Origin of the sequence: Specibacter sp. NPDC057265 (assembly GCF_042668835.1) — a bacterium.
In the GTDB taxonomy this organism is placed as follows: domain Bacteria; phylum Actinomycetota; class Actinomycetes; order Actinomycetales; family Micrococcaceae; genus Specibacter.
Window position 1 is genome coordinate 228080 of record NZ_JBHUYE010000001.1, and the last position, 115343, is coordinate 343422.

Below are 115343 nucleotides of genomic sequence, written 5' to 3' on the forward strand. Positions count from 1 at the left end.
GGTTGAGGCGTCCAAGGCCCAGCTCGACGCCGCCCAGGCGCAGCTCGATGCGCAAAAGGCCCAGCTGGCTGGAGCGCCGGCGCAGGCACAGGCCGGCCTTGAGGCCGCCCAGGCGCAGCTGGATGCCCAAAAGGCCCAGTGGCAGGCAGGCAAGGACCAGCTCGACGCCGGCCTGTCCCAGTACCAGGACGGCCAGAAGACGCTGGACGAATCAAAGGCCGAGCTGGCCTCCGGTGAACGCACCCTTGCCGCCACCGAGGGCGTCCGCTTTGTCTCCGAAAACAACAAGGCCGCCATTGGCCAAATCCAGTTCAGCGAATCCATGAACGCCGTAACCCCCGCGGACCGCCAGCTGGTGCAGGACAAGCTCAATACCCTGGGCGAAGACGGCGTCACGGTCTCCTACAGCAAGGAAATCGTCGAAGACGTCTCCTCCCTGTTCGGTGTGGCCGAAATTGTGGGTGTGGCAGTGGCGGTGGCAGTGCTGCTGATCATGCTGGGCACCCTCTGGGCCGCCGGCCTGCCGCTGCTGATGGCCATTGTGGGCGTGGGCATTGGCGTGGGCGGGACCATGGCGCTGACCACGGCCATTGAAATGAGCTCCATCTCCCCCATGCTGGCCCTGATGCTGGGTCTGGCCGTGGGCATCGACTACTCGCTGTTCATTGTCAACCGCCACCGCCAGCAGCTGCTGGCAGGCATGGAAATGCGTGAATCCATTGCCCGGGCCACGGGCACCTCGGGCAATGCAGTGACCTTTGCCGGCCTGACGGTGGTCATTGCCCTGTCCGCCCTGTCCGTCACGGGCCTGCCGTTCCTGGCCATCCTGGGCCTGTCCGCCGCCGCCACCGTGGCGGTCTCGGTGGTCATTGCCCTGACCCTGACCCCGGCCGTCATGTCCCTGCTGGGACGCAAAATCATTCCCCGGCGGGTCTGGGCCAAAAACGAGGCCAGCACCGCCGCCCACGACGCCACCATGGCGGGCTTCAGCGACGCCGAGAAGACCACCGCGGACGAATCAGCCGACATTGCCCGCAGCAACCGGGGCTGGGGCGCCTTCGTGACCAAGCGTCCCGTGCTGACCCTGGTGACCTCGGTGCTGGCCCTGGCCGTCATTGCCATCCCCGCCGCCGGTCTCCGGCTGGCCCTGCCCGACGGCGGTTCGGAGCCGGTGGATTCCAGCGCCTACCAGGCCTACTCCATCACGGGGGACAACTTTGGCGAGGGCATGAACGGTCCCATCATTGTGGTGGGATCCCTGCCCGAAGGCCTGGATGAGCAAAGCGCCGCCACCTTGAACCTGGATGTGGCGGACCAGCTGCGGGCAGTGCCCAACGTCACGGCCGCGGTTCCGGTGACCCTGAGCGAGGATCTGCGCACGGCCGTGTACCAGGTCATCCCCACCGAGGGCCCGGCCAGCGAAAGCACCGTGGCTGTCATTCATGAACTCCGCGCCCAGGGCGCCAACATTTCCGATCAGCTCAAGGTGGACATTGGCCTGACCGGCCAGACCGCTGCAAACGTTGACGTTTCGGAAAAGCTGGGGGCGGCGCTGCCGCCGTACCTGGCCATCGTCGTCGGACTTTCGCTGCTGCTGCTCATCCTGGTCTTCCGCTCCATCTGGGTGCCGCTGTTGGCGACCGCAGGCTTCCTGCTGTCCCTGGTGGCCTCCTTTGGCGGCGTGGTGGCCGTGTACCAGTGGGGCTGGTTGAGCGCCATCTTTGACGTGGCAAACCCGGCCGCCGTGCTGAGCTTTTTGCCCATCATCCTCATTGGCGTGCTGTTTGGCCTGGCCATGGATTACCAGGTGTTCATTGCCTCGGGCATGCGCGAGGCCTACGCACACGGCCAGGACGCCAAGCAGGCGGTGCGCACGGGCTTCAAGCACGCCGCCCCCGTGGTGACGGCGGCCGCGATCATCATGATCAGCGTGTTCTCCGGCTTCATCTTCAGCCACCTGACCATGGTCCGGCCGCTGGGCTTCGCGCTGGCCTTCGGCGTGCTCATTGACGCCTTTGTGGTCCGCATGACCATTGTGCCGGCCGCCATGTACCTCATGGGCAAGTCCGCCTGGTGGCTGCCGGCCTGGCTGGAGAAGATCCTGCCGGATGTGGATGTGGAGGGCGCCAAGCTGGTGTCCCAGGCTGCGCCCGCCGGCGCAGCTGCGGCCCACAGCGGGGCTGTGCGCTAGCTCGTCCTTGGCCGCCTGGTGCGGCCACAACCCAAGGGGTGGGCGGCGTTCACCAACGCCGCCCACCCCTTTGCCGTCCCACCGCACCGCACCCTACCGCCACCGGCCGGCTGGCGGCGGCCATGGACTACACTTGTGAGCCACGGCACACGCCCGTGGCGTCTGCCCGAGACTTTCATTGCAGTGGTTTTGGAGAATCCATGTCCCCGGCCCATCCCGCCCTCAGCAACTCCCCCGCCCTGCGGCCCCTGGTGCAGGAATCGTGGGAGCGTTCCCTTGCCGCCCTGGCAGCCTTTGAGGCCTTCGCCCCGCCGCTGGCATGGGAAAGCCGGGAGCTGGCGCAGCTGCGCCGGGACCATCCGCTGGCCGCCGTCATGGACGTCATCACCAAGCTGCTGATTGAACCCAGCCACGGCACCGGGCTGCTGGTGGCAGTGGGTGATGAACACGGCAGGCTGCTCTGGGTGGAGGGTGACCCGGAGGCCAAACGGCGCGGTGAAGGCATCAACTTTGCCATGGGCGCGGACTGGTCCGAGCGGGCCGCCGGCACCAGCGCCCCGGGCACGGCACTGGTGTTGGGCAAAAGCGTGCAGATCAAGGGCCAGGAACACTTCAACCCGGCGGTGCATTCCTGGAGCTGCACCGCGGTGCCCCTGCACGACCCCGATTCGCACGCCATTTTAGGTGTTGTGGACATCACCGGCGGCCCCGCCGCCGTGGGGGCCAACACCCTGTCTTTGGTCCGGGCCACCGTGGCCGCCGCCGAATCCCAGCTGCGCATCCACCGCCTGGAGCGCCGGGCCCGCGCAGTGGCCGGCCACGCCGCCACGCACGGGAAGTCACCGCGCAAACCGCTGTACCGTGACAGCCTGCAGATTTTGGGCCGCGACCAGGGACTGCTGCACGTTGCCGGCGAGGCCATCACGCTCAGCGAACGGCACACGGAAATCATGGCCATCCTGGCCATGCACCCCCACGGCCTCACCGCCGGGGAGCTCAGCGGCAAGGTCTATCCGGAAGGCACCTCGCTGAACAGCATCAGGGCCGAACTGGTGCGCCTGCGCAAGCTGCTCCAACGCTGCGCGCCTTCCCTGGTCCCCGAATCACGGCCCTACCGCCTGCCCGGGGCGCTGGTGCTGGATGCCGAGCAGGTGGGCAACCACCTCAACCGGGGCGCCCACCGCCTGGCTTTGAGCATGTACCGCGGCGAGGTGCTCCCCCGCTCCGCCGCCCCCGACATGACAGCCCTGCGCAGCCGCCTGGCCATTCAATTGCGCGAGGCCATCCTCAATGAGGCCAGTGGCGAGGTGGTGTTCACCTACCTGCAGCTTCCCGAAGCCGCTGACGACGTCGAAGCCTGGCGCACGGCGCTGCGCCTGCTGCCGCCGCGCTCGCCCCGGCGCAACGCCGTCGTGGCACATTTGGAGACCCTGGAACCGTAGCCAACTGTGATCTGCACCATGCAACGTGCTTGCAACGTGGGCGTGCGTACAGTTGCAGCCAAGGACGACGCTGTCCCCCACGCGAAGGAGTTTTTTACCATGGCTGTTTACGCACAACCCGGCACCGAGGGCTCGAAGGTCACCTTCAAGGACCGCTATGAGAACTGGATCGGCGGGGAATGGGTGGCCCCCGTCAAGGGCGAATACTTTGAAAACATCACCCCCGTCACGGGCAGGGTCTTTTGCGAAGTTGCCCGCGGCACCGCGGAGGACATAGAGCTGGCCCTGGATGCCGCCCACAAGGTGGCCCCGGCCTGGGGGAAGACCTCCGCGGCCGAACGCGCCGCGGTGTTGAACAAGGTGGCCGACAGGATCGAGGAGAACCTGGAGCTGCTTGCCGTCGCCGAAACCTGGGACAACGGCAAGGCCGTTAGGGAAACCCTGGGCGCCGACATCCCCCTGGCCGCGGACCACTTCCGCTACTTTGCCTCCGTGGTGCGCGCCCAGGAGGGCCGCCTGACCCAGCTCGATGAGAACACCACCGCCTACCACTACCACGAGCCCCTGGGCGTGGTGGGCCAGATCATCCCCTGGAACTTCCCCATCCTGATGGCCGTGTGGAAGCTGGCGCCGGCACTGGCGGCAGGCAACGCCGTCGTGATCAAACCCGCCGAGCAGACCCCGGCCTCCATCCTGGTGCTGATGGAGCTCCTCGCTGACATCCTCCCGGCCGGGGTGGTCAATGTGGTCAACGGCTTCGGCGTGGAGGCCGGCAAGCCGCTGGCTTCATCCAAGCGCATCCGCAAGATCGCCTTCACCGGCGAGACCACCACGGGCCGCCTGATCAGCCAGTACGCGAGCCAAAACCTGATCCCCGTCACCTTGGAACTCGGTGGCAAGAGCCCCAACATCTTCTTTGAGGACGTGCGCGACAAGGACGACGCCTTCTACGACAAGGCCCTGGAAGGCTTCACCATGTACGCCTTCAACCAGGGCGAAGTGTGCACCTGCCCCTCCCGCGCACTGGTCCAGGGTTCCATGTATGAGGCGTTCATGGCCGACGCCGTGGCACGCACCGAAGCCATCATCCAGGGCAACCCGCTGGACACCGACACCCAGATTGGAGCACAGGCATCCAATGACCAACTTGAAAAAATCCTCTCCTACATGGACATTGGCAAGCAGGAGGGCGCCAAGGTCCTCACCGGCGGCGAGCGCAACATCCTGCCCGGGGATCTGGCCGGCGGGTACTACGTCAAGCCCACCATCTTTGAAGGCACCAATGACATGCGCATCTTCCAGGAGGAAATCTTTGGCCCCGTGCTGGCGGTGACCAGCTTTGACGACTACGCCGATGCGCTGCACATTGCCAATGACACCCTCTACGGCCTGGGCGCCGGCGTCTGGTCCCGCAACGGCAATGTGGCCTACCGGGCCGGCCGCGAAATCGAGGCCGGCCGGGTGTGGGTCAACAACTACCACGCCTACCCCGCAGGGGCAGCGTTTGGCGGCTACAAGTCCTCCGGGATCGGCCGCGAAAACCACGCCATGATGCTGGACCACTACCAGCAGACCAAGAACCTTTTGGTCAGCCACAGCGAGGACAAGCAGGGCTTCTTCTAAACCAAAGGTCCCTGCGGGGGGTTTACTCTCCGGTGCCGGGCGCCCCGCGCGGGTGCCCGGCACCGTTGTCCACGCCAAGCATGCAGTTGAATCGAGTTATCATGAGCGAAGTCCTTGATGCCGCCATCACCATTGACGGCGAGGCCGCATCCCGGGTGGCCCTGACGCCCGCGGCGGTGGAGCTGCTCACCACCCTGTGGTCCCGGCACGGGCCGCTGATGTTCCACCAGTCCGGTGGCTGCTGCGACGGCTCCTCCCCCATGTGCTACCCGGCCGGGGATTTCATCACCGCCGAAGCCGACATCCTGCTGGGCCTTTTTGACCTGCCCGGCTGCGGTCCGCTGGAATTTTGGATGTCCCGGGAACAGTTCAATTACTGGTCCCACACGCACTTGACCGTGGACGTGGTGGCCGGGCGCGGCAGCGGCTTTTCCGTGGAGGCGCCCGAAGGCAAACGCTTTTTAATCCGTTCCCGCCTGGTGGACTGGTTCGTCACGCCTGAGCGGTGACGTTGAGCGTATCCACCGCTTGGGCGGCTAATCTAAAGTCATGACCTCACCCTTGATTCTTGCCTCGGCCTCCCCGGCCCGCACCAGACTCCTCACCGATGCCGGCATTGCGCACACCATCCAGGTCTCCGGCGCGGATGAGGATGCCCTGACCGCGGCAGCCGGGTCCATCACCTCCGCGGAAACGGCGCTGCTGCTGGCACGGGCCAAGGCCGAATCCGTGGCCGCACACACCCCCGGAGCCTTTGTTCTGGGCTGCGACTCGGTTTTTGAACTTGACGGCGTGGCCTATGGCAAGCCGTGGGAGCCGGCCGTGGCGCGCGAACGCTGGCTGTCGATGCGTGGACGGTCCGGGGTGCTGCACACAGGCCACTGGCTTGTGGGTGAAGGCTCGGCCCATGGTGAGCTCACCAGCGCAGTGGTCACTTTTGAGGACATTTCCGACGCCGACATTGATGCCTACGTGGCCACGGGCGAACCCCTGCAGGTGGCCGGCGCCTTCACCATTGACGGTCTGGCGGGAGCCTTCATCAGCGGCATTGAAGGTGATCCGCACACGGTGGTGGGTCTGTCCATCTCCACCCTCCGGCGCCTGCTGGCCAAATCCGGGGTGGCCATCACCTCGTTCTGGGCCTGACGGCCCCTCATGTGCTGCACCGGCCTGCAGTCCGGCGCATGGCAACACCATGCGCCGGCTGCCCCTGGCCACCTGAGCCCCATGCGCAAAACCTGCACCCGGTCCAGCGCATGGCAACACCATGCGCTGGCTGCCGCTGGCCACCCGGCCGCCATGCGCAAAACCCGCACCCGGTTCAGCGCATAGCAACACCATGCGCCGGCTGCCGCTGCCCACCCGGCCGCCATGCGCAAAACCCGCACCCGGTTCAGCGCATGGCAACACCATGCGCCGCACCCAGACCCAGTCCGGCGCATGCGCACACCCCGCATCGGCTGCACCTGGCCATTTGATCGCCATGCGCAAGACCGGCACCCAATCCGGCGCATCGTGATCAAAATTAGAAAGTACTTGACGCAATGGAAAGTACTTTCGTAGACTCATGGCAACAGACATCCAAACATCAGGAAAGGTCCCACCATGAATGAGCACAGCAGCACACCGACCGCTTCGGAAGCGCGCGAACTTCTTGCCCGGGCGGAGGGAATCGGCACGTCAGCCACCAGCGCCGCCGGCTGGCCCACCGCAATGGTGTTCAACAGCCTGGCCATCCTGGGATCAATGCTGATGATTGGCTTTCAGATTGTGGCCCACACCGGATACGGCGCCCAGCTGTTGGCCATGAGTTTCGGGGCCTGGGCAGCCATTACCGCCACGAGCTGGTCGCTGCTGCAGCGCACCACCAAGTCCGGCTTCTCCAAGCGGTTTCTCACCTCGCTGGCCGCCTACATGGTGCTCTACGTTGCGGCCATCATTGTGGGTGTCACAGCCTTCCCCAACGGCAACTTGGCCTACTACCTCAGCGCAGCCATCATCCTGGCCGCCGCGGGTCTGGCCGCTGCAGTACGTGAGCTGAAGGCATGAATGATCAGCATCCGCGGCATGAACTCAGCGAGGTGCTGCACCAGCCCGTGAGGTTCTCCATTGCCGCCGCCCTGTCCAAGACGGAAACCATTGACTTCAAGGACCTGCGCAATGCCGTCCAGGTCAGCGATTCGGTGTTGAGCAAGCAACTGGCCACCTTGGAAAAGGCAGGCTTTGTGGAGATCAAGAAGGCCTTCGTGGGCAAATACCCGCGGACCTCGGTCAAGTTCAGCCCCGAGGGCCGCAAAGCATGGCAGCACCATCTGCAGACCCTCCAACGCATTGCCGGCGCCTGAGCCAGGCCGGAGCCAGGGCGCCCGGCACGCGGCTGCCAGGCACACAGCCGCCCGCCGGGCAGCCACCCGGTGCCGCCGGAGAACACGGCGCAACTTTGTAGGAACTCCACAAAAGGCTGCGGTTGTACACGCATAAAAGACATGATGTGTGCAGAAATACCACATATTCACGCTAGGCTCTCCTGAGAATAGAAGGAGTCTCGAGTGAGCATTGAAACACCTGTCCCGGCATCCAGCCTGAGCAAAGTATTGATCGCCAACCGCGGCGAAATTGCCGTCCGCATCATCCGGGCGGCCCGCGATGAAGGCATCGCCTCCGTGGCGGTCTACGCGGAGCCGGACCGGGATGCCCTGCACGTGCGGATGGCCGACGAAGCCTTTGCCCTGGGCGGCACCACGGCAGCGGACTCCTATTTGGTCATGGACAAGATCCTCGACGCCGCGGCCCGCTCCGGCGCCGACGCCATCCACCCCGGCTATGGCTTCCTGTCCGAAAACGCCGACTTTGCGCAAAAGGTGATTGACGCCGGCCTCATTTGGATTGGCCCCTCACCGGCCTCCATTGCCGCCCTGGGCGACAAGGTCCAGGCCCGCCACATTGCCGAAAAGGTGGGTGCACCCCTGGTGCCCGGCACCAAAAACCCGGTGGAATCCACGCAGGAAGTGCTTGACTTTGCCGATGCCCACGGCCTGCCGCTGGCCATCAAGGCAGCCTATGGCGGCGGCGGACGCGGCATCAAAGTGGTGCGCACGCGCGAGGAAATCCCGGAATTGTACGAGTCGGCGGTGCGTGAAGCCATAGCCGCCTTCGGGCGCGGCGAGTGCTTTGTGGAACGCTTCCTGGACTCCCCCCGCCACGTGGAAACCCAGTGCCTGGCCGACGCCGCCGGCAATGTGGTGGTGGTCTCCACCCGCGACTGCTCCCTGCAGCGCCGCAACCAAAAACTGGTGGAGGAAGCCCCCGCACCGTTCCTTTCCGAGGCACAAAACGCCGAACTGTATGCAGCGTCCAAGGCCATCCTGAGCGAAGCCAAGTACCAGGGCGCGGGCACCTGCGAGTTCCTGGTGGGCACCGACGGCACCATTTCCTTCCTGGAGGTCAACACCCGCCTGCAGGTGGAGCACCCCGTGTCCGAGGAAGTCACAGGCATTGACCTGGTCCGCGAGCAGTTCCGCATTGCCCGCGGCGAGGAACTCGGCTATGGCGATCCCGAGGTCCGCGGCCACTCCGTGGAGTTCCGCATCAACGGCGAGGACGCCGGACGCGGCTTCATGCCGGCCCCGGGCACCGTGTCCACCCTGACCCTGCCCACCGGTCCCGGCGTGCGCGTGGATTCGGGCATCACGGCCGGGGAGGTCATTGGCGGGAACTTTGATTCCATGCTGGCCAAGCTCATTGTCACCGGCGCCACGCGTGCCCAGGCCCTGCAGCGTGCCCACCGGGCCCTGGAGGAGATGGAAATTGGCGGCATGCCCACGGTGCTGCCCTTCCACCGCGCAGTGGTGGTGGACCCGGCGTTCGCCCCCACCGATGGCAGCCCGTTCACCATCCACACCCGCTGGATCGAGACGGAGTTCAACAACCTCATTCCCGCCTTTGACCTGGCCGGCGCCGCCGCTGCCACGGACGACGCCGGCGCCCGCCAAAGCGTCACCGTCGAGGTGGGCGGCAAGCGGCTCGAGGTGACGCTGCCAGCGTCGTTCTCCGGGGGAAATGGCAATGGCACCGCCCCCAAGAAGGCCAAAAAGGCCGGCCGCAGCCGCTCCGCAGGCCCGGCGGCGGCCAACGGCAATGCGCTTTCCTCCCCCATGCAGGGCACTATTGTGAAGGTGGCGGTGGCCAGCGGCGATGTGGTGGCCGAGGGCGACTTGATTGTGGTGTTGGAGGCCATGAAGATGGAGCAGCCCCTCACCGCGCACCGCGCAGGGACCATCACCGGGCTCAGCGCGGCGGCCGGGGACACTGTCGCCGCGGGTGCGGTGCTGGCCACCATCGAGGACTGACCCACACCAGCAGCACAAACCACAAGGCAGGCTCCACCAGCATGGTGGGGCCTGCCTTTTGCCGTCTGAGGACCAAGCGGCAGGTCCTGTCCTTTTGGACAGTCCACTTCCAAAAACGCGTCATCGCCGCCTCACGAGCTGGTCCAACGACTGCCCTGAGGGGCGAAAATACCCCCATTGCCGCTCCCGGCCGCTTGAATGGTGCCCGGAAGGAGCCAGCAGCACCGGCAGCACCGGGTCTGATTTTGCCCAAATTCCGGGCTTGGGGGTCAATCTTCACGGTGTTAAGCAAATCTTGAGCCAATTGCGCGTGACTTCTTAAGCTTTTGTCAAGTTAAAAGTGGCACGGTTGAGTATATTCATCCAAAAGGACAGTAGAACTATCCAAAAGGTCAAAGGGGAAAATAAAATGACCGCGCATATCCAGGACCGCATTGAATCGAACTACCTCTCGGTTGCGCCGCGGGCTGAACAGCAGACGCAGCGGGCCACCATTGCGTGTGTGATCCCCGCCTACAACGAAGAGGACTCGATTGCAGAGGTCCTGCAGGCGCTGCTGAAGCAAAGCCGCCTGCCCGATGTCATTCATGTGGTTGTCAACAATTCCACCGATGAAACCTTCTACGTGGCCCGTGAATTTGCCGGGCCCCACGAGAATGTCTACCAGGACACCCTGTACCGCACCGAGGTGTTCGTCCATGACATTGGCACCAACAACGACAAAAAAGTGGGAGCCCTGAACTACGGCTTCAGCAAGGTCTGCGACGACTATGACTACTTCCTTGGCGTCGACGGCGACACCGTCGCCGAGCGCCATGCGATCGAACAGCTGGAGGAGGAAATCCTCAGCGATCCCCGCATCGGCGGGATCTCCGCGATCTACACCGTGGCGGAACCGCAGACGCGCGGGTTCACTGCCAAGTTCCTCACCGCCGGCCAACGCGCCCAGTTTGCGGCATTCAACATGGACAACCTCCTGCGGGGCAGGAACATGGCAGTGCTGGGCGGGCAGTGCTCGCTTTTGTCCATGGAGGCGTTGAAGAATGTCATGCTGGACAACCGCCAGTCCACGCCGTGGGTGAAGGACTCCGAGGTGGAGGATTCCCTGCTGTCCCTGCAGATCAAGAACCTCGGCTACGCCACGAAAATCTCCGCCCGGGCACGCGCCGCAGTGGGCGGCATGAACACCCTGCGCTCCTTGGACGGCCAGCAGGTCAAATGGAACTACGGGGCCATCGACCTGATGTGGCCCGGACAGCGCAGCAACACCCCCGGCCAGCCGCTGCACCCAAACCTGCGGCTGCGGTGGAGCGAAAACGCCTCGATGGTCATCAACATCCTGACCCGCCTCTCCTTCATCATGCTCCTGGCCGCTTCGCTGAGCATCAACGCCTTTGTCTTTTACCCGGTGTGGCTGATCCCGCCGTTGGTGGCCATCATCCTGAACGTCCGGATCGCCGTCTCCATCAAGGGAAAGACAGGCAAGGACATCGCGTTTGCCCTGCTGGCGGTGCCTGCGGAAATCTACCTGTGGCTGCGCATGGGGCACTTCGTGCGGGCCTGGGCAAAGTTTTTCACCGGAGCCCAAACAGACAACTGGGCGGCCCAGGCAAAGGCTGAACGTGGTTCAGGCAGCGCGTACCTGATGCCGGTGGTGGTCTTCGTGGTGATTGGCGCGGGCATGGCCTTTGCCTGGCTGCAGCTTCCCGTGGCCCTCCAATCCGGAATCCTGTCCATTGGCTGGCCTGTGCTGTACATCACCACCATGGTGCAGACGGCCTTCATGCTCCGCAAGACCCTCCGCAACCATCACGGCTACCACGTGTGAGCGCTGCACTGCACCGGCTTCACCATCAGCAAAGCACCCGCGGCGGCGTTCATCGGCGCCACCAGCCCCCCACCTCCCGCACATCACAAACTCCGGCTCACCACCCCGGAAAGGACACCACCATGACCTCCTCACCCAACCTGCTCCGCGGACCCGTCAAGGCCGGCCCACGGCGCCTGTTCAGCACCGTTCCGCTCGGCGCCCTGGCCCTGGCGGCCGTGCTGGCCGTCTCCGGATGTTCAATCCCGGGGTTGCCCGGCGCCACCGGCGCCCCCTCGTCCATGGAAAAAGCCGGCCTCGTCCAGCCGGCGGCTGCGGAGGAAGCAGAGGAAGCGGAGGAAGCAGCGGCACCTGCAGCTCCGGCGTGGATTCCCGTCAGCGGGGACCTGGCCAAGGGGTCCGTCACCCACACCTTGGGCGCAGCCTCCCGGAACTTGGTCATTGATTACTGGATCAACGAGAATCCGGACACCTTGACACCGACGGACACTCCCATCCTGAGGCTGAGCGCGCATCTTGACGGCGCCCCCAACGAGGAAGCCATCGAGGTCACCAGGTTCAACGCCACCGCCCTCGGGACGGTTCTGGCCAATGACACGGGCAATTTTGCCGTCCAGCCGCCGTATTCCTACTCCTCCGGCGTGGTGGTCCCGGCCAATCCCGAGGCACACAGCACCGAAATCACCTTCACCTTTGACCTGCTCACCGAGACCGCTCCGGGAACCGGCGTCTTCAGCCGTCAAACCATTTTGGATACGCTCACCCTTGGCTACGCCCTCCCGGGCACCGCGTCCGGGAACTGAGCCATGGAGACAAGCAAGGGAGCATTGGGGGCAGTTGTCATCGACAGCGACCCGGATATGCGCGAGTGCCTGACGGCCCTGTTGACCGGAATGGGCTACCGCGTCCACACCGCCGGCACAGCCGCCGAGGGTGTGCGGCTCGCGCGTGAACACCACCCGGTTTTGGTGACCACGGAACTGCACCTGCCCCCACCGCCCGGTGCTCTGGGCACGGACGGCACCGACGGCGCGGAAGGCACTGACGGCCTGGACGGCATCCGGCAGATTCAAAGCTTCAGCAACGCCTACATCCTGGTCGTTGCAGCGAGCAGCGACCCCTTCGACCTGTACACGGCGTTGGAGTCGGTGGCCGATGACTACATTGTTAAACCGTTCAACCCACTGATCCTGCGGGCCAGGGTGGCCGCCCTGGCCCGCAGGCCGCGGAACAAAAGGCCTGCGGTTCCTAGCATCCGTTGACGCGTCTGACGCCACACTGGTGTTGGCGCAGGGCTTCCGTTCCCGGAGGCCCTGCGCCCATGAATCCAGCCCGGCGCCGCGACGGTGCAGCAATGGATTCCGCGCGCGCCGGTGCGCCAAATCAGCTCACGTTTGAGGTGTACTCAAGGTCGCGGGTTTCCTTCATGATCAGCAGCGCTATGAGCGTCAGCACCGCCATTGAGGACAGGTACACGCCCACCAAAACGGGGCTGCCGTCCGCGGCCTGCCACAGCGCCACGGCAATGAACGGGGCCACGGCGGCACCGAGGATGCTGGAGACGTTGTAGCTGATGGCCGAACCCGTGTAGCGGACGTTGGTGGGGAACAGCTCCGGCAGCAGCGCACCCATGGGGCCAAAGGTCAGGCCCATCAAGGTGAAGCCCAGGATCAGCAGCACCATGACTCCGGCCGTGCCGGCGCCAAAGAGCGGCACGAAGGTCAGGCCAAAGACCAGGATGCCGGCGGTGACCCACAGCAGGGTCTTGCGGCGGCCGAACTTCTCGGCCAGGGGCCCGGAGACCAGGGTGAAGATGCCAAAGAACACCACACCAATGATGAGCATGACCAGGAACTCGTTGCGGGTGTAGCCCAGTCCGGGCACCCAGGTGGCGATGGACTCGGCGGACATGGGCTTGCCGGCTGCTTCGGCCTTGGCCTTGGCGGCTTCGAGCGTGGATGCCGCGGTGCCGTAGGAGAGGGTGAAGGTGGTCATGAGGTAAAACAGCACGTAGGTGGCCAGCATGACAAAGGTGCCAAGGATCAGCGGACGCCAGCTGGTCTTAAAGACCCGGCCCAGGGGCAGCTTGGACACCTCGCCCTGGTCAATGACCTTCTGGAACGCAGGTGTTTCAACGAGCTTCAAGCGCACATACAGGCCAACAATCACCATGACGGCGCTGAGCAAAAACGGCACGCGCCAGCCCCAGGACTGGAACTGCTCGGTGCTCAGGCCCAGGCTCAAGGCCAGGAAGATGCCGTTGGCCAGGATGAAGCCAATGGGTGCGCCAAGCTGCGGGAAGGTGCCCCAGATGGCACGCTTTCCGGCCGGGGCGTTTTCAGTGGCCAGCAGTGCCGCGCCGCTCCATTCCCCGCCCAGGGCCAGGCCCTGCAGGAAGCGCATGAGCACCAGCAGCGCCGGTGCCCAGAAGGTCCAGCCCGGAACCAGGGCCGTGGGCAGGCAGCCAATGAGGAAGGTGGCAATTCCCATGGTGAGCAGGGACGCCACCAGGGTGCCCTTGCGGCCCACCTTGTCGCCAAAGTGGCCAAACACAATGGAGCCCAGGGGGCGTGCCACGAAGGCCACACCAAAGATGGCGAAGGAGCTCAGCAGCGCCGTGGCGGCGTCGGCCGTGGGGAAGAAGAGTGCCGGGAAGACCAGCACGGCTGCCGTGGCGTAGACGTAGAAATCATAAAACTCAACGGTGGTGCCAATGAGGCTGGCTACGATGACCCGGCCCCGGCTGTTGACTGTTGGGTTCTCCAGGGTTGCCGCTTTTGGAGGATTGCTCATGGCGTGGCTTTCTTTAGTGGCCTTTAGTGCCGGCGGCCGGCTCCCGCAGGGGGAAGGCCGGCCCGGCAAGGCGGTGGTTGTTCATGTTTCGCCCGCTTACACTACGCCCTATGTCCATCTAATGGACAATTCTGGCCACTATCTGGATGAATGGGGGCCGGGCAGCGGCATCTCACGGCCCTGCAAGGTCCTGGTGAGGAGAATGTCACAGCGAATTCACACCGCGGGCGCGGACCGGAAACGCCGCTTCCCTAGCGTGGAACGCACACGTTCAAAGGCGCGGCGCACGGTGCCGCAAGGGGAGGTTTTGTCATGACGGGAAACAGCGTGGACAACACCACACGGGACATTGCCGGCACGACGGCGCTGAGCCGCACGCCCGGGCGGTGGCTGCACCATTGGGACGCCGAGGACACGGTGCAATGGAAAAGCGCCGGACGGGCCATTGCCAAACGCAATCTGGCCTGGTCCATTGCCTGCGAGTTCCTGGGTTTCGTGGTGTGGCAGTTGTGGTCGATCGTGGTGGTGTTCCTGCCCGGCGCCGGCTTCACCTTTAGCTCCGCTGAACTGTTTTGGCTGATCTCCATCCCGTCCCTGGTCGGCGCCACCTTGCGGATCCCCTACACCTTCATGGTGGCCAAGTTTGGCGGGCGCAACTGGACCATCATCTCGGCCCTGCTGCTGCTCATTCCGACGCTGGGCATGGCCTGGTGCCTGGGCAATCCGGACACACCGTTTTCCACCATGCTGGCCGTGGCCGCCCTGGCCGGTCTGGGCGGCGGCAACTTTGCCTCCTCGATGGCCAACATCACCTACTTCTACCCGGTGCGTGAAAAGGGGTGGGCGCTGGGACTGAACGCAGCCGGGGGAAACCTCGGCGCCGCCGTCGCACAGTTCATGGTTCCTTTGGCCGTGGCACTGCTGGCGGCCGGCACCGTGGGACTGCCGCTGGCCGGGCTCATGTGGGTGCCGTTGATCCTCATTGCCGCCTGGGGTGCCTGGAAGTACATGGACAACCTGGCCAGCGCCAAGTCCGACGTCGCCGGTTCGCTGGCGTCCCTGCGGGAGCCGCACCTGTGGATTCTGGCCCTGCTGTACATTGGCACCTTTGGCTCCTTTATCGGCTTCGCTGCCGTGTTCCCCAAGCTGATCATGGATTCCTTTGGTACCGGGGTGGGCATCGCCATTGGACCGGCCGTGATCTCCCTGGCGTTCCTGGGGGCCTTGATTGGTTCCCTGGCCCGGCCATTCGGCGGCAGGCTGGCCGACCGCTGGGGTGGTGCCCGCGTCACGGTGGCCTGCTTTGGGGTGCTGGCAGTGACCGCCCTGGCGCAGCTGTCCACCTTGCCGCTGAACAGCTTCCCGATCTTCCTGCTGCTGTTTTTGCTCCTCTTCGCGGCAGCCGGCGCCGGCAACGGTTCCACCTACCGCATGATTCCCCTGGTGTTTGCACTTCGGGCCAGCACTGGCACTGATGGGCGCATGAGCGCCACCCGCAAGGGTTCGGCCGCTTTGGGCATCATCTCAGCCATCGGCGCCTATGGCGGCTTCGTGGTTCCGCAGGTCTTGAATGCCTCACGCCAGGCCACCGGTGGTTATGAGGGCGCCTTCATGGGATTCGTGGCAGCTTACCTGGTGCTCATGGCCTTGACCTGGGCCGTGTACCTGCGCCCGTCCTCGGCGACGTCGTTGGGACATGTGTAATGGGTACGACGCCGGCCCCGACGGCAACCGCCACGCACTGCCCCTACTGCGCCCTGCAATGTGCCATGACAGTGACGGATGCGCTGCCCGAACCCGTCATTGCCGGCCGCGATTTCCCCACCAACCGCGGCGGACTGTGCCGCAAGGGCTGGACCTCCGCGGCCCTGCTGGGCCATGCACACCGCGTGGCCACTCCCCTGCTGCGCGGGCCCGACGGCGTCCACCGCCCCGTGGAGTGGGAGCATGCGCTGGACTTGATTGCCGGGCAGGTCACCGCCACGCGCAGCAGCCACGGCCCGGATGCGGTGGGCGTCTTTGGCGGCGGCGGCCTGAGCAACGAGAAGGCCTACCAGCTGGGCAAGTTTGCCCGACTGGCGCTGGGCACCTCCCGCATCGACTACAACGGCAGGTTCTGCATGTCCTCCGCCGCGGCCGCCGGCAACCGCGCCTTTGGCCTTGACCGGGGGCTGCCGTTTCCGCTGGCGGATCTGGACACTGCCCACACCGTGCTGCTGCTGGGCTCCAATGTGGCCGAGACCATGCCCCCGTTCATCCAGCACCTCCAGGGCGCACGGGCCGCGGGCGGGCTGATTGTGGTGGATCCCCGCCGCACCGCCACCGCCGATTTCACCGCCGACGGCGCCGGCCTGCACCTCCAGCCTGCACCCGCCACCGATCTGGTGCTGCTGCTGGGCCTGTGCCACCTGGTCATCCATGAGGGGCTTGCGGACACGGACTTCATCACCGGCCGCACCGGCGGCTACCCGGCCCTGGCGCGCAGCGTGGCCCCCTGGTGGCCGGAAAGGGTGCAGGCCGTGACCGGGGTTCCCACCGGGCAGCTGCGTGAAACCGCCCGGCTGTTGGCAGCGGGTGCCCGCCGCGGCGGCAGCTACATCCTGAGCGGGCGCGGCGTGGAGCAGCAGGTGGACGGCACCGACACCGCCACCGCCGCCATCAACCTGGCCCTGCTGCTGGGCCTGCCCGGCTCCGCCAACAGCGGCTACGGCACCCTCACCGGCCAGGGCAACGGCCAGGGCGGCCGGGAGCACGGCCAAAAGGCCGACCAGCTGCCCGGCTACCGCAAGATCACCGACCCTGCCGCCCGCGCCCATGTGGCCCGGGTCTGGGGTGTGGAACCGGAGGCCATTCCGGGGCCCGGGCTGCCCGCCGTGGAGCTGCTCGCCTCCCTGGGCAAACCGGGCGGGGTGCGGACCTTTTTCATCCACGGGGCCAATGTGGCGGTGTCGGCTCCCAATGCCACAGAGGTGGTCAAGGGGCTGCGTGCCTTGGATTTTTTGGTGGTGTGTGATTTTTTCATGTCGGAAACGGCGCGGGAGGCCCACCTGGTGCTGCCGGTGCTGCAGTGGGCGGAGGAGGAGGGCACCATGACCAATTTGGAGGGGCGGGTGCTGCGCCGCCGGGCCGCCGTCACCCCGCCTGCGGGGGCACGTTCGGAGTTGTGGATCATGGCCGAACTGGCCCGGCGCCTGAAAGCCCCGTCCACCTTCAGCGCCGATCCTCAGACCGTGTTCACCGAACTGCGGGCGGCCTCCGCCGGCGGCCTGGCCGACTACTCCGGCATTGATTATGCGCTGCTGGATTCCGGTGCGGCAGCGTACTGGCCCTACCCGGCGGGCAGTACGGGAACGCCGCGGCTGTTCCTTGAGGCCTTCGCGCACCCGGACGGCCGGGCGGTGCTGACGCCCGTCTCCCCCGCGCCCGCACCGGCCCGGGACGCCTTGTTTGCCGGCGCCACCCTCGCCCTGACCACCGGCAGGCTGTTGGAGCACTACCAGTCAGGCACCCAGACCCGGCGCGTGCCGGCCCTGGCCGACGCCGCCCCGCATGCCCGGCTGCTCATCCACCCCCTGGCGGCCCACGCCCGGGGCATTTCCGACGGCGGTCCCGTCACGATCGCCAATGCGCGCGGCACCGTGCGGTGCACGGCGGAACTGAGCACCACCATCCGCCCCGACACCGTGTTTTTGCCCTTCCATTTTGCCCAGGAGGAGAACGCGAACCTGCTCACCAGTGCAGCCGTGGATCCCATTTCCGGCATGCCGGGATTCAAGGCCAGTTCCGTCACCGTCACGGCAGGCACCGCGGCCCCCGGCACCGGCGCCTTGCAGGAGGCGTCATGAAGGCAACGGCGCAGCACGTGGTGGTGATTGGTTATGGACCGGTGGCGGCCAGGCTCATTGAGGGGCTGCTGCCCGCCGTCCGGTGCGGGGACCTGGCCCTGACAGTCATTGGCGAGGAGGGCGCCGCCGCCTACAACCGGGTCTTGGTGGCCGATCTGGGCGTGGGCCGCACCACCGCGGCAGCCATGAACGTCTCAGACCCCGCCGAGCTCGTGGCCGCGGGCGTTGCCGTCCACTTGGCGGCGCGGGTGCTCCGCGTGGACCGGGCCCGCCAGGGCGTGCTGCTGGCGGACGGTACCTGGATCCACTACCAGCAGCTGGTCTTCGCCACCGGCGCCCGGCCCGTGATTCCCACCCTGCACGGGCTCAACCCGGACCCGGCTGCGCACGCACCCCTGCCGGCGGGCGTGATTGCCCTGCGCGATCTGGACGATGCGGCGGTGCTGCGCAGCGCCGTCGAACGGCACGCGCACGTGGTGGTGCTGGGCGGCGGCATCCTGGGCCTGGAAGCCGCCCTGGCTGCCCGCGACGAAGGCGCCCAGGTCACGGTGGTCCACCACGGCGCGCATGCCCTGGGACGCAGCATCGACGCCGGGGCCGGCCACACGGTGGCTGCCGCGCTGCGCGCCCGCGGCATCAAGGTGGTGGCCAAGGCCCGGGCAGTGGGTGTGGACCTGCGCCCGGGACCTGGGGGTGGCGCGGCCTTTGCGGCGCTGCTGCAGGAGGATGGGGACCCGGTGGCCGGGGACCTGCTGCTGCTCTCCTGCGGGGTGCGGCCCCGGGTGGAGGTGGCGGCCGGAGCCGGCCTGGCCACGGACCGCGGAATCCTGGTGGATCACCAGTTGCGGGCGCACCACGATCCCCAGGTGTTCGCCGTGGGTGACTGCGCCCACATCCGTTGCCTGGACGCCGGCTGCCCGGACTGCGCCGCCGGCACGGGACCGGCCGGCCTGATTGGTCCCGGCTGGCGTCAGGCTGAATGGTTGGCCGGATTCCTGGGCGGAGGCGCGGCGCCGGCTCCCCTGCCGCCGGAGCAGGCGGCCGTCATGATGCTCAAGGCCCGCGGCGTGGACGTGGCTGCCGCCGGAGAGGTGGCCGCTGGGCCGTTCGACGACGTCCCGGGCCAGCAGGTGAGCGTGTGGGCCGATCCCGAACACGGCAAATACGTAAAAATGACCACCCGCGCAGGTGTGCTGGCCGGTTTCATCAGTGTGGGCATGCCGCGGACCGGGGCGGAGCTGACCCTGTTGTTTGAACGCGGCTCGGAATTGCCTGCGGACAGATCTGCGCTGCTGCGCCTGGACGGTCCGGACGCCGCCGGCGCACTGGGCGGTGCCGGCACGGATCCCGGCAGGACCGTGTGCCGCTGCGCGGGCATCAGCGCCGGTGCCGTGCTGTCCGCGGTGGCCGGCGGCTGCGCCAGCGTGCCGGAGGTCTCCGCCGCAACCCGTGCCGGCACCGGCTGCGGCGGCTGCCATGGAGCACTGCAGGAGCTGATCGAGGCCCATTTTGCACCCGTCTGAGGCACGCGGGCACGCTGTGACGTGCTGGGCGGGTCAATGCCAACCCTCTTAACTGCCGCACAGCTTCGCCACAGCGGCGGCCTTGGCTGGAGGTGGATGCTTGAAGCAACCATTACAGCAAAGCACGTGAGGCGCCATGAGCAAGATCCCGGAACCACAGCACACCCCGAGCGGACCATCCTATGAGGGCCGGCTGCTTGACCGGGCCGGGGAGGAGGTTGTGGATCAAGGCATCGCCTTTGACCTTGGCACCCTGCTCAGCCGCCGGAAAATGATTGGTGTTTTTGGGGTGGGCATGGGGGCTTTGGCGCTCGCGGCCTGTTCGGGCAATTCCACGGACGCGCCCGCCTTGGCTGTGGTGGAGGTGCCTGATGAGACCGCGGGCCCCTACCCGGGGGACGGGTCCAACGGTCCTGACGTGCTGGAGAATGCGGGCATTGTCCGCAGCGACATCCGCTCCAGCATTGGCGGCGGCGCAACGGCTGCGGGCGTGCCCATGACATTGGCGCTCACCGTGGTGGACATGGCCAATGGCAATGCGCCCTTCAAAGATGCCGCCGTGTATGTGTGGCACTGCAATGCCGCAGGCGGCTACTCCATGTACTCCGAGGGCATTGAGGGCGAAAGCTATTTGCGCGGGGTGCAGGTGGCCGACAGTGACGGGAAGGTGGGCTACACCTCCATTTTCCCGGCCTGCTACACGGGCCGCTGGCCGCACATCCACTTTGAGGTCTACCCCACGGTGGATGACATCACCGATTCCGCCAATGCCATTGCCACCTCGCAGATTGCCCTGCCCCAGGACATCAGCGAAACCGTGTACGCCCTGCCCGACTATGCCGGGTCCATCGCCAACCTGGCCCAGATCAGTCTGGAAACGGACAATGTCTTTAGTGACGACGGCGGTGCGCTGCAGCTGGCCACCGTGTCCGGTGACGCCACGGCGGGCTACCGGGTGGAACTCACCGTCGGGATTGACACCACCACCACGCCCAGCGCCGGCGCGGCACCGGGCGGGATGGGTGGCGGCACTCCGCCGGAGGGAGGGCCTGAGGGAGGGCCCGGCGGGACGCCTCCCACGGAAGGCGGCACGCCGCCGGGAGGCGTCCCGGGCGGCACGCCTCCCACGGACGTCCCGCCGGGCAACTAAGGGCTGTGGTGCGCCAAAGCGGCACCGGCGGAATCCAGCCGTGCCGGACTTTCGGGTCCTAGGGTTCGGGCACCTCGTTGGGGAGCTCGTCCTGTTCTTCGGGGTGCCTGGACAGGTTCCACAGGGCCAGGCCCAGTCCGCCCCACACGGTCAACATGGCAATGATCATCATGGTGATTGCTACCGGGGTCATTTCTTCACCTCCCCCACGGTGGCGCCGGCTTCGGCGGAGTGGCGAGCACCCGAGCCAAGCCCGGTAGAACCAAGCCCGGTGGAGCCAAGCCTGGCGTTGTTGTCCACATCGCCGGCACCTTGGGCGTCACTGTTGAACTGCTCATATTCGGGATCCTTGAGCTTGGATTTGTCGCTCCAGGGAATCAGGGACAGCAGCAGCGCCCCCACAATCAAGGCCCCCGCCATGCCCCAGCCAAAGACGCCGTTGAACCAGGCCGGGTAGCCGGAGTACTGTTCGGCGCTCTTGGCCTGGACCTCGCTGATGAGCATGTAGCCCAGCGCCACCGGCACAATTCCGCCCACCAGGATGCGCCAGCCGGCGCCCATCTTGATGGAGGAGGTGAGGTTGAGGTGCTTTTGCAGCCGCGGCAGGCTGCTGAGCCCGGCGGAAATGACAATCACGCTCACCAGCGCGCAGGCCAGGATGCCGAACTGGTTCACGAACGCATCGGAGGTGTCCAGCAGCTGGATGCCGGTGGTGGTGGGGAAGAGCAGCAGCGAAATCACTGCAATGGGGATGGTGACGGCCAGCGTGGCCAGCTTGCGGCTCCAGCCCAGCTTGTCCTGGAAGGCGGCCACAATGACCTCCAAAATGGAGATCAGCGAGGTCAGGCCGGCAAAGACCAGCGAGCCGAAGAACAACACACCCAGCACCGCACCAAAGGGGGCCTCGGAAACAATCGTGGGGAAGGCCACGAAGGCCAAACCAATGCCGCCGGAGGCCACCTCGTCCACGGCCGTTCCGGAAGCCACCGCCATGAAGCCCAGGGCCGCGAAAACACCAATGCCGGCCAGGATCTCAAAGCCGGAGTTGGCGAAGGCCACCACCATGCCGGAACCGGTCAGATCGGTTTTGCGCTTGAGGTAGGAGGAGTAGGTGACCATGATGCCAAAGGCCACGGAGAGGGAAAAGAAGATGTGGCCAAAGGCGGCAGCCCACACGCTGGCGTCGCGCAGCGCGGCCCAGTCGGGGGTGAAGAAGGCGTTCAGGCCCTCCATGGCGCCTTCCAGGAACACCGACTGCACCACTAGGATGATGAACATGACCACCAGCAGCGGCAGGAACACCGCATTGGCCCGGGAAATGCCCTTGTTGACCCCGGCCACCATGATCACAATGGTCACCAGCCAGACTGCGAGCATGGGGAAGAAGACGCTGGAGACAAAGTCAAAGGACAGCCCGGCCTCGTCGGCGGACTGCAGGTACTCGCCAAAGAAGAAGCCCTCGGCGTCGTCGCCCCAGGCCTGGGTCACGGAGAACCAGGTGTACATGGCTGCCCAGGCAATGATGGCCGCGTAGTAGATGGCAATGACAAAACAAATCAACACCTGCCACCAGCCCAGGGGCTCCGCGGCGCGGTGCAGACGGCGGTAGGACAGGGGCGCCGAGCCGCGGAAGCGGTGGCCAATGGAGTAGTCCAAAAACAGCAGCGGGATGCCGGCACACAGCAGCGCCACCAAATAGGGGACGAGGAAGGCGCCGCCGCCGTTTTCATACGCCACGTACGGGAAGCGCCAAATGTTACCCAGGCCTACGGCGGAGCCGATGGCTGAAAGGATGAAGAGTTTTCGCGAGGAGAAGGTCTCTCGACGGGCCGGGGCGGCTGTTCCGCCCCGGCCTGCAGGTAATTTGCTCATAGGACACGTTAACCCACTTCAGATCGCGGCAGGAAAGGTGTCCTACATGTGAACATGCAGGCGGCGCGCCGCCTCCGAAATGGAGCCGGACAAGGAGGGATAGACGGTGAAGGTGCTGGCAACGTCATCCACATGCAGCTTTTGGGCCACGGCCAGGGCAATGGGGAAAATCAGCTCACAGGCCCCGGCACCCACCACCACACCGCCAATGACGGTTCCGGAGCCCTTGCGGGCAATGATCTTAATGAAACCCTCATCCACATTGCGCATCTTGGCGCGGGCATTGGTGCGCAGCGAAAGCTTCAGCACATCCCCCTGGTACTTTCCGCTGGCCAGGTCCGCCTCCGAAACACCCACCGAGGCAATTTCCGGGGAGGTGAAGATGTTGGAGGAGACGTTTTTCAACTTCAGCGGGCGCACGCCGTCGCCGCCCAGGTGGGCCACGGCGATGCGGCCCTGCATGGCGGCCACCGAGGCCAGGGCGAAGACGCCTGTGCAGTCGCCGGCGGCATAGACGTTCGGCGCGCTGGTGCGGGAGACGCCGTCCACCTTGATGTGGCCGCTGGACGTGACCTCCACCCCCGCCGCTTCCAGGCCAATGCCGGTGGTGTTGGGGATGGAACCAACGCACACCAGGCAGTGCGTGCCGGTGACGGTGGAGCCGTCGCCCAGGGTGACCACCACGCCGTGCTCGGTGCGCTGCACGGATTCCGCACGGGAACGTGAGAGCACTGTGAGGCCGCGGCGGGCAAAGACGTCCTCCAGCACGGCGGCGGCGTCCGAGTCCTCCCCCGGCAGCACCTGGTCGCGGCTGGAAATCAAGGTGACCTTGGAGCCCAGGCCATTGAACGCGGAGGCGAACTCGGCGCCGGTGACGCCCGAACCCACCACAATGAGCTCCTCGGGAAGTTCCTTCAGGTCATAGATCTGGGTCCAGTTGAAAATGCGCTCGCCGTCGGGTTTGGCGGTGGCCAGTTCCCGGGGGTGCGCGCCCACGGAGACCAGGATGGCGTCGGCCCGGACAATCTCATTGGTCTCCCCGCGGTCCACCTCAATGGTGCGGTTGTCCAGCAGCCGCCCGGTGCCAATGATGATTTTCACGCCCACCGCCTCCAGCCCGCGGCGGATGTCGGTGGACTGCTCCTTGGCCAGGCGCAGCACGCGTTCATTGATCTGCAGCAGATCGGCCTTGATGGCTTCCTTGGGGTCGCCGTCGGCGGCTTTGAAGCTCACGCCCAGTTCCGCGGAGTCCACGTTGCGGTTCATGGCGTCGGCGGTGGCAATGAGGGTCTTGGACGGCACCACGTCCGTGAGCACGGCGGAGCCGCCCACCCCGGAGCGCTCAATGATGGTCACCTCGGCTCCCATGGAGGCGGCCACCATGGCGGCCTCGTAACCGCCGGGTCCGCCACCTAAAATGGCGAGGCTGGGAAGGGCAAAGGGCGCAAATACATCCTGTTGGCTGGTCACAGTCCTACATTCTTCCCTAGCCGCGGCTTTGCTCCAAGTCCCTTGGTGCCGGCAGGCCTTTGGACTGTATGTTGGTTCCGTGACTTATGAACAAGAGAATCCCGCAACTGATCCCCACCAGCTGGCTGCGCAGGCCGCGGCCCACATTGCCGAACACACAGGCGTGCCCAACCATGACATTGCAGTGGTGCTGGGTTCGGGGTGGGGGGCGGCGGCCGGCCTCATTGGCGAGGTGACGGCAGTGCTCGACGCCGCCACCGTCCCGGGCTTCTCGGCCCCGGCCGTGGTGGGGCACCAGGCCACACTGACCTCCATCCGCACGCCAAACGGGAAAAACGTGCTGGTCCTGGGGGCCCGCACCCACTTTTACGAGGGCAAGGGCGTGCGTGCGGTGGTCCACGGGGTGCGCACCGCAGCGGCCGCCGGCGCCAAGACGCTGGTGCTGACCAATGGTTGCGGCGGTTTGAACGAGGCCTGGGCGCCCGGCACGCCGGTGCTCATCAGCGACCACATCAACCTCACGGCCACCTCCCCCCTGGAAGGTGCCACCTTTGTGGATCTGACCGATCTGTACTCCGCGCGCCTGCGCGGCCTGGCCCTGGAGGTGGACCCCTCCCTGGATCAGGGCGTGTACGCGCAGTTCACCGGCCCGCACTATGAGACCCCCGCCGAGGTGCAGTACGCCAAGGCCATTGGGGCCGATCTGGTGGGCATGTCCACCGCGCTGGAGGCCATTGCGGCCCGGGCGGCCGGCATGGAGGTGTTTGGCATTTCACTGGTCACCAACCTGGCCTCCGGCATCAGCGCCACACCGCTGAGCCACACCGAAGTGCTGGAGGCAGGGGTTGCCGCCGGTCCCAGGATTTCGGCATTGTTGGCCGGCATCATCGCCAAACTCTAGGACATCCCTGCGGCGGCGGATACATTGGTTGCGTGAAACACGTACAAAAGGAAACATCCGAGTCCATGGCCGCACTCGAACTCGCCGCCCTGCGCGAAGCGGCCGCCGTGTGGGCCGCCAACGATCCCGATCCCGCCACGGCCCAGGCGCTGCAGGAGCTGATTGCGGACGCCGCGGCGGATCCCGCGGAGCTGGTGGACAGCTTTGCCGGGGATCTGCAGTTCGGCACTGCCGGGCTGCGGGCCGCCATGGGCCCGGGCCCCAACCGGATGAACAGGACGGTGGTGCGCCGGGCCGCTGCGGGTGTGGCGGCCCACCTGTTGGCCCTGGCCCAGGAGCACGACGGCGGCCCCGCACCCGTGGGCGGGCTTTCCTACCGCCCCCGGGCCGTGGTGGGCTTTGACGCCCGCCACAATTCAAGCGCCTTTGCCGCCGAAACGGCAGCCATCTTCACCGCCGCCGGCATTGAGACCTACCTGTTGCCGGCGCCGCTGCCCACGCCCGTGCTGGCGTACGCGGTGCGGGCGCTGTCCTGCGAGGCGGGGATCATGGTCACCGCAAGCCACAACCCCAAGCAGGACAATGGCTACAAGGTCTACCTGGGCGGGCGGGCAGTGGCCGCCGAGGCCCAGGGCGTGCAGATTGTGGCCCCGCACGACGCCGACATTGCAGGACACATTGCCGCCGTGGCCCGGGCGGGCGAATTTGGTGACACCGCCGCCATTGGCATGGCGGAGCAGGGCTGGACGGTGCTGGGTCCGGAGCTGGTGGAAAACTACATTGCCGCCGCCGCCGCAGTGGCCGATCCTGGCACCTTTCCGGCGCGCGGGCTGCGGATTGTGCACACTTCCATGCACGGGGTGGGGCATGAAACGGCGCTGGCGGTGCTGGCGCAGGCCGGCTTCAGCGACGTCCACCCCGTGCCGGAGCAGGCCCAGCCGGACCCCGGGTTCCCCACCGTGGCGTTCCCCAACCCGGAGGAGCCCGGCGCCATGGACCTGGCGTTCGCACTGGCGGAGTCCGTGGATGCCGATCTGGTGCTGGCCAATGACCCCGACGCCGACCGGGTGGCCCTGGGTGCCCGGAACCCGGCCACCGGGCAATGGCACCAGCTCCACGGCGACCAGGTGGGGGCGTTGTTGGGCGCACACCTGGTGCTGCGCGGCGGGGCCGTGGACGCCGGCGCGGCGCCGGTGTTCGCGAACTCCATTGTTTCCTCGCGGCTGCTGGCCAAGATTGCCGCCGCCGCCGGCTACCAGCACCGGGAAACCCTCACGGGCTTCAAGTGGATCTCTCGGGTGCCGGGGCTGACCTTTGGCTATGAGGAAGCCCTGGGCTACTGTGTAGCCCCGGAGCTGGTGCGGGACAAGGACGGCATTTCCGCCGGGCTGCTGCTGGCGGAAATGGCTGCCGCCCTCAAGGCGGACGGCCGGACGGTCTTTGATGTCCTGGATGAGCTGGCACTGGTCCACGGGCTGCATGTGAGCAATCAAATGAGCATCCGGGTGGAGGACCCTTCGGACATTGTGGCCATGATGGACAGGCTGCGGAGCCAGCCCCCGGCCGCCTTTGACGGTTCCGCCGTGACCGAACACAAGGACTTGTCAGTGGGCACCGCGGATCTTCCCGCCACCGACGGCATGGCGTATCTGACACGCAACGGCACCCGGGTCATTGTCCGGCCCAGCGGCACCGAGCCCAAGCTCAAGTGCTACCTGGAAGTGATTGTGCCGGTGGCCGAGGCGGATCAGCTCGATGCCGCCCGCTCGGAGGCGCAGCGGGCGCTTGCGGCAGTGGTGCTGGATGTGGAGGGCGCCCTGGGGTTGGAAAACCTCTAGGCAAGGGTGCGTCGCCGGCACAGGCCGGCGGCGCAGGCACTCTCAACAGCCGTTGAATCCCTTAGAGCCGGGCAGCCCATCCTTCCTGGCCACATTGTTGATGTAGTACGTGACTCCGGTCTTGACGGGAATTCTGACGGTGTCAGCCGTGGCGTTGAAGACCGGCTGGACGGGGGTCACAGCCGTGCGGAGATCGCAGCTCCACGTTTTCGGACCCGCCAACAGCACGCTCGCGGCGGCATCAGCTTGTTCAATTCCCGCATTCCCCCTGGCAGCTTGGCCACTTGCATCCCCAACACCGCACTCCTGCCAAGATCGCCGGAATGTGACAAATACGGCTGGGACACCGCCAGTTTTGGGCCGCACCCCGCATCTTATGTGTACAACACACAGCCCGGTCGCACCCACAACATGTTCAGCTTTTTTATGCGCCAAAACCGCACCGAATCCGGCGCATAAGAAACGTGGCACAACTTTATGCGCCAAACCCAGACCGGGTTTGGCGCCAAGAGTCGCCATGCGCCAAATTCAGGACCAGCCCGGCGCATGACATCACCGACAGCAAGGCAGCCCTGCCACGCAGATGGCTAACGGCACATATCCAGGGACACCTCAATGGCGCCGTCCACCACCCGCACCGGATAGGTGCCCAAGTGGAGTTCGGGGTGGCCAAAGCACTCCCCCGTGGCCAGTGAATAGACCTCCTTGTGCAGGGGCGAGGCGATCGTGGGGACATCCCCGCGCGAACCCACCAGTCCCCGGGCCATGACGTGGGAGCGGGTGGCCGGATCGGCGTGGGAGACGGCAAACACCTGGCTTGCCCCCACCCGGAACAAGGCCAGCTGCTGGCCGTTGATGAGAACCGCCTCGCCCCAGGAATCCTCCAGCTCGTCCAGCCGGCAGAGCGCATACCAGCGGGCTGTTTGGGCGGGGCGGGCCTTGGCCTGCTGGACGGTGCGGGGCAATTCCAGGGGCAATTCCAGGGGCATTTCCATGAGCGTTTCCATGAGCGTTCCTTAGGTAAATGCAGCGTAGGTGCAGCGTTTAGGCGGCATTGGGGGCCTGGACCCGGCAGTGGTGGCCCGGATCCATCAACTGCACTTCACACTAGGGCTGCCATGTTTCCCGTGCGGCCCCTGCGTGTGTCGGCAAGGTTAAACCCGGGTCACCACCGCGGCGGGCGCACCAGTGAGGTACGCGTTAACTGCCTGTTACTTAAGCGAAACGGTTCAGTAATGGCGCTTTCCTACGATGGGACCACACCGTGGCGCCAACAGGCCCACCCAGTGAAAGGCCCTGTCATGACGCAGCCCAGCGAGCAGAACATTCCGGATCCGAAAGCCCCTGGCGCAATTATGGTGGTGGGCGGAGGTCCGGCAGCGCACCGTTTTGCCGAGGCCATGCACGCCCGCGGCCTCAACAACTGGCACATTACGGTCCTCACCGAGGAGGTCCATGCCCCCTATGACAGGGTGGCGCTGAGCCAGGCCCTCACGGATGTGGACACCGACCTTACCCTGGGCGATCCGGCCCTGTGGGACCACCCCGCCATCACGCTGGTCCGGGGCGCCGAGGTGGCGAGGATCGATCCCGGCAACGGCATCGTCGAGACCATGAGCTGCGGCGAACTAATCCAGTACCCGTACGACCAGTTGGTCCTGGCCACCGGTTCCGACGCCGTGCGCCTGAGCATTCCCGGCGCCGAACACGCCCACGTCTACCGCACCCTGGAGGACGTGTGGACCCTCAATGCCCAAGTGGCCCGACTGGGGGAGAAGCTGGGCCGGAAGGTGAACACCGCGGTGATTGGCGGCGGGCTGCTGGGGCTTGAGGCCGCCGCGGGGCTCATCAAGCTCGGCGCCGCCTCAGTGGTCATCAACGGCGGCAATTGGCTCATGAATGCCCAGCTTGATGAGGGCGCCGGCCAGGCCCTGGGCCGCCTGGTCGCGGCAAAGGGCATGAGCGCCACCGCCGGGGTGTACCCCTCCGCCATTGAAAGTGACGGTGCCGGGCAGGTCACCGGCGTGCTGTTGGCCGACGGCACGCTGGTGCCGGCGGATCTGGTGGTGGTGGCGGTGGGCGTGCGGCCCCGTGATGAACTGGCCCGCGGGGACGACGGCGCCGCACACCACGGCTTTGAACTGGGCCCGCGCGGGGGCATTGTCATCACCGACGGCTGCGCCACCACGGTCCCGGGCGTGTGGGCCATTGGCGAGGTGGCCAACTTTGGCGGCATGTGCCTGGGCCTGGTGGCACCGGCCAACACCATGGCGGAAATTGTGGCGGACCGGCTGCACGGCGGGACCGCCACCTTCCCCGGTTTTGACACCGCCACCAAGCTCAAGCTCTCCGGCGTGGATGTGGCCAGCTTCGGTGACGCCTTCGCCCGCACCGGGAACAGCCTGGAGGTGGTGTACGCAGACCCGGCCCGTGGCGTGTACCAAAAAATTGTCACCAGCGAAGACGCCAAAACGCTTTTGGGCGGGATCTTTGTGGGGGACGCCTCCCCCTACACCAGCCTGCGCCCCCTGCTGGGCCGGGAACTGCCGGCGGAACCCGGCGCGTTCCTTTCGGCGGCCGGCGGCGGGGACGCCCCCACGGTCGAGCTTCCCGACGACGCCGTGCTGTGCTCCTGCAACAATGTCACCGCCGGCAGTGTCCGCGACGCCGTCAACGGCTGCGGCAGCTGTGATGGCCAGGATCCGGTGCGGGAGCTGCCCGTCCTGAAGGCGTGCACCCGGGCAGGCACCCAGTGCGGTTCCTGCGTGCCGCTGCTGAAGAAGGTGCTTGAAAGGGAACTGGTGAAAGCCGGCATTGCCGTCTCCACGGCCCTGTGTGAGCACTTTGCCCTTTCCCGCCGGGAGCTTTTTGAGGGCATCCGTGCCCTGGAGCTGAGCACCTTCCCGGACATCGTGGCCCGCTTTGGCGTGGCCGGGACGGCTGAAGCGGCGCGCGGCTGCGACATTTGCAAGCCCACCGTGGCCAATATCCTCGCCAGCCAAAACGGCGCCTACGTCCTGGATGAGGGCCGCGGCACGCTGCAGGACACCAATGACAGGGCGCTGGCCAATATGCAAAAGGATGGCAGCTACTCGGTGGTGCCGCGCATCCCAGGCGGGGAAATCACCCCGGAGAAGCTGGCGGTCATTGCCAAGGTGGCCCAGGATTTTGGGCTGTACACCAAAATCACCGGCGGGCAACGGATTGATCTTTTCGGGGCCCGGCTGGAGCAGCTGCCGGAAATTTGGCGGATCCTGGTGGACGCCGGCATGGAGTCCGGGCAGGCCTACGGCAAGTCATTGCGCACGGTGAAGTCCTGTGTGGGCTCCACGTGGTGCCGCTTCGGGGTGCAGGACTCGCAGGCCATGGCCATTGACCTGGAACTGCGCTACCGGGGCCTGCGCAGCCCACACAAAATCAAATTTGGCGTCTCCGGCTGCGCCCGTGAATGCGCCGAAGCCCGCGGCAAGGATGTGGGCATCATTGCCACCGCCGACGGCTGGAATTTGTATGTGGGCGGCAATGGCGGGGCAACCCCGGCCCACGCCCAGCTGCTGGCCAAGGACCTCGACGCTGACACCCTGGTGCGCTACATCGACAGGTACCTGATGTATTACATCCGCACCGCGGACAGGCTGCAGCGCACGGCCCGCTGGCAGGAAGAGCGTGGACTGCCCCAGGTGGAAGAGGTGGTGGTGCAGGATTCCCTGGGCATTGCCGCGGAGCTGGAGGCCGCCATGGCCGCCCATGTGGAGAACTACCAGGACGAATGGGCCGCCACCCTGGCGGACCCCGAACGGCTGCGCCGCTTCCGCTCCTTCGTCAATGCCCCGGACACCGCCGATGACTCCATTGTTTTTGTCCCCGAACGGGGCCAGATCCGTCCGGCCACGCAGGGGGAAAAGGCCGCTTCGGTGCTGATCGCCACCCACATTCCCGTCCGCGGCACCGGAACGCCCGCGCCCAAGCAATCCACCGGTAAAGGGGACCTTTCATGACACGCACACGACGCACCGGACACATCACCCTCGCAGGGGGCGGCCCCGGACCGGCCGATCTGCTCACCGTCCGCGCGGCCAGGGCCCTGGCCGTGGCCGACGTGGTCTATTTCGACCGCCTGGGCCCCACCGCGGACCTGGCGCAGCTGGCGCCACGGGCCACCTTTGTGGACGTGGGCAAAACCCCCGGGCGCCACAAGGTGCCGCAGGAGGACATCACCGCCCGGATGATCGACGGCGCCCGCAGCGGCCTGCAGGTGCTCCGCCTCAAGGGCGGGGACCCGTTCGTGTTTGGCCGCGGCGGGGAGGAAATGGCCGGTGCGCTGGCCGCGGGCATCCCGGTGACGGTGATTCCGGGCGTTTCCAGCGCCATTGCCGTCCCCGGCGCGGCCGGCATTCCCCTCACGCACCGCAATGTCAGCCACCTGTTCACGGTGGTCTCCGGGCACGCCCCGCTTACAGGCAGGGAGTATGCCCATTTGGCGGGCCTGGGCGGCACCCTTGTGGTGCTCATGGGCATCGGCACGCTGCCCTCGCTCGTGGCGGGGCTGCGCCTGGCCGGGCTGGCCGCCAGCACGCCGGTTGCCGTTCTCGAGCGTGGTTTCAGCCCCACCGCGCGCACCACAACGTCAACGCTGGCTGGCATTGTGGCGGCCTCCTCCACCTGCCGCAATCCGGCAGTGATTGTCATGGGCGAGGTGGTGGCGCTGGGGGCGGAGCTGGCCGTGGCCGGGCTGGACGCGGCCCTGCTGACGGCGTGAGCCCGGCCTCAGGCCAGCTGCGCCCGCTCGAAGCGGTGCTTGTGCCGCAGCGCGGGCATCTCCACCCAACGGTAGGACGCCTCGGCCACGGCAAAGGCAACGGCGAGCGCGCAGACAATGAGCAGCACCGGGTCCGTGATGAAAGGCTCCAGCGACTCCAGGGCAAGGAGGTTCCACAGGTAGAGCCCGTAGGAACGTCTGCCCACATAGACCAGCAGGGGCGAGCCGAGCACCCGCGTGGAGACGGTGGCTTGGCTGCCGGTGCTGCGGGCAATGATGACGCAGCTGGCCAGGGACAGCAGCGGCACCACCACCGCATGCGTGACCACGCTGTTCAATGTGGGCGGGGACAGCGCCACCAGCAGCAGCAGGCACCAGGCAATGGGGGCGAACTTTGCCACCTCCGCGCCAAATTGTCCCTGGGTGCGGCGTTGGGCAATGGCCAGGGACGCACCCAAAAGCAGCGGGGCAATCCACGTCCACGTCCGGTAGAAGGACATCAGGCCAAGGAACAGGAAGGCCACAATGCCCAGCAGTGTGAACACCACGGCGGCGCCGAGCACCAGCTTTTGCAGGCGCGGCTTCAGTGCCGGTGCCCCCAGCAGGAGGATCAGGACCAGGGGCCAGAGGAGATAAAACTGTTCCTCCACGGACAGCGTCCAAAGCACGGTCATGGAATGGGGGATCTGCAGGCCTTGGAAGTCGGCGAAGTTGAAGACGTAAAAGAATGCCATCACCGCGCCCGTGACGGCGCCGTCCGGATCCATGCGCAGCTGCCGGCCCACGGTGAACGCCAGCGCCAGGGCCACGAGCAGGAAAAGGTACAGGGCCGGCAAAAGCCGCAGCGCCCGGCGGATGTAAAAGGCCTTCAGTTCGATCCGCCCGGTGCGCTCATGCTCCTTCAACAGCAGGGTGGTGATGAGATATCCGCTCAAAACAAAGAACACCAGCACGCCGTACGCGCCGCCGTCAAAGCCGCCGGGGGCAAAGACGGGCACGTAATGGGAGGCAATGACGGCGCCAATGGCCACCCCGCGGATGCCATCCAGTGCCTGGGTGCGGGATTTGGTCTGGACGGGCGGATTTTTTGCGGCGGGGATGGGCACCAGGACTCCCGTGGTTGCGGCGGCACGCAGACCGGCCGGCCGTTGACAGTGCGTTTACTGTACCGCGGTTCCCTGCGGCGCTTCCAAAACCGTGCCGGGGGCGCGCAACATTAGGCAGTGCGGGTCCCGCTTTGGCAGTGTCGTAAAGCATGGGCCGCAATGCGTGCCACAGTCTCCTCCCAGCTGTAAGGACCCCATGAACGATTCACCGCAGACCCGCCCGGCCCAGCCCCTGCTGGGTTTCCGCATTGGAGTCACAGCCCACCGCCGTGCCGCGGACCTGATCGAGGCGCTGGAGCGCCGGGGCGCGCAGGTCCTGCATGCCCCGGCCTTGAAGATTGCCCCGGTTGCAGATGATGACATATTGCGTGCCGAGACCGCGGCCGTGATTGCCGCCGCCCCGGATTTGGTCATGGTCACCACCGCCTATGGCATGCGGCGCTGGTGTGAGGCCGCCGACGCCGCCGGGCAGGGTGAGGAACTTCTGGCCGCGCTGGCCCGGGCCGCCATCTACGTCCGCGGCCCCAAGGCCCGGGGCGCGGTCCGGGCCACGGGCCTGGATGACGAGGGCATCAGCTCCGATGAAACCACCGCCACGTTGACGGATCTGGTCATTGCTGCCGGGGTGGACGGCAAGACAGTGGCCGTGCAGGTCCACGGCTACACGGACGAGGCCGCACTGGAGCGCCTGCGCGCGGCCGGCGCACGGGTGCTGACAGTGACCCCGTACCGCTGGGTCAATGCCGAGGACGGCGAGAAACTGCCGCAGCTCATTGACGCGGTCATTAACCGTCAGCTCGATGTCCTCACCTTCACCAGCGCACCGGCCGTCGACGCCGTGCTGAGCACCGCCGAGGCCTTGGGCCGCGGCCGGGAGTTCCGCAACGCCCTGCGCGGGGTCCAGGATGAACGCCTCCCCGCCTCCGAAAGCACCCCCGGCGCCGTGGTCACTGCCGTGGTGGGACCTGTCACTGCGGCCCCGCTGCTCCAGGCGGGCATCACACCCCTGGTTCCGGAACGCTTCCGCATGGGGGCCTTGATCCGTCTGGTGTGCGAGCACCTGGAGGGCGCTCCGGTGCTGCGGGCCCAAAGCGCCGGGGCGGTGCTGGAACTGCGCGGGCAGTCACTGAACGTCAATGGGGTTCCGGTGCCGCTGGCCCCGGCCCCCCTGCAGCTGGTGAGGGCGCTGATGGCGGGCAATGGCGCGGTCCTCTCCCACCGGGAGCTGTCCGCTGCCCTGGGGGTGGCCGATCATGCGCTGCACATGAGCATCAGCCGGCTGCGCGCCGCACTGCCGGATCCCGCCATTGTGGAAACCGTGCTCAAGCGCGGCTACCGGCTGCGCGGGCCGGCGGATATGACACCATAGTTGTATCAGCCGCCTGCAGGAAGGTTCACCATGACCAGCCCCCTCTCCGAGCCAAACAACGCCGACACCGCCGCCGAAAGTTTGGCCCGCTACATTGACCACACGCTGCTGGCCCCCGATGCCAGCCGCGCCGACATTTTGCGCCTGTGCGCCGAAGCCGCCGAGCACCATTTCAAATCCGTCTGCGTCAACCCGGTGTGGGTGGAGACCGCCAAGAAGGCACTGTTGGGAACGGGCGTCTTGACGTGCACGGTGGTGGGTTTCCCCCTGGGCACGCACAACACCGACGTGAAGGTCTTTGAGGCCCGCGGCGCCACCATGGACGGTGCCGAGGAAGTGGACATGGTCATTAACATTGCCGCCGCCCGCGCCCTGGACAAGGACGCCCTGGTCTCCGACATTTCCGCCGTGGCCGAGGTGGTGCATGCCGAAGAGGCCCTGTTGAAGGTCATCATTGAGACCTCGCTGCTCAGTGATGATGAAAAGGTGCTGGCCTGCCAGGCGGCTGTGGAGGCCGGGGCCGACTACGTCAAAACCTCCACGGGCTTCAATGGCGGCGGCGCCACCGCCCAGGACGTGGCCCTCATGCGCCAGAGCGTGGGCCCTGAGCTGGGCGTGAAGGCCTCCGGCGGGGTGCGCACCAAGGACAAGGCGCTGGAAATGATTGCCGCCGGCGCCACCAGGATTGGCACCAGCTCCGGCATTGCCATTGTCAGTGGCGGCGCAGGCGGCAGCGGCTACTGATTCATACTAAGATCGTGGGTAGATCACCGCGCCGCTGGCGCAGCCACTTTGCTCCCCACTTTTCGGGGTAGGAGGAACCATGTCCAATAGCAGTTACCGCCGCGAGAACAGTGTTGTGCAATCAGCAGTGTTGTTCGCCATCTTCATGATCCTGTTTTTGGCAGGAATTTTTGCCTTCTCCTTCTGGAGCCTCGAAAGCGCCGCGCACGCCTACATTCCCGGTGCCGCAGGCCTGATCCTGTGCTCCCTGGCGTTCTTTGTGCCCATGACCTTCATTGGCCGTTCGGACACCGCCGGAGAGTAGGCAGTTCCCTTCCACTGACCCGCATCTGGCCCGCCTGGGCCGTGCGGGTCAGTTTTTTAATGCCCCCGGTGGTCCATGCGCCGAACTGGGACCGGGTCCAGCGCATGCACCCGCCATGCGCCGAACCCAGGCCGGGTCCAGCGCATAAGGTTCACACAACACACAACACACAACAGGCACAGCAAGCCACAGCGTCAGCTGGCCACCGGCGCCACTTCAAAGATGGCTTCCAGCACGCCCTGCGCCCAGGCCAGCACCTCGGCATCGGCCAAATCGCGGCCGCCAATGCGCGCGGTTTTGGGCTTGGGGATGAGCACCGCGTTCAGCGCCGGTTTCACCAAAGACCCGGGATACATGCGCGTCAGGCGCATCTCCTTGGATTCGGGCAGCTCGGCCGGGGCGAACTTGATGAAGTTGCCCTGCAGCGCCACGTCGGAGAGTCCGGCGGCGCGGGCCAGCACCTTGAAGTGCGCCACGGCAATGAGGTTCACAGCTGCCGGCGGAAGCTCACCGTACCTGTCAATGAGCTCGGCCTGCACCTCTGCAATGGCCTCCATGGTGTCGGCGGCCGCCAGCTTCCGGTACGCCTCCAGGCGCAACCGCTCCCCCGGCACGTAGTCGTGCGGCAGGTGCGCATTGACGGGCAGCTCAATTTTCATTTCCGCCGCCCGCTCCTCGCCTTCGCCGCGGAAGTCGGCCACGGCCTCGCCCACCAGGCGGATGTACAAATCAAAGCCCACGCCCTGGATGTGGCCCGACTGCTCGCCGCCCAGCAGGTTGCCGGCGCCGCGGATTTCCAGGTCCTTCATGGCCAGGGCCATGCCGGCACCGAGTTCATTGTGCGCGGCCACGGCCTTGAGCCGCTCCAGCGCCACCTCGCCCAGCGGCTTGTCCGCCGGGTACAGGAAGTAGGCGTACGCGCGTTCGCGGCCGCGGCCCACCCGGCCGCGCAGCTGGTGCAGCTGGGACAGGCCATAGTTGTTGGCCTGTTCCACAATCAGGGTGTTGGCGTTGGAGATGTCCAGGCCGGTTTCAATGATGGTGGTGCACACCAGCACGTCAAAGCGCTTCTCCCAGAAGTCCACAATGATCTGCTCCAGGCGTGCCTCGGACATTTGCCCGTGGGCCACTGCCACGCGTGCGTCCGGGACCAGCTGTTGGATGTGGGCTGCCGTGCGGTCAATGGATTTGACCCGGTTGTGGACATAGAAGACCTGGCCTTCGCGCATGAGTTCGCGGCGGATAGCAGCACCCACCTGCTTGTCGCTGTGGGCGCCAACATAGGTCAGCACCGGGTGGCGCTCCTCCGGCGGGGTGGCCAGGGTGGAGGTTTCGCGGATGCCGGTCATGGACATTTCCAGGGTGCGGGGAATGGGGGTGGCGCTCATGGCCAGCACGTCCACATTGGTGCGCATCTTTTTCAGCGCTTCCTTGTGCTCCACCCCGAAGCGCTGCTCCTCATCCACGATCACCAGGCCCAGATCCTTGAAGGCAAAGTCCTTGGACAACAGGCGGTGGGTGCCAATGACCACGTCCACGGACCCGGTGCGCACGCCCTCCACGATTTCCTTGGATTCCTTGGCGCTTTGAAAGCGTGACAGCGGCGCCACCCGGATGGGGAAGCCGGAGAAGCGTTCATTGAAGGTCTCGTAGTGCTGCTGGGCCAGCAGGGTGGTGGGCACCAGCACCGCCACCTGCTTGCCGTCCTGGACCGCCTTGAATGCGGCGCGCACGGCAATTTCGGTTTTGCCGTAGCCCACGTCACCGGAAATCAGCCGGTCCATGGGGACTTCCTTTTCCATGTCAGCCTTGACCTCGTTGATGGCCACCAACTGGTCAGGGGTCTCCACATAGGGGAACGCCTCCTCCAGCTCGGCCTGCCAGGGCGTGTCGGGGCCAAAGGCGTGCCCGCGGCTGGCCATGCGCGCCGAATACAGCCGGATGAGTTCCCCGGCTATTTCCTTCACCGCCTTGCGGGCCTTGGACTTGGTGGCGGCCCAGTCGGAGCCGCCCATCTTCGACAGCGCCGGCGCGTCCCCGCCCACATAGGCCGTCACCTGGTCCAGCTGGTCGGTGGGCACAAAGAGCCTGTCCCCCGGCGCGCCCCGCTTGGACGGGGCATACTCCAGCACCAAATATTCGCGCAGCCCGGCTTCCCCCGCCCTGGTGCTCGACGACGCCCCGGCCACCTTGCGCTGGATGAGCTCCACAAATTTGCCCACACCGTGCTGTTCATGGACCACGTAGTCCCCGGCCTGCAACTGCAGCGGATCCACGGCGTTGCGGCGCTTGGAGGGCATTTTGCGCATGTCCCGCGTGGACACGGCAGAGGCCCGCCCCAGCAGGTCCGCCTCCGTGAGCAGGCCCAGCTTCAGGGAGTCAAAGACAAAGCCGCGGCCGGTGTCTGCGGTGGTGACCTCAATGATGCCCGGCTGCGGTTCGTGGTCCAGGGTGTCCACCCGCGAGGTGGGAATGTTGGCCTCGTGGAACAGCTCCGCCAGGCGCTGGGCCGGGCCGGGGCCGGCGGTGGCCACCACCACCCGCCACTGGTCCTTGACCCGGGAGCCAATGAACTCGAGCATTTCCGCCACGTCCCCGCGGTAGCCGCGCGGTTCCCGCGCCTGCAGGTTGAGCACGTCGGTGGAGACTTCCAGCTCCTCGTCCTGGGCCAGCGAACTCATGGTCCACCATGCCACGCCGTGCTCCAGCGCGGCCTCCCGGGTCTCACCCAGGGACTTGAAGCCGGCGGAGGAAAGGTCCACGGCGGCACCGGCCGCGGTGGACAGATCCAGCGGGGCGGTGCCCCCGTCGGAGGCGGTGGACCAGGCGGCCTCCAGGAACTCCTCATTGGTGGATTCCAGGTCATGGGCCCTGGCGCTGACCTTTTCCGGATCCAGCACCACGGCAATGGACCCACCGGGGAGCAGCGATGCCAGCGGCACCATGCCGTCCACCAGGGCCGGGGCCAGGGATTCCATGCCCTCCACGGCAATGCCGCCGGCAATTTTCTCCAGCATGCCGGCAGCTGCCGGCATCAGGTCCTTGAGCTTGGCGGCCCGCCCCATCACGGTGGGGGTGATGAGGATTTCCCGGCACGGCGGGGCGTACAGCTCCGTGGGGTGAGTGACGCTGCCGGTCACCGAGCTCAGGGTGCGCTGGTCGGCAATGCTGAACCAGCGCATGGATTCCACTTCGTCGCCAAAGAATTCAATGCGCACCGGGTGGTTCTCGGTGGGCGGGAAAACATCCAGGATCCCGCCGCGGACGGCAAATTCCCCGCGGTGCGTGACCATGTCCACGCGGGCGTAGGCTGCGTCGGCGAGGCGCTTGATGAGCTCGGCAAAGGCAATGTCCTGCCCCGTCTTGACCCGTACCGGGACCAGTTCGCCCAGGCCGGCCACCAGCGGCTGGACCACTGCGCGGATGGGTGCCACCACCACGCGCAGGGGTTCGCGGCCGTCGTGCTCGGGATGGGCCAGCCGGCGCAGCACCGCCAGGCGGCGCCCCACGGTGTCCGAGCGCGGGGACAGGCGCTCGTGCGGGAGGGTCTCCCAGCTGGGGAACTCGGCCACGGCGCCTTCGGGCAGGTAGGACCGCAGGGCAGCCACCGTGTCCTCGGCTTCACGGCCCGTGGCGGTCACGGCCAGCACCACTGCCGGGGCGGCTGCGGTGGCGTGCGGCCGGGCGGCAAGCCCGTCCACCATTTCGGCCAGCAGCACCGGACGCAGACCAGCGGGGGTGCTGAAGGCCATGCCCGTGCTGCGCGTTGCCGGGTTGGCGGAGGCGAAGCTGCGCACCCTGGCAAATGACGGATCCTGGGCGAGTGCAATCCGCAACCCTGCAAGGCTCATGGGCGTGTTTCTCCTTCGATCCCGGCGAGGGGGATCTTGTGGCGTGGCGTGCTGGGGACAACAAAACCCGCGAAAATCGCATGGGCGGTCCGGGACCCTATCCAGCTTACTCGTTGCGCGCCTTGCTATCCTAGAGTCTGGCCAAGCAGGCCCCACCATTGGAGGAACCACCATGGCGCTTTCCGCCGCAACCACACTTCAAGCCCCGGCCCAAAGTGTCACCGATGTCTTTGCCAACGAAGGCTTCATTAAACATGTCAGCGAAACCGTGGGCGGCGAACTGAAGTCGTTCACCATCAGCGGCCCCACCACCGGCGCCTTCACCACCACCACGGTGCGCACGCTGCCCACCACCCGGATGCCTGACATTGCCAAAAAGGTCCTGGGCGCCACGCTGACGGTCACCCAAAACGAGTCCTGGAGCGCACCGGCGGCAGACGGTTCCCGCACCAACACCATCAAGCTTGCCGTGGCAGGCGCCCCGGTGGACGTCAAGGCCGAGCAGAAGCTGCGCGCCGACGGTTCCACCACTGTGGTGGAACTCAGCGGCCAGGTCACCTCCGGTGTACCGTTTTTGGGCGCCAAGATTGCCTCCGCCGCCGAGCCGGTCATTGGCCGGGCGTTGAACCTGCAGGCCACACTCGCCCAGGAATGGTTGACTGCGCACCCCGCCTAGCCCGTCCACCCCACCAGCTAAGGTCATGGCCCATGGATAAACCGCTTCCCAGCACCACAAGGCCAGCAACTTGGCGCCGCTCCTTGATGGGCGGGCTGGTGGGGGCCGAGGGCCGCCACCACCTGTTCGTGCGCCAGCTTCCGCTGGTGGTGGTGATGGCCATTGTCACCGTGCTGATGGCCGCCTTCTACCCGGCCGCGCTGGTGGACCCCTTCTACCTTGGCGGCCTCGCGCTGCTGCTGCTGTCGCTGGTGTTGTCAGCCTTTGTGCCCTGGAGCAGGCTGCCTCCCAAGGCCATGCTGCTGCTGCCCATCATTGACATTCTGGCCGTGGGCGCCGCCCGCGCCGGTGAAGCCGGGCGGGTTGACGTTTTTGGGCTGCTGGTGGTCTTTCCCGCCATTTGGCTGGCCACCGTGGACAAGGAACGCGGTGCCTGGGTGGCCACCGCCGGCATGGCGCTGATCATCATGGCGCCCATTTTTTTCACCGAGATGACGCTCACCCCGCAGGTCTGGACCAAGCTGATCATGCTCCCCGTCACCATTGCGGCGGTGGGGCTGACGGTGAGCACCATTACCCTGCGCCTGGAGGCCTCGGCGCAGGAGAACCGGCAGCAGCGCGAGCTGCTGCACTCCATCCTGCAGGCCGTTGATGTGGGGGTGGTGGCCCTGGACACCGGGGGGCGGATCATTGTCAGCAACGACGACGAACTGGCCGCCCGCGCCCGCGCCGCCGCCACCGCCCTGGGCGGATCCGGCTCCTCGGCGGCCGCGGCGGCAGCCATGGCCCAAACCCCCATTTTTGAGCCGGACGGCAAAACCGCCATCCCCTTTGACAGGCGCCCGCTGGTGCGTGCGGTGCGTGGTGAATATGTGCGCAACTACTTGTTTTGGGACCGGCGGGCGGGCGCCAGGGTGGCCCGCTACGCCACATCCGGGCCGGTGCATGACGATTCCGGCGAAGTGGTGGGGTGCGTGCTGGCCTTTTCCGACGTGACACCGCTGATGAAGGCCGCTGCCGCGCAGTCGGCGTTTGTGGCGGCCGTTTCCCATGAGCTGCGGACCCCGCTGACGGCGATCCTGGGCTATACGGATCTTTTGCGTGAACGCCTGGAGGACGACGGCGGCCCGCCGGCGCCCGAGCTGGCAGTGATAGAACGCGGGGCCCACCGCCTGCGCGTCATTGTGGAGGACCTGCTGACGGCGGCCTCCTCGGATATGAGCATGACACCGGTGCGGCTGGATTTGGCGGAGGCCATCCATTCGGCCATGGTTTCCCTCCAGCCGGTGGCCCAGGCCGCGCAGATCACCTTGGAACAACACACCCCCGCTGCGGTCCCGGCGCTGGTGGATCCTGAACGCATTGGCCAGCTGCTGGACAATCTGCTCTCCAATGCCATCAAGTACAGTCCCGCAGGCACCACCGTGGTTGTGGGGGCTTGGATTGATGCCGCTGCCAAGCAGCTGGTGGTTGAGGTCCGGGACCAGGGCCGCGGCATCACGGCCGAGGATGCGGCGCTGGTCTTTGACCCGTTTTACCGCAGTCAAAGCGCCCGGGAATCGGCGATCCCCGGAGCCGGCCTGGGTCTAAGCGTCGCCAAATCCATTGCCGAACGCCATGGCGGTTCACTGCGGCTGCACAGCACCGAAGGTGTGGGAACCACCGCGGAACTGCGCCTGCCCGCACCAGACTAAGCTGCCCAGACAGGCGGGGAACTACGCGGCCAGCCGGTAGCCCACGCCGCGGACCGTCTTGATCCAGCGCGGATTGCGCGGATCATCGCCAAGCTTGCGGCGCAGGTTGGCCATGTGCACCTCAATGGTGCGCTCGTCGGAGTCGCTGATGTAGCCACCGGTGTCATATTCATCCCCCCGCAGCCGGCGGACCAGGTCCGCTTTGGTGCGGACCATGTTTCCGCTTTGCAGCAGGGCCTGGAGCAGATCAAATTCGGTGCGGGTCAATTCCAGTTCCCCGGATTCCAGGGAAACGGTGCGCGCCTGCCGGTTCAGTGCCAGTCCATTGTGCACCAGGGTGTCCCCGGCTGGTGACACCGGAGCTTCCGGCCCAGCGTCCGGGGCGGGTGCGCTGGCCGGAGCCGGCTGCGCCGCAGGGGCTTCCTGGGCGGCGGGGGCGCCGACAATGTGCGGGCGGCGCAGCATGGCACTGACCCGCGCCCGCAGCTCGCGCGGGCGGAAGGGTTTGGTCAGGTAGTCGTCGGCGCCGGATTCCAGGCCCAGGAGCGTGTCCAGCTCCTCGGCGCGGGCGGTGAGCATGATGATGTAGCTGTCACTGAAGAGCCGGATGCGCCGGGCCACCTCAAAGCCGTCAATGTCCGGCAGGCCCAGGTCCAGTGTGATGATGACCGGCTGGTGGCGGCGGACAGCCTCGACCCCGTCGGCTCCGTTGGACACGGCATGGACCTCGAAGCCCGACTGCCCCAAGACCATGACAATCAATTCCCGAATGTCCTGATCGTCCTCGATCACCACGGCTACGCGCGACTGTTCCATTTCCGCCACTCCAGTTTCCCCAATTCAATGTATTTTCCGAGACCCGCAGCACAACGGCCTTAAAACTCCCCTGCCGGTGCCTTTTGAAGTATAAGGGTTGCCGGTGGGAAAACCCGGGAAGTCCGTGCCCCCGTGCCCGTGCGTTGGCCACGGCTACCAGCACAGGCACAGACCGGGAACCGCCTGGCTCCACTGCCGGCAGCCACTCCCCGCTGCCCGGCCACCACCTTTTGGACAGTCACCGGCCACGCAATGTTTCGCCCGGGAATTCGCGCAGTTTTTGGCCGGTAAGCTGGGGGCGTTCTTTCGTACCTTTCGGATGTTGTCTGCACGCCCACCACGTGGAGCGCAAAAGAGCACATCCACACTCCAATCCGACAGGTGGATTATCATGACTGACGTCTTCACCCGCAACAACATCCGCATCCTGGGCCAGGATGACGCACCGGTGGTGATGTTCGCCCACGGATTCGGCGGGGACCGTGAAGTCTGGGAGAAGATGCTGCCGCGGTTCACACAGAACCACCGGGTGGTCCTCTTTGATCACGTGGGCGCTGGCGGGTCGGACCCTGACGCCTACGATTCAGTCAAATACGCCACCTTGGACGGGTACGCAGGAGATGTGCTGGAGATCTGCACGGCCTTGGATCTGCATGATGTCACCCTGGTGGCCCACAGCGTCAGCGGCATGATGGCCATCGCCGCCGCCGCCAGTGATCCCGGGCGGTTGGGCCGGCTGGTGCTGCTGGCGTCCTCACCCAGCTACATGGACTACCCCGAAGACGGCTACATTGGCGGATTCACCGCCGAGGACCTGGACGGGCTGCTGGCCTCCCTCGACGCCAATTACCTGGTGTGGGCCTCCACCATGGCCCCGGCCATCATGGGCACACCCGACCACCCCGAAAACGCCGCCGCCCTTGAAGCCAGCTTCCACCGCGTGAACCCCATGGTGGCGCGGGAATTCTCCCGCATCGCCTTCCTTTCCGATGTCCGCCACCTGCTCAAGGACGTCGCCGTCCCCACCCTGATCCTGCAATGCACCGACGACCTGCTGGCTCCCGTGCACATTGGGCGGTACCTGCAGGAGAACCTGAGCCACAGCACCCTGGTCCAGCTCACCGCCACCGGCCACTGCCCGCATGTGAGCTCACCGGATGAAAGCGCCGACGCCATTGTGAACTACCTGAACACCAATCCGGCCCAGCCGCTGGAACCGGAACGCAGCGCCGCCATTCAATGACCACCCCACTTGGGCAGGACGGTTTCCCCACCGACTTCGAAGCACTGTTTCACCAGGCCCCGGCCGGCTACGTCATCACCGGCATCGAAGGGACCATCCTGGAGGTCAATGACACCTTCCTGAGCTGGTCGGGCCTGGAGCGGGACGCGGTGCAGGGCAGCAACTTCCTCAAGCTCTTCCCCGTGGGCGACAGGATCATGTACGCCACCCATGCCCTGCCGCAACTGGCCACCACCGGGGCGCTTAGTGAATTGGTGGCGGACATCATTGGCAGCGGCGGCCAACGGCACCCCGCCATGCTTTCGGCCACCCGCTCCCCAGCCGCACCGGGCCGGCAGGCAGTGGACAGGATTGTGGTGTTCAGCGCCCCGCGGCGCCGCAGCTACGAAAGCGAGCTGGAGGCTGCCCTGCGCAAGGCCGAAGAGGCCGAACTTGCCAGGATCCGGGCCGAGGCCCTCACCGCCGCCCACCGGGAGGCGCTGGCCCAAAAGGACCAGGACCTGCGGGCCTCGCTGCAGCAGAGCCGGACAAACGAGGCTCTGCTCAACGCCATTTTGGACACTGTGGACGTGGGCATTGCCGTGGTGGATGCCCAGGGCAACAGGGTCATTAAGAACACCCGCTACCAGTACGATCTGGAACATGCCACTGCCCGGGAAAACGGCGAAGGGCCCGACTCCGGCATGCTCCTTTACGGTCCCGACCACGCCACCGCCGTGCCCCGCAAGGACCTTCCACTGTGGCGTGCGGCGCAGGGCGAATCGTTTTCGGAACAGATCTTCTGGGTGGGAACGGCCGAGGATCGGCGGGCACTGAGCTTTTCGGCCCGGCCCATCCCCGACGGCGGCTTCGCCGGCTCGGTGCTGGCCTTCACCGACGTGACCCGGCTGACCAATGCGGTGTCCGCGCAAACGGACTTCGTCGCCAACGTCTCCCATGAACTGCGCACTCCGCTGACCTCCATCATTGGCTACCTTGAGCTGATCCTGGATGAACCGGAGCTGCCCGCGCACGTCACCGCCTCCTTGACAGTGGTCATGCGCAATTCCGAACGCCTCCTGCAGCTGGTCGGCGACCTCCTCTCCACCGCCACCGCCAACAGCCCGGTGACGCCGGAACCCACGGAACTTGGTGAACTCATCCGGGCCCGCATCACCTCCGCGAAGCTGCGGGCGGAACTCAATGGCGTCGCCATCACGGCCACGCTTCCGCCCGTCATGAGCGCAGCTGTGGATCCCCTGCGGATTGGCCAGGTCTTTGACAACCTCCTCTCCAACGCCATCAAGTACTCCCCCGACGGCGGACAGGTCACCGTCAGCGCCCGGTGCACCGTGGAAAACATCATCATTGAGATCGCCGACACCGGCATTGGCATGAAACCCGATGAGGTCCAGAACGCATTCAGCAAGTTCTTCCGCTCCGGGGCAGTGCTCAAGGCAGCCATCCCCGGGGCGGGACTGGGCCTGGCCATCACCAAGAGCATTGTCAAAGCCCATCAAGGCACCATCACCCTGGCCAGCGATTACGGCCACGGCACCACTGTCACCCTCACCCTGCCCCGCCTGGCCGAAGAGCCCCAAAGCCCCCGGCCCTAGGCTCCGGGACGCACGCCCAGGGCCGTAACCTGCAGCCCGGCGAAGCCGTCGGGGGCCAGCCAGTGTGGCATTATCGTTAGGTATTGGCCCCGTGCCTCCCGATTGACCGCACCAAGGTTGGAATTAATTTGCCGCAGTCCACAACAGCCAGTTTGGTTCGCCGTCATTTTCACCAGCGTTCCCTGCGCGTGCGGGTCATCCTGACCCAAACGCCCTTGAGCCTGACGGTCCTGCTGGTCATGGCACATGCTGCGGTCCTGTATCCACAGGCTTACGCGAATCCAAGCTTTGTCCTGAGCCTGTGGCTGCACGCCGGGATCCTCGCACTGTGCTTTGTGATCCCCTGGGACAGGATCCCCTACCCGAGCTTTTTGGTCATTCCGTACCTGGACTTCGTCGCCATTGGGTTCACCCGTGAAGGAACACTGAGCTACGCCACGGGCGCCGGATTGATGGTGTTGTTCCCCGTGTTCTGGCTCTCGGCGTCCGGGCTGGCCCGGAAAACGGCTGTGGTGTCCAGCGGGCTGGGCACCTTGCTGATTTCCTGGACTCCGGTGTTCCTTGACCCGGCGCCGGCAACGGTGGAGCAGCTGGCCCTGCCGGTGCTCTTCCCCTTCATGGTGACGGCCTTTGCCTTTGCTGTGGTGACCATGACCTCCAGCATGGACAACCAGCGTCTGGATGTGGAGGCCAAGGATGCCCAGTTGCGCTCCGCGCTCAGCGCCAGCCGCCAGCGGGAAAAGCTGCTGTCCACCATTTTGGACACCGTGCCGGTGGGTCTGGTGGTGGTCGATGCCCAGGGCGGTGACAGCTTGATGAATTCCACCCAGCAGGCAACGCATGCCCTCGGCATTCCGGAGGATGTGGCGGATCCGGCCGAACATGAACTGCTGGTTTTTCACATGGACAAGACCACCCCCATGGCCAGTGAGGACCGCCCCGTGCGCCGGGCGGTCAAGGGTGAATCCTTCAACAACTCCAACATCTGGATTGGTTCCGGGAACAAGGCCCGGGCCTTTTCCACCACGGCCCGCACCATGAAGGATGAGGAAGGCAATTACGACGGCGCCGTCATCGCCTTCCACGACATCACCGAGATGACCGCGGCCATGGCCGCCAAGGACGATTTCATTGCCAACGTCTCCCACGAATTCCGCACCCCGCTGACATCCATTCTGGGGTATTCAAGCCTGATCCTGGAGGATGCGGACGCGCTGCCCCCCGGCGTGGACAAGTCGCTGGCCATCATTGAGCGCAATGCCGAGAGGCTGCTGGGGCTGGTCAATGACCTGCTGGACACCAAAACCATGGAAGTCCATCCGGCCCCCGCGGATTTTTCCCAGCTGGTGGCCCACAGTGTGGCGGCCGCCTCCCCCGCCGCGGCCCGCAACGCCGTTACCTTGCACACGCAGCTGCCCGGTCCCCTGCCGGCCCGCATCGACGCCGGCCGCATCAGCCAAGTGCTGGATAATCTGGTGTCCAACGCCATTAAATACTCCCCCGACGGCGGCCCGGTGACGGTGCGGGCGTGGACCGAGGGCGCCGATGTGCTGTGCGAGGTGCAGGACAGCGGCCTGGGCATGAGCAGCACCGAGCAGGCAAAGGCCTTCACCCGCTTTTTCCGTGCCGACCAGGTCCTTACCCGCCCCATCCCGGGGCTGGGGCTGGGGCTGTTGATCACCAAGTGGATAGTGGAAAAACACGGTGGCCGCATCACCTTGGACAGCACTGCCGGAGTGGGTACCACGGTACGGTTTGTCCTTCCCCAGGCGGTGCTGGACACCTCGGCGCCCGGCGCGGACCGGCAGTGAAGCACCTCCGAACTTTAGCGGGCGCGTGTTGAGCCAGCTTTTTTGGTTTCCATAACAATGTGGCAGGATCGTAAACGGCGGCATTTTCCTTCCCTCAACGGTGACCACTACTGAAAACCACGCCGCACCCGTGGCCCACGGTGGGAACACCTTGGCTTTGAAAAAAATGTTTAGCAACGGAAGCCATTTTGAGCGAAATCTTAGTCAAGCAATTTGCTGACAGCACCTTTTATCAGCGGTCCCAGCGCACCCAGGTCACGTTGTTTCAACTTCCGCTGTTTGTGACAGTGACAACGGCTGTGCTGCTGATTGCAGTGCTTGAGCCGGTGCTGCTGGCGGATCCGTTGTTGATTGCCAGTTTGGTGATGAATATGGCACTGTTCGCAGCCTGTCTTCTCATTCCCTGGGGAAGGTTCCACCCCGCCTGGCGGCTGGGCATTCCATACCTGGATTTTATGGTCGTGGCACTCTTTCGTGAAGGCGGGATCGCGCTGTTCCCGGCTGCTGGCACGCTGGTGCTCTTCCCCATTTTTTGGGTGTGCGGCTCCGGATATGCACCCAAATTGGCTGTGGCCTGTGGCACCCTGGTGAGCCTGTTCATGGTCTCCGCTCCCCAACTCCATGCCTCCCAGCTGTCGGTGTCGGCACTGGTGGGGACCTTGCTGTTTCCCTTCATGATGCTGTGCTTCGGCACCGCCGTGGTGGTGTTGACCAGGAGTCTGGACCACAACCGCATCACCATGGAAGCCAAGGACGCCCTGCTGCAGGACGCTTTGGCTCAAAGCCAGGAGCGGGAGGGGCTGCTGGAGACCATCCTGGACACGGTGGGCGTCGGCGTGGTCGCGGTGGATGCCGAGGGCAACGAGCTGGTGGTCAATGCCGCCCAGGAGGCCCAACATGAAGTGGCCGGCCCGGCAAACATCATGAATCCACAGGAAAATGAGTTGTTGCTGTTCGGTCCCGACCAGCTTCCCCTCAGCGCTGACGGGCGCCCCGTTCGCCGGGCGCTGCTGGGCGAAACCTTCACCGACTACCGCATCCGCGCCGGTTCCGGGCCGGATGCAAAGGTCCTCTCAACCACCGCCAGGACCATACGCCGGGCAGATGGCGGCCGCGGCGGCGCGGTCATTGCCTTCCATGACGTCACAGACATGGTCAGCGCCTTGGCCGCCAAAGACGATTTTGTGGCCAATGTATCCCATGAGTTCCGCACCCCCTTGACAGCCATCCAGTCCTATCTTGCCTTGGCGTTGGAGACTCCGGGACTGCACCCGCAGGAAGTGATGCGGTATTTGACCATTGCTGACAGGAACGCCGACCGCCTGGGTGTGCTGGTCTCCGATCTGCTCACCTCCGCCAGCATGACTTTAAAGCGTGCCCCCCACAACATTTCCCAGCTGCTGCAGGACAGCCTGGCTTCAGTGGCACCTGCCGCGGAGGCCAATGGTGTCATCGTGGATTGGCAGTGTGAGGACCAGCTCATGGCAAGGATTGACGGCGTCCGGCTCGGTCAGGTGTTGGACAACTTGATCTCCAATGCCGTGAAATACTCGCCCGACGGCGGGACCCTGACAGTGCGTGCCTGGGCCGACGGCACCGATCTGCGCTGTCAGGTGAGCGACACCGGCCTGGGCATGAGTGTCTCCGAGCAGGCCGGCCTGTTCCAAAAATTTTACCGCGCCGGCACCGCCCGGGGCCGTGGCATCCCCGGCATTGGGCTGGGGCTGATGATTTCCAAGACCATCATTGACAACCACGGCGGCAAGATCGCGGTAAAGAGTGAGAAAGGTGCGGGAACCACCATGAGCTTTGTGATTCCCGCCTGCGTGGTCGGCATGAGCCTTACGGCGAACTAACTTATGGAGAATTCGTAGCCGAAGTAGCGGACGTACTTGTACACCGGATCGCCCACCAGATCCCCCACCATCGGCTGTATCCGCAGTTTATACACACCATAGTAGGGAGCCGTCGGCATCGGGTTATTCCATGCATCCCGGGCTTTCACTGGAAAGGAAAACGATCCGTTTAGCGCAGTAGTGGTGAATTCGGCACCGTAGCTGGAGTTTTCTGCCTTGATGCTGACCCTGTAGCTGGCATCTTTGGCCGCGGAAGACCAACTGAGCTTTAGAACATTTCCGGCCGTTGTTCCACCCAAGGGTTCTCCATTGACCGAGATATTACCCAGCGGAGATTTTCCCTGCGGATCCGCGTAGTCGCAGTTCGAATAGTACTCAAGATGATTGACTGTTTTGTAGATGGCATCACCGGCAACGGTGCCTTGCATAGGTTGAATCCGAAGGACATAGGCGCCATATGCGGCTTGGGTCTTGGCCATTGTGAAAGTGGCCGTCTTTCCAGTCACCCGTATTGACTGCGGAGCGGGATAGTTGGTGTTGCTGGCACTCAAGGACACGATGTAGCGCGAGGCGTCCCCCGCCCAGGAAATTGTATAGTCCTTGTCATTAGGGGCCCTGCTGCATGTGACGCTTCCCGGATTCATAAGCGAGGGACGCGCTGCAATCACCGGGTTCACCACAATGTTCCCGGCCTGCCCAACCGGCGGGGCGGTGGTCGGAGCCGGGGTGGTCGGCACAGTGGTCGGGACCGGCGCCGTGGTGGGGGGCGGCGCAGCGGTCGTCGGTGCCGCTCCGGCCGTGATGCCAATGGTCACCTTGGCGCTTTGGCTCCAATTGGCCACAGCTATGCCGCCAACACCCAGGATCACAATCACAACAAAGGCAACGGCAGCCACGGTGAAGCCCGGCAGTTTGCGCAAGCCGCGGCCATGTCCCGTTGCCGGGTTCCCGGTCTGGCCGCGCTCCTGCGGCGCTTGGTCACTCATGAATTCCTTTTCCGTCTCCTGAATGACATCGCCATGTACGCGCCGGCACTCAAAAATGCGATCCACGGCCATGGGCTGCGGATATTGGCTACAACATTACTTTGTTCCGTGGTGTTCCAGAGCCAGCTTCTCCAGGCAGACCTTGGGGACTGCGGCACTGGATCCACGCCGTCCTCGTTGACGGGAAGGAATGCCGCATCGGCTCCGGCCAAGGCGCTGCCACCGGTCAAAAGTTGGGTTGAGGATCCTGCCGCCTGGGCGGTTCCACCGGGCAGGGGCACTGTGCCCACCGCAACATTGTCGGCCGGAACTGCGGGCAGGGCTGTGCCGGGCAATGTTGTGGGTGCGCCGGCGCACGGTGAAATGTGTGTGCCTCCCCCGATCCCCTGCAACACAAACACCAGGCCAAAGGTGGATGCCTGGTTTCTTGTGGCATTGGGGGCCTGAAGTGCAAGTCCCATGTCCAGCTCCAATTGCAGGGCTTCACCCCCGGCCATGGTCCAGCCCTGGAGCACAGGCTCGCAGGCGCCGGCGGCAGGGAAGGCGCTGGCGTTTGCGCTGCCGCGGCCGGAGGACACGTGGAGGTTGAGATAGGCCGGCAATGCGGATCCGAAAGCCGTGTCCGGGTTCACGATTCCCAGGGAAAACTGTGCGGCATCGGCACTGGCGTTGCGCACCCAGATGGTCCCTGTACGTGATTCGCCCGGCACATAGCCGCCGGTGTTCGCGAAGATGTCCTGGACCGTTCCCGGGGAGTAGTTCACACCGTCATGGCTGAGCTCCAGCGCGATCTTTTGGCCATCGGCGGCAAGGGCCGGTGGGGCCAGCAGCATCGCAAGGGCCATTGTTCCAGTTGTTGCGGCAACTGCCAGCGGCGCCCGGTGTCCCGTGGCGCGGCGGCTCTTCGTTGTCACAGGCTGTGCCGTGCTGACTGCTGCGGGCGCTTCTTCTCCAGCGCGCCCCTGACCATGCTCAAGGCGCCGAATCCGAAGAAGGCAATGGCAATGATGGGAAGGATCAGGTCCCTGTCCTGGCCCACGGCGTTGGCCACAAAACCAACGAACGGCACCGCGTAGAACAGTTTGCCTTTGACCTGTGCCGCCTGCACGGGGTTGGGGTCTTCGAGGGTGTTGTTGTCGCCCTTGGTGGTCAGGATCCGCTCACCGCTTTGGGTGGCTCCGATGGAGGAAATGCGGTGGGTGATGACGCCGGGCTTTCCAGACTCAATTTGGTAGGTGATGATGTCGCCCACCTGAAGTTCGGCAAAGGGGGTGGGCTTGACCACCATGAACGTTCCGGGGGCGTATTTGGGTGCCATGGAACTGGTCAGCACCGTGTAGGTCTGCGCACCGGTGGCCATCGGAACAATAATCATCACCAAAGCTATGAGGCCTGCAATCAGCAATGCCAGGTATGCCAGCCCGCGGCCCATCATGCGCACTACGGATACTTTTTCGGTCTGCCGTGACGCCACTGCCGTCTCCTCGTTGGAGAAGCTGTTTGAGGCCTTTTCCGAAGTGATGACAGACATGGCGTTCCTTCTTAGATCTGGGTGACTGTGACGGGGACGGCGACGGTGGCGGTTTGTCCGCTCAGAGCGGCCGGCATGTTGGCAGCCAGGGTGACCTGGAAGCAAAACGCACCTGTGCCGGCCTTGGGAATGTTGATCTCTGCGGTTCCGGAGCTGGCCGGGCTGGCATTGAATGTTGCGGCATTGCATTGCGCCAACGTCTGCGCTGCAACCACCTTAAGTTCGAGGTACTGCGCCAATTGCGAGCCGGCACCGTTGGTGATGATGGGGGCGGCAGTGGTGGCCAGGACTGTGAAGTCTCCACCGGCATCGGTTTTATTACCCAGTTGCACACCCGCATAGGTGCTTTGTCCCGGTATGACGTTTCCAATGGGCGAGGTGCTCAGCGACAGTGTCGCGGCGGTTCCATCCGTCAAGGTCATGTTGGTGTCGCGCTGGGAGCCAATGTCTGTGAGGCTGACCCGGAAATCCGCGGATTGCACGGTTCCCGCATTGGCACCGACAGATTTGTTCCAGACGGCGTAGCTTCCCTGGACAGCGAGCAGGCCCAGCACCACTGCAATCAGCACAAGGCCGGTGGCCTTCAATGCCCGAGTGCTTTTCATGGCTGCTTCCGTCAGGAGGGGGTGTGATGTGCCGGGCAAGCCCGGCACATCACGGGGGTCTACATTAGTACGGTATTACTTGGCGGGAGTCGTGGCCACCGGAAGGGCGTTGCTGCCGGCGGGTGCCTGCTGGATGAGCGTGTAGCCAACTGAACTGAAATCATACTCGGCGCCGACGGAGTTGCGGCCCGTGGTGCCTTCCTTGAAGGAGAATGTGGTGGTGGCGGTGACGGTGCCGGAGTCGGCAGCAGTCAATCCCTTGTCCTTGGAAACCACAGCGCCCGCAGCGTTGGTCAGGGTCGTCGTGGAGTCCACGGCGTTGGCATCGAAGCCCTTGTCGGCGCCGGCACCGGTGACTGCAAGCTTGGCAACCATCAGGTCACCGGTCAAGGTCACGGTGAGGGGCTGCTTGTAGGTCAGGGTGTCACCGGGGACAACCTTGTAGGTTGAAACGTTGACCACGGTGCCGGAGGCGTTCGTCCACACGCCGGCACCGGCATCCAGGTTCAAATCACCGGCAACAACCTTGCCCATGGATGCATTGTCAGCTGCATTCCAGGTTGCCAGCGTTCCGCCGCCACCTACCAGCAGTACTACGCCAACACCGGTTGCAATTGCGCCTTTGACCATCTTGTTCATTGTGAGACCCCTTGTTACATGTTCTTCTCAGTAGGTGTTCCTGCTGATGGGTATAACAATGCCGCGTCCAACTCAAGAAACAGCACGGGTTTTCAGGAAGGTTCCGCGAAGATCAACTCAAGAAACTTTGGACTTTCTTCAAGCTCAAGGTTTCCTCAAGAATGCCCGCAGCCAGCTTGGGAAACTGTCCGTTTGGACAGCCTATTTGCGCCTCCATGGCCGCCGCTTGATCCAAAGGGGCAATCCAGTGGCCTGGGTCAAAGAGCTAGCTCAAGTTTGCATCTAGTTAGCCGCAGGACCCCAAAAAAACCCGCCAATCCCGCCCAATACAAGCCATATTGTTAAACCCTGTCACGGAAACTTCTGGGATACCGGATCGACGCGGAAGCAGGTGTTAACTTTTTGAGCATTACCAAAGTGCCGCTGGTGTCCTCAGAGACTCTGCAGGTGTTGGAAGAGTCCCTTAACGGGGAATTGGGGCTGTGCCGTAACTTTGTTTCCCGTTTCATTGACATGTGGCCCGGCCGCTTTGAGCGCATCCATGAGGCCATTACAACTGCACACCAGGAAGACGCCATGGATGCTGCCCTGAGCCTGCGCAGCTCCAGCATGATGGTGGGTGGTGCCCGCCTGGGCGCCATGGCCACTGACATCATTGCCCTTCTGGAATATGAGGCCTACGCCCAGGCAGCCACGAAATTGGCAACCTTGCAGCGCTGCGGCAACCAAACCACCCGCCAACTCAAGGCTTGCTACGTCAACGCAGCTTGAAAATATGGGCAGTTCACCGCCGGCGGTCCAAACCGTTGATCCGCCGCTGCGGTTGCAGGTCTTGCAGCCGCGACTTCCTGACCTGCCCCACGGGGGAGAACTGGAGAGGGTAATCCCCAGCGGGATGTTCCCTTCACGGGCCGCCTGCAGCCAGGCCCGCACCGCATGTTGGCCCAGCCGGGAATCGAGCACTACACCCACTTCAGTGCATCCTTCGGGAATCAGCAAGGGTGGAATGTCCACGGCCGCTGTTGGTGCCTGGCCAACAGGCTGGCGGCGCCTGCAGATTAACGGTTGCGGGAACCTCCCGGACGGGTGGAGTCACCGAAAACTTCACTATCTAAAGGTTCCCGCCTCACACGTTGATGCCATTGCACCCTTGACGGAAGGGTCCTGCACTCGGGCATTTATTCAAGGCCCCGCCACCCACGGGACGGGATCCTGAACCCCACGCGGGGCCCTTCACCTTGATTGGGAACATCTGCCGTCAAAGGTCCTTGGCGAACATTGCCCAAGGAGAGCGGCAACCCCAGTTGCAGCCTTTTAGTTACGGACGGCCCATTGTTGTGGCCGCAACGGCAATCCTCCAACTCATCCCCCGGCCCGCCCCGTAGCCATCACCCACTTGCCGGCTGGGTAGAGGACCTGTCCAGCCCTCGGGAAGACAGGCCCTCGTGCGGTCTTCAACTCCACGGCAGCTGCAGGAGCCGGAGTGCATATCAGCAAAAGCGGAACCCATGGTTGGCAGCTAATGGGCCCGGGATGGTTGAGCCATTCGTCCAGGAACCTCCACCGGGCATCGGCGGCCGGTGCCCGGTGCCCGGTGCTGCAAAAGTTCAACGGAGTAGGCGGATGCAGCGCGCCCGTAGAGCGGCAAAGTGGATGCGAGCGCTTTGAGTGCGACGCGCAAGGCCTCGTCGTTGCGGCCGCAGTCCCTAAAGTGCCAAGGCGAGGAAGCCCTGCGCAGCATTGCCTCTCAGGCCATCATTCAGGTGGCCATCCAGAAGTTCCACTGTTTCTGTCCGCTCCACGATGTTAGGCAGGGAATTGGCAGGCTGGATGATCCGTGGGGGCCTGGGCCCCTCAAGGCCGTGGTCAGGGGCTGCCGTGTGGAGGGGAACGGCCTGGTCCGGGTGCTCGGCAACAAGAACTTCCATTGCGCAGAGCATCTCTTCAGCTTGAGTGTCATCGGGAGGGGTGAAGAACGAATCACTGCATGCATCCCATGAAGCAATCATCCTGCCAACGCCCCACGACGGCCAGGCATAAGCCCGTGAGGGAAAACTGCTTTGGGGGCCCGGGGTATTGCTCCGTCCCCTCAGGTTGATCCGGTCATTGCCCCCACGTGCCAACGCCAGCAGTTTCGCTGCTCGGCCCACCGGGCGGCACCGCAAACGGACAGGCAAGTGCTGCCAGCTGGCCAGCACAGCAGCCGGCATCATTTTTTTGCCAAATCATCGCTCTATTTTTGCTCAACAAATCTGCACTTCCGGCAGCAAAATACGCTTCCCCATGGCCCGGTTCTGCGTCAAAGTGCTCAAAGCAGGGAAATCCACCCACAAAACTGATCCAATCGTGGAAAAGCTCAAGGACTGCTCAAAATCTCATAAATGACCACATCAGTCCCCTGAGTTTTCCTTAGGGACACTGCCCTAACCTTGAGGACGTTCGGTGTTGGGACCTAAAAAAGTCCACGCAGCAACCGCACCGCCACCCGTCACGTATGGGGCCCTGGTCTGGGAGGAAATCCCGGCAGGACCCAAACTTTCCCGCTAGTTTCCAAGGACCGATCCCCCATGTTTGAGAGTCAACAGACATCTCAGAGAACCTCGCAGCGCCCAGCTGCCAGGACGCCGCTCCATGCGCTGCTTCTCATGGCAATCATTGCCGCCTTGCTCCCCGCCCTGAACCTGGGCGCCGCCGGCAGCGCCCAGGCGGCCTACGCAACGAACGGCGCGGGAAGCTACAAAGGCAGCATTGACTGGATGCAATGGGGCAGCCATGGAACCGTCCTGTCCGCAGGGGCCCGTTCCGAAACGGTTCGGATCATTGGCGGCCAAAGACTGGTCACCACCTGCACCCTCGACACCCTGGTCAACCCCCTGCGGGCCTACAGGTCCGGAAGCTATTTTCGTGACGCCCTGGACGACCTCTACAACGTCGGCGGTACTGGAAGCAACAACCAACTTGTTTCCGGCCTTGGCAACAACATTGACGGGCAAACCGCCAGCTTTCACGTCTCCTGCAAGGCCGAATTGGATCAGGTCCCTGTCAAAGTCAGCGGCTTGGTCATGGCTGATGCTGAAACCAGCGGGAGCAATGAATACATCTCCGCACGCCCCGATGGAACAACCCCCCAATGGCGGCTTATTGAGCGTTTCCGTGGCACCGATTGCACAACCAACATCAAGGCGACCCTGGCCACCGACCATAATCTCATGCTCCAGCCCACGAGCGCTGAGTGCGCCAACGGCGGCCCCACGGCCATTGCCTACATGGAGGCGGCAACTGGTGCCAGCGTGACCATCAAAGGCGGCGGCGCAACTGCGGTGGCGTTGGGCGTTGTCCTGGACTCCGACTTTGGTGATGCCCCGGCCACGTACGGCTCGGCGGGAGCATTGTTCCAGCCGGAGTGGATCGGCTCAGCCATCCCGGCAGGAACCAGCTACGTCTTCCCGGGAACCACGCCCACCATTGGCCTGAGCACTCTTGGGCAGCCAAAAACCATGCTGGGGAAACTCATCGACGCCGAACCCGGCTACCAGCCCAGTGCCGGGGCCGACGCCGATGACGCCGCCCCCATCGATGACGAGGACGCCATTGCCGCCCTGGGCACTGTCACTGCTTATCCCGGACAGACGTACTCCGTGGCCAATGTGGCCTGCACGGGGCCAGGCTACCTGGCCGGCTGGATCGATTGGAACAACAACACAGTCTTTGATGCCGGGGAACGCTCAACCCAGGCCCAATGCACCGGCACCTCAGTGAACCTGTCCTGGACAGTTCCTGCCAATGTCTCCAACACCCCCGCCGGCGTTCAATCGGTGCTTCGGCTGCGCATTGCTGAACTGGCTTCCCAGATAGCCCTGCCCACCGGCATCAGCACCACTGGTGAAGTTGAAGACCATCCACTGCGTCTGAGCGTTCCCACGGTGAGCATTCAAAAGAACGTGAGCTCAAGGGTTTCCGCCACCGACCAATTCACCCTCTCACTGGCCACCGCCGGGCAAACCACCGACACCGCAACCACAGCGGGTGCGGCAACAGGTCTGCAGGCAGCCAAAATCGGCCCCAAGGCCGTTGCACCCGGTACTGCCTTCACTTTTCAAGAGACAGTGGCAACCGGTTCCGCCTCTCCCCTGAGTGAATATGACAGCAGCTACAGCTGCACTGTTTCCTACCCAGGCGGTGCCAGTTCGGTGCTGGTGGCCAATACCAGTGGCGCCCGGGGCAGTTCTACAGTCCCTGCCCTTGATGCCAAGGGCGCGCCCACCATCGTCTGTGTCTTTGGAAATGCCCCCAAAGCCGCCTCTTTGCTGGTCACCACCGTGTGGACCGTAAACAACGTGTCCTATGCAAATGGTGCACAGCCACCAGGTATTACGGCGCAATTGGTTCAGCCAGGCATCCAGCCGGCAGGCAATGTGGCGGGAAACAAGGTTGGGTTCAGCCAAACGGTCTCCATAGCCGAGGCCATGCCCGGTTGCACAATTGCCAGCCAGCGCATCACCAATGTCAACGGCACAGCCGCTGATTTGGCACTGAGCTACGAACAAACCCTTAAATCAGGTGTCAATACTGCACAAATCACCAATACGGTCACCTGTCAGGCGCAATTGACATTGGTCAAGGTGGTGGAGGGCGGCACCACACCGGCCACCGCGTGGACGTTGAGCGCCTACCCCGCCACGGGCTCCGCTGTAGTCACCGGCACCACAGGGGTGAAGCAGAATGTGGCTGCCGGCACGGTACTGCAATTGGCCGAGTCCGGCGGCGATCCTCGCTATCTTCAAAATGACGAGCGCACTTATGCCGAACGTACTGCCGCTCCCCGTGCCAGCGGTTCCTGGAACTGCGTCGCCACTGACATCACCGGCAAAGCGCTCACAGCTTCCTTCCCCGCCCGGACGGGCGCCAACGGAACCTTCACACCCACCCTGGGCTCCCACACCAGCTGTACGGCAGTGAACCGGACAGCAACACTGTCGGTGCTCAAGTTCGTGGAAAACCGCAATGGAACAGGAACTGCCGGACCGGCGAACTGGAACCTCACCGCCGCACCCAGCAGCGGTGTCACGGGCTTGGTTTCGGCCACCGTTGCAGGCGCCAACCAGCTCTCGGCTGCCTCGGCCATCCAGGTGCGGCCCGGCCACAACTACCGCCTCTCCGAGGCCGGCAGTGTTGGCGGTTATGTGCAAGTGAAGTTGCAGCGTTTCACCGGAGCCGATCCCGGCAACGCAGCAGCGTTGAACGTGGCCTCCAACTGGACGGACGTGGATGCGGCGGCACCGGTGTCAGTGCCTGCAGGGCAGCACCAGGTCTACCGTTTCGTGAACCGTGACGCCGTGCGTTTTCAACTTCCAGCCACCGGCGGACGCGGAGCACTGCCCTACCTTCTGGTGGGTGGGGTCCTCGTGGCCGCGGGCCTCGGAGCCTTGCTCAAGCGCCGGAACAACCACCCCGACACCCCCTAAAACTTTTCCTCCCACGGCGGCCCATGCCGCCGCATGACAACAAACAAGATCAAAAAAATAAAGAAAGTGAATCACCATGGTCTCTCAACCGCCCCTCCCCCGGACCAGCCGCCTGCGCCGGCTCTCCATCACCCTTGGCGCACTGGTCGCCGGCACAGCACTGAGCCTTGGTGCAGTGGCCCCCGCATCCGCGGCTCCCAACCTTGAACCCAGCAGGACCGGCTCCATCACGGTGCACAAGTACCAGGAACCCACCACCGCCACGGGTTTGGCGAACAACGGCACCGCAGTGGATACCACAGGGTTGACAGCCATTTCCGGTGTGACCTTCACAGCCCAGAAGGTCAACATTGACCTGAGCGTCACCACCAACTGGCAAAATCTGGAAAGTTACACGGTTGCCCAGGCTCAGGCCAATCTCACGGGAACGCCGAAGGCCCTGACCACCGACGACGCGGGCGTCGCCAAATTTGAGAACCTTTCCCTGGGCCTGTATCTGCTGACTGAAACGGACATTGGCAGCAACAAGATCGCTTTCAAGGGTCAGCCGTTCCTGGTCACCATGCCCCTGGCGCTCAACAACGACTGGGTTTATGACGTCCACACCTACCCCAAGAACACTGTGACCTCACTTAATCAGGTCATCGACGACTCCGCCGCCCACGTCATTGGCGATCCGGTGAAATCCACATTCACCAGCCAGGTTCCCTCCTTGCCGGCCGGCACTGCCTTGACCTCGTTTGGCATGGCCGACACCTTGGACCCGCGTCTGAGCTACGTCTCTGCTGACGTCACTGTTGCTGGCGTTGATCTTGTCAAGGGCGTCGACTACACCATTGTGGTCAAGGGTCAGGAAGTCCTGGTGGAGTTCACCCCCGCCGGCTTGGCCAAATTGCAGGGCAAGGCAGGGGCGGCAGTCACCGTCACGGTCAACACCACCATCAATGCCTTGGGCGACGGCCAGATCACCAACAAGGGCCAGGTCTTCATCAATGGCAACACCAACCGTTTCGACTCCAACGTTGTCACCACGTCCTGGGGCGCTTTGAAGGTCACCAAGCACGCCAAGGGCGATGTCACCAAAGTGCTCAGCGGTGCAGAATTCCAGTTGTTCGCCCTTGATGGGCAAGGCAAGCGCATTGGCGGGGAACTCCACGACGTCACAGGCGCTGCCGCAGACGTCACCTTCACCACTGCCGCCGATGGAACTTTCACTGTCACCGGTTTGAAGGCCGGCAACTATGAACTGGTGGAAACCAAGGCTCCTGTCGGTTACAAACTCGACAGCACCCCCAAGACGGTCACTGTCACCCAGGGCACGGTTGAAAATGCTGCAGCCTACTCCATTGCCAACACCCAGGTGCCCGCTTTCCAGCTGCCCTTGACCGGTAGCACCGGAACCACCCTTTTCAGCGGCATTGGCCTGTTGTTGATTGTGGCTGGCGGCTCCATTGCCGTGGCCCGCAAGCGCCGCACGGCAAAGGCATAACGCCAACCCTCCCATGCGCCATTCCATCATCTCCACCACGCGACGCCGCGGAGCCCACATGGCCCCGCGGCGTCGCGTCATGCCCTTCACCTGGTTGACGGCCCTGCTGGTCCTGGTGGGAACATGCGTGATGCTGTACCCACCTGCAGCCAGTTGGTATGCGGCGGTGGAACAGCACCGGGAGTCCCAGCACTATGTTGACAGCGTGCAGGATCTGGGGGCCGAAGCCCGGGCCGCGTCGCTGGCCGAGGCCCACCAATACAACGACTCCTTGGCTGACGGCAATTACATTGTGGATCCCTTCGCGGCCATTGAAGGGACAACCGTAAAGTCCAGCGACCCGTACTGGTCCCTGATGGATCCAGCGGGCGATGGTTTGATGGCCCGCCTGATCATCCCGTCACTGAACGCCAATTTGCCCATTTACCACGGCACCGGATCGGACGTGCTGTTGCACGGGGTGGGCCATCTGCAGGGGACGGCCTTGCCGGTGGGAGGGAATGGCACGCACACGGTGCTCACCGGGCACCGCGGACTCCCCCAGGCCACGTTGTTCGACAATCTGGATGATTTGAAACCCGGCGACCCCATTGAAATCAATGCCCTGGGAGAGCTGGCCGTGTACCGGGTGATCAATTCAGCCGTGGTGCTCCCCAGTGAGACCGAATCCCTGCATTCCCAGAGCGGCAGCGATCTGCTGACCCTGGTGACATGCACCCCGGTGGGCATCAACTCCCATCGCATTCTGGTCACTGCGGAACGGGTTGCACCTTCACCGGAGCAGACGGAAACCCCGGTGGACGCCGTAGGCTTCCCCTACTGGGCCTTGATACTGGGCACCATCACGGCCCTGGACGTCATCTATGTGGCCCGCTCCCGCCGCTAGCCGTACCAGGAAAGCCGAACACCGGCCATGCATCGGCTGTCCGCACCGCAGCGGTGGCACCGCTGGCGGTTCAAGGCGTGGGCCTGGTACGTGCCAGCCGGTTCCACCCCGGCAGGGTTCGACGGCGGCAACCGGCCATACACCCAGTCCGACAGCTCAGGAGGTGCACGTCAGTTTCTTGTTGATGCCCAGAATGCCCGAGGTGGCATGCACCGACGGGAAGCTGACGGGAGCCGATTTCCAACTCCCGTACATGGCTGAAATGGTGATGGTGATCTTCGGGTCAGGGTTCAAGATGTCCAGGATGGTTCCCAGCAGGCCTGAATCAAGGGAAGCAACATAGCTGCGCGCGTCCGCCGGCAAAGTGGTGGATTTGGGGGCTGTCAAAGAGCCGTTCTGATGTGCAGTCACTATGTAGCCGGTGACCCCTGGCGGTGCCGCGGCCCAATCAAAGCGAATGGTATGGGCGTTCCCAACATGGTTGGTGCAGGTCACCTGCTGCGGCGGGGCCGCGGTCACGGCCCGTGCGGCTGCATTGGCCGCAGCCGTCCCGATGAATGCCGCCTCCGTGGAGGCCACCTGGGTGCTCATTCCCAGGCCCCCAAACAGGGCCACTGATGTCACTACAGCAGCTGCGGACGTGGCCCTTGCCGCCCCGCGGCCCCGCGGGCGCCGCGGGCGCCGTGGCGCAGCCCGGCGGCCGGAGGATGCGCCACGCACGGTGCCCTGCCCGATGCCCCTGGCCATGAGGGCCGGAGCACCAGGCCCTGACTCCCCGCTTGCGGGAGGATCACCCTGTTTGCGAATAAATGCCAGGTATATAAACATGGCGCACAGCATTCCGGCCACAAAGAACAGCCACGGTTGGCTGAACCATGCCACCACAAAGCCCAGCACGGGAACGCTGAACAGCACCCTGTCCACGGAGTCCACTGCATACGGCTGCAGATCGGCCACCGGATTCGCATCGCCCTTGAGGACCAGCCCGGTCTCCGCGGCATAGGATTCCACCCGGTAAGTCACCCGGGCCCCTTCGGAGTTGATCACCGAGACCACCTCTCCGGCCTGCACCTCCACCGCCGGCATGGGAACAGCCAAAGCCAGCGAACCAGTGGGAATTGCCGGTGCCATGGAGCCGGAGGCAAACACCAAGGGTTTGAGCCCCATCATCAGGGTTGCCGCTGCGAGAAGCAGGCATACGGAGCCTGCCGCGGCGCTGAGGTTCAGTGCCCACCGCTGCCATCTGCCGACGGCGGAGCTGCTTTTAAAGGGACGGTACACCTGAGGCATGTCAGGATCCGACCGTTGCCGTGAAGGTGAGTTTCACGGTGGTGGAGTTGCCCTGCAGGGCGGTGTTTGCCGTGGCCGGCAGTGAGTACTGCACACAGAGCGTTTCCGAGGCTTCCGGGGCCAGGGATGAGGGGCGCACCACGGGTGCGGGGAATGAGGCCAGGGCGGCTTTGGACACCAGGGGCGTGCCGGTGCAGCTCACGTTCGGGGCCGTCCCTGTCACGGTCCCGGCCGTGACCACCACGTGCAGGGCTTGGCCCAGGCCGCCTCCGGCATTTTCGGTCACTGATCCGGTAATGGAATAGGGCAGCGCCAGGGTGCTGGTGTTTTTCACCACCACTGGCAGAGCCTGACTCATTCCCGGGTACCAGTTGCTGCCGTTGATGGGAACCGTGTAGCTGCTGGCATTGTCGGCGGTGGCCCCCACCCCCAGGGAGACCTTCGCTGCGGTGATGGGCGCCGATGTGGCGGTGGCCGTTCCCGTCCAGGCGGCCAGGGTGGAGACGGCTCCCAGTCCCACCAGCATTCCCATGGACAGCAGCGCCTTGATTTGCATGGCCCGGCGTGATTGCGCTCGGTTGCTCATAATTGTGCCTCCCGCATGGTCCCGCCCTTCGATTGTCCCCTTGTCCCCGGCCGGCTTCGGGAGCCGAACCACGCCCCCAGTCCCCCCAGAAGCAGTGCAGTCCCCAGCGGCCAAATCCATGGCCTGGCCCCGGTATTCGCCAGCGTACCCGTGCCGCCGTTGTCCTGCCGGCCACCGGCTCCCGGGACAGCCTCGCTGACGTTCACCCTCAATTGCAGCGGCCATGTCTGCGCTTGGCTGTCATTGTCCGAGTCCACGGGCAACCACATCCGTACCGGCAAGGTCCCGGCGGCACCAGGGTCCAGAGTCAGAAAGGATTGGGGGGCCGCCTCCGCCGGCTGGAGCGCTTGCGGTCCGCCGGTCAGTGCCGCCAGGGAGATGTCCACGGGTACGGCATGGTCATTGCGCACCCACAGCTGTTCCTCGACGCTCTCCCCCGGCACGAGTTTGGGTGCGTGGGCGAACAAATCCGGCACGTGTGCGGAATAGTCCACACCGTTGGAGCTGTACGCAAGGGACACTTCGTCCACACCTTGCGCCACTGCGGGTGCTGCGGGAGCGGCCAGGACTGCCAAGGCTGTTATGGCCAATGCAGCCATCAAGGCTGGTTTCCGGGGGTTAGTGATGGTGGAAGTAATCATGTGTTCTTGCTCCGTCCCAAATGGTCACGCAGTGCACTGAGGGACATGAATGCGGCGTAGCCCAGCAGCGCTGCCACGCTCAGGCCCAGCAACAGCGCGCGCTGCTGGCCGGTAATGGCAGAATTCACAAAGCCCAGCAATGGCACGGAATACCAGAGCCGGCCCCGGACCTGTTCAGGAAGTATCACTGGATCGTTCATGTTGTTGGCATCCCCACGCAGGGTCAGCCGCTGCTCACCATGGGTGGTGGCGCCTACCCCCACCACCCGGTGGGTGACCACTGTCGGTTCTCCGGACTTGAGCTGGTAGGTGATGACATCACCGGTGCGGATATCCGCCGGATCAACGGGCTGGATCACCGCGAGTGTTCCCGGCGGCAGGCCCGGCCGCATGGACCCGGTCAGGACCGTGTATGCCGTGGCCCCGCCGGCGCTGGGGATCACAATCATTACGGCCGTCAATGCCAGTACCACCAGCAGCACCAGCCACGAGGTGGTCTGGGCAATCCACCACAGCACTCCTGTTCTTTCGCGCTCTCGCCTTGCCGTCCGGCGCGTCAGCGGCACGGAATCCCGGTGCGTGTGCCTGCCAATGGCAGTGGATCCCGCTGTCATGCTTGCTCACCTCTAAAGGACAGGACCAGGAGCAGGGTGCCGCCGGAGGCTGTCTGGGGTGCCGCACCTGGCAAGGACACCCGCACGCACAGGGTTTCACTGCTTCCAGCCGCCAAGCCGCGGGTTTGGGCGAAGCTGGCTTGGTCCAGTTTCCTTTGGTTTACCAGCGCTCCGTTGTTGGGCGTGCTGGCGGTGCAGTCGGCCCGCTGCGGGACGTGCTGCATGGACAGCACCACGGAGCTGCCCAGTGCCGTGTCCGCAGCACCTGGTGCGGGTGTGGAAGATTTCGCGCCGGCCAGGGAGTAGCGCAGCGCCACCGTGCCGGTGTTGTTGATGGTCAGCGGTGCCTGCACAAATCCGCCGGGGGTCAACGAGGATGTCTGCAACTCGGTAAAGACGTAATCCTGCGCACTGCTTACACCGTTTCCCGCCGCCAGTGAGAGTCTGCCTGTGGTGACGGTGCCCGGTGCAAGCTCTCCCTCGGCACGCCACAGAGCGGCCGTGCCCTGCGCGCTCACAAAGAACACCAAGACCACGGCCGCTGCCAGGGCAAGTTTCAGGCGATTAGGCACGCTGGCATCCAGGCCTCAGTTACACCGCAGGCGCTGCATTGGCGACTTGGGTCAGCGTCAAGGTCATGGAACCAAGGTCCAGAGGCGTATCCATGGTGCCTGTTGCACCCTCGGCGAAGCTCAGGGTGATAACAACCGGAACCTCATAGGTGGCTGCCTCACCAAAGGTGATGACGTTGTTCTCGTCTTCGACAATGCCGGCAGCGTTCCTGTCCACCTGGATGTCCACTGTGACGTCTTCGGGAAGCGCGTCCTCACCCGTCAGCCCGGTGACGTCCAGCGTGCCCTTGAGGTTCTTGCCATCGGCGGCGATGGACACCGTTTGGCTGTACGTGACAGTGTCGCCAGGAACAAGGTGGTCGGTGGCGGGTGTAAATACTGTGGTGGCGGCCCCTTCCGTGGCGTCCGCCCAAATGCCTACCCCAACCGCTTCCATAGTCAGATGACCGGTGCTTACGGTGCCGGCGTCAATGGTGTCATTGGCACTCCACAGCGCCATGGTGCCCGCTCCGCCCAGCAGCAGTGCGCCGGCAGCTCCCGCGGCAATTGCCGCTTTCGTAACTTTTTTCATGGGGTATTCCTAACCTCGTCCACCTGCCCCCAATAGGCAGTACTTCCAGCCAATCCCGGAAGTTCCCAAAGATACAGGGGCCAGACGGCTACTTTCGGCCCTCAAGCGTCTATAAAAAATGGCCCTATTTCAGCCAAGGTGGAGGCCCAATGGCTAGTTCACCGGAAGGTTTGGCAATAGTGCTACGGCCGAATTGGAAATTTTTGCCCGGCTATGGCCCGGCTTTGAACTTCTCCCCGGAACGTGTGCCGCGGGCGGTTTTCTACCATCTGGAAAGGCATAGATCTCGGCATTGCCAACGGTCGCCGTCTAGCGAAGTCATAACCAGCAATACCGTAAACTGACAGAGCTGGAAACCGTAATGATGACGGAAACGGCATCCAAGACGTTTACCAACAAGACTGAGCCAATGAACCAGCCACGCCGCAGCATTGCCCTGGTCGCAGCCGTGATCTACCTCGCCGCTGTGGCTCTCATTGTGTTCTGGCCATCCCCGGTGGATCGTCCCGCCAGTGGGCAGCTTCATATGGTCCTTGACTGGCTTCACCAACACGGAATGCCCAAGTTCATCGGATACAACAAAGTGGAATTTGCCGCCAACATCGCCATGTTCATCCCCATGGGCTACCTTGCCGCCACCTTCTTCAGGAGGGTCCTACCGGGCATTCTCCTCGGGGCTCTGGCTTCCTGCCTGATTGAATTCGGGCAGGCTTTGTTCCTGCCCCAGAGGTATGCCACCGTACTGGACGTCCTAGCCAACACAACCGGTGCTGTATTGGGCGCGGCCCTCTACTATCTAATCCGCCGGTTGTACCCGTTGAACCCATCCGGGCCCTCGAAACACCAAATGAAGGAACCTCAACCATGAACCGCAGCGTGATGCCATGACTGACACAGCTCCTTTCAAGATTTTGACCGTGTGCACGGGAAACATTTGCCGCTCCCCCATGGTGGAACGGGTTCTCCAACACGGGCTGAATCTGATAACACCGGGCGCATATAGCGTTGAGAGTGCCGGCACCGGCGCCTTGGTTGGCTCCGCTATGGAACCCCACATTGAAGGATTCGTCCGGGTCCTGGGAGCAAATCCGGAGGAGTTTTCCGCACGCCAGCTAACTCCGCACATACTGGGCAGCCAGGACCTGGTTCTGGCGTTGACCAGAAAACACAGGAGCCGCATCGTTGAGCTCCACCCGGCGCTACTGAAAAAGACTTTCACGCTGCGCGAACTGGCTAGAATTCTGCCGCAGGTCGAAACACCACGTGGTTCAAGCGTCACCGAGCGTTGGGCCACCGTCATACCGCTGGCACTGCGGGCCCGAAGCCTCAAGGGCCACAATCCCGAGGACGACGATGTGGTGGATCCTTACCGCCGCGAAGACGAAGTCTACGAACAAATGCGCCAGGAAATTACTCCTGCGGTCCAGGTACTGCTCGATTGGGAGCTCCACCATACTCAGGCGCTTCGACCGCGAGGATAGTCCCAAAAAACGTTGGCCGTGCGGTGTTGTCACCGGCAACACGATGGACACGGTATTCCGCGGCGCATTGGATGAGCTAACGAACTACGGTGGCGGCCACGGCATACTTATCAGTGGATGGCCAGCTTTCCCTTCTACTGCGGCGCCTCAAATCTATGCAGATCAGATCATAATTTCCAGCAACCTACTCAAGAACTGTGGGCGCGGGGGCGTGAACCTGCGGGGGCAACGAATATAACCATCGACGGGAACATGTTTGTGGACATGGCTGAACCGTTCATGATCGACGGAACAACGCCGATTGCTTCCACTGACTTGTCACTTAATAACGGCGTCTACAGTGGTGCCCCAGCAACCGTCTCCAACCTGTCAATCCGAAACAACGACTTCATTGACACCAGGGCAACACCGGTCATGAATTTCGCGGTCATTCCGCAGCTGGTCGCCTTGATCACAACTGTCATTCGGGAAACGCCCTCCGGCGGTTGCGCCAGGCGTTGGCCGAAGTCGTGAAGGCCGACAAGATAGTACCAAGCGATGGGCGTTTCAACCTCGCCCAAGACCCCTCTACGGGCGCGTTGCTAGTTGAACGACGTGACACTGCGGGCGTCCGTTTATCCATACCCCTCCAAGTATCGGCAAGCAACGGTGAAGTCCGCACTAACGATCTACTCAATATGGTTGCTGGCGCGTACGTCCCTGCGGGAAAGAAGATCGACTTCGACACTGCGACGCGTGGACAAATAGGAAGTAATAGCTCAAAAATTGGATTCTTTGGGGCAACAGCAACGGCAAAGCCGGTGCTTAGCTACTCCAGAACCGGGGCGTCAACGCAGAACGCTGCTATACGGACGGCGCTGACCGCCCTTGGGCTTGTTACTGACTCGACTGTCTCCTAGTCCATCGGCCTGAGCAATCTCATCGCGTGATTTTGATATTGCCCAGGCTGCCAGGACGGCAGAGAACGCGAGGACCATTGCCCTGTTGTAACCCCATGTAGAGAACACAACATCCCAGCAACCCTGCGCTGATACTAGAATCACAAGCGGCGCCCAGTTGCCTCGGACTTTGAACGCCGCTGCAATAAAGATCCCTAGCAGAAGCAGCGGAAGGGCTGCGCTCACTATGCCGCCCTCAGCCCAGCCCTCACCCAGTAGCGAATGCACGGACACTCGCCCTTCCTCTCGAACCCACAAACGCTCGTAGGCTTCCGGGAGCATCCCCAGTTCATACGCGATATTCCTAGCTACACCTAACGTGTCGAGGTCAATGCCGTTGAGGTTACCCCACCCAAACCACGGCTTTTCCATAATCGCCGCGATGGACAAAGGTGGTTCGACGCGGCCGGCCAGCAGGGCCGGGCCGCTGTCATCCAACTGGTTCAGAGTACGCAGCCTAACAGCCTCACCAAACACTCCTGCTGCGACAGCCGCGGGCAGGAGCTTGTACAACCCGAGAAGGGCTCCTCCGGCTGCGACAATGCGAACCAGGGGCAGCTTGCCCTTCCGCGTCTTGCTTTGAAACATCAGGAGGACCACAGTCACGAAGCACACCAAGCCATGAGAACGAAAGCCCAGGAACAGGCTGGCAGACCCTACGGCGAGTAGCGCGAGCATTGCAAGCAGCCGCCGTTCTGTAAGGCTGCATGCAAGCCAGACGGCCGCGATGGCGACGTACGGACCTAGCCCGTACTTCCACATGTGTTCGAAGGTGTCCGTATTCTTAGGGCGGAAGACGACGAAGAATAAGGCACTTCCAATGGAGGCATAACCAAGGAGTTGCGCGGCAGACGCTTCGCCAGCTGTAAGTCTCACAGCGGCACATACAAATAGCGCCATGGCAGCATAGTGAAGAATGTTTCCGCTGATCTCCTGTCCCTGATACAGGGCACTAAATACGAGGGCTAGGATACCCGCTAACGACCACCCAATCAGCGCTTTGGTTCGGACAGGCCACCCCGCAAGCGGTTTGACGAAAACCGCGGCGGCAGCAGGGATAGCTGCGAGAGGGAACGCAAACCCGTAGATTGGGCTTGCAGCCATTGCCCCAGCCCCCATAAGGCGGCGCATCCACGTCCTTGGTCGCTGCTCATGACTCGCATGCTTCGCTGCTAGGGACGCCTTGAGTCGAGGAATCTGCAAGAGGGCGAACGGTATGGCGAGGCAAAGGAACAGTAGAACGAAAAGCAACAAGATTTCGAGCATGGCTGTCCCCTAGGTATGCAGAGCGGTTCCCTAATTATAAAGGGTTACCAATGTGGGTTTAGAACGCCTCGCGTTGTTGGTCCGCGTCTGCTTGCTCGCACCCATGAGAGCAGTAGCGGTAGCCGCCGGGCCTTTTGAATTTCTCCCCAGTCTTCTTGCACCAGACGCACTTGCGTGGGTCGGGCGTAACAAGTCCGGCCCGCCAGACGCGAAGTGGTTCAATCGGCGTAATCCCCATGCGGACAGTATGGTGCTACGCTCGGGCGCGCTGCACTTCCCGCCGGGGCGAGACCCCGCGGGCCAGCACCGTCCGGAGCCTACGCTGCCGGGCATACTCAAGCGGCCTATCCACCAGGACAACAACGACCGCTCCAGCAGTGAGCGACAGCACGACAGCCGCAGGTCCACCAAGCGGCAGACCTACCGAGGCGAACACGCTGATCATCAGGATATGGACCAAGTAGACGGGATAGGACAGCTCCCCGACCCAACGGTCCACTGCTGACTGCTTGGTGCTTTCGAAGATGGCCGGCACGAACAGGGCGAACACCAGCGGGAAAACGACCAGGGCCACGGCGTAAGCCGGAGGGACCGCCCGACCCAACGGGAGCAGCAACAGACCGACGAACACCAACACCAGCGGCACGCTCGTAGGCAGCTTGCCCACCAGGCTGTGTCTGTACCGGAATGCCAGCATCCCGGCGATGAACAGGGACAGCTCAAACGGGAAGAACCTGTACGACCACGGATCGGCACTCATGCCCGCGAAACCCAGCCCAATCCGCAGCCCAATGGAACCTGCCATCAGCGCAAAGAGCGTCCGGTTGCAACATCGGGCGATGAACGGGGCGGACGCGTAAAACACGAGCTCAAGCCCTACAGTCCATGCCTGGGGGATCAGGAAGTACTTGTATGCCGGCACGTCAACCGAGCGGAAGTCCGGGGTATAGAACAGCTGCCCGCCAGAATCCACCCCTGCAAATAGTGCCCAGTCCTGGGTGACGATGATGAGGTTAGACAGTGCCATCGGCAGCCACGTCGCTAGCGGCAGCGAGAAGAACTCCGGGAGCCGTTGCGGATCATCACCCACAAATATGTTCCCGCCCAGCAGTAAAAGCCCCATCGTCAGGGCGGCGGTCAGTAGGTAGACGGGAAACAGCCGAGCCAACCTGGACTGCATGAACGTCGCCCACACCTTGTCCGGCAGCTTCAGGTATTTGCTCTCAAGGACCATCGCCATATAGAAACCACTGATCACGAAGAAGCACTGGACAGCGGTACGGCCGGATACCAGCGGGATGCCGAACAACGGTCCGGAATGTCCAGCCACCACAGCCACAGCCAGGAACACTCGCAGGAACCCCATGATCTCCCCCGGATCTAATCGAATTATCCGGTCAAGCATACCGGCACCCATGGGGTCAATCAGACCGGTTAAGAACATAAGAGAATAGGCAGGACTGCGCCGACTGCTTGGCCTCTACGCCAGAATGATACGGTGGCCTACATGAGCTAGAGGCGCCTTTAAACCGATACTGGGGCCTTAGGAAGGGTTTACCCCCGTTATCTTTTTGATAGTCCCTAGAAAGAGGATCATGGGGATTGTCGGCCGACCAGCCTCGGCATGGTGTCTTCCCCCTGTCTAATCAATGATCCGGGGGGTGTTGCCACCGAGGCTGGGATGGCAGCGAGGTGATTGCTGATTAGGGGCGCGGCGCTTGTATTTGGGACGCCTGTCATAACGTGGATGTAAGACTTTGCTACCGGCGGTTGGTCGGCCTTGAACAAGAACCAGTTCAAAGGAGCACGAGTCATGATCACTGATGACATCCAGATATTCCTAGGCCTAGACGTGGGGAAGACCGACCATTGGGCCTGCGCCGTCACCAAAGACGGCACAAAAATCTGGAACAGGACCTTACCCAATGATGAAGCCAAGCTCACCACCGTCTATCAAGCGCTAAGTGCCAAGGGCACTGTTCTCCTCGTCGTGGACCAGCCAGCGACCATCGGCGCTTTAGCCGTCGCAGTCGCCCAGCATCTTGGCATCCCGGTCGCGTACCTGCCAGGGTTGTCGATGCGACGGATCGCTGACATGTACCCAGGAACAGCGAAAACCGATGAAAAGGATGCGTTCATCATCGCTGGCGCGGCCCGCACCATGCCCCACACGCTACGCAGCATCGAAGTATCTGACGAGGACGAAGCCACTCTGGGCATGCTCACCGGTTTCGATCTGGACTTGGCGCGCCAGATCACCCAGACCAGCAACCGGATCCGAGGGCTCTTCACCCAAATCCACCCACCACTGGAACGGATCCTTGGCCCGTGGCTGGAGCATGATGCCGTGCTCGAAGTCCTCGCCACCTGGCCGACACCGGCCCAGCTAAAGCACGCCGGCGAAGCGCGGATCGATGCGAAACTCAAGAAGCACGGAGCCCGCCGGCACGCTGCCTGGGCCAGGGCGATCATCGAGGCGTTGGGGGCACAAACAGTGACCGTGGTTGGCACTGACGCTGCCGGACTCGTCATCCCACACCTGGCCCGACAGCTCATTTCACTGCATGCCCAACGCGTTGATGTCGCCCTGCATTTGGAGAAAATGGTGGAGGCCCACCCTCTTTACCCGGTCCTGACATCCATGCCCGGGGTCGCCGTCAGGACCGCAGCGATCATCATCGCCGAGATCTCCGGCAAAACCTTCACCAACGCCGCAGCCTTAGCCTCCTACGCCGGCCTGGCACCGACGACCCGTCAGTCAGGCACATCGATCAAATCCGAACGAGTCAGCCATTCAGGGAACAAACGCCTCAAACGTGCACTTTTCCTCTCCGCCTTCGCCTCGATCAGATTCGACCCCACCAGCCGCTCCTACTACGACCGGAAACGTGCCCAAGGTAAACGCCACAATCAAGCCCTGATCGCACTAGCCCACCGCCGACTCACCGTCCTGTTCGCCATGCTCCGCGACGGGACACTCTACGACGTCCCAATGCTCAAAGCTGCCTGACTAAACACATAGGGCCCCCCGGATTTGTTGACTCTAGCTCCGGTCATCCACTGCGGCCTGTAACAGGTAGTCACCCGCGCGCAGCTTAAACTATTCAATTGGTGTAACCCCTACGCCCCTAATCATACGGGGACTGTTATCGGCCAAATGCGTTGGCGGATAGAGTCCGTCAGGGCTTTATCCGCGAACTTCCTGGCGTACAAGGCGTGTACGATCCCGTAGCCGTCCTGATCGAAGACGAGGCGCTTCTGTTCCATCTCCGCGACATGTGATTCGTCCATGGTGATCGGCTTCGTCCCATAGTCCCGGGACCAGTCGGACCAGAGCACCGTAGGCATCCGACGGGAAGCGAAGGGCGAAACGCCGATCTCGATTTGAAAAAAGTGCTCATCTGGGAATCGGGTGTGCTTCATAAACGCGACGAATGCAGGGTCTTCCTTGATGTCTTCAAGAATCCACTGGACGGCCTCACCGGTTAGAGCCCACCATGTACTGCCGGTGAACGCTTCGCGGGGCCCCAGCGCCTTCTGCCAGTTGCGGGGAGAACTCACTTTGTTAATAAGCTTGGGCAGGAGGTTTCGTTGCCCGTTGCGCGGGTTATATTCCACATAGTACTTCGATAGCCGAGAGATCGACTTGTTCATCTCAACGCTCGGCAATTCCACGCTATTAATGAACTGGTCGCCGTGATTGTGCGCAAAAAAATCCCGTATTGCCCCCGGGGTGCGAAGCGGGTAGCTGTCGCCACTGAGCAGGACGACGTAATCTTCCGGAGCCACATAGGGCATCGCATGGCGGATCAGTGCGATAATCGCCTCCACCTGACTCCACCCGCCCCAACTCACCCGGATGCGCTCGGTTGTAAACGTCACCGCTAGTGTCTGAAACGGCTCGGCGTCCACTTTAGCGTCAATGTGCGCATAGATGGGACTATCCCCAAGTGCGGAAACCAGCTCGTGAAACTGCTCCGGGTTGTGATGCGCAAGGACAAGGTAATGAATTTTCAACGAGACTCCCCCAATAGACGTGCCCTTATCCTAACTGCTAAATAAGACCGGGAAACTACTCCTGTCTTTGTAGTCGGCGCTAGTTCACCGACAATGCCACATAACAAATCCGGCAAGGTTCACGCCCGTCTGTGGACGCAGTTTGGCGTGACACAGCCTTCATTTGGCCCACACAGTTCCGGAAGCACAGCCGATGCACAGCGTTCCCGCGTCGCAATCCGAAATCACAGAGTTCAAACTTGCAACAGCACAACTACTATTAAGAGGTAAGGATTCTGTTCGGGCGAACCGGCCAGATCTGATAAGATGAGGCCGAATATACAACGTTAGCAATTCATTTAATTATAATAATTCACACAAAAACCGTAAAGCCGCCCAATTATTTCATCTAACTAGGCAAAATAACTTTTTGACTTCAAAAGAACAAACACTATAGTAGGCCCAATCATATCAAAGCGTGATTCTCAAAAAAGGCAAATGATGTCACGAGCGGTATCCTTTCCTAGCAATTCAATTCTAATTATTGCCCCATGGTTACAAGGTGGTGGAGCACAAGGCGCGCTAGTCAATTTAATGACACTTTTGCCTAAGGAGCAAATTACGATGGTCGTCCTATTCAAGGGCAACCGGAATCATCACGCGATCCGAGCTTTAGTTTCATCATATACAGAACTAGACTTCCCCAAGTCTATATTGGGTGTCTGGCATGCCTCAAGAGCCCTTAAGAAATATATCGAGAAAAATAACACCATTTACTCATTAATGCGAGCAAGCCATTTGGTGTTGGGGCTCATATCCCCTCGTATTTTAGCTCAAAAAAGGCTAGCAGCCACCTTTCATCAACTACCAAGCCAAGACTCCGAAGGCGTCAAAGGGAAAGTCGAGAACATTCTCGTACGAAGAGGTGTCAGGGGAGCAGGGTTAATAACGGCACCATCGGTTCGGGCCATAGAAGAACTGAATGAGCAAAATATCGGGTCTTTTGAAGTGAACAAGGTTGAGCAAAATCTCATTTCCACGTCCGCGTCTCACCCTAAGCCACCCCGTGACGGCGTTCTTACGCAACCGCGTCTTCTCTTTGCGGGCCGGCTTACTGAACAAAAAGGTTTAGATCGATTAGGTGAGCTTTTGGCGGAGACTAAAGTTCATGTCCATGTTCGTTGTTTAGGGGACGGAAAAGAGCGCAAAAGGTTACATGAACTGTCTGAGAGCATTTCCGGACACACAATCGAGCTATTTCACCATGTGGAAGATATTACTGAACACCTGGATTGGGCAGATGCCGTATTCTTACCAAGTCGCTGGGAATTAAACCCTCTTGTTATCTGGGAAGGTCGCGCTAGAGGACGGGCTACGGTGGGTTCTTCAATCGAAGCTTTCAAAGATCTATCTAAAAGTGGACCTATGCTGCTATTTAGTAACGCAGCAGAATTTGCCGAAATCATACAGAACATATCTGAGCAATCGGACCTACGCAACAAACTTTTCCATCAAGCGCTCGATTCCTATAAAAGGGTCAACACAAGGAGTCTAATTGTACAGTACCTCGCAGGCTAAACTTCCACAAATTCTCATTCTACACGCGTACAGCCCGAATAACTCTGGAGACGGACTGCTCGTGGAACTGGCAAAGAAAATAGTTTTAGAGGCATTAGGTGAAGTTGAGTTTCGCATATGTGCTTCTGACGCGGAATCATTTGGCGGTCCGGAATATCTTCAATGGAGCACGCCCTATAAAGGTATAAATAGTTTTGTCGGAAGACGAGCAGCTATGCTTCTTACGGTGTTCCTTGGACCAAACAAGGAAGTGAAGCAAATTGCTAGACAGGCCGATTTAATCGTTGCCGTTGGAGGCGGTTACCTGCGCGGCGGGAATATCTCTGCGGCGGTTAAGAGCTGGGGCGCTCACTTTGGTCAGCTGAAAATGGCCGCAAAGTACGGCCATAAATCCGTGTACCTGTCTCAGAGCATAGGTCCTTTCCATGGAATTTATAAAAAGGCAGTGACCAAGAATCTTGGCAAAATCAGTGCTGTCTTTGTCCGAGATGACCGTTCGGCTCGCGAATACAAACTTGCCGCTGTTCGGCGAGCCCCAGATATGGCGGTCCTTGAACTCGCGAGTCTTTCGATTCAGCCTGAACAGACGTTATCTGAATTGCCGCCCGTAATGGTGGCCAGAGAGATCGTTGGGCCGCGTAACTACTACAAATTCTTACAAGAAGCAAGCGATTCAAAACACTTTGAGTGGGCATTACAGTCTACTGGTGGTGCCAATGACGACTATGCATTGACTAAAAGGTCTGGAGGTTCCGAACCACATAAGTTAAAGACAATACTCGAACAAAATGATCCACGTATTGTTGTTAGCACAAGATTGCACGGGGCTTTATCGTCTCTCATTGCTGGATATCCAGCAATACATTTGAGCTACGAGCGGAAGGGATGGGGTGCTTACGAGGATTTGGGTCTAGACGAATTTGTTGTGAACGCGCGGGATGTAACGCTGCCAGACGTTCAACGACTCATGGAAAAAATCATTCGTGACCCGGGTGCCTTTTGGGACAGAATCTTAGAAAAACGCCCGCAAATATTGGAAAATTACAATCAAATACTTGCCACGTTGCAAGATATATCGAGGGACGGCCGGGAGACGACTGGGAAATAATCTTGCCGTAATTTTTGAGTTATTTTTTGTCAAACATTTATTCCAACAAAAATTTCGATGAAAGCAGTTCTCATTAATGAAAATACTACATGTGACTGAGTCTTTGGGTGGGGGGGTTCAAAATGCTATATCTAAATATACGCATATGGCGAATACCTCAGAACATATAGTACTCGGAAGATTGAGAAAGGGGGAGGCGACTGGCGAGTATTCAATAGGAACGCATGTTATAGAATATAAAGGTGGGTTTATAGGATTTTTAGCCAAAATTCGGGATGCAAGTATAGAATTAAAGCCCGACATTGTTCATTTGCATTCGAGTTATGCGGGACTCGCTCGAGTTTTCATTTCTTTAAATATTCCTATAGTATATTCGCCCCACTGTTTCGCGTTTGAACGGACAGATAAAAGTGGTATTTGGAGAAAAACTGCTCGGTGGGTTGAAAAGATTTTGGCTATCAGGTCGCAGGTGATAGTTGCGGTCAGCCCCCACGAAGCGCTCTTAGCTAAGGATTTGGTGAGAAATGGCTCTGTATTTTATGTGCCCAATGTGCTTCTAAATTCTGTGAATGATGTCCCTAAGCTGGCTCGCCCTACCGTTGTTATGGTTGGTCGTATCGGAGCACAGAAGGACCCGAAGCTGTTCGCGGCTGTATCGAAAAAGCTGCGCCATTTATATAATTTTATCTGGGTCGGAGACGGAGACAGTGATTTACGACAGGAACTTGTAGACTCTGGCGTGAGAGTTACTGGTTGGCAGACGCCTTTGGAGACTAGACGACTCGTCGCCAGCTGTCACTTATGCTTCCATACCGGGGCATGGGAAGCAGCCCCTATTTCGACTATCGAAGCTGCCTCGTCCGGGACTGCAGTACTAGCTAGGGGAATACCTACGATGGCGTCGCTCGGATATCATGTAACCTCAGGTTCTTTTGACCATATAGCTAATGTAATTAACGCATTCTTTACGGACGAAGCATTTAAAGATCTTGTTGAAGCGCAGACGTTGAAAGTTGCAAAAGGACTGAGTGTTCAGGAAGCAGAACTTCAGTTGCAACGTGCTTATGAGTATTCCTTGTCGAGAAAGAAAACGGATGAAATTTAGTATTATCACAATTGCGTGGAACGACCTAGATGGACTCAGGAAAACTGTCGACAGTGTTCGTTTGCAAAAGTTTCACAATATTGAGCACATTGTTATTGACGGTGGATCTGAAGACGGTACCCGTGAGTACCTGGCACAACTTGACCCAAGCATCAAATGGGTTAGCGAAGGTGACGCGGGCAGATACGACGCAATGAATAAGGGCGCCAAAATGGCGACGGGTGACTTGCTGTGGTTTCTTCATTCATCCGATATATTTCACTCATCCGACACCGTAAATTTTGTCGCCGCTAAGTACATACAGACCCCTTTTATGTGGGGCCACGGTTTGAGTCAAATAGTAGACGGATCCAGAATTCTTGGTATAGGTGGTAAAATTCCATTCAATCACTCAAGATTTCTTATCGGTGGTCATGTGATACCCCATCAAGCAACCGTATTCAATAAAGACTTTTTTTGGACAATTGGGGGATATGATATTGACTTTGGATTGTCGGCAGATCAGATGTTCATGATGAAAGCGTCTATGGCGTCTGTCCCAGAGGTTTGGGGGGAACTTTTGTGTGACTTTGATGCATTGGGAGCCGGATCAGCACGGGGGGCGTCGGCCCATTATAAAGACATGAGTCGAGCTCGAAATGTACTAGGCATATCTGTGACCGGTTTTAGGATAACCGACATGCTCCTAGCCGTATGTTGTACTTTCTCCACATTGCTCGAACGCTTTCTGAGAAAGATCATGCGAAAGACTCGGCCTCGACTTATTTCTACGGGTGTTTTATGAATTCGGTAAAGTTGAGCGTTATTATTCCGGCGTTCAACTCTGCCACTACCATCGTTAGGGCGATTGAGAGCTGCTCTGATTTCATTGGCTGCGAAATCATCGTCGTCGACGACGGGTCAACAGACCAAACAAGCATCGTAGCGCAAGATGCTGGCGCCAGGGTTATTTCACAGGTCAATTCTGGTGCAGGTGCTGCCCGACGGTTGGGATTGACGGTTTCGAGTTCAGAATATGTCATCTTCTTAGATGCTGACGATGAATTGGTTCCCGAGGGGGTATCAGAGTCAATAGCCTTGTTGGAGAATAGTGCCGATGCTTCTGTCGCAGGTGGGCGAGTGTTAGGTATCCCGCCCAGCGGGCGGGCTCGTGTGCTCTTGCGCAGTTATGAGAAAATAACGGCAGCAGCCTTAATTAGAGTGGGTTTTGGTCCATGGCCCCCAGCTGCATCTGTTGTACGACGCAGCGCCCTCATTTCTGCAGAGCAACTTAGCATCCGGCCTTTGAGCACTCGATTCGCTGAAGACTACGAAATGGTAATCAGGTTGTCAATGGTTGGATCTATCTTGACCCACGATCTGGTCTCGACGAGGTATCAACTTTACTCAGGGAAATCGAGCAAAGCGCCCACTGCGGCAATCCGTGATAAGGAAATCATTCGAGCACATTATTCCCGTCAGCTTGGTATTTCTTGTGCCCTGCTTACCGAAAGTGAAATAGTAGCGTCGGCCCGAGCGCGCGCATCACGCGTTGCTTTCAGCAATGGTAGATATATTAATTCGCTGGTCATGTTTTTTGGCGCAGTAATATCTTCACCCCGCCAGTTTGTGAAAAAGCTTACAATGAAGTTCTGCAATAATACAAGCATGAAGAGAAGTTTTTAGTCAGTGTCGGTTTTACTAGCTCGGGCAAAAGAATTCGACCTTGGTTCCACTGCTACTTATAGAATTATCAGTTTAATTCTGAGTCTTGGTTCTAATGCGCTGGTAATTGGGCTTTTGGCGAGACAGTTCGGAGAAAGTTCATACGCTGCGTTCGCTATAGTCGCGTCACTAATTAATTTGCTTCCATTCGCGGATTTAGGTCTCGGCGCCAGTATCGTTAATGCCACATCAGACGAGGCGAGCGGTCGTATATCGAGAGAAGCGTACCGTCATCTCTTGTCCCGAGCTAGAGACCTTTTATTGCTCGTTGCGGCCTGCATAATTATAGTTATTGTCGTTCTTGTGCATTTCGAATTGTTGGACTTTGTCCTCGGGAGCTTAGCATCAGCTCCGGGCATCATCGGCGGCGCCTTATACACGTTCTGCTGTATATCAGTTTCGATTCCCTTTGGAATCGGTTCTCGGCGACTTCAAGGGATGGGTCGCATGGTCGATGTTGTCCGGATTGGGCTCCTCGGACCTATAGTTCAGACCGTCGCCTATCTCCCGCTATGGGCGTTGGATGCGCCGGTTGAGGCATACTTCTATGTACCCGGTACAGCCTATTTTGCTATGGCAGTTGCGGGATATGTGGTTGCCAGCCGAAGATCTGGCATCAAACTCTACTTTTGGGGCACAGCGCCATTCCGGAGGGTGGTGACGCAGCACCGACTGTGGCACACGGCCGCACCCTTCCTTATAGTCTCCGTGGGAATGGCCGCCGGATTTCAAAGTCATCGATTGCTTTTAGCCCAGTTCGGAACGCCGACAGATGTCGCTGAGTATTCTCTAGTTGCACAGTTTCTGGGACCACTTCTGGCGGTCACGAGCGTGGTGGGACAGAACCTTTGGACTCGATATCGTTCCATGATTGGTACCAAGAGTTTAGAAATATCCGTTTTTCGCAGTCACATACTTATATTTTTGATTATTGGCTTGGTTTTTTATGGTGTGCTTTTTCTGGTTATGCCAGTAGCTTCTAATCTACTGACCGCTGGCGCAATATACCCCTCTGTGCTAGTAATAGTGTTTGCAGGATTATATTTGCTCGTATCCGCGATTCATCAGCCTAGTGCCATGCTTTTGAATGATACGAAAGGACTTTGGTTTCAAGCTGCCTGCGTCATTATGGTTGCAGTTGGAACGATTGTATTGACAATATTGACTGTCGATAGATTAGGCGCTGCGGCCCCTTACGCTTCGATGGTAGTTTCTATGGTCCTGTTTCAGCTTTTTCCGAGCCTTAGGCTTGCCATGCTGATAATTCGGAGGCAGAACAAGGCGTAATCAGGCGTAATCAGGCGTGATGGGTTGACGGGCCATATTTTCAAGGGTGTTGATAGGGTGGCGTTCAGGGCTGGGTAGTTTTCGTAATTGATCAGGTGCCGGAGCTTTCTCTTTCGTTCGGACAGCTAATTTTTGTCTGATGCTTGGTGTTTTATAGGCTCTTCAGAATCCAGAGTGCAGTTTTGGTCTGAAGCCACTGGATTCCAGTAATAACCTTGCGACGTAGTTCGTGAGATTGTGGAAGCCGAGGGCGGATCTCAGAGGTGTTTTTCGTCGGCCGTTGATCGCTTCGGTGGGGCCGTTCGAGGTACCGGGCCGGTCGAAATAGGCCGGCACGTCCACTCCCCGTCTTTGGACGGTCCGTCCTGGGGTTTTGAGTTCCGTGAGCGCGGCCGGAACACCAGATTTCAGGCAGTTAACCACGTCCTGCATTAACTTCTTGTCTTGGGTCCGGTCAGGTTCCCGGTAGGGGCTGATCATGCGCTGATAGATGCCTCAGGTAGCTTCCACTTCAGCACGTGTATCGGCAGCGAATAAGTGGTTCTCCTTGGTTCGTGATGAATTCGGGTTTAGCGTCCTTGACCAAAGGTGGTTCGTACCCTGCTGTGATGGATGTTCTGACGCATTCATCTTTGACAGGACTGCGAGCCTTAACGAGCTTACTTCGCTGCGCCCTGCCCCTTCCAGAGCCATTTTTGATCTGGCCGATTTCCGTGTCCTTGGAACCCAAGTACTTAGATTTGGCAGCCCAGGATCCACATTGAGAGCACTGTGGAATCGAGGTGTCCTGGCTGCGGGGTGATTAATGGGAGATTGGAACAGCTCCGAGGCTCTGCCCTCGGCTTCCGGAATCTCACCAACTACGTAGCCAGGTCGCTGCTGGAATCCGGAGGCTTCAGACCGGAACTACACTCTCAATTCGGAAGAGCCTGATTGGCGCCCGTCGCCATTCCTGACGGCAGCCACGCGTCCGCGAATTCCCTGTAACCGGCCCACTGGAAGTTATTTGGGCCAAACGTCGGCTGTTTTGCGACGAGTCATTGTGCCCGCACAAAACGTTCTTTGAAGCTACGCTCCAGATCCCTGCATGGGCGCGCACCACGAGTCGGCTGCGCAGCGCTCTCGTGCGAGCGGTCATCAACTCTGGCCGCGCCGCAACGGAAACCCCCACCGCCCACGCCGTCGCCTGTTGGTTTGGACTGCCCCAGCTTTCATCGACTATCGGGGGTTCAAGCCGGTGAGGCTTCAGACGGTCGGCCGTCGGTTCCACTCGCGGCAAGCTAAAAACGGCCCCATAGCCGCAGTTAGATTAGCCACCACTTAATCAAGTTACAAAATGTCCTGCACCTGAACATGGTGCAGGACCCGACCTCAACAAAACCTGTATCATTTTGAGAACAACGTGGACGAGTCAATCGACAATCGTTCAGCCGTAGAAATGTCATCTCACTGGTTATTCACAACGTTGTCAAGACTGCAAATAGGGAGATTTTGCGTTGTCTAAGCGTGCATTAATTACTGGAATTACCGGCCAAGATGGCTCTTATCTGGCAGAGCTGTTGCTCAAGAAAGGCTACGAGGTCCACGGTTTGATTCGCAGGGCCTCAACATTTAATACCACTCGTATTGATCATCTATACGTTGACGCGCATGATCCGTCAGCTAAGCTGTTCCTCCACTACGGGGATTTGAGCGATGGTGCCAGGTTAGTGACCCTGCTGGCGCAAATTGACCCTGATGAGGTCTACAACCTTGCGGCTCAGTCTCACGTACGGGTCTCCTTCGATGAACCTGAGCATACAGCTGACACCACCGGTGTGGGGACGGTCCGCTTGCTGGAGGCCGTGCGCATGTCCGGCATCAAGACACGTTTTTACCAGGCGTCCACCTCCGAGATGTTCGGTGCCACTCCGCCGCCCCAGGGCGAAGACACGCCTTTTTACCCCCGCTCCCCCTACGGTGCCGCGAAGGTGTACAGCTACTGGATCACTAAGAACTACCGTGAGGCCTACGGCATGTTCGCGGTCAACGGGATCCTGTTCAACCACGAATCCCCCCGTCGTGGAGAGACCTTTGTAACGCGAAAAATTACCCGCGCCGTGGCCGCTATCAAGGCAGGCCAGCAGGAGGATCTCTACATGGGCAATCTGGATGCCATCCGCGACTGGGGGTATGCCGCGGAGTACGTGGAAGGCATGTGGCGCATGTTGCAGGTGGACGAACCCGAGGACTTTGTCCTCGCAACTGGTGTGGGCTACACAGTGAAAGACTTCCTGAACGAGGCGTTTAACCACGCAGGACTTAACTGGGAAGACCACGTCAAATTCGATGAACGCTACCTTCGCCCCACCGAAGTGGATGCCCTCATTGGCGATCCTTCCAAAGCCCATGCGAAGCTCGGATGGAAAACCACTGTCGAAACGCCCGAGCTGGCGCGCATCATGGTTGATGCGGACATCAACATCTTGAAACACGGCGGTAGGCATTGGGTAGACAATGTGGACCTAGCCACTTGGAAGGCTTAGCCATGAGCCTTGACTACACGCCCGCACCCCTGGACCGTAATGCTACGTTTTATGTAGCTGGCCATAGAGGACTGGTCGGTTCAGGTATTTGGCGGAACTTGCAAGTTTCTGGATTTACAAATCTGATTGGCCGTACCTCCAGCGAGCTCGATTTGAAAAACAGAAAAGCAACTTTTTCATTTTTCGCCGAAACAAAACCGCAGTACGTGGTACTCGCCGCCGCTAAAGTGGGCGGGATTCTGGCGAACAGCACCTATCCCGTTGATTTTCTCAGCGACAATCTTCGGATCCAAGTCAATGTGCTTGATGCGGCGCGTGAGCACGGAGTGGAGCGGCTTTTGTTCCTTGGCTCGTCCTGCATTTATCCGAAATTGGCAGAGCAGCCCATCCGCGAAGACTCGCTTCTAACAGGCCATTTGGAACCTACCAACGATGCCTATGCCATCGCCAAGATTGCAGGGATCCTGCAGATTCAGGCCGTCAGACGGCAGTACGGTCTGCCTTGGATTTCGGCGATGCCCACCAACCTTTACGGACCGGGCGACAATTTTTCCCTGAAGGGTTCACACGTTTTACCGGCCCTCATCCGCCGTTACGACGAAGCCGCTCGTCTTGGTGTTCCGTCGGTGGAGAATTGGGGAACAGGTTCACCTCGCCGCGAGTTCCTGCATGTGGATGACATGGCTGCCGCGTGTCTGCACCTGATGGAGAACTACAATGGCCCGGATCAAGTGAATGTGGGCACCGGCACGGACGTCACCATCAAGGAACTTGCAGGGCTCGTTGCTGACGCCGTTGGATACACGGGGGAAATGTTGTGGGACACCACCAAACCCGATGGCACACCACAAAAACTTCTTGACGTGACCAAATTGGACCAGGCCGGATGGCGGGCATCCATTAAACTGAATGAGGGCATACGCAACACGGTGCAGTGGTACCGGGATAACCGTGAGAACATCCGGGACTAGGGCGTTCGAACAGGCGATATAATCAACCACTAGGCGTCAAAAAATATACTCAGGCCTCTCCTGGTGTGTTTGCCGCTGATTTATCTACACGGGGGAACTTGCTCTTGGAATTACGGGACTACCTGCTCATTTTGCGGCGCAACTGGATCATGATTGTGGCCCTAACCTTGGTCGGCTTGTTGGTTGGCGGGCTGACTTCATTGTTGACAAAGCCCATCTATTCCGCAGAAACCCAACTTTTTGTCGCCACTCAAAACTCCGGCTCTGTGCAGGATCTGCAAACGGGTAATACCTTCATTCAAGCCAGGGTTTCGTCCTATGTAAAAACGGCGACTACACCAACGGTGCTTCAGCCGGTGATTGATACATTGGGGCTGGACGCCACGCCACAGCAGCTTGCTGCAAAGGTGTCTGCAAGCTCTGATCTGAAGACAGTCCTGATAACCATTTCCGTGGAAGATGGATCCCCCGTACAGGCAGCCGCCATTGCCCAGGGAGTGGCCAATAGCCTGATTCAGGCGGTTGACACACTTGAAGCACCCGCTGCAGGTGGCGTCTCCCCCGTCCGGGTTTCAGTCATCACACCGGCCACAGCGCCGTCCTCACCTTCGGCTCCTAATACCAAAATCAATTTGGCACTGGGTCTTTTAGTGGGCTTGGCGCTGGGGGTCGGCGCAGCTTTGCTTCGGACCACTTTGGATACCCGCATTAGAAGTGAGCGCGATCTCAATACCATCACCCAAGCGCCTGTTCTAGGCGGCATTGCGTTTGATGCGGACGCGGCAAAGGATCCACTTGTCAATGCCGGCTCGCACCACAGCCAGCGCGCTGAGGCCTTCAGGCAGCTCCGCACAAATTTGCAGTTTGCCCACGTCAGTCACAAGAGCAAAACCGTTTTGGTGACTTCATCATTGCCCGGTGAAGGCAAGAGCACCACTGCCACCAACCTCGCCATCGCTATGGCCGAATCCGGCCAGTCCGTTGCCCTCGTGGACGCGGATCTCCGCAGGCCAATGGTCGCAAAATATCTGGGACTGGAAGGCAACGCGGGTCTTACCACCGCATTGATCGGACAGGCAGACGTGCAAGATCTTATGCAGCCGTGGGGACAAAACGAGCTTCACGTGCTTACATCAGGGCGGATTCCTCCGAACCCCAGCGAACTTCTGGGCTCGCATGAAATGAAGCAGTTGATCCTGCGCCTGGAGCAGGCATTTGACTCCGTAGTCATAGATGCCCCCCCATTGCTTCCTGTAACGGACGCTGCGGTTCTGGCCCAACAAGTGGGTGGCGTCGCCTTGGTGGTGGGTTGCCACACAGCCAAACGCCCCCAGGTGGAAAAGGCCATTGCCACCCTAGAGTTGGTCAATGCGGACATTCTGGGCGTTGTTCTTAACCGTTTGCCTGTCAAGGGTCCCGACGCCTATTCATACACCTACTACGGCTCTAACGCTGCAGATACGGACAGCTCAAGCCAGCCCTACAGAAGAGCGAAGACATCGAACATGACAACTGGGCAGCCTACTGAGGATGCCTTCGAGGAGATACTTCGCGGTAGAGTCTCTCGCCGCGGCGCATAGCTCCTTTTGCCATCCACCCAGTTCGCGAGTAATAAAAGTCACGCTCCAACATTTGTGATGTCGATTGTCAATATTTACGGGGAAAGAGTATGAGCTTGGGGCATTGGCGTAGTCGATACATACAAAAGATTCGAATCGTAGATGCGATGGTCGTTATCTGGGCTATCGTCGGGGCGCACGTCTTTAGCTTAGGTGTCGAGTTCAACCAGACGATTGCGGGAGCTCAGAGCATCCCCTACGCGGCCATGACAATTGTTCTGCCCCTTATATGGTGGTGCATGTTGGGGATCTGGGACAGCCGCGCCCCTCGTATTCTTGGGACAGGGCTTGAAGAATATAAGAGGGTCACGAACGCAAGTCTTTGGCTATTCGGCGCGGTGGCAATTTTTTCCTATGCACTTCAAATCGACGTAGCGCGTAGCTATGTAGCTATAGCCCTCCCCGTTGGCACGCTGGGATTGGTTGCCGGTCGCTGGGTGTTGCGTCAGCACTTGAGTCTGGATCGTGCAAAAGGCGGTAGTTCATCCCGTCTATTACTTGTAGGCAATGAAACTGCGGTTTTGCACCTTATTGCAGCACTCGAACGTCACCCACTCGCCGGCTACCAGCCAGTAGGTCGCTATCTGCCTGGAGCTCGGGTCGAAAGTAAGCCAGACCAGCTCCGTATTCCTATGCTTGGAACGGACGCATCTGTGAATGGAATTATGGCGGCAGTCAGGTCATCCTCAGCTGATGCCGTGGCATTATCTGGAGGAAATTCTCTTCATCCAAACACGACTCGTCGACTGGGGTGGGCGCTTGCAGAGAACAACATTGCTCTTATAGTTGCTCCAGCCCTAACGGATATAGCTGGACCCAGAATCCATATGCAACCTATAGCTGGCCTTCCGTTAATCCACGTCACCACGCCTAAGCTGGAAGGTGGAAAACGAGTGGCCAAGAGGGTTTTCGATCTCGTAGGTGCTGGATTGCTGATCGTCCTCTTATCCCCACTGTTTGTCATACTCGCTGTACTTACTAAGGTGTCAAGCCCAGGGCCGATTTTTTATACTCAGGAGCGGGTTGGGGTCCGTGGCGCAGTGTTCAAGATGATTAAATTTCGTTCGATGGTCCCGGACGCCGATCTTCAATTGGTCCGGCTTCTCGAGGCGCAAGGCACCGCTGACAAACCCTTATTCAAGGTGGAAAACGACCCCCGCATCACTCCCGTCGGAAGGATACTTCGAAGATACTCCCTGGACGAGCTCCCTCAATTGTTCAATGTTCTATTAGGTAGCATGAGCCTGGTCGGCCCACGTCCGCAACGCGATGGTGAGGTGGCTCTCTACGATGAAGACGCTAAGCGTCGCCTCTACGTGCAGCCCGGAATGAGCGGTCTATGGCAGGTCAGTGGTCGCTCCAATTTAAGTTGGGATGAGAGTATTCGTCTCGATTTGTACTATGTGGAGAACTGGTCTTTGACAACGGACATAGCAATTCTCTTGAAAACTGCCAAAGCCGTCGTTTCGAGTTCAGGCGCCGTATAAATTCACGGGTAACGTATTTTCCTCGGGAGCCCTTCTCTCCAAACTTTGACTCTGAAAGGTCATGCAATGCGAATATCTGTAATTGGTTGCGGCTACCTTGGTGCGGTACACGCCGCTTGCATGGCCAAGCTGGGCCATGATGTGGTGGGAATTGACGTCGATGAGAACAAGATTGCTGACTTGGCCGCCGGCCATGCTCCGTTCTTCGAGCCCGGCCTGGAGAACCTGCTGCTGGAAGTGCAGGAAACCGGCAGGTTGACGTTCACATCAGACATGTCCCGGGCCCACGGCAGCGATGTTCACTTCATCTGCGTGGGTACCCCCCAAAAAAAGGGAGAAAATGCCGCGGACATGACGTATGTGGACGCGGCAACCCAGGCCCTGCTCCCCTACCTGCATTCGGGGGATCTTGTGGTGGGGAAGTCCACGGTTCCCGTGGGGACAGCGGCCCGGTTGGCCGAGATGGTGCAGGCCCATGAACCCGGCGCCCACTTGGCATGGAACCCTGAGTTTCTGCGTGAAGGACATGCCGTCAAGGACACTCTTACCCCGGACCGCTTTGTTTACGGCGTGCCGGGTGGATCCGAGGACCACGCCGCGGTAGCCGTCCTGGATGAGGTTTATGCAACTCCTTTGGGAATGGGAACGCAGCGCCTGGTGGCTGACTACGCCACGGCCGAGTTGGTCAAAGCCGCAGCCAATTCATTCCTGGCCACTAAAATTTCCTTTATTAATGCCATGGCGGAGGTCTGTGAAGCCACCGGTGCTGACGTAACTGTCCTGGCCGACGCCATTGGTCTGGATGACCGCATTGGCAGGAAATTCCTCAACGCCGGCATCGGTTTTGGCGGAGGTTGTCTGCCCAAAGACATCCGTGCGTTCATGGCCCGTGCCGGTGAGCTGGGCGCGGACCAGGCTTTGACGTTCCTGCGCGAGGTGGATGCCATCAACATGCGGCGCCGATCACGGACAGTTGAACTGGCCCGTGACTTGTGCGGTGGCACCCTGATGGGACAACGCATCACGGTCCTGGGAGCGGCATTCAAGCCCGACAGCGACGACGTCCGGGACTCCCCCGCACTCAGCATTGCCGCCCAACTGCAATTGCAAGGCGCGGTGGTCACGGTCAGTGATCCGCAGTCCTTGGGCAATGCTGCCCGACGGTTCCCGGAACTGAACTACGTTGCCAACACTGCAGAGGCGCTTAACAATGCTGATGCCGTGCTTCTGCTGACGGAATGGAAGGAGTACCGGGATCTGGATCCCTTCGAAACCGGCACGCTGGTCAAGCAAATGCGGATTCTTGACGGACGCAATGTCCTGGACCTTCAAAAATGGCGCGCCGCCGGTTGGTCCATTCGCGGAATAGGGCGGCCCTGACTCCATGAATGACAATGCAGACGGGAGCCACATCCCAGCAACGTCCCCGAACATGCGCAGACGTCGATCGCAGCAACCGTTCCGAAAGCGCAGGCGCGGACTCTTTTGGGCGGGGATCACCGTCGGTGTCTTGGTGCTGGTCTTAGGTGGTGCAGCAGCGTGGCTGGGCGTGCAAGCGGTAATTATCAGGGACAATCTTCAAGCCACCACTGAGATGTTGCCGCAGCTAAGAAAGCAGCTTTCGTCCAATGACAAGGCAGGCGCGGCGGCAACAGTCGACGCACTTTCACAACATACCCAAGCCGCCAAAGCAGCAGGCACAGGGCCCATTTGGACCGTTGCCAATGCAATCCCGTGGTTGGGACCAAACTTTGCTGCCGCAACCACCGTGACAGTGACAGCTGACGATGTGGTCCAGCTGGCGGCCAAGCCACTCCTTGGAGCCTTTGATTCTCTGGATTGGAAGTCACTCACGCCCACCGAGGGTGCCGTGGGGTTGGAGACCATCAGTTCAGCAGCTCCCAGCGTGGTGGCCGCTGCAAATACAGTTGAGCTCTCTCACAAGCGGCTTGCGGACATTGATCAGAGCAAGCTGGTGCCACAAATTGCGGAGCCGTTGTCTGCAGCCCAAAAACAACTCGATGAGCTGCGGGGAACGCTCAATGTAGCCTCCAACACCGTCCAGTTGCTGCCGGCAATGATGGGAAGTGAGACGCCACGGAATTATCTGCTCCTTATTCAAAACAGTGCCGAAGCCCGTGCCATGGGTGGCATTCCAGGTGCCCTGACAGTCCTCACTGCCAAAGAGGGCAAGATTGAGCTCACCGCCCAGGCTTCCGCATCGGAGCTGGGAGCTTTTGTGCCGGCCTTGAAGGTGGATTCGGCGCAGGAGGCCATTTACACCAACCGGCTGGGCAGCTATATGCAGAACGTCACCATGACCCCGGACTTTCCCACAGCAGCTTTAACCGCGCAAACCATGTGGCAGCAGCGGCACCCTGGTGATGCCATAGACGGGGTCATCACCATAGACCCCTCAGCACTTGCCATCGTCTTGGGTGCCACAGGAGCCGTTGATGTTGCCGATGCCATTCCTGAGGGCGTGGACATTGGCACCTTGCCCACCAAATTGGATAAGAACAATTTGGTCCAGGCCCTGCTCTCTGGCGTTTACGCCAATATTGAGGATCCGGCATTGCAGGATGCCTACTTTGCGAAGGTGGCCGAGAAGATCTTTACGGAGGTTTCCTCCGGCAATACGTCCGGGGAAAAGCTGGTGACGGCTTTGGGCGAAGCGGTTGCGGATAACAGGATTAAGGTTTGGTCTGCCCACCAGAATGAACAAAAACTCTTGAATACACAAAAGATTGGCGGGGCCATTTCCGGTCCCAGTGTTCCCGCGGCTGCATTTGGTGTGTACTTCAATGACGGCACCGGCGCCAAGATGGATTATTACGTCAAGCGAACAGTGCAGCTGGTACAGCACTGCACCCAAGGCGGGTACGGGCAGTACACAGCTCGCATAACACTGAAGAATACTGCTCCGGCAGATGCTGCCACCTCCTTGCCAAAGTACGTCACCGGTGGTGGGGCGTTCGGAGTCACCCCAGGCAATGTAGCAACCAACGTTGTTGTTTACGGTCCCTCCCAGGCACGCACCCAAGCAGCACGACTTGATGGGACTGAAATTCCCATCAGTTCCTACACGCATGCTGAACGCCCGGTGGGCCTCACACGGGTGGAGCTGACTCCGGGACAAACAGTCACTGTGGAGGTCGACTTTGCCAAGGTGGTCCAGACCGGAACGCCCCATTTGGACGTCACACCCACGGTCCAAAAAACCACTGAGGTGGTTTTGCCGGCCGAGCTGGCCGCGAACTGTGGTACCCCAGCCAACTAGCTGCATAAACCGCACATGTCCATTATGTGGCGGGTTATTAACACAAAAGTTAAATTTGCATTTCTGCCCCCCGATATGTTGGTAGATCCACATACGGCTGATAGTCTCAAAAGGACTTAAAAGCTCATCGGGGGCAGCCAGTCAATTCGCAAGAACTCTAAACGGGGGAACCTCTATGAAAAAAACACTCGCAAGCCTTGCCCTGGCAGGCGTCTTGACCATTTCCGTTGGTACCGTGGCAGCTCAGGCTGCTCCCGAGTACCCCGCAACACAGCCCAGCGTGACCGTGTCTGACGGCACTGTGACCCCGGGCGAAGCCGTAATCTTCTCCGGCACCGGTTTTCTTCCCGGTGAAATCATTGACGTAACCGTAGAGCAGACTTCCGTCGTTGCCGGTGGCGCCATTGGGTCATTGGGCGGCGGCGTATCCATGTCCAAGCCGATGATCATCAAGGCTGTGGCTCCGTTGAGCTTCACCACCGAAGCAGCAGCTGACGGCTCCTTCTCCGTGCCGGTGACTTTGAACGCAACAGGCACTTACACCTTGACTGCCACAGGTCGCGAATCCAAAGTGACTGTCACCCAGGTAGTGAAGGTTGTCAACGCTGACGGAAGCGCCGTTGTGGGCACCGACGTTGCCGGCAGCGGCACCGATGGCGGCCTGGCCAACACCGGTCTTGACCTGGGTGTTCTGGTCTGGTCCGCAGTTGGCGCCGGCGCACTTGCTGCCGGTGTGGGCACCGTGGTGGTTTCACGCCGCCGCAACTCACAGAACGCATAACACCACTAAACACCGGCCTCGGCCGGAAATGTGAAGAAAGCCCGGAACCAATGGTTCCGGGCTTTCTTGGTTCTTAGCGGGTTTGATTTAATGCATCCTCGGCAGCAACCCACGCGAGCATGGCGCATTTGACCCGGGCCGGAAACTTGGAAACCCCGGAGAGCGCGGCAGCGTCCCCCAGAACTTCCTCATCGGCCGCCAGCTTCCCACGGGAACGCATCACCTCACGGAAGCGGTCAATAAGGGATTGGACCTCATTTCGGTCCACCCCCACCACCATGTCGCTGAGGATGGAGGCCGAAGCCATGGAAATGGAGCACCCATCCCCCGCCCAGTGGATGCCGGAGACGGTGCTCCCGCTGGTCTCAATGCGCAGCGTGATTTCATCCCCGCACACAGGGTTCAGCTGGTGGCACTGGCCCATGGTGGCTGGCAAGTGCGTGTCCAACGCCTGCTCTGGTGTCAGGTCCGCCCCGCGGCGTGTCTTGGATTCCTCCAAAATGATTTGCTGGTACAGCGAGTCCAATTGATTCATGGTCTAGGCTCCTTCGGCGCCAAAGTAGCCGCGCACGCCGGCAACTGCCGCCAGGAACGCATCCACTTCCGCGGTGGTGTTGTACAGGTACGCGCTGGCGCGGGTGGAGGAGTTCAAACCCAGGCGGCGGTGCAGCGGTTGGGCGCAGTGGTGGCCCACCCGCACGGCAATGCCGGCCGCGTCAAGGTACTGGCCCACGTCATGGGCGTGTACGCCCGCCACCTCAAAGGCTGCCAGTCCTGCCCGGGGAATGCCCGCAGCAGGGCCCAGGACCCGAACGCCCTTAATCTTTTCCAGTCCGCTGACCATGCGCTGGCCCAGCCCGGCCTCCCATTCGTGGATGCGGTCCATGCCCGTTTCGCTCAAATAGTTCACTGCGGCTGCCAACGCGGCGGCCTGGGAGATGGGTTGGGTGCCTGCCTCAAAGCGCTGCGGTGAGGGCAGGTATCCCGCGCCGTCCATGGTGACGGTGGTGATCATGGAGCCACCGGTCAAAAACGGCGGCATGGCGTCCAGCAGCTCGGCGCGTCCATAGAGCCCGCCAATGCCTGTGGGTCCGAGCATCTTGTGGCCGGAGAACACGGCAAAGTCCACATTGAGGGCTTTGACATCCAGCGCCAGGTGCGGGGCCGATTGGCAGGCATCCAAAACCACCAGTGCCCCCACCTCGTGCGCCAGGGTTGCAAGCTCCACCACGGGGTTGATGACGCCTGTGACATTGGAAATATGGCTAAAGGACAGGACCTTGGTGCGTGCGGTGATGAGCTTCGCGGCGGCGTCCATGTCCAGGGTGCCGTCGTCGTGGACGGGGATGAAGCGCAAGGTGGCGCCGGTGCGGCGGCACAGTTCCTGCCACGGGATCAAGTTGGCGTGATGCTCCATCTCGGTGACCAGGATTTCATCTCCAGGCCCCACGGCGAAGCGCTGGGCCTCCGCCGGGACCTCACCCACGCTGGCATTGGCAAAGGAATAGGCCAGCAGGTTCAACCCGGCAGTGGCATTGGCAATCCAAATGAGCTCGTTTTCGGCCGCGCCAATGAACGCCGCCACGGTGGCACGGGCGTCTTCGAAAACGTCCGTGGCCTCCACTGCCAGGGAGTGCGCACCGCGGTGCACGGCGGAGTTGCGTTGTTCGTAGAATTCCTGCTCGGCCTCCATGACACTGGTGGGCTTTTGGGAGGTGGCTCCGGAATCCAAGTACACCAGGGGGTGGCCGTTGATGGTCTGTTCCAGGATGGGAAAGTCATTGCGGATACGCAGCACTTCGGTATCCGTCAGCTGTCCCTCGTGGGAGTGCGGGTTGTGCTCAGCGGTGTCAGTCACCAGATGTGCTCCTTGGCTAGCTCGGCTGGCCATTTCACGGCCGGCAAGCGCACCGGTGATTACGGCACGCTCTTATCACCTAATTGTGGCACTAATCGGGTGTTCCGGCAGCTGAGGATGGGCTTACTCCTGCGGCGGTGGGGGCAGTATTGCCTCAACTAATGGAAACGCTCCGGAACGCCACCGGCTTTGCGGCCGGATAGTTTTTGCACAGGCTCAAGTATCCGCCGCGGTGCCCGGCATCCTCCACCCGGAGCTTCCATTCCGCTTCGCCGCTGCGGCTCACTTCCACCCCGGCTGCATCAAGGCGCACTGTCAGTGACACCCACTCCCCGGATTCGACGGCCCGGGTGGCCACGGAGGCGAGCCTGGTGCCCTCCCCCTGGCCAGCCCGGCGGGAGTGGAGCACCAGTTCCCCATCCGGGTGCAGCAGCAGGTGGTATCCGGCCACGGCAGCCGGCTGGTGGATTAAATACGGCTCATCGCTGGCTTGGCCAAAGGCCAGCCCCGCGGTCTCGCCCAGCTCCGGCGGCCACACCGGCCAGCACAGTTCCACGGTGAGGATGGCGGATTCGGCGCTCCAGGGGCTCAGCGATCCCATCACATAGCTGGCGTGGCTGTCCATGCCCAGGGAGATGGTCCCGGCGCCGGGATCTAGAGCCGGCTGCACACCCCAGCCCTTGTCCAGGGCCCAGGGCAAATCCCCTGCCGCCCGCAGTCCGGTGCCGAAGGCATCGCTGGTAGCGCCCGGGCGTTCTTCGCGGACATAAAGGATGTTGGAGCACATCATGCCCTGGACCCCCAGGGCGGCCAGCCGGTCCCGTTGGGAACGGGTGTGCACTTCCCAGGCAATGACGGGTTTGCCCATGGCCACCAACTCGCGGTAGGCGTCGTCGTCCGCGTCAACTGACAGCCCGGCCAGGTCCAGTGCGGGCACCACGTCCGCGAAGGTTGCGCGCTGGTCGGCGTCAAAATAGCCCCACACCCGGTACCCGCGGCTCTTGACCTGGGCCGTGTGGGCTCCCTTGGAGCTTTGCTTCCAAATGAGGTGGTTGGTGGAATCAGGGTACTGGTCCATCAGATCCAGCAGCGCCGTGGTGTTGGTCCCTTGTTTGTCCTCCAGGAAAATGACATGTGTGCCCGCCATGGCATCCAGGACGTCCCGCAGCTGTGGGATGGCCTGCGGCGCGGCGGCCGGGCCCAGCCACTTGCGGGCATCCACGGCAATGGTTGAAAGCTCACTGAAGCTCAGCTCGGAGATTTTACGTTCATCCCCGGCCGAGCGGCGCAGGTTGGTGTCGTGATGGCACACAAAGACCCCGTCGCTGGTGGCGTTGACGGAGACCTCAATGGCCGCCATGCCGTGGGCAACGGACTCCTGGTAGGCCTGCATGGTGTGTTCGGTCCAGTTGTCCCCGGATCCCCTGTGCGCAATGTAGAACGGGGACGCCGCCAGCAAGCTCGCCACCGTATGCACGTGTTGCCTGGGCTGTGGTTCCACCCCGGCGCAGCCAGCCACGGCGGCCGCCGCCACCGCTCCAACACCGAGCAGCAGCTGCCGCCGGCTCACAACTGGCAGGCCCGGCATCAGTAGGCTCCGGCCGGTTCAAGCACTGTCCGCACGGTGCGCCACAAAATGATCAGGTCCCCGGTCAAGGACCAGTTCTCCACGTAGTACAGGTCCAGCCTGACGGCCTCCTCCCAGGGCAGATCGGACCGGCCGCTGGTCTGCCACAGCCCGGTGATGCCCGGCTTGATCAGCAGCCGGCGCTGCACGGGGGATTCGTACTGGGCCACCTCCTCGGCCAGCGGCGGCCGGGGACCCACCAGGCTCATGTGCCCGGCCAAAACGTTCCACAGCTGCGGCAGCTCATCCAGGGAGTATTTGCGCATCCACTTCCCGCAGCGGGTGATGCGTGGATCGTCGGCCATTTTAAACAGCACCCCGGAGCCTTCATTGTGCCCGCGCAGTGCCGCCTGCAGCGCCGGGGCATCGGCCACCATGGAGCGGAACTTCCACAGCCGGAAGGTGCCGCCGTTTTTGCCCACCCGGTGCTGGCTGAACAGGGCCGGGCCCGGGCTGTCAGCCTTGACAATCCCGGCCAAAAGCAGCAGCAAGGGCATGATCAGCACCAGCCCAACCGCGGCCAGCACCACGTCCACGGCGCGTTTCACCACATGCTTGATGCCTGAGTAGCGGGGCAACTCCACATGCATCAGCGGCAGTCCGTCCGCGGGGCGGAAGTGCAGCCGCGGCCCGGCCACATTGGCCAGGCTTGAGGCCACCACCAGTTCCGTGTCCAGATCCCCCAGCCGCCAACCCAGTTCCTGAATGGCTGCGGGTCCGCCGGGAAGTTTTCCCGCCACCACCACCGCCTGCGCCCCGGCCGCTGCCACCAGGGTGTCAATGTCTGCAATGGTGCTGAGCACTGGAAGGTGCTGCCAGCGGCCAGGACCTTCCACCTCATGCGTCAGCGCCATGCCGGAGACCTTATACCCGGTACTGGAGCTGCGCTCCAATTGCTGCACCACGTGGTGGACCTCCGCGGCGCTGCCCACCACCAGCGCCGGGGAAAGGTACTGCCCGGCACGGCGCCGCCGCCCCAGCCAGCTGCGCCAGACGTGCCTGTTCAGCAACAGCAGCACCAGCCCGGCCGGCAGTGCCACGGCAAAGAAAAGCCTGGGCACCTGCACCCCCAGGACCACCATCACCATGGCGAGGATGCCGAAGGCCCGCAGCGTTGACTGCACCACTGTGCGGTACTCCCCCACGCCGGCGCCAAAGCCCTTGTGCTCGCGGGAGCGGCCGTATTCCAAATCCAAATTCCACAGCACCAGGCCCAGCAGGCACAGCCACAGCAGCCAGTGTGCCGGCAGCCCGTCCAGGACCGGCTGCGCACTCTGACTGGAGGCAAAGGCCACCGCGAGCACGCCGGCGCAGACTGCGGCGTCGCTCAGGCGCAGCCGCCAGGCGTAGGCCGCGCTCCACGCGCGCCGGCTGCCGGCCGGTGCACCCTGGGCGCGGCGCCGCGCCCTGGGGGCCGCCACGGGCGAAGTTTTCTTTGCGTATCCCGCCCCGGTGCCGATTCCCGGAACCACGGCGGTGGCGGCAAGGCTGAAGTGGTTCTCCGCCTCGCGCTGCAGCAGCGCGGGGCCTTCAATGAGCTCACTCATGGTTCATGCCACACAGCTGGCGGATGCCACCGCGTACCACCTGGACGGCGTGCCCGTGCCGGACCACTGGGGCAAAACAAGGAGCCGACGGCGGCTGGGGGAAGCCTTGGTCTCAGAAGGCTTATCCGCCGCCGACTCCGCTTGTGGAGCCCGGCCGTTGCCGCCGGACTGTGGTGGGGGCCAGCACCTTGAATTTCCATGCCGGGGGTTGACAAGTCTGGATCCTGCCATCCGGCGCGGCCATGCTGCTGACATGTTTTGGGCCCCCTGCTGAAGTAACTGACTGCTCCCCAGTCAAGTCCAGCCGCCGGCTGGATGCACGAGTGATTCCTACCCGTCCGTGCCGCCGCCCCGCTGCCGCTGCGCCGCTAAATTACCTGCCTGCACTCTTCGCTACTGGCTTAAGTGATGGAATTCACCATCATGTTTTGGCCCGCACTGCCGTTTGGACGCAATGGGGTTACCGGCCCGTACCGCTCTACGTGCGGTAGTACAAAGGTCACATCGATGCAAACGCCAAAAAGTCATGGACTCCGCCATTGTGACCGATACCGATTTGTTACCAAAGATGGACTGGGACATACTTGTGGAGGTCTCAGAGGGTTCCCAGGGCACAGCCTTATGAAAAAGTCGCTTCTCAAGCGTCCTCAACCAAGAGAGTCTCACTTACTTTATGACTACCAAGTCCATCACCGCGCCCTCAGCGCGCACCAAGAAAAGGCCGGCAAGAATGACGGCCGGTGTTTTGTCCGCGGCAATCCTTGCCTCGCTGGTTCCTGCCATTGGTGCCAATGCTGCCGAAACCAGCTATGTCACGCAGTCGTCCCTGCTGAACGACTCCATGTCCCGGACCGTGTCCAACAGCTGGGGAACAGCCAGCAACACTGTCAAGTACTCCGGTGCCACTTCAGCCTTGGCCGTGTCGGGGGGCACCGCCAAGTTGAGCCTGGACCGTCCCGGCAAGTCGGTGACCACCGAAGCCGTGGTGAAGTCCACCGACGCCGAGGCTTCCTACCAGGTCTCCGTTGACAAGCTGCCCACCTCGGGCAGCGGCGTTTACTCCTCACTGCACCTGCGCCACAGCGGCACCGGCTTCTACCGCACCACCTTGCAGGTCACCCCGCAGGGCAAGAGCTACCTGGAAATTTCCCGCTCCAACAAGGGAAAGATCACGGTCTTGAAGAAGACGGCACTGCCGTTGACCATCAAGTCCGGCCAGAAGGTCAACGTGGAACTGCGTGCCACCGGCACCAGCGCCGTGAACCTGCAGGCCAAGGTGTGGCCCACCGGCACCACCGAACCCGCAGCGGCCGCGCTCAGCTTCGATGACAAGACAGCCGCCAAGATCTCCACCGCCGGCAACGTCGCCGTCAGCGGCTACCTCTCCGGTGGCAGCCAGGCCTCGACCCTGCGCTACGACGACTTGAAGTTGTCCTCCTTGAAGGTTGCCCCCGCAGCCACCGTCAAGCCCGTTCCCCTGCCCACGCCGGTCAAGCCTGTCGCTCCGGCACCTGTGAAGCCAGTGGTTCCGGCACCTGTGAAGCCTGCTGTGCCTGCTCCCACCCCTGCCGGTTTCCGCCAGGGCTGGGGCGAGCCGGTGTTCCGTGACGAGTTCAATTCCCCTCTGACCCAGTGGAATGTGCGCGACAACGACTCGCTCTCCTACGACAGCGCCCGGATCAAGGCCGCCAACGTCAAGGTCAGCGACGGCCTGCTCCACATTGAGGGCAAGAAGGAAAAGGCCAACGGCCGCGACTTCACCAGTGGCTACATTGATTCCATTGGCAAGTTTGAGCAGCAGTACGGCCGCTGGGAAGTCCGCGCCAAGATCCCCACCACCCCCGGGGACTCACGCGGCATCTGGCCCGCCTTCTGGCTGCGCAACTCCGGTGTGGGTGAAATTGACATCATGGAGGCCTGGGGCGATCCCTTCGACAACCCCACCAAGGTGGGCACCTCCTCCTTCACCGTCCACGAATCCACCAACGGTGGCGGACAGCGCAAGGGCTGGAACTGGGAAACCCAGGCCGGCACCAAGGTCAACTCCTCACAGGGCTTCCACACCTGGGCCATTGAATACACCCCCACCGAACTCAAGGGCTACTTTGATGACAAGCAGGTCATCACCGCCACCAAGGCACAGTACCCCTGGCTCTGGGGCGCCAACTTCCAGACCAAGTTCAATATGCGCCTGAACCTGCAGATTGGTTCGCCGTACCACGGCCAGCCGATCGGTCCGGATTACAAGGACACGAAGTCGTACTCCGACTTCCAGATCGACTACGTGCGCGCCTGGGCCTACAAGGGTTAATAGCCTTTTCCTTCGCACACGTCCCACCCAGGTGGGGGCGGACCCTTAGCGGTTCGCCCCCACCTGGTTTGCGTTAATGGCCGCGAGCGCCAACCGCAGCTGCGTGCTGGAGGTGTGGACGGTGTACGGGAAGTACACCACCTCCACCCCCACCTTGGCGAACCTGTCCTCCAGGGCGCGGCCCTTGGCGGTCCCGCGCCAATCGTCGCCCTTGAAGAAAATGTCGAACCTCAGGTGGTCCCAGGTGTCCAGCTTGTCCGGGAACACCTCTTCAACGCCTTCGTCCACATACTTCACCGCCTGCACAATGGACAGCCGCTCCGTCAGCGGCACCACCGGCCGCTGCCCCTTGCTTGCCTCGCACAGTTCATCCGAGACCACCCCGGCAATCAGCCAGTCACACTGGCTTTTGGCGTGCTTGAGAATGTTCAGGTGCCCGATGTGGAAAAGATCGTAGGCGCCTGCTGCATAACCGATGCGCTGAACCATGTAATGCTCCTCGTTTAATTCTTTTGCCGTCCCGGGCAAGCCGCCGGCCCGCATGCGTGCCGGCGGCTTTTGCCGCTGCCATGTTCCTGGCGCCGCAATCAACACTAGGGACGCCGCGCACCCCGGTCACGGGTAGGGCAGGCCCACAAATGCGCGCCAATACTTGAGCCTTTCGGCGGCCGCTACCTAGCCGCGCACGCCACTACTTGGCGGAATCCGCAGCCGTACTTCACTTCCCCTGCGGCACTGCCCGTTCTGGCCCAAAAGCCCTGATTTTCCTTGCCCGGCAGCAGGCCCGAGCCTACGGTATGAGCAATCCCCCGAACACGGTGGACCATTGCACTTGCCCGCGTAAGGAACATCGGTGACGCCAACCCATTCTTCAAACCAGCAACCGCCACGGTCCCGGTCCGCGCGCATCATTGCCCCGGCCGTCATTGTGCTGGCCGCCGGCGCCCTCGTGTTCGCCACCATGGGCCAGGGCTCCGGAACGGAGGCACCCACCACCCCGTCCGCTCCGGCCCCCGGATCCGCCACCGCGGCCGCCCCGGCGCCCGCTGCCGCCACATCCGCTGCACCCACCACCGCTGCGCCCGCCACATCCGCTGCGCCCGCCGCACCCGGGGCCACCGTGCCGCCGTCGGCCATTGACAATGCGGCGGTCACGCCCCCGGTCAAAACCGCCGTGGCCTCCTTCATCACCGGGACCGGCCAAATTACCGCCGCCCCCGCCGCCGTCGACTTCGCAGCCGTGGCCCACGGCTCCGCCCTGGGCGAGCTCGAAGCCCAGCAGCAGGAGTTTGCCTCCAACGGCTGGCAGCTCTCCGGCACCGTAAACGTTTTTGGCGCTGCCTCCACCAGCACCGAGACCCGGGACGGCGCCGAGGCGGTGCTGGTGACGGTCTGCCTGGACTCCAGCTCCGTGGCCGTCACCGACCAGACCGGCGCCACCGTCCTGGCTGCCGGCAAGCCCGGCACCCGCAAAAACCTCAACACCTATGTGGTCCAGGAAGTCTCCGGAAAGTGGCTCGTCGTTGAGCACACCTTCCCCGGCGACACCAGCTGCTGACACCCACCCAACCTCAAGGACCAAGCCCATGAAACCACGCACTGGCCAACCCCGCCCGGCACTGCCACGCACCCTGTGCACGCTGTTGAGCGCCGCCGCGTTGCCGCTGTCCCTGCTCTTCGCCTTCACTCCGTCGGCGCAGGCCGCCGGGCCGGCCGTGTACGACGGCAGCAGCGCGGCCTACGCCGCGGCGTCCTGCTTCGAAATCAAGCAGCTTGCCCCGGAGGCGCCGTCGGGGGTGTATTGGCTGCGCACTCCGAAGCTGCCAGCACCCGCCCAGTTCTACTGTGACCAAACCACCGACGGCGGTGGCTGGGTGCTCATTGGCCGGGGCCGGGACGGGTGGAAGGAAAACTATGAAGGCTACGGCACGCCCGCCCAGCTCAGCGCGAACGTCACCGGCACCGCCGCCTTTGTGCCACGGCAGCTGCCCTCCACAGTGGTGGATGGGCTGCTGAACGGGGCCCGCCCCGACAGCCTGGCCGACGGTGTCCGGCTGAACCGGGCCACCAACACGGACGGCAGCAGCTGGCAAAACGTGCGCTTCAAGTACAGCAAGCAGCCGCGCTGGACCTGGACGTTCCGCGCAGAAACCCCCGTGAACTCCGTCAGCTTTGACGGCGTGGCCGCCTCCGGCGGACAAACCGGGGACTTTGGCAGTGACCAGGACCTGCGGCGCGTGTACATGCAGACGGCCACCACCCAGAGCTGGAAGATCGGCTTCTCCTTCGGCTCAAATGCGCGTGGTTCCTCCGATGCCGGCAGTTATGTGTGGTCCGCCGCCGCCGCCACCGGCCGCCCCCAGCCGTTCACGCAGATGTTCCTGCGCCCGCGGCTGCTGCAGGCGGATTTTCCCGCCGCAACGATTGCCGACGCCGGCACGCCCGCCTACGCCCAGACACCGCTGGCACAGACCGGTTCGCTGCCCACCACCTGGGGCGTTTCCGGGCTGGCCAACGGCCGCTCGGGGGAAATGAACACCGAGGTCCAGGCCTTCACGCAATCGGGGTCCACCGTCTACGCCGGCGGCAACTTCCGCTACGTGCAGCAGAACAAGGCCGGCACCGGGCAGGTGGAGCAGCGCTTCCTGGCCGGCTTCAACGTTTCCACCGGTGCATGGGATGCGAACTTCCGGCCCACCTTCAACGGCCAGGTCAAGGCGCTGGCCACCCTGCCCAACGGCCTGGTGGTGGCAGGGGGCGAATTTACAGTGGCCAACGGCCAACCACACGCCGGCGTGGTGGTGCTCAACCCGGCCGACGGCTCCACCAACAACTCCGTGAGCGTGAACGTCCGCAACGCCCTCACCGCCGAGGTGCTGCAGGTGCGCAGCCTGAAGGTGCAGGGGAACTGGCTCTACCTGGGCGGCAACTTCACGCACCTTGGCGGCGGCACCCGCCCTGACACCACCACCTATTCCCGGTCAGCGGCCCGGGTGTCCGTGGCCAACGGCACCCCTGACGCCACCTGGAACCCGGCCTTCAACGGCACCGTTTCGGAGGTGGAGCCCAGCGCCGACGGCACCCGGCTCTACGCTGCCGGCTACTTCACCACCAGCAACGGCGCCACAACCCACAAGATCGCCGCACTGGGCACCGCCGCGGGCGCGGCGAAGGTCACAGCTGATTGGACCATGATCTCCAGCGGCAACGCCGACTTCCAATTCACCGTCAGTGAGGGCGCCTCCCAGATCTGGCACGGCGGCTCCGAGCATGACCTGTTCGCCTACAACAAGACCAGCTTCACCAGGACCGCCACGAACATTGGCAAATACAACGGCGACTTCCAAACCTCGCAAATCAGCAATGGCACCATTTACGCCGGCTGCCACTGCAATGACTTCACCTACACCGGCGCCAGCTTCTGGCCCAACCTGGGCTCCACCTGGACTGTGGCTGACAAACTGGGCTTTGTGGGGGCCTGGAACGCCGAGACCGGCATCATTGAACAGTCCTTCAACCCCATCCTGGACACCCGCGCCGGGCATGGGGCCTGGGGCACCTTCACCGATTCAAACAACAACCTGTGGATTGGCGGGGACTTCACCAACTCCGTGTCCCAGACCGGCTCAAGCCAGTGGTCCGGCGGCTTTGTCAGGTTCGCCCCGCGGGATGCGGCGGCACCGGGCAGCCCGCAAAACCTCACAGTGACCTCCAACGGCATTGAGGACACCCTCTCCTGGGGCGCCGCAGGCGGCGGGCCTGCCGGCTATCAGCTGCTGCGCAACGACCGTGTCATTGGCACCGTGGCCGGCACCAGCTTCAGCACCCCCACCGTGGCCGGCAGCAGGTACTTTGTGCGGGCTGTGGACGCTGCCGGGAACTACTCCGCCAGCACCCCGGTGGCCGTTGCCCCCGTGGTGGTGGATCCTCCCACGCTGTTGATCGAGGCGAACGCCTCCTGGTCCTACCGCTTTGAAAACACCGCCCCGCCGGCGGCCTGGAAGGACAACGGCTTTGACGCCTCCGCCTGGGCCAGCGGCCCCGCTCCCCTGGGCTGGGGATCAACGGCCATTGCCACCCCCCTGGCCGTGGCAGGCACCAAGCCGCTGGGTGTGCAGTACCGCAAAAGCTTCACCATTGACAATGCCGCAACGGTGGCTTCGCTGGAGCTGACCACCAAGGCCGACGACGGCGTGGTGGTGTACGTCAACGGGGTTGAGGCCGGCCGCAGCAACATGCCGGCCGGGACCATTGCCTGGAACAGCTACGCCACCTCCGCCCCCCGCACCGCAGCGGCCACCTCCGTCAGCTACACGGTCCCCGGATCGGTGCTGGTCAACGGGGTCAACACCATCACGGCCCAGGTCAGTTCCAACCACCGCACCACGCCCGACTCCAGCTTCTCCCTGACGGCTTTGGCGGTGGCCGGGACGCAGCCGCCGCCACCGCCGCCGCCGGTCAAGCCGGTGGTGCTGGTGCCTGCGGCCGCCAGCTGGCAGTACAGATTTGAAAACTCCGCCCCGGATCCGGCATGGACCACCACGGCCTTCAATGCTTCATCCTGGGCCACGGGCCCGGCCCCGCTGGGATGGGGGGACGGCTCCATTGCCACCACCTTGACGGCGGCGGGCACCAAGCCGTTGGCGGCCCAGTACCGGCTGAACTTCACCATCGATGACCTGGCGTCCTTTGACGAGGTCAAACTTGTCACCCGGGCCGATGATTCCCTGCTGCTCTTCGTCAATGGGGTGGAGGTCTCCCGCACCAATCTGCCCGCCGGAACCATTGCCTGGAACAGCTACGGCACGGCCGCGCCGAGCACCAGCTTCGCCGCCAGCAACCCCATCTCGGTGGTGGTGCCGGCGTCGGCCTTTGTGCAGGGCAGCAACAGCATTGCCGCCTCGGTGCATTCAAACTTCCGGTCCACGGCCAATTCCAGCTTTGCCCTCACCGCCACCACCGTGGTTGCGCAGGAGCAGCCGTGAACCGGCCGCACAGTGGTCCCGGGCAGCTGACAATCAACTTGGAGAAGGCATGACACAGCAACAAAAAACGGCCGCGCACAGCGCTGCCCCGGGTCCCCGCACCCGGGGGTCCTTTGGGGAGATCCTGGCGGGTTTGAAGTTCGCACAGAAATCAGGGGTGGGCGTGCCGGCGTACACCCGGTGGGTCAACCGCGGCCTGGCCCGCGGGGTGGCGGCGTTCTTCGCCGCCCGCGGCTGGAGCGCCAATGCCGTCTCCGGAGTCAGTGCGGTGTTCTCCTTCGCGGCGCTGGCGCTGCTGCTGCTGCTGCCGGTCTCACCCCTGACGGGTCTGCTGGTGGCGGTCCTGCTGGCCGCCGGCTACGTGCTGGACTCCGCCGACGGCCAGGTGGCCCGGGTGACGGGCACCGGAAGCATGGCCGGGGAATGGCTGGACCATGTCATTGATGCCGCCCGGACACCCGCCATCCACCTGTGCGTTGCGGCCGGCTTTGTGGGCCTCTACGGCGCCGGCGCCTGGCAGTGGTGGCTGCCGCTGCTCTACTGCGCCGTGGCCACCTGCCATTTCATGAGCCAGATCCTGGCCGAACAACTGCTGCGCAATGCAGCCCCTGCACCGCAGCCGGTGCCTGCCCCCACGGCACCGGTCCCCTCCTCCGGTGCCGCCCGCTCCCTCCTGATGGTCCACACCGACTCCGGAACCCTGTGCTGGCTGTTTGTGGCGTGGGGCTTCCCGCCGTTGTTTTTGCTGCTCTATGTGGTGATGCTGGCGGCAAACACGGTGACGGCCGCCGCGTCCATTGCCCGCAAGTTCCGCAGCCTGCAGGGCGCCCAGGCGGTGGCGGCGTGAACTCCCCCCACAACACCCCCGGGCTGGAGAAGACCCCGGCGCTGGATTTGGTCAGCGTGGTCATTGCCACCATAGGACGCCCGGACATGCTCCGGGACGCCGTCAAATCCATCCTGGCCCAGGACTATACGGGGCCGGTGGAGGTGCTGGTGGTCTTTGACGGGATTGACATTGACAAGCTCCGCGACATTGAGATCCCGCCCAACCGTGATGTGCGGCTGATGCAGAACTCCCGCACCAAGGGGCTGGCGGGCGGGCGGAACACCGGAATCCTGGCCGCTGCCGGGCAGATCATTGGCTTCTGCGACGACGATGACCTGTGGCATCCCAATAAGCTGAGCCTGCAGCTGGACCTCTGGTCACGGCACCAAAAGGAGGCCATTGCCATCTCCGGCGGCATCACCGTCCGCTCCGACGCCGGGCAGACCGACCGCTGCCCGCCGTCACAGACCTCCTTCCGGGACTTCCTTTCCTCCCGGGTCACGGCCATCCACCCCTCCACCATGCTGTTCCGCTGGGAGGACTTCATGGGACGGGTGGGGCTGGTTGATGAAGCCCTGCCGAGCTCCTACGGCGAGGACTACGACCTGCTTTTGCGTGCCACCCGCTTCGGCGACGTGTGGTCGGTTCCGTTCCCGCTGGTGACTGTGCGGTGGGACAGGCCCTCCTTCTTCGCCGGCAAATGGCGCAGCATGGCCGTGGGGCTGACCTACATTCTGCGTAAATTCCCGGAACTGGAGGAATCCCCGCACGGGGTGGCCCGGATTGCCTCCCAGGTGGCCTTCTCCCACGCCGCGCTCGGTGAACGCCGCGCCGCCCTGCACTGGGCGTACTCGGCGCTGCGCCGCAATCCCCAACAATTGCGCGCCTATGCCGCGCTCGCGGTGGCCGCAGGCCTGGTCTCCCCCCAGCGCTTGCTGGACACCGTCAACCGCAGGGGCCGGGGGCTGTGAAAAACCCCTGGGCCCCGGCCGGCGCCGCACCGCCGGCGCAGCTGCACCCTTCGCAGCCGTCCCCTTCGCAGCCGTCGCCGCTGGCGGCCGGTGGCCCCGGGCGGACCGTGGCTGCCGCCGGCGTTTTGCCGGCCTGGCCCATGATGGTGCTGCTGGCCGGCTTCCCGCTGTGGTGGGCGCTGGGCGCCGCACCCTTCGCCCCCGCCGCCCTGGCCCTGGTGATGCTGGCCCTGCTGCTCATCCGCGGCCGGATCACGCTGGTTCCGGGACTGCTGCCCTGGTTTGCGTTCCTGCTGTGGGTGGGGGCCGCCGCGGTGAACCTGCCCGATGGCGGCGCGGCCGTGGGCTACGCCCAACGCCTGGGCAACCTGGCCGCCGTCGGAATTTTCATGCTGTACTACGTCAATGCCCGCGAACGCCTCAGCGCCCGGCGCCTCATGGCCGCCGTGGGCGTGGTCTGGGTGACGGTGGTGCTGCTGGGCCTGGCCGCCATGGTGTGGCCGGAGTTCCGGCTGCGCACCCCCATTGGTGCGGTGCTGCCGGGGGCGCTGACCCAAAACCCCCTGGTGTATGACCTGGTGATGCCTCCGCTGGCTGAAATCCAGCAGCCCTGGGGGGCACCGGAGCCCTTCAACCGCCCGGCCGCCCCCTTCCCCTACGCCAATAGTTGGGGTGTGGCGTTTGCGCTGCTGACCCCCTGCGCCCTGTATCTGGTGACGGTGGCCCGGCACTGGTGGAGCAAGCTCGCGCTGCTGGCGCTGCTGGTGGTCTCATTCATTCCGGCCCTGGCCACCAGCAACCGCGGCATGCTGCTGGGGGTGGCCGTGGGAACCGGCTACGTGGTGCTGCGCATTGCCGCCCGCGGGCAGCTGGTGAAGGTGGCCGGTCTGGCCCTCGGCGTGGCCGCCGCAGTGGGGGCCCTGACGGCCTCGGGGGCCCTGGCCCGGATTTTGGGCCGGCAGGAATACAGCGACAGCACCTCCGGGCGGCTGCGCATTTACGACGCCACCTGGGCGGCCACGCTGCAGTCGCCCCTGGTGGGCCACGGCGGGCCGCGCATGGACGCCACCATTGGAATTTCCCTGGGCACCCAGGGCTACATTTGGATGCTGATGTTCAGCTATGGCCTGGTGGGCCTGGGCCTGTTCCTCTACTTCCTGGGCAACGGCATCATCCGCACCTGGCAGGCGCCGGGCACCGCAGGGCTGTGGCTGCACGGGGTGTTGATCACGGCGGTGGGAATCATCCCGTACTACAGCCTGGACATCATGCAGATGACCACGGTGGCGCTGGCCATGGCGGTGCTTCTGCGCGCCAAATACCATGATGAACCGCTGAACGGGAGCCCTCCGCAGACGCCGGCAGCCGTGCTCCCCCCGCCAAGGCAGCTGCACCCATGAGCCGGCCCATTGTGCTGCAGGGCGATCGAAAGGCTGTGACCAAAACCGGCATAGGCACCTTTGGCACAGTGATTTTTGGTGCCGGCGTGGCTTTCGCCACCACCTTGTTCGTCAGCAACTCCGCCGGTGATGCAGGGGCCGGGGTCTTTTTTCAGATCCTGGCGTTCTTTGCCATTGCCACCGCCGCCTGCACCTTCGGGGCCGAGACGGGGCTGGTGAAGACCCTGACCGCGCAGCTGACCCGTGGCGAGCGGGACGCGGTGCGGCTGAGCTTCGCCGTGGCGTTGGTGCCCGTGGGCATCACCGCCACCGTGGTGGCGGTGGCCGTGTGGTGCTCCGCCGCTGCGTTGGGCGGCCTGTTCCAGGACCCGCGGGCCACGGAGCTGATCCAATTGCTGGCAGTGTTCATTGTCCCGGGCTCCCTGCTCAGCACGGTCTTTGGCGGCCTGCGCGGCTTCGGGCGGGTGGGCAGCTTCACGGGGCTGCAGAATGTGCTCCTGCCGTGCCTGCGCTTCACCGCCGTTGCCGCAGTGACAGTGCTGGGGCTGGGCACCCTGGCCCTGGCCGCCGCGTGGGTGGTGCCCGTGGCCGGCGTGCTGGTGGTGGCCGCGGTGATGGTGCACCGCAGCTACCGGGCCTATCTGGCCCAGGACGGCGGCATTGGCGCAGGCGGCGGGCAGGACCGGAGTGCCTCTGCGGTGAAGTCCCCGCGCAGCGCCCTGGGGCAGCTGCGTTCCTTCTGGTCCTTCTCGGCCGGACGCGGCGCCAGTTCCCTGGTGGAGATTGTGTTGGAGTGGCTGGACGTCATTTTGGTGGGCCTGTTCCTGGGTCCCGCTGCGGCGGGTATTTACGGGGTGGTGAACCGCTGCGTGCGGCTGGGGCAAATGGCCGACCACAGTGCCCGCATTGTGGTGGGGCCCATGCTGGGTGCCGCCATGGCCTCTGCGGATCTGGCCCGGGCCCAGCTGATCTACCTGATGTCCACCAGGATCCTGGTGCTGGTGGCCTGGCCCTTCTACCTGGTGCTGCTGGTCAGCGGACCAACCCTGCTCTCATTCTTCGGCGCCGAATTCAGTGCCGGCTACCCGGCCCTGGCCATCATTGCCTGTGCCATGTGCCTGGCGGTGACGGCCGGGGGCGTCCAAAGCGTGCTGCTTATGGCCGGCCGCAGCAGCTGGCAGCTGTACAACAAGCTGGCGGCACTGGCCGTGGCCCTCACGGGGAACCTGACGTTGATTCCGTGGCTGGGCCTGCGGGGGGCGGCCCTTTCCTGGGCCGCCGCGGTGCTGCTTGACTGTGCCTTGGCCACCTGGGAAGTCCACCACTTCCTGCGGATCCGGGTATCCCCCCGCGCCATCGCCATGCCGGCAGGGCTGGCGGCTCTGGTCTACGGGGTGGGGCTGTGGCTGGTCCAAACCATTTTTGGCCCCTCCTGGTGGAGCGTGGGCCTGGGCCTGGCCGCGCTGACCGGCATCTACACCGCCGTGGTGTGGCACCGGCGGATCCCGTGGGGACTGGCGGCCCTGCGCTGACGGCACCCACGCCGGGGCTGCCTGGCCCGGACTGGCCGGGCGCCGCCGTCGGCTGTTGCCGGGCAGAAAAAAATGCAGCCCCTCCCCGCGCCACCGCGCTGTGGCATGGGGAGGGGCTGCGTCTTGGGAAGGGCCGCAACTGTTGGCGGCAGCCCTAAAACCGCATCCAGTGCCCGGGGACCAGGTCCGCGGCGGGGTCCGGGGAGCCGGAAAACCACTGCGCCGGCGCTATGACCGGGGACCCCGCGGTGGAGTCGCCACCGAGCCACCCGGCCCACCAGCTGAAGCTGCTGTTGGCAATGACCCTGCTGGAGCAGGCCGCCATCAGGGCAATCTCCCCACCGGCGCCCGTGGTCAGCTCCGCCGTCAGCGCCGGGGTGGCCACCGTATCCCCTGGCCGGGCCAGTTCGGCAGCCACCCAATCGGTGTCATCGCTGAACCACAGCACATTGTGCTTCCCCAGGTCCCGCAGGGTGGAGAGGGCGGACTGGTAGTAGCTGCCCTGAAGGCTGCCGTGATGGGCGGCAGCCACCGGGTTGCTCAGGTAGTCACCGCGCCGCACGTGCACCGCAGCACTGTGCGGATCCGCCGCCAGGGCGGCGGCGAAGGACTTCCCCTGCTGGGTCAGCATGCCGTGAAGATGGCCGGAGACCTTGGTCCGGACCTCCTGTTCCTGGCCGGCAAAATATTTGGGCGACTGGAAGTAGCCCAGCACATAATTGGTGGCCCCCTCCGGTCGCAGCAGACCATCCGTAAAGCCCTGGTCAAAGGAAAAGCCCGGTTCCTGCACCAGCCGCATGCTTCCGCTGCCTGCCCAATTGCCTGCCAGCAGGCCCCGCTTCTGGGCCAGCACGGCGGCCAGTCCCAGCGGGCGCGAAAGCCTCGGATATCCGTCCAGGAGCGCGCCAAGTTCCAGGGGGCGGTTGCCGCGGCAGCGTACGGTGTCAATGACCACCCGGGCGCCCCGGGCCGCCAAAGCGTGGGCGAAGCCCCACTCAAAGAGCTGGTTGCCCAGCCCGCCCTGGACGGACAGGATGGTGGTGGTCTGGACATGGGCGCCCCTGCGCTTGGGCTGCGCCGGCTTTACTGCCGTCAGCTCTGAGCGGCCCGTCATGGATTGCCGCCATGGCCGGGACCGCCGGAGGCTGCCAAGGGGTTGCCTTTGGCACCAATCAGCTGCTTCAGACGCCGTCGTGTCCTGCCCTTGTCGCTTTGCAGGAAGCCGGAAAAAATTGCTTCCTCCAGCTTGTAGGTGGCAATGTCCGGCCGCGCCACCCGGGGCGCGGTGGTCACCGTTGCCGGCTGGGCTATGGCCGCTTCAAGTTTGAGCACAAACCCGGCATAGTCCTCGGCCATGATCGCGTCCCCCTGTTTGCTCATGATGTCCGTGAAGATGATTTGATGCCCGTCCACCACCTCGTCCAACTCGGGACGCCGTGGCACGGCGATGGGAACCCGGCCCACCTCCCTGGCATCCAGAATGGATCCCGGGCCTCCCTGCACCACCACAATTTCCGACTGCCGGTACAGTTCCAGCAACTCGTGCCGGGGCATCCGCTCCACGGCCGTGGCGTAGCGGGGCGCCCGGCTGAATCCGTGCTGCACCACGCAGTCGACGGGCGTTTGCCGCTGCTCCATCCATTGGTCAATCCAGTCCACCAGGCGGTTGAACCTGTGGTGGTCGGTACCCAGCGACACCACCACCTTCGGCATCTGGCCGGGGGCGTTCACAGTACTGGTCCCACGTTGACGGCGTCGGGATAGCTGTGCAGCTGTTGCGGCCACTGCACGCAGAAAACGTCCGTCATGGGGTAGCAGATGCGTCCACTGAGCGTTGGCATGCTGATCCTGTCAAAGCATTCAAGATAAACGGTCCGGATCCCCAGCACCTTGGCCACCAGAAAGAACGGCACGCTCACCCCGGCGCCGTCGGAGACCACCAGATCGGGGCGTATGCGTATCAGGGTGGGCCAGGCCAGGAGGAAATTGCGGAAGGCGTTGAACAGGTTCCGGGTGGTGGGAAAGTGTGCCCAAACGACGTCTTCGCCGGCCAGGGCGGATTCAACTTCGGGCAGTTTAAAGGACACCCAGGTGCGCTCGTGCTTGCTCCACCACGGTGCCAACGGCAGCAGCTGCGCCAGATGGCCTCCGGCCGAAGATACCAGGACAATTTTCATTCAAAATCAGCGCTCCCTTGGGTTTAGTTGAATCGTCGGGACGGCTGTTGCCGTCCGGGTCACAATGGATGTGGGGATGCCGTGGGCGAGGAAAGGCGGAATTGCCGCCGGCACATGGCCTGCTTCAGACGGTGCCGCGGCGTTGTGGTCCCGCCCGGCGGGGACCGGCACGGCCGCAGCGCCCTGCTGTGCCGGCGGTTGATCCGCGGACGTGGCCGTCCATTTGTGCTGCCGGTGGCTGCGCCGCCGGCCGCTGGGGGCATACAGCACCGGAATGATCCGCTCCGCAGGCAGGGTGCGCACCAGGGCCAGTGTCTGCCTCAACGCCCGGAGCGGGGTCCGCTTCCCGGCCGAGACAATGAGCAGGTCCATGCGGTCGGCCAGGTCGGCCAGGCGGGTGCCGGCAATGCCGCTGCCCACCTCGACAAAGACCATGTCACTGTTTTCCCAGCGGCCGTGGCCTGCACGTGCCGGCCACCCCAAATCCACCGCCGTGGGGGAAACCCGCTGCGCGGACACCGCCAAAACGTCCAGTTTGTGCCGCCGCGCCAAGGACGCCAGCCAGGAGTGCAGCCCCGCCGGGCCGCTGCCGGGCAGGGTGATGACACCCACAAAGATGGTGCCGTGCCCCGCATCCCGGGCACCGCCGAGCCGGACCGTGCGCACCAGCCACCGCACCGGCTCCTGATCCTTGTCATTGACCAGCACCAGCTCGTTTTCAAACAGGGCGCCCAGCCGTGCCGCGGTGCGCACCTTGGGGTCTGTGCGTTCGCGCACCAGTGCCAGGGCCAGTCCCAGCAGCACGCCACCCATGGTCCCGGCGGCCATGAACACCAACAGGCCCATGGACGACTGTTGGGCCGGTGCAGTTGCCGAGCCGATGAGGCGTCCCGGGTTTGCCGAGGCCAGCGTCAGTTCGGTTCTTTGCTGTTGCAGATTCTGCACCTGCTGCTGCTGGCTGTCGGTCAAAGTGGCTTGATTGCTGAGGTTCTTGAGCCGTTCATCAATTTGGGCAATGTAGCCGGCGGCAACCTCCGCCGCCCCCTCGGAGCGGAACTGCAGGTAGGCCTTCGCCAGGGCATTCGCTTGCCGGGCGGCCTTCTCGGCGTCGGGCAGGGTGACACTGACTTCCAGAATCTGCGAGCCCGAGGGGGCTGCGGTTTCAGTGTTGCTCTGCAGGGATCCCGAGGATGCCTTCTCCCCGAGTTCCTGGGCGGCAATGGCGGCAACTTCACCGGAGGAAAGAATGGCGCGTTCAGTGGTGATATTGATTTGTTGATTTACCGCGGCGCTGGAAAAGGGGCTGGTGGTTATGGGGGAAACCGTGAGGGTGGCTGTTGCCGTATAGATTTTTGGTGCCGTGGCACCGAGGGCAAAACCAAGGGCAGCGCAAATAAGTGTGGTTACCAGTATTACCGGCCAGCGACGTGCGAACGTCATCATCAAGTCACCGACCTTGACCGCTGATATGTTTTTTTGCTGCATTAACAGGCCTTCCCCAAAGAACTTCCATCGGCTGGCACCGGCCCTGCCTCCCGTGGTGATTTCCCACCGGATGGCCAGGATTGGTGCTCAAGATTTAGCCTATGGGGGCCCTTTGCCCGGCGCCCGAGTAACGAATACTCGTTCTGGGGGCTGCTACGTGGAGGCCCCGTTGGGCGTACCTAGGGGCCCGCTGGAACTACTTGCCCGCCTGGGACAATAACTCGGGAAGCCACAATCCATAGAGTTCTTCACGGCTGCCCACACCCAATTTGGCATAAATCTTGTACAAATGGCCTTCAACTGTTCGTTGCGAAAGCGTGAACTGTTCAGCTATTTCCTTGTTTGAATGCCGCCTGTGCACCAGGGTGGCAATTTCCTTTTCCCGGACGGTAAGTTCAGCCAGGGCGGCAAGTTCCACTATTGCCGCGCTGCCGGTGGCTTGAAAGGGAAACTGCATTTTTCTGAACTGGATGAGAACAGCGGCTTTTCCGCTGGAATCGGCGCGCTTGTGGTGCAGGCGCAGCGCATGGCTCAGGGCTTCGGCGGCAAACAGCCGGTGCTGCGCGGCCGCGGGCATCCGGGCGGCCTCCGCCAGGGCACCGGCGTCGTGCGCTAGAAGTCCCTGGGCCACTGCATGCTGCATGGCTGCCGCGGGCCCGTCCAGGAGGGCGGCGACCTCGCTCATGCGTTGAAGCTGCCCGGTGCCGCCGGCACGTAAAAGCACATCCAGGATGGCCAATTCCATGGCCGGGGTGCCGCGGCGGCGGGCCTGCGCGCAAAGTTCGTCGAGGCGGGCAAAAGTGGCCGCCTCCCCTGCCTGCTGACTGTGGGCCGCGGCGACGTAGGCTTTGGACAACAGCCAGATGGGCGCGGAATCCGCCGCCGTGCCGGCGGTGAACTCCTCCGCCAACACCTCCGCGCGCCCGTGCTCGCCCAGCAAATGGCAGGCGTAGGCGGAGGCTGCCAGGGCGTAGGGCAAAACGCCCCCCGGATCGGACTCCCGCAACGCTGCCACCGCCACGTCAAAGGAGGCCACGGCGGCCTTCACCTTGCCCAAGCGCAGATCCTTCATGGCGGCGGCCAGTTCGCCCAGGCCACCGAGTTCCAGGGCCCGGCGGTCGCTGCCCCGGGCACGGGACGGTTCCCTCCGCGGTGCAGGGGGCTGGGGCGCCTCGCCAATGGATGCCAGGGACACCGTGTGCTGGGCAAAGAACGCCTGGCGGAACATGTCCAATTGCCCGGGGTTTTGTTGCAGCAGCGTGCGGGCCTGAAGGAAGTGGGCCTGCGCCGCGGCGTGCCTGCCTTCAATGGCTTCGGCATTGGCCAAAAGTGCCGTGGCGGCGAACTGCAGGCCCGCGTGGGGCTGCGTTGCGGCAATGTCCTTGAGCCTGTCCTGGGTTTTGGCCGGCAGCAGGTAGCCGGAACTGACTGTGAGCAGCGCGTCCACAATGTCCGCCCCGGGGCAGGACTGCAGGCCAAAGCCCCGGTAGGCCTCCCGCCACATCCTGGCGAGCCGTTCCAGGTTCTTCCCCGGTTGGCCCTCCTTCACTGCCACCATGGCGGTCAGTGCGGCCACGGCATCACATTCAAAGACGTTCCGGACCTGGCCCAGCAGAGTGTCAATCAGCGCCCAGGCATGGGCAAAGTGGCGGAGTTTGGTGTGGGCAATGACGCTTTCCACCCGGGCCTGAAAGATCCGGTTGGGTTCGGAGACGGTGGCCGCGAGCCGCAGGGCAAGACGGGACTTGTTGCGCAGATTGGCGATCCTGGCAGCATGGAGCAACTGCCGTGCGGACACATGCTGGCCGCAGTCAATGCCCCAGCCGGCATGGCGCATCAGCGCATCGCTGTTCAGCGGCAGCGTGGCACGGGCCTGCAGGACGTTTTTTCTGATCTGCACGCTGTGCCCCACGGGGATCCTTTGGCGCAGGCTTTGGCCGAAGACCGGTGAAACGAATTCCACGCTGTCCAGGGCTTCAGCGGTCCGCCGCAAAATGCCGGCCGCCATCAGGCTGCCATGGTCCGTGCCCGGAACCAGCCGGTGCAGCACGCCGGTGGACACTGGTTCCGCCAGCGCCACGGTTTCCAGGATGAGCTGCTCGGGGCCGGTGCAGTCATTGAATAAATCCAGGGCAACGTCGCAAACCACCGGATCCGGGGTTGACGGCACGGTTGCCAGGGTCCAAATGTTGCGGTGCGCCACAAATGCCTGGCTGGCCACTGCCGCATCCAGCAGCACCTGCAGGAACAAGGGGTGCCCGCCGGAAAGTTCCGCCAGGATCGCTGCCGCCCCGGGCACCACCTGTCCTTCCAGGCGTTTTTCGCAGCTGGCCAGCACTTCCGGGCCGGACAGGGTGTGCAGGGTGTGCTGGGCCATCATGGTGTCGTCGGTGAACAGCGGGCTGCAGGCCACGCTGCTGGTCCCCGGCTGGCACAGCAGCAGCATCCGCACCTCGCCTGAGACGGCGAGCTGTTCCAGCGCGGCACAGCTTTGCTCGTCAATCCACTGCGCATCATCAACCACCAACAGCGTGGATTTGCCGGCTGCCTCGCTGGTGGACAGCAGGTACTCATACAACGCCTGCACCACGTTCATGCCCATCTCCGGGCTTTCACCCCCGGCAGCGCACAGCTGCGGGCAGAACGTTTCCAATATGGCCAAAGGCGTTTGTGCCAGCAGGCGCCTGCCGGTCATCCACAGCACTTCAAAGTCGGCGGCCAGCGCCGAGGCAAGAGCCGTTCCCAGCGTGGTTTTGCCCATGCCCACACCGCCGGTGACCAGCATCCCGGCCAGTGACGGCTCGTACATGGCCTCGAGGAGTTGATCCAGCTGGGACTCATTGAACCCGCTCATGCCTTGGCGTCCTTGAGGAAGGGGATCAGTTCGGCCCGGTTGGAAACATGGAGTTTTGAATAGATTTGATACAGGTGGCCCTCCACGGTGCGGATGGAAATGCCCATGCCCAGGGCAATGTCCTTGTTGCTCAAACCATTGGCCGCCATCATTCCCACGCTCCGTTCCCGCTCCGTCAGCTGGCTGTTCACCACGCTGGCGGGGTCAAAAAGGTCCTCGGGGAGCTTGACCAGCCGTTGGAGCTGCCGGCGGATGCCCCGGGCGCTGGCCGGCGGGGCAATGCTGAGGGCGATTCTTGCCGCCTTCGTGGACAGGCCCGGATAGTCCAGGGTGCAGGCGTTGTCCACCGCCTGCACCAGCAGGGAACTGTCCTGCGCCAACAGGGCCTTGGCGTACAGGCCCAGCAGTTCAGCCAGGGCGCCTTCCTGGGCGGCGGCCAACATCAGCAGTTCCTCACAACGTTCGGTGTCCAGGGACTCCACCTGGACCCCCAGCAGCAGCAGCCGACGCGCCGGCGCGTCGGCGTCGCTGCCCAGGGCCAGGATGGGAGTTCTTGCCGCCGGTGGGGTGGCCTCGGCGAACAGGCACTGGGTCAAGGTGAACAGCAACTCCGGGATGTCCTGGCTCCCGCGCAGCAAGGTGAGCGTCTGCACCGCCTGGGGCATGGCTTCCCAGGGCGTGCCGGCAGTGCCGCCGGCCGGTTTGGTGCCCCCTGGTGCATATGCCCCGGCCAGGCCGGAGTGCCCCAGCAGGACCGTGGCACTGAATTTGGCCAGCTGGGCCAGGTCCGCCCAGTCGCGCATGCCGGCGTTTCTGAGCTGGGCGTGGGCCTGCTCCAGCAGTGCAACGGCCAGATCGTATTTGCCGCGGAAGCCCTGCACCAGACCATGCGTGAGTTCCAAGACTGCACAGTCCCTGAGATCACCACGCACGCCCCGTTCCCTGCACGCCGCCAGCAGCAGGTCCTGGAGCTCCCATTCCCCGCAGAGGGTAAAGGTCTGCAGCAGCGGCACCACCAGGGCCGCGGCCAAAGGCGCGGCCGGCGCCGGCGGGGCCGCACAGCCGCCCAGGGCCATGCGTGCGGTCAGGGAGCAGGCCAATTCCAGGGCCTCGTCCTGCCGCCCGGCCAGGGCCAGTGACTGTGCCCCCCGGGCAAGTTCAAGGCTTTGTTCGGCGGTGAAGGAGGTGCGCTCGGGGAGCAGTCCCTGCAGCCCGGTCACCGCTGTTGCGGTTGCCGCGTGTTCCGCGGCGTCCGCAGCCGCGGAAATGTCATGGACCCCGCTTCCGGGGGCAAGTGCGCCGCAGGCCACACCCCACGAAACACGGTTTTGCAGGGCACTGCCGTGCTGCTGCGCAAGTGGAGCCACGGCCTCGACGGCAGCAAACATGGCCCGGCTCCGCTCCTTGGAAATCTGCAGGGGCAGGACACTGGCCAACACCGGGTGGGCCAGCTGAAGTGAGGATTTCCCGTTGCCCACATAGCCCAGATCGCCCGAGCGCAGCAGCTGGTCAATATCCGCAATGGGGTGGACGCTGGCCAGGGTGGCCACCGGGATGGTTGTGGCCGCGGCCACCAGCTCCAGCAGCGCCACATTGCCGCTGGCGTCATTGAGCATGCGCGTCACCTGCCCCAGCCCCGGCGGCACGGTGGCACGCAGGCGCCCTTCGCGCCACACCCAGGATCCGTCGGCTTCCAGCAAGGCGCCGTCGTCCACCGCCTGGCGCAGCAGCGACTTTAAGTGCAGCGGGTTGCCGGCCGATTTCTGCCATGCCAGGGTGGCTGCGGCCAGGGAGCAGGCACCTGAGAGTTCCTGGCTCATCAATGCCCGGGCATCGGCATGGCTCAGGGCGGGCACATCCACCCGCAGCACAATCCCGCGGCGCCAAAGGTGGGAAAACTCCGCTGCCATGTCATTGATGCGCCGGCAGGCCAGGATCAGCCGGATGGACCCGGTGCGGGCAAGTTCGGACAGGGCCAGGGCGGACCACCTGTCCGCGTACTCGGCATTGTCAACCACCACCACGGGGGTCCCGGTGGCGGGGGCCGCCGCCAGGTGCGCCGTCACGGCCTGCAACACGTGCACCAGCGAGGGTGTTTGGCTTGAGCTCCGTCCCAG

At 62.9% G+C, this 115343-nt stretch carries 91 protein-coding genes and 1 pseudogene (2 of these 92 running past the window's edge); 56 read left to right on the forward strand and 36 right to left on the reverse strand.

Annotation, left to right across the window (positions count from 1 at the left end):
* From ACFUCV_RS00980 to ACFUCV_RS01030, 11 genes are all read left to right on the forward strand, one after another.
* Positions 1-2191: the 3' portion of an MMPL family transporter gene (locus ACFUCV_RS00980; protein ID WP_380811042.1), read on the forward strand. The gene continues 452 nt to the left of window position 1, outside the view; only the last 2191 of its 2643 coding nucleotides appear in the window; the start codon falls outside the window, past its left edge; the stop codon is at positions 2189-2191.
* Positions 2192-2391: 200 nt separating this feature from the next.
* A complete protein-coding gene (locus ACFUCV_RS00985; protein ID WP_380811044.1) occupies positions 2392-3633 on the forward strand; it encodes a transcriptional regulator in 1242 nt (413 codons plus the stop codon).
* Positions 3634-3732: 99 nt separating this feature from the next.
* Positions 3733-5256, forward strand: coding sequence for an aldehyde dehydrogenase family protein (locus ACFUCV_RS00990; protein WP_380811046.1), 1524 nt, complete (start codon positions 3733-3735; stop codon positions 5254-5256).
* A gap of 101 nt (positions 5257-5357) precedes the next feature.
* The gene (locus ACFUCV_RS00995) at positions 5358-5765 is read left to right on the forward strand and encodes a DUF779 domain-containing protein (protein WP_380811048.1); all 408 of its coding nucleotides are present in this window, start codon (positions 5358-5360) and stop codon (positions 5763-5765) included.
* A gap of 40 nt (positions 5766-5805) precedes the next feature.
* Complete coding sequence (locus ACFUCV_RS01000) at positions 5806-6402, forward strand: Maf family protein (protein WP_380811050.1); 597 nt, start codon at positions 5806-5808, stop codon at positions 6400-6402.
* Between the two features lie 459 nt (positions 6403-6861).
* Positions 6862-7305 carry a hypothetical protein gene (locus ACFUCV_RS01005; protein ID WP_380811052.1) on the forward strand — a complete coding sequence of 148 codons (444 nt, stop codon included), beginning with the start codon at positions 6862-6864 and terminating at the stop codon, positions 7303-7305.
* Positions 7302-7601 (forward strand): winged helix-turn-helix domain-containing protein, encoded by a 300-nt coding sequence (locus ACFUCV_RS01010; RefSeq protein ID WP_380811054.1) that lies wholly within the window; start codon positions 7302-7304, stop codon positions 7599-7601. Before ACFUCV_RS01005 ends, ACFUCV_RS01010 begins: the two co-directional genes overlap by 4 nt.
* A gap of 204 nt (positions 7602-7805) precedes the next feature.
* A complete protein-coding gene (locus ACFUCV_RS01015; RefSeq protein WP_380811056.1) occupies positions 7806-9605 on the forward strand; it encodes an acetyl/propionyl/methylcrotonyl-CoA carboxylase subunit alpha in 1800 nt (599 codons plus the stop codon).
* A 409-nt stretch (positions 9606-10014) separates the two neighbouring features.
* Positions 10015-11433 (forward strand): glycosyltransferase, encoded by a 1419-nt coding sequence (locus ACFUCV_RS01020; RefSeq protein ID WP_380811058.1) that lies wholly within the window; start codon positions 10015-10017, stop codon positions 11431-11433.
* 122 nt (positions 11434-11555) lie between these two features.
* The gene (locus tag ACFUCV_RS01025; RefSeq protein ID WP_380811060.1) at positions 11556-12236 is read left to right on the forward strand and encodes a hypothetical protein; all 681 of its coding nucleotides are present in this window, start codon (positions 11556-11558) and stop codon (positions 12234-12236) included.
* A 3-nt stretch (positions 12237-12239) separates the two neighbouring features.
* Entirely contained in the window at positions 12240-12695 is a 456-nt protein-coding gene (locus tag ACFUCV_RS01030) for a response regulator transcription factor (protein ID WP_380811062.1), read from the forward strand.
* A 121-nt stretch (positions 12696-12816) separates the two neighbouring features.
* Here the strand turns inward: ACFUCV_RS01030 and ACFUCV_RS01035 are convergent, their stop codons facing one another.
* Positions 12817-14226 carry an MFS transporter gene (locus ACFUCV_RS01035; protein WP_380811064.1) on the reverse strand — a complete coding sequence of 470 codons (1410 nt, stop codon included), beginning with the start codon at positions 14224-14226 and terminating at the stop codon, positions 12817-12819.
* 312 nt (positions 14227-14538) lie between these two features.
* On the opposite strand from ACFUCV_RS01035, the gene ACFUCV_RS01040 reads away from it, so the two are divergent.
* From ACFUCV_RS01040 to ACFUCV_RS01055, 4 genes are all read left to right on the forward strand, one after another.
* A complete protein-coding gene (locus tag ACFUCV_RS01040; RefSeq protein ID WP_380811066.1) occupies positions 14539-15930 on the forward strand; it encodes an MFS transporter in 1392 nt (463 codons plus the stop codon).
* Complete coding sequence (locus tag ACFUCV_RS01045) at positions 15930-18071, forward strand: molybdopterin oxidoreductase family protein (RefSeq protein ID WP_380811068.1); 2142 nt, start codon at positions 15930-15932, stop codon at positions 18069-18071. Before ACFUCV_RS01040 ends, ACFUCV_RS01045 begins: the two co-directional genes overlap by 1 nt.
* Positions 18068-19594, forward strand: a complete 1527-nt coding sequence (locus ACFUCV_RS01050; protein WP_380811070.1) for an FAD-dependent oxidoreductase — start codon at positions 18068-18070, stop codon at positions 19592-19594. Before ACFUCV_RS01045 ends, ACFUCV_RS01050 begins: the two co-directional genes overlap by 4 nt.
* A 136-nt stretch (positions 19595-19730) precedes the next feature.
* Positions 19731-20744, forward strand: a complete 1014-nt coding sequence (locus ACFUCV_RS01055) for an intradiol ring-cleavage dioxygenase (RefSeq protein ID WP_380811072.1) — start codon at positions 19731-19733, stop codon at positions 20742-20744.
* Between the two features lie 58 nt (positions 20745-20802).
* Here the strand turns inward: ACFUCV_RS01055 and ACFUCV_RS01060 are convergent, their stop codons facing one another.
* The 3 genes from ACFUCV_RS01060 to ACFUCV_RS01070 are packed head-to-tail and all read right to left on the reverse strand — an operon-like array spanning position 20803 to position 24086.
* Positions 20803-20937, reverse strand: coding sequence for a methionine/alanine import family NSS transporter small subunit (locus ACFUCV_RS01060; RefSeq protein ID WP_380811074.1), 135 nt, complete (start codon positions 20935-20937; stop codon positions 20803-20805).
* On the reverse strand, positions 20934-22616 hold the full coding sequence (locus tag ACFUCV_RS01065) for a sodium-dependent transporter (protein WP_380811076.1): 1683 nt from the start codon (positions 22614-22616) through the stop codon (positions 20934-20936). Before ACFUCV_RS01065 ends, ACFUCV_RS01060 begins: the two co-directional genes overlap by 4 nt.
* A gap of 42 nt (positions 22617-22658) precedes the next feature.
* On the reverse strand, positions 22659-24086 hold the full coding sequence (locus tag ACFUCV_RS01070) for an NAD(P)H-quinone dehydrogenase (RefSeq protein ID WP_380811078.1): 1428 nt from the start codon (positions 24084-24086) through the stop codon (positions 22659-22661).
* A gap of 79 nt (positions 24087-24165) precedes the next feature.
* Between ACFUCV_RS01070 and ACFUCV_RS01075 the strand changes: the two genes are divergently transcribed.
* Together ACFUCV_RS01075 and ACFUCV_RS01080 are read left to right on the forward strand one after the other, a co-directional pair.
* A complete protein-coding gene (locus tag ACFUCV_RS01075; protein ID WP_380811080.1) occupies positions 24166-24987 on the forward strand; it encodes a purine-nucleoside phosphorylase in 822 nt (273 codons plus the stop codon).
* Positions 24988-25052: 65 nt separating this feature from the next.
* Entirely contained in the window at positions 25053-26825 is a 1773-nt protein-coding gene (locus tag ACFUCV_RS01080; protein WP_380811462.1) for a phospho-sugar mutase, read from the forward strand.
* Between the two features lie 587 nt (positions 26826-27412).
* Here ACFUCV_RS01080 and nirD read toward each other — a convergent pair.
* Entirely contained in the window at positions 27413-27832 is a 420-nt protein-coding gene (gene nirD / locus ACFUCV_RS01085) for a nitrite reductase small subunit NirD (RefSeq protein ID WP_380811082.1), read from the reverse strand.
* A 294-nt stretch (positions 27833-28126) separates the two neighbouring features.
* Between nirD and nirB the strand changes: the two genes are divergently transcribed.
* A complete protein-coding gene (gene nirB / locus ACFUCV_RS01090) occupies positions 28127-30823 on the forward strand; it encodes a nitrite reductase large subunit NirB (RefSeq protein ID WP_380811084.1) in 2697 nt (898 codons plus the stop codon).
* Positions 30820-31584: a uroporphyrinogen-III C-methyltransferase gene (gene cobA, locus ACFUCV_RS01095; RefSeq protein ID WP_380811086.1), complete on the forward strand. Its 765-nt coding sequence runs from the start codon at positions 30820-30822 to the stop codon at positions 31582-31584. The genes nirB and cobA overlap by 4 nt, the downstream gene beginning before the upstream one ends.
* Positions 31585-31592: 8 nt before the next feature.
* Here cobA and ACFUCV_RS01100 read toward each other — a convergent pair whose 3' ends face one another.
* A complete protein-coding gene (locus ACFUCV_RS01100; protein WP_380811088.1) occupies positions 31593-32690 on the reverse strand; it encodes an acyltransferase family protein in 1098 nt (365 codons plus the stop codon).
* A 196-nt stretch (positions 32691-32886) separates the two neighbouring features.
* Between ACFUCV_RS01100 and ACFUCV_RS01105 the strand changes: the two genes are divergently transcribed.
* The 3 genes from ACFUCV_RS01105 (at position 32887) to ACFUCV_RS01115 (ending at position 35107) form a co-directional block, all read left to right on the forward strand.
* Complete coding sequence (locus ACFUCV_RS01105) at positions 32887-34059, forward strand: uroporphyrinogen-III synthase (RefSeq protein ID WP_380811090.1); 1173 nt, start codon at positions 32887-32889, stop codon at positions 34057-34059.
* A 30-nt stretch (positions 34060-34089) separates the two neighbouring features.
* Entirely contained in the window at positions 34090-34803 is a 714-nt protein-coding gene (gene deoC / locus ACFUCV_RS01110; RefSeq protein ID WP_380811092.1) for a deoxyribose-phosphate aldolase, read from the forward strand.
* A gap of 79 nt (positions 34804-34882) precedes the next feature.
* Positions 34883-35107 carry a hypothetical protein gene (locus tag ACFUCV_RS01115; protein WP_380811094.1) on the forward strand — a complete coding sequence of 75 codons (225 nt, stop codon included), beginning with the start codon at positions 34883-34885 and terminating at the stop codon, positions 35105-35107.
* A 194-nt stretch (positions 35108-35301) separates the two neighbouring features.
* On the opposite strand, the gene mfd is transcribed toward ACFUCV_RS01115, so the two are convergent.
* Complete coding sequence (gene mfd, locus ACFUCV_RS01120) at positions 35302-38958, reverse strand: transcription-repair coupling factor (protein WP_380811096.1); 3657 nt, start codon at positions 38956-38958, stop codon at positions 35302-35304.
* A 172-nt stretch (positions 38959-39130) separates the two neighbouring features.
* Between mfd and ACFUCV_RS01125 the strand changes: the two genes are divergently transcribed.
* Positions 39131-39634 (forward strand): DUF2505 domain-containing protein, encoded by a 504-nt coding sequence (locus tag ACFUCV_RS01125; RefSeq protein ID WP_380811098.1) that lies wholly within the window; start codon positions 39131-39133, stop codon positions 39632-39634.
* A 32-nt stretch (positions 39635-39666) separates the two neighbouring features.
* Entirely contained in the window at positions 39667-41328 is a 1662-nt protein-coding gene (locus tag ACFUCV_RS01130; protein WP_380811100.1) for an ATP-binding protein, read from the forward strand.
* Between the two features lie 21 nt (positions 41329-41349).
* On the opposite strand, the gene ACFUCV_RS01135 is transcribed toward ACFUCV_RS01130, so the two are convergent.
* On the reverse strand, positions 41350-42144 hold the full coding sequence (locus ACFUCV_RS01135; protein ID WP_380811102.1) for a response regulator transcription factor: 795 nt from the start codon (positions 42142-42144) through the stop codon (positions 41350-41352).
* 391 nt (positions 42145-42535) lie between these two features.
* Here ACFUCV_RS01135 and ACFUCV_RS01140 point away from each other — a divergent pair, with 391 nt between their 5' ends.
* The 4 genes from ACFUCV_RS01140 to ACFUCV_RS01155 all read left to right on the forward strand — a co-directional run bounded on the left by ACFUCV_RS01140 (position 42536) and on the right by ACFUCV_RS01155 (position 48649).
* A complete protein-coding gene (locus tag ACFUCV_RS01140; protein WP_380811104.1) occupies positions 42536-43387 on the forward strand; it encodes an alpha/beta fold hydrolase in 852 nt (283 codons plus the stop codon).
* Positions 43384-44982: an ATP-binding protein gene (locus ACFUCV_RS01145; RefSeq protein ID WP_380811106.1), complete on the forward strand. Its 1599-nt coding sequence runs from the start codon at positions 43384-43386 to the stop codon at positions 44980-44982. Before ACFUCV_RS01140 ends, ACFUCV_RS01145 begins: the two co-directional genes overlap by 4 nt.
* A 128-nt stretch (positions 44983-45110) precedes the next feature.
* Positions 45111-46793, forward strand: a complete 1683-nt coding sequence (locus tag ACFUCV_RS01150; protein ID WP_380811108.1) for an ATP-binding protein — start codon at positions 45111-45113, stop codon at positions 46791-46793.
* A 188-nt stretch (positions 46794-46981) separates the two neighbouring features.
* The gene (locus ACFUCV_RS01155) at positions 46982-48649 is read left to right on the forward strand and encodes a sensor histidine kinase (protein WP_380811110.1); all 1668 of its coding nucleotides are present in this window, start codon (positions 46982-46984) and stop codon (positions 48647-48649) included.
* Here the strand turns inward: ACFUCV_RS01155 and ACFUCV_RS01160 are convergent.
* The 5 genes from ACFUCV_RS01160 to ACFUCV_RS01180 form a co-directional block, all read right to left on the reverse strand.
* Positions 48646-49707: a hypothetical protein gene (locus ACFUCV_RS01160; RefSeq protein ID WP_380811112.1), complete on the reverse strand. Its 1062-nt coding sequence runs from the start codon at positions 49705-49707 to the stop codon at positions 48646-48648. The genes ACFUCV_RS01155 and ACFUCV_RS01160 overlap by 4 nt on opposite strands.
* Positions 49632-50549 (reverse strand): hypothetical protein, encoded by a 918-nt coding sequence (locus ACFUCV_RS01165; protein ID WP_380811114.1) that lies wholly within the window; start codon positions 50547-50549, stop codon positions 49632-49634. The genes ACFUCV_RS01160 and ACFUCV_RS01165 overlap by 76 nt, the downstream gene beginning before the upstream one ends.
* Positions 50546-51166 carry a signal peptidase I gene (locus ACFUCV_RS01170; RefSeq protein WP_380811117.1) on the reverse strand — a complete coding sequence of 207 codons (621 nt, stop codon included), beginning with the start codon at positions 51164-51166 and terminating at the stop codon, positions 50546-50548. The genes ACFUCV_RS01165 and ACFUCV_RS01170 overlap by 4 nt, the downstream gene beginning before the upstream one ends.
* A gap of 11 nt (positions 51167-51177) precedes the next feature.
* Positions 51178-51771 carry a hypothetical protein gene (locus ACFUCV_RS01175; RefSeq protein ID WP_380811121.1) on the reverse strand — a complete coding sequence of 198 codons (594 nt, stop codon included), beginning with the start codon at positions 51769-51771 and terminating at the stop codon, positions 51178-51180.
* 75 nt (positions 51772-51846) lie between these two features.
* Positions 51847-52410: an alternate-type signal peptide domain-containing protein gene (locus ACFUCV_RS01180; RefSeq protein ID WP_380811123.1), complete on the reverse strand. Its 564-nt coding sequence runs from the start codon at positions 52408-52410 to the stop codon at positions 51847-51849.
* A gap of 402 nt (positions 52411-52812) precedes the next feature.
* On the opposite strand from ACFUCV_RS01180, the gene ACFUCV_RS01185 reads away from it, so the two are divergent.
* Positions 52813-53181, forward strand: a complete 369-nt coding sequence (locus ACFUCV_RS01185) for a hypothetical protein (protein ID WP_380811125.1) — start codon at positions 52813-52815, stop codon at positions 53179-53181.
* Between the two features lie 748 nt (positions 53182-53929).
* Here ACFUCV_RS01185 and ACFUCV_RS01190 read toward each other — a convergent pair.
* Together ACFUCV_RS01190 and ACFUCV_RS01195 are read right to left on the reverse strand one after the other, a co-directional pair.
* Positions 53930-54151: a tetratricopeptide repeat protein gene (locus ACFUCV_RS01190; protein WP_380811127.1), complete on the reverse strand. Its 222-nt coding sequence runs from the start codon at positions 54149-54151 to the stop codon at positions 53930-53932.
* Entirely contained in the window at positions 54117-54623 is a 507-nt protein-coding gene (locus tag ACFUCV_RS01195; RefSeq protein WP_380811129.1) for a tetratricopeptide repeat protein, read from the reverse strand. The genes ACFUCV_RS01190 and ACFUCV_RS01195 overlap by 35 nt, the downstream gene beginning before the upstream one ends.
* A gap of 432 nt (positions 54624-55055) precedes the next feature.
* Here ACFUCV_RS01195 and ACFUCV_RS01200 point away from each other — a divergent pair, with 432 nt between their 5' ends.
* The 3 genes from ACFUCV_RS01200 to ACFUCV_RS01210 all read left to right on the forward strand — a co-directional run bounded on the left by ACFUCV_RS01200 (position 55056) and on the right by ACFUCV_RS01210 (position 60250).
* Positions 55056-57875: a CshA/CshB family fibrillar adhesin-related protein gene (locus ACFUCV_RS01200; protein ID WP_380811131.1), complete on the forward strand. Its 2820-nt coding sequence runs from the start codon at positions 55056-55058 to the stop codon at positions 57873-57875.
* A 76-nt stretch (positions 57876-57951) separates the two neighbouring features.
* Entirely contained in the window at positions 57952-59364 is a 1413-nt protein-coding gene (locus ACFUCV_RS01205) for a SpaH/EbpB family LPXTG-anchored major pilin (protein WP_380811133.1), read from the forward strand.
* A gap of 13 nt (positions 59365-59377) precedes the next feature.
* Complete coding sequence (locus ACFUCV_RS01210) at positions 59378-60250, forward strand: class C sortase (RefSeq protein ID WP_380811135.1); 873 nt, start codon at positions 59378-59380, stop codon at positions 60248-60250.
* Between the two features lie 156 nt (positions 60251-60406).
* On the opposite strand, the gene ACFUCV_RS01215 is transcribed toward ACFUCV_RS01210, so the two are convergent.
* The 6 genes from ACFUCV_RS01215 to ACFUCV_RS01240 are packed head-to-tail and all read right to left on the reverse strand — an operon-like array spanning position 60407 to position 64524.
* Positions 60407-61540, reverse strand: coding sequence for a hypothetical protein (locus tag ACFUCV_RS01215; RefSeq protein WP_380811137.1), 1134 nt, complete (start codon positions 61538-61540; stop codon positions 60407-60409).
* 1 nt (position 61541) lies between these two features.
* Positions 61542-62126 (reverse strand): SipW-dependent-type signal peptide-containing protein, encoded by a 585-nt coding sequence (locus ACFUCV_RS01220; RefSeq protein WP_380811139.1) that lies wholly within the window; start codon positions 62124-62126, stop codon positions 61542-61544.
* Positions 62123-62767: a hypothetical protein gene (locus tag ACFUCV_RS01225; protein ID WP_380811141.1), complete on the reverse strand. Its 645-nt coding sequence runs from the start codon at positions 62765-62767 to the stop codon at positions 62123-62125. Before ACFUCV_RS01225 ends, ACFUCV_RS01220 begins: the two co-directional genes overlap by 4 nt.
* Complete coding sequence (locus ACFUCV_RS01230; RefSeq protein ID WP_380811143.1) at positions 62764-63381, reverse strand: signal peptidase I; 618 nt, start codon at positions 63379-63381, stop codon at positions 62764-62766. Before ACFUCV_RS01230 ends, ACFUCV_RS01225 begins: the two co-directional genes overlap by 4 nt.
* Positions 63378-63953: a hypothetical protein gene (locus tag ACFUCV_RS01235; protein ID WP_380811145.1), complete on the reverse strand. Its 576-nt coding sequence runs from the start codon at positions 63951-63953 to the stop codon at positions 63378-63380. Before ACFUCV_RS01235 ends, ACFUCV_RS01230 begins: the two co-directional genes overlap by 4 nt.
* Positions 63954-63972: 19 nt before the next feature.
* Positions 63973-64524, reverse strand: coding sequence for an alternate-type signal peptide domain-containing protein (locus ACFUCV_RS01240; RefSeq protein WP_380811147.1), 552 nt, complete (start codon positions 64522-64524; stop codon positions 63973-63975).
* 361 nt (positions 64525-64885) lie between these two features.
* On the opposite strand from ACFUCV_RS01240, the gene ACFUCV_RS01245 reads away from it, so the two are divergent.
* The 3 genes from ACFUCV_RS01245 (at position 64886) to ACFUCV_RS01255 (ending at position 66518) form a co-directional block, all read left to right on the forward strand.
* Complete coding sequence (locus tag ACFUCV_RS01245) at positions 64886-65392, forward strand: VanZ family protein (protein ID WP_380811149.1); 507 nt, start codon at positions 64886-64888, stop codon at positions 65390-65392.
* A 16-nt stretch (positions 65393-65408) separates the two neighbouring features.
* Positions 65409-66005 carry a low molecular weight phosphatase family protein gene (locus ACFUCV_RS01250; protein ID WP_380811151.1) on the forward strand — a complete coding sequence of 199 codons (597 nt, stop codon included), beginning with the start codon at positions 65409-65411 and terminating at the stop codon, positions 66003-66005.
* 117 nt (positions 66006-66122) lie between these two features.
* The gene (locus ACFUCV_RS01255; protein WP_380811153.1) at positions 66123-66518 is read left to right on the forward strand and encodes a hypothetical protein; all 396 of its coding nucleotides are present in this window, start codon (positions 66123-66125) and stop codon (positions 66516-66518) included.
* 314 nt (positions 66519-66832) lie between these two features.
* Here the strand turns inward: ACFUCV_RS01255 and ACFUCV_RS01260 are convergent, their stop codons facing one another.
* Complete coding sequence (locus ACFUCV_RS01260; protein WP_380811155.1) at positions 66833-68209, reverse strand: hypothetical protein; 1377 nt, start codon at positions 68207-68209, stop codon at positions 66833-66835.
* A gap of 253 nt (positions 68210-68462) precedes the next feature.
* Entirely contained in the window at positions 68463-69653 is a 1191-nt protein-coding gene (locus ACFUCV_RS01265; RefSeq protein WP_380811157.1) for an acyltransferase family protein, read from the reverse strand.
* A 369-nt stretch (positions 69654-70022) separates the two neighbouring features.
* Between ACFUCV_RS01265 and ACFUCV_RS01270 the strand changes: the two genes are divergently transcribed.
* Complete coding sequence (locus ACFUCV_RS01270; RefSeq protein WP_380811159.1) at positions 70023-71219, forward strand: IS110 family transposase; 1197 nt, start codon at positions 70023-70025, stop codon at positions 71217-71219.
* Positions 71220-71341: 122 nt separating this feature from the next.
* On the opposite strand, the gene ACFUCV_RS01275 is transcribed toward ACFUCV_RS01270, so the two are convergent.
* Positions 71342-72226: a beta-1,6-N-acetylglucosaminyltransferase gene (locus ACFUCV_RS01275; RefSeq protein ID WP_380811161.1), complete on the reverse strand. Its 885-nt coding sequence runs from the start codon at positions 72224-72226 to the stop codon at positions 71342-71344.
* A 477-nt stretch (positions 72227-72703) separates the two neighbouring features.
* On the opposite strand from ACFUCV_RS01275, the gene ACFUCV_RS01280 reads away from it, so the two are divergent.
* From ACFUCV_RS01280 to ACFUCV_RS01305, 6 genes are all read left to right on the forward strand, one after another.
* A complete protein-coding gene (locus ACFUCV_RS01280; protein WP_380811163.1) occupies positions 72704-73783 on the forward strand; it encodes a glycosyltransferase family 4 protein in 1080 nt (359 codons plus the stop codon).
* The gene (locus tag ACFUCV_RS01285) at positions 73761-74891 is read left to right on the forward strand and encodes a polysaccharide pyruvyl transferase family protein (protein WP_380811165.1); all 1131 of its coding nucleotides are present in this window, start codon (positions 73761-73763) and stop codon (positions 74889-74891) included. The genes ACFUCV_RS01280 and ACFUCV_RS01285 overlap by 23 nt, the downstream gene beginning before the upstream one ends.
* A gap of 91 nt (positions 74892-74982) precedes the next feature.
* Positions 74983-75996, forward strand: a complete 1014-nt coding sequence (locus ACFUCV_RS01290) for a glycosyltransferase (protein ID WP_380811167.1) — start codon at positions 74983-74985, stop codon at positions 75994-75996.
* Complete coding sequence (locus ACFUCV_RS01295; RefSeq protein ID WP_380811169.1) at positions 75986-76780, forward strand: glycosyltransferase; 795 nt, start codon at positions 75986-75988, stop codon at positions 76778-76780. The genes ACFUCV_RS01290 and ACFUCV_RS01295 overlap by 11 nt, the downstream gene beginning before the upstream one ends.
* A gap of 11 nt (positions 76781-76791) precedes the next feature.
* A complete protein-coding gene (locus tag ACFUCV_RS01300; protein ID WP_380811171.1) occupies positions 76792-77661 on the forward strand; it encodes a glycosyltransferase family 2 protein in 870 nt (289 codons plus the stop codon).
* 486 nt (positions 77662-78147) lie between these two features.
* A complete protein-coding gene (locus ACFUCV_RS01305) occupies positions 78148-78987 on the forward strand; it encodes a hypothetical protein (RefSeq protein WP_380811173.1) in 840 nt (279 codons plus the stop codon).
* Between the two features lie 162 nt (positions 78988-79149).
* On the opposite strand, the pseudogene ACFUCV_RS01310 reads toward ACFUCV_RS01305, so the two are convergent.
* Positions 79150-79524, reverse strand: a pseudogene (locus ACFUCV_RS01310) (transposase); the annotation flags it as partial.
* 959 nt (positions 79525-80483) lie between these two features.
* On the opposite strand from ACFUCV_RS01310, the gene gmd reads away from it, so the two are divergent.
* The 7 genes from gmd (at position 80484) to ACFUCV_RS01345 (ending at position 89650) form a co-directional block, all read left to right on the forward strand.
* The gene (gene gmd / locus ACFUCV_RS01315; RefSeq protein WP_380811175.1) at positions 80484-81512 is read left to right on the forward strand and encodes a GDP-mannose 4,6-dehydratase; all 1029 of its coding nucleotides are present in this window, start codon (positions 80484-80486) and stop codon (positions 81510-81512) included.
* 2 nt (positions 81513-81514) lie between these two features.
* A complete protein-coding gene (locus ACFUCV_RS01320) occupies positions 81515-82483 on the forward strand; it encodes a GDP-L-fucose synthase family protein (protein ID WP_380811177.1) in 969 nt (322 codons plus the stop codon).
* Between the two features lie 104 nt (positions 82484-82587).
* Positions 82588-84063 carry a polysaccharide biosynthesis tyrosine autokinase gene (locus ACFUCV_RS01325; RefSeq protein ID WP_380811179.1) on the forward strand — a complete coding sequence of 492 codons (1476 nt, stop codon included), beginning with the start codon at positions 82588-82590 and terminating at the stop codon, positions 84061-84063.
* Between the two features lie 146 nt (positions 84064-84209).
* On the forward strand, positions 84210-85589 hold the full coding sequence (locus ACFUCV_RS01330; RefSeq protein WP_380811464.1) for a sugar transferase: 1380 nt from the start codon (positions 84210-84212) through the stop codon (positions 85587-85589).
* Positions 85590-85655: 66 nt separating this feature from the next.
* Positions 85656-86969, forward strand: a complete 1314-nt coding sequence (locus ACFUCV_RS01335) for a UDP-glucose dehydrogenase family protein (RefSeq protein WP_380811181.1) — start codon at positions 85656-85658, stop codon at positions 86967-86969.
* A gap of 388 nt (positions 86970-87357) precedes the next feature.
* Positions 87358-88869 carry a DUF4012 domain-containing protein gene (locus ACFUCV_RS01340; RefSeq protein WP_380811183.1) on the forward strand — a complete coding sequence of 504 codons (1512 nt, stop codon included), beginning with the start codon at positions 87358-87360 and terminating at the stop codon, positions 88867-88869.
* 175 nt (positions 88870-89044) lie between these two features.
* Positions 89045-89650 carry a peptidase gene (locus ACFUCV_RS01345; protein WP_380811185.1) on the forward strand — a complete coding sequence of 202 codons (606 nt, stop codon included), beginning with the start codon at positions 89045-89047 and terminating at the stop codon, positions 89648-89650.
* A gap of 73 nt (positions 89651-89723) precedes the next feature.
* Here ACFUCV_RS01345 and sufU read toward each other — a convergent pair whose 3' ends face one another.
* From sufU to ACFUCV_RS01365, 4 genes are all read right to left on the reverse strand, one after another.
* Positions 89724-90185: a Fe-S cluster assembly sulfur transfer protein SufU gene (gene sufU, locus ACFUCV_RS01350; protein ID WP_380811187.1), complete on the reverse strand. Its 462-nt coding sequence runs from the start codon at positions 90183-90185 to the stop codon at positions 89724-89726.
* A 3-nt stretch (positions 90186-90188) separates the two neighbouring features.
* Positions 90189-91508: a SufS family cysteine desulfurase gene (locus ACFUCV_RS01355; protein WP_380811189.1), complete on the reverse strand. Its 1320-nt coding sequence runs from the start codon at positions 91506-91508 to the stop codon at positions 90189-90191.
* 154 nt (positions 91509-91662) lie between these two features.
* Positions 91663-93096 carry a glycerophosphodiester phosphodiesterase gene (locus ACFUCV_RS01360; protein WP_380811191.1) on the reverse strand — a complete coding sequence of 478 codons (1434 nt, stop codon included), beginning with the start codon at positions 93094-93096 and terminating at the stop codon, positions 91663-91665.
* On the reverse strand, positions 93096-94682 hold the full coding sequence (locus ACFUCV_RS01365; protein WP_380811193.1) for a sugar transferase: 1587 nt from the start codon (positions 94680-94682) through the stop codon (positions 93096-93098). The genes ACFUCV_RS01360 and ACFUCV_RS01365 overlap by 1 nt, the downstream gene beginning before the upstream one ends.
* Before the next feature lie 673 nt (positions 94683-95355).
* On the opposite strand from ACFUCV_RS01365, the gene ACFUCV_RS01370 reads away from it, so the two are divergent.
* Complete coding sequence (locus ACFUCV_RS01370) at positions 95356-96993, forward strand: family 16 glycosylhydrolase (RefSeq protein ID WP_380811195.1); 1638 nt, start codon at positions 95356-95358, stop codon at positions 96991-96993.
* A gap of 45 nt (positions 96994-97038) precedes the next feature.
* Here ACFUCV_RS01370 and ACFUCV_RS01375 read toward each other — a convergent pair whose 3' ends face one another.
* Positions 97039-97482 (reverse strand): adenylyltransferase/cytidyltransferase family protein, encoded by a 444-nt coding sequence (locus ACFUCV_RS01375; protein ID WP_380811197.1) that lies wholly within the window; start codon positions 97480-97482, stop codon positions 97039-97041.
* Between the two features lie 364 nt (positions 97483-97846).
* Here ACFUCV_RS01375 and ACFUCV_RS01380 point away from each other — a divergent pair, with 364 nt between their 5' ends.
* The 6 genes from ACFUCV_RS01380 to ACFUCV_RS01405 are packed head-to-tail and all read left to right on the forward strand — an operon-like array spanning position 97847 to position 106710.
* Positions 97847-98551: a hypothetical protein gene (locus ACFUCV_RS01380; RefSeq protein WP_380811199.1), complete on the forward strand. Its 705-nt coding sequence runs from the start codon at positions 97847-97849 to the stop codon at positions 98549-98551.
* A 28-nt stretch (positions 98552-98579) separates the two neighbouring features.
* Positions 98580-101978 (forward strand): fibrinogen-like YCDxxxxGGGW domain-containing protein, encoded by a 3399-nt coding sequence (locus ACFUCV_RS01385; RefSeq protein WP_380811201.1) that lies wholly within the window; start codon positions 98580-98582, stop codon positions 101976-101978.
* Positions 101979-102027: 49 nt separating this feature from the next.
* Positions 102028-102825 carry a CDP-alcohol phosphatidyltransferase family protein gene (locus tag ACFUCV_RS01390; RefSeq protein WP_380811203.1) on the forward strand — a complete coding sequence of 266 codons (798 nt, stop codon included), beginning with the start codon at positions 102028-102030 and terminating at the stop codon, positions 102823-102825.
* A complete protein-coding gene (locus tag ACFUCV_RS01395) occupies positions 102822-103778 on the forward strand; it encodes a glycosyltransferase family 2 protein (RefSeq protein ID WP_380811205.1) in 957 nt (318 codons plus the stop codon). The genes ACFUCV_RS01390 and ACFUCV_RS01395 overlap by 4 nt, the downstream gene beginning before the upstream one ends.
* Complete coding sequence (locus ACFUCV_RS01400) at positions 103775-105178, forward strand: O-antigen ligase family protein (protein WP_380811209.1); 1404 nt, start codon at positions 103775-103777, stop codon at positions 105176-105178. The genes ACFUCV_RS01395 and ACFUCV_RS01400 overlap by 4 nt, the downstream gene beginning before the upstream one ends.
* The gene (locus ACFUCV_RS01405; protein ID WP_380811211.1) at positions 105175-106710 is read left to right on the forward strand and encodes a lipopolysaccharide biosynthesis protein; all 1536 of its coding nucleotides are present in this window, start codon (positions 105175-105177) and stop codon (positions 106708-106710) included. Before ACFUCV_RS01400 ends, ACFUCV_RS01405 begins: the two co-directional genes overlap by 4 nt.
* A gap of 154 nt (positions 106711-106864) precedes the next feature.
* Here ACFUCV_RS01405 and ACFUCV_RS01410 read toward each other — a convergent pair whose 3' ends face one another.
* From ACFUCV_RS01410 to ACFUCV_RS01435, 6 genes are all read right to left on the reverse strand, one after another.
* On the reverse strand, positions 106865-107824 hold the full coding sequence (locus ACFUCV_RS01410; protein WP_380811213.1) for an alpha-1,2-fucosyltransferase: 960 nt from the start codon (positions 107822-107824) through the stop codon (positions 106865-106867).
* On the reverse strand, positions 107821-108441 hold the full coding sequence (locus tag ACFUCV_RS01415; RefSeq protein ID WP_380811215.1) for a glycosyl transferase: 621 nt from the start codon (positions 108439-108441) through the stop codon (positions 107821-107823). The genes ACFUCV_RS01410 and ACFUCV_RS01415 overlap by 4 nt, the downstream gene beginning before the upstream one ends.
* The gene (gene pssD, locus ACFUCV_RS01420) at positions 108438-108887 is read right to left on the reverse strand and encodes a PssD/Cps14F family polysaccharide biosynthesis glycosyltransferase (protein ID WP_380811217.1); all 450 of its coding nucleotides are present in this window, start codon (positions 108885-108887) and stop codon (positions 108438-108440) included. Before pssD ends, ACFUCV_RS01415 begins: the two co-directional genes overlap by 4 nt.
* Positions 108888-108893: 6 nt before the next feature.
* A complete protein-coding gene (locus ACFUCV_RS01425; RefSeq protein ID WP_380811219.1) occupies positions 108894-110372 on the reverse strand; it encodes a Wzz/FepE/Etk N-terminal domain-containing protein in 1479 nt (492 codons plus the stop codon).
* A gap of 196 nt (positions 110373-110568) precedes the next feature.
* Entirely contained in the window at positions 110569-113226 is a 2658-nt protein-coding gene (locus ACFUCV_RS01430; RefSeq protein WP_380811221.1) for a LuxR C-terminal-related transcriptional regulator, read from the reverse strand.
* Positions 113223-115343 carry the 3' portion of a LuxR C-terminal-related transcriptional regulator gene (locus ACFUCV_RS01435; protein ID WP_380811223.1) on the reverse strand. It continues 423 nt past the right edge of the window, so only the last 2121 of its 2544 coding nucleotides appear in the window; its start codon lies beyond the right edge, outside the window; its stop codon occupies positions 113223-113225. Before ACFUCV_RS01435 ends, ACFUCV_RS01430 begins: the two co-directional genes overlap by 4 nt.

Excerpts from the sequence above, each read along its gene's own strand:
- ACFUCV_RS00985 (WP_380811044.1), top strand. The coding sequence starts at position 2,392 with ATGTCCCCGGCCCATCCCGCCCTCAGCAACTCCCCCGCCCTGCGGCCC.
- ACFUCV_RS00990 (WP_380811046.1), top strand. The coding sequence starts at position 3,733 with ATGGCTGTTTACGCACAACCCGGCACCGAGGGCTCGAAGGTCACCTTC.
- ACFUCV_RS00995 (WP_380811048.1), top strand. The coding sequence starts at position 5,358 with ATGAGCGAAGTCCTTGATGCCGCCATCACCATTGACGGCGAGGCCGCA.
- ACFUCV_RS01000 (WP_380811050.1), top strand. The coding sequence starts at position 5,806 with ATGACCTCACCCTTGATTCTTGCCTCGGCCTCCCCGGCCCGCACCAGA.
- ACFUCV_RS01005 (WP_380811052.1), top strand. The coding sequence starts at position 6,862 with ATGAATGAGCACAGCAGCACACCGACCGCTTCGGAAGCGCGCGAACTT.
- ACFUCV_RS01010 (WP_380811054.1), top strand. The coding sequence starts at position 7,302 with ATGAATGATCAGCATCCGCGGCATGAACTCAGCGAGGTGCTGCACCAG.
- ACFUCV_RS01020 (WP_380811058.1), top strand. The coding sequence starts at position 10,015 with ATGACCGCGCATATCCAGGACCGCATTGAATCGAACTACCTCTCGGTT.
- ACFUCV_RS01025 (WP_380811060.1), top strand. The coding sequence starts at position 11,556 with ATGACCTCCTCACCCAACCTGCTCCGCGGACCCGTCAAGGCCGGCCCA.
- ACFUCV_RS01030 (WP_380811062.1), top strand. The coding sequence starts at position 12,240 with ATGGAGACAAGCAAGGGAGCATTGGGGGCAGTTGTCATCGACAGCGAC.
- ACFUCV_RS01035 (WP_380811064.1), bottom strand. The coding sequence starts at position 14,226 with ATGAGCAATCCTCCAAAAGCGGCAACCCTGGAGAACCCAACAGTCAAC.
- ACFUCV_RS01040 (WP_380811066.1), top strand. The coding sequence starts at position 14,539 with ATGACGGGAAACAGCGTGGACAACACCACACGGGACATTGCCGGCACG.
- ACFUCV_RS01045 (WP_380811068.1), top strand. The coding sequence starts at position 15,930 with ATGGGTACGACGCCGGCCCCGACGGCAACCGCCACGCACTGCCCCTAC.
- ACFUCV_RS01050 (WP_380811070.1), top strand. The coding sequence starts at position 18,068 with ATGAAGGCAACGGCGCAGCACGTGGTGGTGATTGGTTATGGACCGGTG.
- ACFUCV_RS01055 (WP_380811072.1), top strand. The coding sequence starts at position 19,731 with ATGAGCAAGATCCCGGAACCACAGCACACCCCGAGCGGACCATCCTAT.
- ACFUCV_RS01060 (WP_380811074.1), bottom strand. The coding sequence starts at position 20,937 with ATGACCCCGGTAGCAATCACCATGATGATCATTGCCATGTTGACCGTG.
- ACFUCV_RS01065 (WP_380811076.1), bottom strand. The coding sequence starts at position 22,616 with ATGAGCAAATTACCTGCAGGCCGGGGCGGAACAGCCGCCCCGGCCCGT.
- ACFUCV_RS01080 (WP_380811462.1), top strand. The coding sequence starts at position 25,053 with ATGGCCGCACTCGAACTCGCCGCCCTGCGCGAAGCGGCCGCCGTGTGG.
- nirD (WP_380811082.1), bottom strand. The coding sequence starts at position 27,832 with ATGGAAACGCTCATGGAAATGCCCCTGGAATTGCCCCTGGAATTGCCC.
- nirB (WP_380811084.1), top strand. The coding sequence starts at position 28,127 with ATGACGCAGCCCAGCGAGCAGAACATTCCGGATCCGAAAGCCCCTGGC.
- cobA (WP_380811086.1), top strand. The coding sequence starts at position 30,820 with ATGACACGCACACGACGCACCGGACACATCACCCTCGCAGGGGGCGGC.
- ACFUCV_RS01105 (WP_380811090.1), top strand. The coding sequence starts at position 32,887 with ATGAACGATTCACCGCAGACCCGCCCGGCCCAGCCCCTGCTGGGTTTC.
- deoC (WP_380811092.1), top strand. The coding sequence starts at position 34,090 with ATGACCAGCCCCCTCTCCGAGCCAAACAACGCCGACACCGCCGCCGAA.
- ACFUCV_RS01115 (WP_380811094.1), top strand. The coding sequence starts at position 34,883 with ATGTCCAATAGCAGTTACCGCCGCGAGAACAGTGTTGTGCAATCAGCA.
- mfd (WP_380811096.1), bottom strand. The coding sequence starts at position 38,958 with ATGAGCCTTGCAGGGTTGCGGATTGCACTCGCCCAGGATCCGTCATTT.
- ACFUCV_RS01125 (WP_380811098.1), top strand. The coding sequence starts at position 39,131 with ATGGCGCTTTCCGCCGCAACCACACTTCAAGCCCCGGCCCAAAGTGTC.
- ACFUCV_RS01130 (WP_380811100.1), top strand. The coding sequence starts at position 39,667 with ATGGATAAACCGCTTCCCAGCACCACAAGGCCAGCAACTTGGCGCCGC.
- ACFUCV_RS01135 (WP_380811102.1), bottom strand. The coding sequence starts at position 42,144 with ATGGAACAGTCGCGCGTAGCCGTGGTGATCGAGGACGATCAGGACATT.
- ACFUCV_RS01140 (WP_380811104.1), top strand. The coding sequence starts at position 42,536 with ATGACTGACGTCTTCACCCGCAACAACATCCGCATCCTGGGCCAGGAT.
- ACFUCV_RS01145 (WP_380811106.1), top strand. The coding sequence starts at position 43,384 with ATGACCACCCCACTTGGGCAGGACGGTTTCCCCACCGACTTCGAAGCA.
- ACFUCV_RS01160 (WP_380811112.1), bottom strand. The coding sequence starts at position 49,707 with ATGGCCGTGGATCGCATTTTTGAGTGCCGGCGCGTACATGGCGATGTC.
- ACFUCV_RS01170 (WP_380811117.1), bottom strand. The coding sequence starts at position 51,166 with ATGTCTGTCATCACTTCGGAAAAGGCCTCAAACAGCTTCTCCAACGAG.
- ACFUCV_RS01175 (WP_380811121.1), bottom strand. The coding sequence starts at position 51,771 with ATGAAAAGCACTCGGGCATTGAAGGCCACCGGCCTTGTGCTGATTGCA.
- ACFUCV_RS01180 (WP_380811123.1), bottom strand. The coding sequence starts at position 52,410 with ATGAACAAGATGGTCAAAGGCGCAATTGCAACCGGTGTTGGCGTAGTA.
- ACFUCV_RS01190 (WP_380811127.1), bottom strand. The coding sequence starts at position 54,151 with ATGCTGCGCAGGGCTTCCTCGCCTTGGCACTTTAGGGACTGCGGCCGC.
- ACFUCV_RS01195 (WP_380811129.1), bottom strand. The coding sequence starts at position 54,623 with ATGATGCCGGCTGCTGTGCTGGCCAGCTGGCAGCACTTGCCTGTCCGT.
- ACFUCV_RS01200 (WP_380811131.1), top strand. The coding sequence starts at position 55,056 with ATGGCAATCATTGCCGCCTTGCTCCCCGCCCTGAACCTGGGCGCCGCC.
- ACFUCV_RS01205 (WP_380811133.1), top strand. The coding sequence starts at position 57,952 with ATGGTCTCTCAACCGCCCCTCCCCCGGACCAGCCGCCTGCGCCGGCTC.
- ACFUCV_RS01210 (WP_380811135.1), top strand. The coding sequence starts at position 59,378 with ATGCGCCATTCCATCATCTCCACCACGCGACGCCGCGGAGCCCACATG.
- ACFUCV_RS01215 (WP_380811137.1), bottom strand. The coding sequence starts at position 61,540 with ATGCCTCAGGTGTACCGTCCCTTTAAAAGCAGCTCCGCCGTCGGCAGA.
- ACFUCV_RS01220 (WP_380811139.1), bottom strand. The coding sequence starts at position 62,126 with ATGAGCAACCGAGCGCAATCACGCCGGGCCATGCAAATCAAGGCGCTG.
- ACFUCV_RS01225 (WP_380811141.1), bottom strand. The coding sequence starts at position 62,767 with ATGATTACTTCCACCATCACTAACCCCCGGAAACCAGCCTTGATGGCT.
- ACFUCV_RS01230 (WP_380811143.1), bottom strand. The coding sequence starts at position 63,381 with ATGACAGCGGGATCCACTGCCATTGGCAGGCACACGCACCGGGATTCC.
- ACFUCV_RS01240 (WP_380811147.1), bottom strand. The coding sequence starts at position 64,524 with ATGAAAAAAGTTACGAAAGCGGCAATTGCCGCGGGAGCTGCCGGCGCA.
- ACFUCV_RS01245 (WP_380811149.1), top strand. The coding sequence starts at position 64,886 with ATGATGACGGAAACGGCATCCAAGACGTTTACCAACAAGACTGAGCCA.
- ACFUCV_RS01250 (WP_380811151.1), top strand. The coding sequence starts at position 65,409 with ATGACTGACACAGCTCCTTTCAAGATTTTGACCGTGTGCACGGGAAAC.
- ACFUCV_RS01255 (WP_380811153.1), top strand. The coding sequence starts at position 66,123 with ATGGCCAGCTTTCCCTTCTACTGCGGCGCCTCAAATCTATGCAGATCA.
- ACFUCV_RS01260 (WP_380811155.1), bottom strand. The coding sequence starts at position 68,209 with ATGCTCGAAATCTTGTTGCTTTTCGTTCTACTGTTCCTTTGCCTCGCC.
- ACFUCV_RS01265 (WP_380811157.1), bottom strand. The coding sequence starts at position 69,653 with ATGTTCTTAACCGGTCTGATTGACCCCATGGGTGCCGGTATGCTTGAC.
- ACFUCV_RS01270 (WP_380811159.1), top strand. The coding sequence starts at position 70,023 with ATGATCACTGATGACATCCAGATATTCCTAGGCCTAGACGTGGGGAAG.
- ACFUCV_RS01280 (WP_380811163.1), top strand. The coding sequence starts at position 72,704 with ATGATGTCACGAGCGGTATCCTTTCCTAGCAATTCAATTCTAATTATT.
- ACFUCV_RS01295 (WP_380811169.1), top strand. The coding sequence starts at position 75,986 with ATGAAATTTAGTATTATCACAATTGCGTGGAACGACCTAGATGGACTC.
- ACFUCV_RS01305 (WP_380811173.1), top strand. The coding sequence starts at position 78,148 with ATGGTCGATGTTGTCCGGATTGGGCTCCTCGGACCTATAGTTCAGACC.
- ACFUCV_RS01320 (WP_380811177.1), top strand. The coding sequence starts at position 81,515 with ATGAGCCTTGACTACACGCCCGCACCCCTGGACCGTAATGCTACGTTT.
- ACFUCV_RS01330 (WP_380811464.1), top strand. The coding sequence starts at position 84,210 with ATGGTCGTTATCTGGGCTATCGTCGGGGCGCACGTCTTTAGCTTAGGT.
- ACFUCV_RS01335 (WP_380811181.1), top strand. The coding sequence starts at position 85,656 with ATGCGAATATCTGTAATTGGTTGCGGCTACCTTGGTGCGGTACACGCC.
- ACFUCV_RS01345 (WP_380811185.1), top strand. The coding sequence starts at position 89,045 with ATGAAAAAAACACTCGCAAGCCTTGCCCTGGCAGGCGTCTTGACCATT.
- sufU (WP_380811187.1), bottom strand. The coding sequence starts at position 90,185 with ATGAATCAATTGGACTCGCTGTACCAGCAAATCATTTTGGAGGAATCC.
- ACFUCV_RS01360 (WP_380811191.1), bottom strand. The coding sequence starts at position 93,096 with ATGCCGGGCCTGCCAGTTGTGAGCCGGCGGCAGCTGCTGCTCGGTGTT.
- ACFUCV_RS01365 (WP_380811193.1), bottom strand. The coding sequence starts at position 94,682 with ATGAGTGAGCTCATTGAAGGCCCCGCGCTGCTGCAGCGCGAGGCGGAG.
- ACFUCV_RS01370 (WP_380811195.1), top strand. The coding sequence starts at position 95,356 with ATGACTACCAAGTCCATCACCGCGCCCTCAGCGCGCACCAAGAAAAGG.
- ACFUCV_RS01375 (WP_380811197.1), bottom strand. The coding sequence starts at position 97,482 with ATGGTTCAGCGCATCGGTTATGCAGCAGGCGCCTACGATCTTTTCCAC.
- ACFUCV_RS01385 (WP_380811201.1), top strand. The coding sequence starts at position 98,580 with ATGAAACCACGCACTGGCCAACCCCGCCCGGCACTGCCACGCACCCTG.
- ACFUCV_RS01390 (WP_380811203.1), top strand. The coding sequence starts at position 102,028 with ATGACACAGCAACAAAAAACGGCCGCGCACAGCGCTGCCCCGGGTCCC.
- ACFUCV_RS01405 (WP_380811211.1), top strand. The coding sequence starts at position 105,175 with ATGAGCCGGCCCATTGTGCTGCAGGGCGATCGAAAGGCTGTGACCAAA.
- ACFUCV_RS01410 (WP_380811213.1), bottom strand. The coding sequence starts at position 107,824 with ATGACGGGCCGCTCAGAGCTGACGGCAGTAAAGCCGGCGCAGCCCAAG.
- pssD (WP_380811217.1), bottom strand. The coding sequence starts at position 108,887 with ATGAAAATTGTCCTGGTATCTTCGGCCGGAGGCCATCTGGCGCAGCTG.
- ACFUCV_RS01425 (WP_380811219.1), bottom strand. The coding sequence starts at position 110,372 with ATGCAGCAAAAAAACATATCAGCGGTCAAGGTCGGTGACTTGATGATG.
- ACFUCV_RS01430 (WP_380811221.1), bottom strand. The coding sequence starts at position 113,226 with ATGAGCGGGTTCAATGAGTCCCAGCTGGATCAACTCCTCGAGGCCATG.